This window comes from Arcobacter ellisii (assembly GCF_003544915.1).
GTDB lineage: Bacteria > Campylobacterota > Campylobacteria > Campylobacterales > Arcobacteraceae > Aliarcobacter > Aliarcobacter ellisii.
Genome location: NZ_CP032097.1, coordinates 1,960,827 through 2,076,169, shown reverse-complemented (window position 1 = coordinate 2,076,169; position 115,343 = coordinate 1,960,827). Strand labels below are relative to the sequence as shown.

At 25.7% G+C, this 115,343-nt stretch carries 107 protein-coding genes, 1 other RNA gene and 1 pseudogene (2 of these 109 cut by a window edge); 77 read left to right on the top strand and 32 right to left on the bottom strand.

Features of this window, described 5'->3' with window-relative positions; all coding sequences use genetic code 11:
• From AELL_RS10515 to AELL_RS10500, 4 genes are all read left to right on the top strand, one after another.
• A protein-coding gene (locus tag AELL_RS10515; protein WP_118917916.1) for a L,D-transpeptidase crosses the window boundary here: on the top strand, window positions 1-328 show its 3' portion. 410 nt of this gene lie to the left of the window's left edge; 328 of the gene's 738 nt are visible here — the last part of the coding sequence; its start codon lies beyond the left edge, outside the window; its stop codon occupies window positions 326-328.
• A 43-nt stretch (window positions 329-371) separates the two neighbouring features.
• The gene (locus AELL_RS10510) at window positions 372-737 is read left to right on the top strand and encodes a hypothetical protein (protein WP_226805985.1); all 366 of its coding nucleotides are present in this window, start codon (window positions 372-374) and stop codon (window positions 735-737) included.
• A gap of 102 nt (window positions 738-839) precedes the next feature.
• Window positions 840-5,420, top strand: coding sequence for a beta strand repeat-containing protein (locus AELL_RS10505; RefSeq protein WP_118917915.1), 4,581 nt, complete (start codon window positions 840-842; stop codon window positions 5,418-5,420).
• 57 nt (window positions 5,421-5,477) lie between these two features.
• A protein-coding gene (locus AELL_RS10500) for an IS3 family transposase (protein ID WP_429697570.1) occupies window positions 5,478-6,646 on the top strand; the annotation gives its coding sequence in 2 pieces (ribosomal slippage) (window positions 5,478-5,730 and window positions 5,730-6,646; 1,170 coding nt in all).
• A 139-nt stretch (window positions 6,647-6,785) separates the two neighbouring features.
• Here AELL_RS10500 and AELL_RS10495 read toward each other — a convergent pair.
• Together AELL_RS10495 and AELL_RS10490 are read right to left on the bottom strand one after the other, a co-directional pair.
• The gene (locus AELL_RS10495; RefSeq protein WP_118917914.1) at window positions 6,786-8,009 is read right to left on the bottom strand and encodes a tyrosine-type recombinase/integrase; all 1,224 of its coding nucleotides are present in this window, start codon (window positions 8,007-8,009) and stop codon (window positions 6,786-6,788) included.
• A gap of 524 nt (window positions 8,010-8,533) precedes the next feature.
• Window positions 8,534-8,719 carry a hypothetical protein gene (locus AELL_RS10490; RefSeq protein WP_129096286.1) on the bottom strand — a complete coding sequence of 62 codons (186 nt, stop codon included), beginning with the start codon at window positions 8,717-8,719 and terminating at the stop codon, window positions 8,534-8,536.
• A gap of 115 nt (window positions 8,720-8,834) precedes the next feature.
• On the opposite strand from AELL_RS10490, the gene AELL_RS10485 reads away from it, so the two are divergent.
• Entirely contained in the window at window positions 8,835-10,199 is a 1,365-nt protein-coding gene (locus AELL_RS10485) for an IS4 family transposase (RefSeq protein ID WP_118917912.1), read from the top strand.
• Between the two features lie 200 nt (window positions 10,200-10,399).
• Here the strand turns inward: AELL_RS10485 and AELL_RS10480 are convergent, their stop codons facing one another.
• The 6 genes from AELL_RS10480 to AELL_RS10455 all read right to left on the bottom strand — a co-directional run bounded on the left by AELL_RS10480 (window position 10,400) and on the right by AELL_RS10455 (window position 17,028).
• On the bottom strand, window positions 10,400-10,675 hold the full coding sequence (locus AELL_RS10480) for a hypothetical protein (protein ID WP_118917911.1): 276 nt from the start codon (window positions 10,673-10,675) through the stop codon (window positions 10,400-10,402).
• A gap of 1 nt (window position 10,676) precedes the next feature.
• The gene (locus AELL_RS10475) at window positions 10,677-11,273 is read right to left on the bottom strand and encodes a nucleotide-binding protein (RefSeq protein WP_118917910.1); all 597 of its coding nucleotides are present in this window, start codon (window positions 11,271-11,273) and stop codon (window positions 10,677-10,679) included.
• 186 nt (window positions 11,274-11,459) lie between these two features.
• Window positions 11,460-14,492, bottom strand: coding sequence for an efflux RND transporter permease subunit (locus AELL_RS10470; RefSeq protein WP_118917909.1), 3,033 nt, complete (start codon window positions 14,490-14,492; stop codon window positions 11,460-11,462).
• A 3-nt stretch (window positions 14,493-14,495) separates the two neighbouring features.
• On the bottom strand, window positions 14,496-15,194 hold the full coding sequence (locus tag AELL_RS10465) for an efflux RND transporter periplasmic adaptor subunit (RefSeq protein WP_118917908.1): 699 nt from the start codon (window positions 15,192-15,194) through the stop codon (window positions 14,496-14,498).
• Complete coding sequence (locus tag AELL_RS10460; RefSeq protein WP_164967213.1) at window positions 15,191-16,417, bottom strand: TolC family protein; 1,227 nt, start codon at window positions 16,415-16,417, stop codon at window positions 15,191-15,193. Before AELL_RS10460 ends, AELL_RS10465 begins: the two co-directional genes overlap by 4 nt.
• A complete protein-coding gene (locus AELL_RS10455; RefSeq protein ID WP_118917906.1) occupies window positions 16,414-17,028 on the bottom strand; it encodes a TetR/AcrR family transcriptional regulator in 615 nt (204 codons plus the stop codon). The genes AELL_RS10460 and AELL_RS10455 overlap by 4 nt, the downstream gene beginning before the upstream one ends.
• Before the next feature lie 211 nt (window positions 17,029-17,239).
• Here AELL_RS10455 and AELL_RS10450 point away from each other — a divergent pair, with 211 nt between their 5' ends.
• Window positions 17,240-18,604: an IS4 family transposase gene (locus AELL_RS10450; RefSeq protein WP_118917905.1), complete on the top strand. Its 1,365-nt coding sequence runs from the start codon at window positions 17,240-17,242 to the stop codon at window positions 18,602-18,604.
• On the opposite strand, the gene AELL_RS10445 is transcribed toward AELL_RS10450, so the two are convergent.
• The 3 genes from AELL_RS10445 to AELL_RS10435 all read right to left on the bottom strand — a co-directional run bounded on the left by AELL_RS10445 (window position 18,588) and on the right by AELL_RS10435 (window position 21,890).
• Complete coding sequence (locus AELL_RS10445; protein WP_118917904.1) at window positions 18,588-20,462, bottom strand: hypothetical protein; 1,875 nt, start codon at window positions 20,460-20,462, stop codon at window positions 18,588-18,590. The two genes, AELL_RS10450 and AELL_RS10445, sit on opposite strands and share 17 nt — an antisense overlap.
• 173 nt (window positions 20,463-20,635) lie before the next feature.
• On the bottom strand, window positions 20,636-21,484 hold the full coding sequence (locus AELL_RS10440) for a nucleotidyl transferase AbiEii/AbiGii toxin family protein (protein WP_118917903.1): 849 nt from the start codon (window positions 21,482-21,484) through the stop codon (window positions 20,636-20,638).
• Window positions 21,477-21,890, bottom strand: coding sequence for a hypothetical protein (locus tag AELL_RS10435; protein WP_118917902.1), 414 nt, complete (start codon window positions 21,888-21,890; stop codon window positions 21,477-21,479). Before AELL_RS10435 ends, AELL_RS10440 begins: the two co-directional genes overlap by 8 nt.
• A 280-nt stretch (window positions 21,891-22,170) precedes the next feature.
• Between AELL_RS10435 and AELL_RS10430 the strand changes: the two genes are divergently transcribed.
• From AELL_RS10430 to AELL_RS10380, 12 genes are all read left to right on the top strand, one after another.
• Window positions 22,171-23,493, top strand: coding sequence for a hypothetical protein (locus AELL_RS10430; protein ID WP_118917901.1), 1,323 nt, complete (start codon window positions 22,171-22,173; stop codon window positions 23,491-23,493).
• A gap of 123 nt (window positions 23,494-23,616) precedes the next feature.
• The gene (locus AELL_RS10425) at window positions 23,617-23,811 is read left to right on the top strand and encodes a helix-turn-helix domain-containing protein (protein ID WP_118917900.1); all 195 of its coding nucleotides are present in this window, start codon (window positions 23,617-23,619) and stop codon (window positions 23,809-23,811) included.
• Between the two features lies 1 nt (window position 23,812).
• The gene (locus AELL_RS10420; protein ID WP_118917899.1) at window positions 23,813-26,284 is read left to right on the top strand and encodes a TraM recognition domain-containing protein; all 2,472 of its coding nucleotides are present in this window, start codon (window positions 23,813-23,815) and stop codon (window positions 26,282-26,284) included.
• Between the two features lie 9 nt (window positions 26,285-26,293).
• A complete protein-coding gene (locus tag AELL_RS10415; RefSeq protein ID WP_118917898.1) occupies window positions 26,294-27,172 on the top strand; it encodes a hypothetical protein in 879 nt (292 codons plus the stop codon).
• A 251-nt stretch (window positions 27,173-27,423) separates the two neighbouring features.
• On the top strand, window positions 27,424-27,648 hold the full coding sequence (locus AELL_RS10410; protein ID WP_118917897.1) for a hypothetical protein: 225 nt from the start codon (window positions 27,424-27,426) through the stop codon (window positions 27,646-27,648).
• A 163-nt stretch (window positions 27,649-27,811) separates the two neighbouring features.
• Complete coding sequence (locus tag AELL_RS10405) at window positions 27,812-28,639, top strand: DUF932 domain-containing protein (protein WP_118917896.1); 828 nt, start codon at window positions 27,812-27,814, stop codon at window positions 28,637-28,639.
• Window positions 28,640-28,649: 10 nt separating this feature from the next.
• Complete coding sequence (locus AELL_RS10400; RefSeq protein WP_118917895.1) at window positions 28,650-29,276, top strand: hypothetical protein; 627 nt, start codon at window positions 28,650-28,652, stop codon at window positions 29,274-29,276.
• 17 nt (window positions 29,277-29,293) lie between these two features.
• Entirely contained in the window at window positions 29,294-30,196 is a 903-nt protein-coding gene (locus AELL_RS10395) for a Rad52/Rad22 family DNA repair protein (RefSeq protein WP_118917894.1), read from the top strand.
• Window positions 30,196-30,501 carry a DUF2958 domain-containing protein gene (locus AELL_RS10390; RefSeq protein WP_118917893.1) on the top strand — a complete coding sequence of 102 codons (306 nt, stop codon included), beginning with the start codon at window positions 30,196-30,198 and terminating at the stop codon, window positions 30,499-30,501. Before AELL_RS10395 ends, AELL_RS10390 begins: the two co-directional genes overlap by 1 nt.
• The gene (locus AELL_RS14310) at window positions 30,501-30,662 is read left to right on the top strand and encodes a hypothetical protein (RefSeq protein WP_164967214.1); all 162 of its coding nucleotides are present in this window, start codon (window positions 30,501-30,503) and stop codon (window positions 30,660-30,662) included. The genes AELL_RS10390 and AELL_RS14310 overlap by 1 nt, the downstream gene beginning before the upstream one ends.
• 367 nt (window positions 30,663-31,029) lie before the next feature.
• Window positions 31,030-31,620 (top strand): YagK/YfjJ domain-containing protein, encoded by a 591-nt coding sequence (locus AELL_RS10385; protein WP_118917892.1) that lies wholly within the window; start codon window positions 31,030-31,032, stop codon window positions 31,618-31,620.
• Window positions 31,621-31,794: 174 nt separating this feature from the next.
• Window positions 31,795-32,388 (top strand): hypothetical protein, encoded by a 594-nt coding sequence (locus AELL_RS10380; RefSeq protein WP_118917891.1) that lies wholly within the window; start codon window positions 31,795-31,797, stop codon window positions 32,386-32,388.
• Here the strand turns inward: AELL_RS10380 and AELL_RS10375 are convergent.
• The gene (locus tag AELL_RS10375) at window positions 32,385-32,690 is read right to left on the bottom strand and encodes a helix-turn-helix domain-containing protein (RefSeq protein WP_306461045.1); all 306 of its coding nucleotides are present in this window, start codon (window positions 32,688-32,690) and stop codon (window positions 32,385-32,387) included. The genes AELL_RS10380 and AELL_RS10375 overlap by 4 nt on opposite strands.
• Window positions 32,691-32,746: 56 nt before the next feature.
• On the opposite strand from AELL_RS10375, the gene AELL_RS14305 reads away from it, so the two are divergent.
• The 11 genes and pseudogenes from AELL_RS14305 to AELL_RS10315 form a co-directional block, all read left to right on the top strand.
• Window positions 32,747-33,490: a tellurite resistance TerB family protein gene (locus AELL_RS14305; RefSeq protein ID WP_164967215.1), complete on the top strand. Its 744-nt coding sequence runs from the start codon at window positions 32,747-32,749 to the stop codon at window positions 33,488-33,490.
• Between the two features lie 8 nt (window positions 33,491-33,498).
• A complete protein-coding gene (locus tag AELL_RS10360) occupies window positions 33,499-35,100 on the top strand; it encodes a lactate permease (protein ID WP_192941191.1) in 1,602 nt (533 codons plus the stop codon).
• A 27-nt stretch (window positions 35,101-35,127) separates the two neighbouring features.
• The gene (locus AELL_RS10355; RefSeq protein WP_118917888.1) at window positions 35,128-36,009 is read left to right on the top strand and encodes a helix-turn-helix transcriptional regulator; all 882 of its coding nucleotides are present in this window, start codon (window positions 35,128-35,130) and stop codon (window positions 36,007-36,009) included.
• A gap of 150 nt (window positions 36,010-36,159) precedes the next feature.
• The gene (locus AELL_RS10350; protein WP_118917887.1) at window positions 36,160-37,176 is read left to right on the top strand and encodes a ComEC/Rec2 family competence protein; all 1,017 of its coding nucleotides are present in this window, start codon (window positions 36,160-36,162) and stop codon (window positions 37,174-37,176) included.
• A gap of 2 nt (window positions 37,177-37,178) precedes the next feature.
• Window positions 37,179-38,306 carry a hypothetical protein gene (locus AELL_RS10345; protein WP_118917886.1) on the top strand — a complete coding sequence of 376 codons (1,128 nt, stop codon included), beginning with the start codon at window positions 37,179-37,181 and terminating at the stop codon, window positions 38,304-38,306.
• Window positions 38,306-38,752 carry a hypothetical protein gene (locus AELL_RS10340; RefSeq protein WP_118917885.1) on the top strand — a complete coding sequence of 149 codons (447 nt, stop codon included), beginning with the start codon at window positions 38,306-38,308 and terminating at the stop codon, window positions 38,750-38,752. The genes AELL_RS10345 and AELL_RS10340 overlap by 1 nt, the downstream gene beginning before the upstream one ends.
• Window position 38,753: 1 nt before the next feature.
• Window positions 38,754-40,790, top strand: coding sequence for a hypothetical protein (locus AELL_RS10335; protein WP_118917884.1), 2,037 nt, complete (start codon window positions 38,754-38,756; stop codon window positions 40,788-40,790).
• Window positions 40,791-41,714 (top strand): DUF6236 family protein, encoded by a 924-nt coding sequence (locus AELL_RS10330; protein ID WP_118917883.1) that lies wholly within the window; start codon window positions 40,791-40,793, stop codon window positions 41,712-41,714. It abuts the gene before it with no gap.
• A gap of 41 nt (window positions 41,715-41,755) precedes the next feature.
• Window positions 41,756-42,949 carry a phosphoribosyltransferase-like protein gene (locus AELL_RS10325; protein ID WP_118917882.1) on the top strand — a complete coding sequence of 398 codons (1,194 nt, stop codon included), beginning with the start codon at window positions 41,756-41,758 and terminating at the stop codon, window positions 42,947-42,949.
• 138 nt (window positions 42,950-43,087) lie between these two features.
• Window positions 43,088-43,660 carry an RNA-dependent RNA polymerase family protein gene (locus tag AELL_RS10320; protein WP_164967216.1) on the top strand — a complete coding sequence of 191 codons (573 nt, stop codon included), beginning with the start codon at window positions 43,088-43,090 and terminating at the stop codon, window positions 43,658-43,660.
• 12 nt (window positions 43,661-43,672) lie between these two features.
• Window positions 43,673-44,176 (top strand): annotated as a pseudogene (locus AELL_RS10315) (reverse transcriptase domain-containing protein); the annotation flags it as partial.
• Between the two features lie 256 nt (window positions 44,177-44,432).
• Here AELL_RS10315 and AELL_RS10310 read toward each other — a convergent pair.
• Window positions 44,433-45,533, bottom strand: a complete 1,101-nt coding sequence (locus tag AELL_RS10310; RefSeq protein WP_118917879.1) for a tyrosine-type recombinase/integrase — start codon at window positions 45,531-45,533, stop codon at window positions 44,433-44,435.
• Between the two features lie 142 nt (window positions 45,534-45,675).
• Window positions 45,676-46,072, bottom strand: a transfer-messenger RNA (tmRNA) gene (gene ssrA / locus AELL_RS10305).
• A 151-nt stretch (window positions 46,073-46,223) separates the two neighbouring features.
• On the opposite strand from ssrA, the gene AELL_RS10300 reads away from it, so the two are divergent.
• Genes AELL_RS10300 through ppk2 (AELL_RS10280) form a run of 5 tightly spaced genes read left to right on the top strand, consistent with a single transcriptional unit; the run spans window position 46,224 to window position 50,814 of the window.
• Complete coding sequence (locus AELL_RS10300) at window positions 46,224-47,417, top strand: saccharopine dehydrogenase family protein (RefSeq protein ID WP_118917878.1); 1,194 nt, start codon at window positions 46,224-46,226, stop codon at window positions 47,415-47,417.
• A 25-nt stretch (window positions 47,418-47,442) separates the two neighbouring features.
• Window positions 47,443-47,607 carry a rubredoxin gene (gene rd, locus AELL_RS10295; protein WP_014474869.1) on the top strand — a complete coding sequence of 55 codons (165 nt, stop codon included), beginning with the start codon at window positions 47,443-47,445 and terminating at the stop codon, window positions 47,605-47,607.
• Window positions 47,597-48,745: a carboxynorspermidine decarboxylase gene (gene nspC / locus AELL_RS10290; RefSeq protein ID WP_118917877.1), complete on the top strand. Its 1,149-nt coding sequence runs from the start codon at window positions 47,597-47,599 to the stop codon at window positions 48,743-48,745. The genes rd and nspC overlap by 11 nt, the downstream gene beginning before the upstream one ends.
• A gap of 54 nt (window positions 48,746-48,799) precedes the next feature.
• Window positions 48,800-49,696 (top strand): polyphosphate kinase 2, encoded by an 897-nt coding sequence (gene ppk2, locus AELL_RS10285; protein WP_192941228.1) that lies wholly within the window; start codon window positions 48,800-48,802, stop codon window positions 49,694-49,696.
• The gene (gene ppk2 / locus AELL_RS10280; RefSeq protein WP_118917875.1) at window positions 49,696-50,814 is read left to right on the top strand and encodes a polyphosphate kinase 2; all 1,119 of its coding nucleotides are present in this window, start codon (window positions 49,696-49,698) and stop codon (window positions 50,812-50,814) included. Before ppk2 (AELL_RS10285) ends, ppk2 (AELL_RS10280) begins: the two co-directional genes overlap by 1 nt.
• Before the next feature lie 9 nt (window positions 50,815-50,823).
• On the opposite strand, the gene AELL_RS10275 is transcribed toward ppk2 (AELL_RS10280), so the two are convergent.
• Window positions 50,824-52,488: a VWA domain-containing protein gene (locus AELL_RS10275; protein ID WP_118917874.1), complete on the bottom strand. Its 1,665-nt coding sequence runs from the start codon at window positions 52,486-52,488 to the stop codon at window positions 50,824-50,826.
• 91 nt (window positions 52,489-52,579) lie between these two features.
• Here AELL_RS10275 and tig point away from each other — a divergent pair, with 91 nt between their 5' ends.
• The 3 genes from tig to def are packed head-to-tail and all read left to right on the top strand — an operon-like array spanning window position 52,580 to window position 55,007.
• On the top strand, window positions 52,580-53,881 hold the full coding sequence (gene tig, locus AELL_RS10270; RefSeq protein ID WP_118917873.1) for a trigger factor: 1,302 nt from the start codon (window positions 52,580-52,582) through the stop codon (window positions 53,879-53,881).
• 14 nt (window positions 53,882-53,895) lie between these two features.
• Window positions 53,896-54,480 (top strand): ATP-dependent Clp endopeptidase proteolytic subunit ClpP, encoded by a 585-nt coding sequence (gene clpP / locus AELL_RS10265; RefSeq protein WP_118917872.1) that lies wholly within the window; start codon window positions 53,896-53,898, stop codon window positions 54,478-54,480.
• A gap of 11 nt (window positions 54,481-54,491) precedes the next feature.
• Window positions 54,492-55,007 carry a peptide deformylase gene (gene def, locus AELL_RS10260; RefSeq protein WP_118917871.1) on the top strand — a complete coding sequence of 172 codons (516 nt, stop codon included), beginning with the start codon at window positions 54,492-54,494 and terminating at the stop codon, window positions 55,005-55,007.
• A gap of 7 nt (window positions 55,008-55,014) precedes the next feature.
• Here the strand turns inward: def and AELL_RS10255 are convergent, their stop codons facing one another.
• The gene (locus AELL_RS10255) at window positions 55,015-55,395 is read right to left on the bottom strand and encodes a hypothetical protein (protein ID WP_118917870.1); all 381 of its coding nucleotides are present in this window, start codon (window positions 55,393-55,395) and stop codon (window positions 55,015-55,017) included.
• A gap of 164 nt (window positions 55,396-55,559) precedes the next feature.
• Here AELL_RS10255 and AELL_RS10250 point away from each other — a divergent pair, with 164 nt between their 5' ends.
• From AELL_RS10250 to AELL_RS10240, 3 genes are all read left to right on the top strand, one after another.
• Window positions 55,560-56,252 carry a magnesium chelatase domain-containing protein gene (locus AELL_RS10250; protein ID WP_226805984.1) on the top strand — a complete coding sequence of 231 codons (693 nt, stop codon included), beginning with the start codon at window positions 55,560-55,562 and terminating at the stop codon, window positions 56,250-56,252.
• Window positions 56,253-56,599: 347 nt separating this feature from the next.
• On the top strand, window positions 56,600-59,272 hold the full coding sequence (locus AELL_RS10245) for a TrlF family AAA-like ATPase (RefSeq protein WP_118917869.1): 2,673 nt from the start codon (window positions 56,600-56,602) through the stop codon (window positions 59,270-59,272).
• A gap of 25 nt (window positions 59,273-59,297) precedes the next feature.
• A complete protein-coding gene (locus AELL_RS10240; protein WP_118917868.1) occupies window positions 59,298-60,443 on the top strand; it encodes a hypothetical protein in 1,146 nt (381 codons plus the stop codon).
• A gap of 266 nt (window positions 60,444-60,709) precedes the next feature.
• Here AELL_RS10240 and AELL_RS10235 read toward each other — a convergent pair whose 3' ends face one another.
• Complete coding sequence (locus AELL_RS10235; protein WP_118917867.1) at window positions 60,710-61,096, bottom strand: hypothetical protein; 387 nt, start codon at window positions 61,094-61,096, stop codon at window positions 60,710-60,712.
• 277 nt (window positions 61,097-61,373) lie between these two features.
• On the bottom strand, window positions 61,374-62,264 hold the full coding sequence (locus AELL_RS10225; protein ID WP_118917865.1) for a WYL domain-containing protein: 891 nt from the start codon (window positions 62,262-62,264) through the stop codon (window positions 61,374-61,376).
• Between the two features lie 245 nt (window positions 62,265-62,509).
• Here AELL_RS10225 and AELL_RS10220 point away from each other — a divergent pair, with 245 nt between their 5' ends.
• From AELL_RS10220 to AELL_RS10205, 4 genes are all read left to right on the top strand, one after another.
• Window positions 62,510-62,932, top strand: a complete 423-nt coding sequence (locus tag AELL_RS10220) for a YegP family protein (RefSeq protein WP_118917864.1) — start codon at window positions 62,510-62,512, stop codon at window positions 62,930-62,932.
• A 94-nt stretch (window positions 62,933-63,026) separates the two neighbouring features.
• The gene (locus tag AELL_RS10215) at window positions 63,027-64,589 is read left to right on the top strand and encodes a ThiF family adenylyltransferase (RefSeq protein ID WP_192941190.1); all 1,563 of its coding nucleotides are present in this window, start codon (window positions 63,027-63,029) and stop codon (window positions 64,587-64,589) included.
• A gap of 4 nt (window positions 64,590-64,593) precedes the next feature.
• Entirely contained in the window at window positions 64,594-65,064 is a 471-nt protein-coding gene (locus tag AELL_RS10210; RefSeq protein WP_118917862.1) for a Mov34/MPN/PAD-1 family protein, read from the top strand.
• A 4-nt stretch (window positions 65,065-65,068) separates the two neighbouring features.
• Window positions 65,069-65,644, top strand: a complete 576-nt coding sequence (locus AELL_RS10205; protein WP_118917861.1) for a YkgJ family cysteine cluster protein — start codon at window positions 65,069-65,071, stop codon at window positions 65,642-65,644.
• A gap of 69 nt (window positions 65,645-65,713) precedes the next feature.
• Here the strand turns inward: AELL_RS10205 and AELL_RS10200 are convergent, their stop codons facing one another.
• From AELL_RS10200 to AELL_RS10190, 3 genes are read right to left on the bottom strand one after another with little or no spacing between them, the layout of a single operon-like run.
• Entirely contained in the window at window positions 65,714-68,611 is a 2,898-nt protein-coding gene (locus AELL_RS10200; RefSeq protein WP_118917860.1) for a site-specific integrase, read from the bottom strand.
• Window positions 68,612-69,199 (bottom strand): hypothetical protein, encoded by a 588-nt coding sequence (locus AELL_RS10195; RefSeq protein WP_118917859.1) that lies wholly within the window; start codon window positions 69,197-69,199, stop codon window positions 68,612-68,614.
• Window positions 69,189-70,544 carry a site-specific integrase gene (locus AELL_RS10190; protein ID WP_118917858.1) on the bottom strand — a complete coding sequence of 452 codons (1,356 nt, stop codon included), beginning with the start codon at window positions 70,542-70,544 and terminating at the stop codon, window positions 69,189-69,191. The genes AELL_RS10195 and AELL_RS10190 overlap by 11 nt, the downstream gene beginning before the upstream one ends.
• Before the next feature lie 71 nt (window positions 70,545-70,615).
• Here AELL_RS10190 and AELL_RS10185 point away from each other — a divergent pair, with 71 nt between their 5' ends.
• The 8 genes from AELL_RS10185 (at window position 70,616) to folE (ending at window position 78,145) form a co-directional block, all read left to right on the top strand.
• Window positions 70,616-71,455 (top strand): ATP-binding protein, encoded by an 840-nt coding sequence (locus AELL_RS10185; RefSeq protein ID WP_226805983.1) that lies wholly within the window; start codon window positions 70,616-70,618, stop codon window positions 71,453-71,455.
• A gap of 70 nt (window positions 71,456-71,525) precedes the next feature.
• A complete protein-coding gene (gene era, locus AELL_RS10180) occupies window positions 71,526-72,410 on the top strand; it encodes a GTPase Era (RefSeq protein ID WP_118917857.1) in 885 nt (294 codons plus the stop codon).
• Window positions 72,411-72,502: 92 nt separating this feature from the next.
• Complete coding sequence (locus AELL_RS10175) at window positions 72,503-73,384, top strand: hypothetical protein (RefSeq protein ID WP_118917856.1); 882 nt, start codon at window positions 72,503-72,505, stop codon at window positions 73,382-73,384.
• Complete coding sequence (locus tag AELL_RS10170; RefSeq protein WP_118917855.1) at window positions 73,365-74,045, top strand: hypothetical protein; 681 nt, start codon at window positions 73,365-73,367, stop codon at window positions 74,043-74,045. Before AELL_RS10175 ends, AELL_RS10170 begins: the two co-directional genes overlap by 20 nt.
• Window positions 74,017-75,378, top strand: coding sequence for a GspE/PulE family protein (locus AELL_RS10165; protein ID WP_118917854.1), 1,362 nt, complete (start codon window positions 74,017-74,019; stop codon window positions 75,376-75,378). The genes AELL_RS10170 and AELL_RS10165 overlap by 29 nt, the downstream gene beginning before the upstream one ends.
• Window positions 75,378-76,568: a type II secretion system F family protein gene (locus AELL_RS10160; RefSeq protein WP_118917853.1), complete on the top strand. Its 1,191-nt coding sequence runs from the start codon at window positions 75,378-75,380 to the stop codon at window positions 76,566-76,568. The genes AELL_RS10165 and AELL_RS10160 overlap by 1 nt, the downstream gene beginning before the upstream one ends.
• A 12-nt stretch (window positions 76,569-76,580) precedes the next feature.
• Window positions 76,581-77,534, top strand: coding sequence for a magnesium/cobalt transporter CorA (gene corA / locus AELL_RS10155; protein ID WP_118917852.1), 954 nt, complete (start codon window positions 76,581-76,583; stop codon window positions 77,532-77,534).
• Between the two features lie 38 nt (window positions 77,535-77,572).
• Window positions 77,573-78,145 (top strand): GTP cyclohydrolase I FolE, encoded by a 573-nt coding sequence (gene folE, locus AELL_RS10150; protein ID WP_118918653.1) that lies wholly within the window; start codon window positions 77,573-77,575, stop codon window positions 78,143-78,145.
• Between the two features lie 24 nt (window positions 78,146-78,169).
• Here the strand turns inward: folE and AELL_RS10145 are convergent, their stop codons facing one another.
• The 6 genes from AELL_RS10145 to AELL_RS10120 all read right to left on the bottom strand — a co-directional run bounded on the left by AELL_RS10145 (window position 78,170) and on the right by AELL_RS10120 (window position 83,028).
• Window positions 78,170-79,051: a phytanoyl-CoA dioxygenase family protein gene (locus AELL_RS10145; RefSeq protein WP_118917851.1), complete on the bottom strand. Its 882-nt coding sequence runs from the start codon at window positions 79,049-79,051 to the stop codon at window positions 78,170-78,172.
• A gap of 11 nt (window positions 79,052-79,062) precedes the next feature.
• On the bottom strand, window positions 79,063-79,458 hold the full coding sequence (locus AELL_RS10140; protein ID WP_118917850.1) for an ectoine synthase: 396 nt from the start codon (window positions 79,456-79,458) through the stop codon (window positions 79,063-79,065).
• Window positions 79,458-80,738, bottom strand: coding sequence for a diaminobutyrate--2-oxoglutarate transaminase (gene ectB / locus AELL_RS10135; RefSeq protein ID WP_118917849.1), 1,281 nt, complete (start codon window positions 80,736-80,738; stop codon window positions 79,458-79,460). Before ectB ends, AELL_RS10140 begins: the two co-directional genes overlap by 1 nt.
• A gap of 13 nt (window positions 80,739-80,751) precedes the next feature.
• The gene (ectA, locus tag AELL_RS10130; protein WP_118917848.1) at window positions 80,752-81,243 is read right to left on the bottom strand and encodes a diaminobutyrate acetyltransferase; all 492 of its coding nucleotides are present in this window, start codon (window positions 81,241-81,243) and stop codon (window positions 80,752-80,754) included.
• Window positions 81,244-81,485: 242 nt separating this feature from the next.
• A complete protein-coding gene (locus AELL_RS10125) occupies window positions 81,486-81,827 on the bottom strand; it encodes a MerR family transcriptional regulator (protein ID WP_118917847.1) in 342 nt (113 codons plus the stop codon).
• Window positions 81,828-81,837: 10 nt separating this feature from the next.
• On the bottom strand, window positions 81,838-83,028 hold the full coding sequence (locus AELL_RS10120) for a peptidoglycan DD-metalloendopeptidase family protein (RefSeq protein ID WP_118917846.1): 1,191 nt from the start codon (window positions 83,026-83,028) through the stop codon (window positions 81,838-81,840).
• A 79-nt stretch (window positions 83,029-83,107) separates the two neighbouring features.
• On the opposite strand from AELL_RS10120, the gene AELL_RS10115 reads away from it, so the two are divergent.
• Both AELL_RS10115 and purL read left to right on the top strand, forming a co-directional pair.
• Window positions 83,108-84,067, top strand: a complete 960-nt coding sequence (locus AELL_RS10115; protein WP_226805982.1) for a L,D-transpeptidase family protein — start codon at window positions 83,108-83,110, stop codon at window positions 84,065-84,067.
• A 63-nt stretch (window positions 84,068-84,130) separates the two neighbouring features.
• The gene (gene purL, locus AELL_RS10110) at window positions 84,131-86,344 is read left to right on the top strand and encodes a phosphoribosylformylglycinamidine synthase subunit PurL (protein ID WP_118917845.1); all 2,214 of its coding nucleotides are present in this window, start codon (window positions 84,131-84,133) and stop codon (window positions 86,342-86,344) included.
• 31 nt (window positions 86,345-86,375) lie between these two features.
• On the opposite strand, the gene amt is transcribed toward purL, so the two are convergent.
• Window positions 86,376-88,193 carry an ammonium transporter gene (gene amt / locus AELL_RS10105; protein ID WP_118917844.1) on the bottom strand — a complete coding sequence of 606 codons (1,818 nt, stop codon included), beginning with the start codon at window positions 88,191-88,193 and terminating at the stop codon, window positions 86,376-86,378.
• 147 nt (window positions 88,194-88,340) lie between these two features.
• Here amt and purH point away from each other — a divergent pair, with 147 nt between their 5' ends.
• The 4 genes from purH (at window position 88,341) to AELL_RS10085 (ending at window position 94,593) form a co-directional block, all read left to right on the top strand.
• Complete coding sequence (purH, locus tag AELL_RS10100; RefSeq protein WP_118917843.1) at window positions 88,341-89,873, top strand: bifunctional phosphoribosylaminoimidazolecarboxamide formyltransferase/IMP cyclohydrolase; 1,533 nt, start codon at window positions 88,341-88,343, stop codon at window positions 89,871-89,873.
• Between the two features lie 121 nt (window positions 89,874-89,994).
• Window positions 89,995-92,604, top strand: a complete 2,610-nt coding sequence (locus tag AELL_RS10095) for an ABC transporter substrate-binding protein (protein WP_226805981.1) — start codon at window positions 89,995-89,997, stop codon at window positions 92,602-92,604.
• Between the two features lie 64 nt (window positions 92,605-92,668).
• A complete protein-coding gene (gene bioA, locus AELL_RS10090) occupies window positions 92,669-93,934 on the top strand; it encodes an adenosylmethionine--8-amino-7-oxononanoate transaminase (RefSeq protein ID WP_118917842.1) in 1,266 nt (421 codons plus the stop codon).
• Window positions 93,935-93,936: 2 nt separating this feature from the next.
• Window positions 93,937-94,593: an NUDIX hydrolase gene (locus tag AELL_RS10085; protein WP_118917841.1), complete on the top strand. Its 657-nt coding sequence runs from the start codon at window positions 93,937-93,939 to the stop codon at window positions 94,591-94,593.
• Here AELL_RS10085 and AELL_RS10080 read toward each other — a convergent pair.
• A complete protein-coding gene (locus AELL_RS10080; protein WP_118917840.1) occupies window positions 94,590-94,931 on the bottom strand; it encodes a DsrE family protein in 342 nt (113 codons plus the stop codon). The genes AELL_RS10085 and AELL_RS10080 overlap by 4 nt on opposite strands.
• Window positions 94,932-94,992: 61 nt before the next feature.
• Here AELL_RS10080 and AELL_RS10075 point away from each other — a divergent pair, with 61 nt between their 5' ends.
• From AELL_RS10075 to msrA, 7 genes are all read left to right on the top strand, one after another.
• On the top strand, window positions 94,993-95,607 hold the full coding sequence (locus AELL_RS10075) for a fumarylacetoacetate hydrolase family protein (RefSeq protein WP_118917839.1): 615 nt from the start codon (window positions 94,993-94,995) through the stop codon (window positions 95,605-95,607).
• Between the two features lie 57 nt (window positions 95,608-95,664).
• Window positions 95,665-98,835 (top strand): transporter substrate-binding domain-containing protein, encoded by a 3,171-nt coding sequence (locus tag AELL_RS10070; RefSeq protein WP_118917838.1) that lies wholly within the window; start codon window positions 95,665-95,667, stop codon window positions 98,833-98,835.
• A complete protein-coding gene (locus AELL_RS10065; RefSeq protein WP_129096287.1) occupies window positions 98,825-99,223 on the top strand; it encodes a response regulator in 399 nt (132 codons plus the stop codon). The genes AELL_RS10070 and AELL_RS10065 overlap by 11 nt, the downstream gene beginning before the upstream one ends.
• A gap of 10 nt (window positions 99,224-99,233) precedes the next feature.
• On the top strand, window positions 99,234-100,376 hold the full coding sequence (locus AELL_RS10060) for a response regulator (RefSeq protein ID WP_118917836.1): 1,143 nt from the start codon (window positions 99,234-99,236) through the stop codon (window positions 100,374-100,376).
• Between the two features lie 14 nt (window positions 100,377-100,390).
• The gene (locus AELL_RS10055; protein WP_118917835.1) at window positions 100,391-100,753 is read left to right on the top strand and encodes a methionine-R-sulfoxide reductase; all 363 of its coding nucleotides are present in this window, start codon (window positions 100,391-100,393) and stop codon (window positions 100,751-100,753) included.
• A 219-nt stretch (window positions 100,754-100,972) separates the two neighbouring features.
• Window positions 100,973-101,191 carry a cold-shock protein gene (locus AELL_RS10050; RefSeq protein ID WP_118917834.1) on the top strand — a complete coding sequence of 73 codons (219 nt, stop codon included), beginning with the start codon at window positions 100,973-100,975 and terminating at the stop codon, window positions 101,189-101,191.
• A 169-nt stretch (window positions 101,192-101,360) separates the two neighbouring features.
• On the top strand, window positions 101,361-101,843 hold the full coding sequence (msrA, locus tag AELL_RS10045; protein ID WP_118917833.1) for a peptide-methionine (S)-S-oxide reductase MsrA: 483 nt from the start codon (window positions 101,361-101,363) through the stop codon (window positions 101,841-101,843).
• Here the strand turns inward: msrA and AELL_RS10040 are convergent.
• Window positions 101,840-102,178 (bottom strand): hypothetical protein, encoded by a 339-nt coding sequence (locus AELL_RS10040; RefSeq protein WP_118917832.1) that lies wholly within the window; start codon window positions 102,176-102,178, stop codon window positions 101,840-101,842. The genes msrA and AELL_RS10040 overlap by 4 nt on opposite strands.
• 142 nt (window positions 102,179-102,320) lie before the next feature.
• Here AELL_RS10040 and AELL_RS10035 point away from each other — a divergent pair, with 142 nt between their 5' ends.
• Window positions 102,321-102,635, top strand: coding sequence for an MTH1187 family thiamine-binding protein (locus AELL_RS10035; RefSeq protein WP_118917831.1), 315 nt, complete (start codon window positions 102,321-102,323; stop codon window positions 102,633-102,635).
• Window position 102,636: 1 nt separating this feature from the next.
• Here AELL_RS10035 and rnhB read toward each other — a convergent pair whose 3' ends face one another.
• On the bottom strand, window positions 102,637-103,209 hold the full coding sequence (gene rnhB, locus AELL_RS10030; protein WP_118917830.1) for a ribonuclease HII: 573 nt from the start codon (window positions 103,207-103,209) through the stop codon (window positions 102,637-102,639).
• A gap of 85 nt (window positions 103,210-103,294) precedes the next feature.
• Between rnhB and AELL_RS10025 the strand changes: the two genes are divergently transcribed.
• The 10 genes from AELL_RS10025 (at window position 103,295) to AELL_RS09980 (ending at window position 114,298) form a co-directional block, all read left to right on the top strand.
• Window positions 103,295-104,398, top strand: a complete 1,104-nt coding sequence (locus AELL_RS10025) for an ABC transporter substrate-binding protein (protein WP_118917829.1) — start codon at window positions 103,295-103,297, stop codon at window positions 104,396-104,398.
• Window positions 104,395-106,545 carry an ATP-binding protein gene (locus AELL_RS10020; protein WP_118917828.1) on the top strand — a complete coding sequence of 717 codons (2,151 nt, stop codon included), beginning with the start codon at window positions 104,395-104,397 and terminating at the stop codon, window positions 106,543-106,545. The genes AELL_RS10025 and AELL_RS10020 overlap by 4 nt, the downstream gene beginning before the upstream one ends.
• Before the next feature lie 61 nt (window positions 106,546-106,606).
• The gene (locus AELL_RS10015; protein ID WP_118917827.1) at window positions 106,607-109,186 is read left to right on the top strand and encodes an ATP-dependent Clp protease ATP-binding subunit; all 2,580 of its coding nucleotides are present in this window, start codon (window positions 106,607-106,609) and stop codon (window positions 109,184-109,186) included.
• Window positions 109,187-109,251: 65 nt separating this feature from the next.
• The gene (gene rpmH / locus AELL_RS10010; protein WP_014474809.1) at window positions 109,252-109,386 is read left to right on the top strand and encodes a 50S ribosomal protein L34; all 135 of its coding nucleotides are present in this window, start codon (window positions 109,252-109,254) and stop codon (window positions 109,384-109,386) included.
• Complete coding sequence (gene rnpA / locus AELL_RS10005) at window positions 109,374-109,709, top strand: ribonuclease P protein component (protein ID WP_118917826.1); 336 nt, start codon at window positions 109,374-109,376, stop codon at window positions 109,707-109,709. Before rpmH ends, rnpA begins: the two co-directional genes overlap by 13 nt.
• Entirely contained in the window at window positions 109,706-110,053 is a 348-nt protein-coding gene (gene yidD, locus AELL_RS10000) for a membrane protein insertion efficiency factor YidD (protein ID WP_118917825.1), read from the top strand. The genes rnpA and yidD overlap by 4 nt, the downstream gene beginning before the upstream one ends.
• Window positions 110,031-111,653 carry a membrane protein insertase YidC gene (yidC, locus tag AELL_RS09995; protein ID WP_118917824.1) on the top strand — a complete coding sequence of 541 codons (1,623 nt, stop codon included), beginning with the start codon at window positions 110,031-110,033 and terminating at the stop codon, window positions 111,651-111,653. The genes yidD and yidC overlap by 23 nt, the downstream gene beginning before the upstream one ends.
• A gap of 8 nt (window positions 111,654-111,661) precedes the next feature.
• Window positions 111,662-112,528, top strand: a complete 867-nt coding sequence (locus tag AELL_RS09990) for a Jag N-terminal domain-containing protein (protein WP_118917823.1) — start codon at window positions 111,662-111,664, stop codon at window positions 112,526-112,528.
• 2 nt (window positions 112,529-112,530) lie between these two features.
• Entirely contained in the window at window positions 112,531-113,871 is a 1,341-nt protein-coding gene (gene mnmE, locus AELL_RS09985; protein WP_118917822.1) for a tRNA uridine-5-carboxymethylaminomethyl(34) synthesis GTPase MnmE, read from the top strand.
• Window positions 113,872-113,890: 19 nt separating this feature from the next.
• A complete protein-coding gene (locus AELL_RS09980; protein WP_118917821.1) occupies window positions 113,891-114,298 on the top strand; it encodes a hypothetical protein in 408 nt (135 codons plus the stop codon).
• Between the two features lie 29 nt (window positions 114,299-114,327).
• On the opposite strand, the gene AELL_RS09975 is transcribed toward AELL_RS09980, so the two are convergent.
• Window positions 114,328-114,807: a SixA phosphatase family protein gene (locus AELL_RS09975; RefSeq protein ID WP_118917820.1), complete on the bottom strand. Its 480-nt coding sequence runs from the start codon at window positions 114,805-114,807 to the stop codon at window positions 114,328-114,330.
• Window positions 114,808-114,934: 127 nt separating this feature from the next.
• Here AELL_RS09975 and AELL_RS09970 point away from each other — a divergent pair, with 127 nt between their 5' ends.
• On the top strand, window positions 114,935-115,343 hold the beginning of the coding sequence (locus tag AELL_RS09970; protein WP_118917819.1) for a 5'-nucleotidase. The gene runs 506 nt beyond the window's last position; the window shows 409 of its 915 coding nt (coding positions 1-409); the start codon lies at window positions 114,935-114,937; the stop codon falls past the right edge of the window.

Genomic DNA, 115,343 nt, shown 5'->3' with positions numbered 1-115,343 from the left:
AGTAACTTCAATAACTTTAAATCCAGTTTGGTATCCAACTGTTGATACAATTGAAAGTTTTAAAAAAAGAGGAATAGAGTTACCAAAAGTTGTAAAAGCAGGTGATAAATTAAACTATATGGGAAGTGCGAAAATAAATCTAAGTCATAAAGTTGATGGAAAAGAGACTTTTAGAATTCATGGAACAATCAATGAAAAAACTATTGGAAGTTATGAATCAAGTGGTTGTATAAGAATGAAAAATAGTGAAGTAGTGCAACTAGTAGCTTTATTAAATGAGTTTATAGATTTTAAAAGTATGGACGATATAAAAGTTGTTTTAAAATAAATTATTGGTGTTGTATAATTCCAAGAAAAAAAAGGATTAGATTTTGAATAAAATTGTAATAAAACCAAAAGGTATGGGAACATTTAGTTTAAATTGCCCTTTTACTAATGAAAAACTTGATAATGATAATAACTCTTTTGAAATTTATGAAGGTGCAGGAAATTATCTTTTTTCTATGTGTGATGATTGTATGTTTTTTGATGCAGGGAATAATAATGAAATAGAAAAATATTGGAAAAATTCTGCAATTGAAGCAATAGAAAAATTTGTATCAAATCATAAAGAAGAAAATATTTTAATAATAGAAGTTCAAAAGGGCGATGATACTTATTATTATGGTTTTTTAAATGAAGAAAATCTTCAATTAAGTCCTGAAGAGATAGAAAAAAGATTTATAAAAGAAGTGTAAAAAATTTTATAAATTTACACTTTTTTTGCACCTAGGTACAATAGACAAGTTTAATCAAAAGTTATATACTCAACTATATAAAATCAATTAAGGAGTTGAGTTATGGCTAAAACAATTGGAAAAATTACATTTGAAAATGGTTCGTTTTTTATAAAACATCCAGATGGAACTTTAGAAGTTGCTAAAGTGGGCGCTATGCTAAGTGAAGGTGATGTAATAATTGGAAGTTCATCAAATAGTAATTCTAATTTAATTAGAGTTTCTTTAATTGATAATTCATCAGAAATCCAAGTAGTTGGAAGTAATGAACAACTTTTTGATATTACATTATTATCAGGGGAAATTCCAGAAGATACAGTTGTTCCAAATAGTCAAGTTGGTGACTTATTAGAACAAGCAACAAATAATCAACAAGATCCTAACCAAAATAACGAACAAGCTACTCTTACTTTAGCTCAAATCGAAAATTTAGATGCAGCAGCAGCTGGAGCTGGTCAAACTACAACTGAACCAGTTGGAATTGTACCTTTAAGATTAGAAGATAGAACAGCTGGTGAAACTAATGTTGTTACAGATTTAAGAGATGCTGAAGAAACTTTAGCTGTTATTGATGACACTGTGGAAGCTGATAATAGAATTGATGATGTTCCAACAACAGGTGTAAATCCAACTATTTCACTAGATGATGATACTTTAAGTATTGATAGTATTGGAAATCCATTAGCTGTAGATTTTGGACAAAATGGAGCAGGAAGCGTTGCCTTAACAGATATTACAGCTGATACTTCTTTGGGATTAACATCAAGTGTAGCTGGAAATGTAATGACTATTTCTCAAAATGGTGTAGCTGTTATGACTATTACATTAAATAGTGCAGGTGGAACATATACATATGATGTTAACCAAATAGCTGCAATAAGTCACCCAGATGCTACAACAGAAGATAATATAGATTTTACAGTTAATTATGTTGTAACAGATATTGATGGTGATACCGCAACTGGTACATTTGGTATCGTTGTGAATGATTCTGTGCCAGCACTTGACATAGAGTTAACAGAGACAACAATCCCAACATTAACAACACAAGATGCCCAAACAGAAGGTGTAAATGTATCAGATACAGCAAGTGGATCGTTTGCAACATTGTTTACATTAACACAAGATATGGGAGCAGATGTTGATGGGACACCAGCAACATTAAGTTATGCATTATCACTAGCAACAGGAACAACAACAAGCTTAACAAGTGCAGGAGAAGCTATTACATTATCAATGAATAATGGAGTTGTAGAAGGTAAAGTAGCAGGTGTAGATGAGCCAATCTTTACAGTAGCAGTTGATGCAAGTACAGGAACAGTAACTCTGACTCAAAATGGACCAATCGATCACTTAACAGAGAGTGATACGGATACAAATGGATTAACAGATGATAATTCAGTAACAAATGTAGGATTATCATTAACAGGAGCAATTAACTTAACAGCAAGTGCAACAATTACAGATGAAGATGGAGATCAAAGAACAGATTCAGAAACAATAGATATTTCAAGTGCAATAAGCTTTGATGATGATGTACCAACAATTACAGTAAGTGGAGGAACAACGATAGCAGAAGATGCAGTTGATAATGTAGCTACTACAGATGTTAATGAGTCTATTGTAACAGGAACATGGGATAATGCAAACGCAGGAGCAGATGAAGCAGCAAGTACAGTAGTTGTAATAGGAACAACAGAGTATGCATTAGGAACAGCAATTGATACAGGAAAAGGAACATTAACTGTTAATACAAATGGAACATGGACATTCGATCCAGTTACAGGGCTAGATCAAGATACTGTTCAAAGTGTAACATTCAGTGTAAAAGTTACTGATAATGATGGTGACGTTGCAAGTGATGATCATACAATTACAATTACAGATGGAACAGGACCTTCAATTGACCCAACAGCTAATTCAATTACACTAACTACTGATGAAGCAGATATGGCAACTGATGATACAGAAACATTAACATTTACATTAGGTTCAGATGCTCTTGAAAGTATTGCATTTGGAACAGATTTAACAGCTTTAGTGTCAGATACTAATGAGGTGGTAGGTACTGATGTTGTTTGGACAAGAACAAGTGATACTGTTATTACAGGAACTATTGGTGGACAAACTGCTATTACATTAACATTAACACCTAATTTAACAGCAGGAACAGCATCAGTAAAAGCAGATATTGCAGATAACTTTGATTCAGTGCTTGGAAATAATGGAACAAATACATTGTCTTTAGGAAGTGTAAGTGTAGTAGCAACAGATATCGATGGAGATATAGCAACAGGAACAGTAAATGTAGAAGTTATCGATGATGTACCAACAGTAAACTTCACAGATGCAATAAACAATACAACAACTCCAACAGTTGCAACAGGAACTTGGTCAGAGACTATAGGTGCAGATAATAATTCAATGACATTAGGTGCAGATGTTGAGTTAAATTGGGTTAAAGTTAATAATGTTTTAATTCCAACAACAACTTTTACTTTTGATAATAGCTCAAATACGGGAAGTGGAACTTTTGTGTATGATGGAACAACATATAATTTTGATTTAACATTAAATAATAATGGTACTTATGAAGTTGTTGCAGCTTCTTTACCTCAAACTATAGAGATTAATTATAATGAATTCTCAAGTAGTATCAAAGCATCGGGTCCAACTGATACTTATATTGTTGAATATCAAGATGCAGATACAAAAGATATATATAGTGCAAAAATTTATGCAGAAGTTGAAGGTAATAGTTTATCATTGGTTAATTATGTTAATTCAACAACAACTAATATTATTCCATCAACAACAGTTGGTAGTACAATAAACGTTTCAGCAACAGGTATTGGACTAGGAAACAATGTCTTAGAGAGTTATTACAAAAATGGAGTATATACAAGCGAGTCTTTATATTTTAATCCTGATAATGAAACAAACTTAATAACATTAAATTTCACAGGAACAGGAGCAAATGCTTTTGGTAGTGGAGATGTTATTTATATAGAGTTAACAGGAGTTGATGGAACAGTGCAAACTGTATTACTAGATAGTGTTCATGGTGATTTTATCGTAAATAGTGATAATAGCCTGACTCCTATTTCAAATACTTATACAGGTGGAAATTTGTCATCTTATTCTGTTTCTTTATCAAATGGAGAATCAATTGATTATGTTAAAGTAACAACTGGATTTAGTGGAACAACTGAAACAAATGTAAAACTAGCTTTTAGTTATTCTGTAAGTGAAACTGTAACATTTAATGAAGATTTATCAATGAATTTTACAGCTACAATAACTGATGCAGATAATGATCAAGATAGTATAGATTTTGATGTGCAGTTTAATAAAGTTGATTTAATTCCTGAAAGTACAGATAAAGTATTTGATATGACTTTAGGTGATACTAAAGAGACAGTAAATGTTGTAATAACATTAGATCTTTCAGGTAGTATGGATGATGATATTAATGATACAACAAGATTAGCTTTAGCAAAAGATGCAATTGAAAATATGTTAAATGCATATGCTGATAATTATATTGTTAATGTAAAACTTGTAACATTTAGTGATAGTGGAACTTCATATGATTGGATTCTAAATGATGTAGATACTGCAATAGCTACTGTAAATAGTTTAAATACTGGAGTTTATACAAATTATGAGGCAGGTGTTTCTGCAACATATAGTAATTATACAGAGCCTACAGCAGATAAAACTGTTGCATATTTTATTTCTGATGGTGCGCCAACATCTGAAAATAATGAAGGAAGTGATGTATGGTTTAATGTTGGTACAGATTCTGAATCTGGTTGGTTAGATACAAGTTATAAAACAGCATGGAATACTTTTGTTGATACATATGTAGATGAATTAAATGTAATTGCAGTAAATAGTGGAACATTTAGTACTACTTATTTAGATGCTCTTGCTTCTGCTGAACAAGGAAATAATACAATAGTAATTACTGATGAATATCAATTAAGTAATATTTTAGTTAACCTTGCAAGTGAACAAATAAGTGGAAATGCATATAGTACTATTAGTGGAGGAAATGGTGTAATTTCTATTGATGCGATAGAAGTAAATGGTACAACATATAATGCAAGTGATTATACTTCATCAAATAATACAGTAACATTAAATAATTGGAATGGAACTTTGACATTTAATTTCTCAAATGGTGCATATACATATGTAACAAGTGCAGATAAATTTACACAAGATTTAGAAAAATCTTTCAAAATTTTTGCTTCTGATGAAGATGGAGATACAACAAGTTTTGATGTAAAAATAAATGTTGATATTGATGATACAGCATCAACTCCAACGCTTGATATGAATATATCAGATAGTACAACAGTTATTTCTGACTTAACTTATCCAGATAGAACTATATCAAATGGAGCAACTTATAGTCAAACTATTTCTCTTGGTAGTGCTTATGCAAATAAAACAGTTACTGTAAGTTTTGATGCACAAACGGGTGGTAACTGGAATAAATCTGATACATTTAAAGTTTATAATGGAACAATATCTTCTGCTAATGAAGTTTATTCTAATAAAAATGATTTTACAGTTAATAATAAAACTTTTACAGTGACATTATGGAATGACCCCAAAAATATAGACATAAAATAATTCAGTTAATTAATATAACAATTTAGAGAAAATTGTAAATAATTGAAGGAATTAAAAATGGGAAGAAGAGAATATAGTGAAGAGTTTAGAAGGGATGCTGTAAAACAAGTTGTTGAGAATGGATATGGGATTGTTGAAACAGCTGAGAGATTAGGTGTACATCATGATTCTTTGAGAAATTGGATAAGAAAGTACCAATCACCTGAAGCAGAAGTAGAAACAAAAAAGTTTCAAGATACACAAGCTGAAATAAAAAGATTACAAAAAGAGCTAAAAAGAGTTACAGAAGAACGAGATATATTAAAAAAGGCCGCAGCGTACTTTGCAAGCAACCCAAATTAAAGTACGCATTTATTAAAGTGCATGAAATACAGTACACAATAAGAAGAATGTGTACTGTGTTAAAAGTTCATCCAAGTGGGTATTATAAATGGTTAAAACAACCTATTTCAAATCTTGAAAAAGAGAATCAAGAACTTCTTATTGAAATAAAAAAAGCATATAAAGAATCAAATGGAATTTATGGTTATAGAAATATTCATAAGGATTTGAAAGCTTCAAATATTCATGTAAATAAAAAAAGAGTTGCAAGATTAATGAAAGAAGCAAAACTTTGTGGAATAGGAAATTATAAAAGAAGACCTAAGTATAAAGCAGGTTCAATTCATAAAGCTCATCCAAATCATTTAAAACAATGTTTTATATCACAAACTCCAAATGAATCATGGGTAAGTGATATAACTTATATAAGAACTCATGAAGGATGGATATATCTTGCAATTATCTTAGATTTATTTTCAAGGAAAATTATAGGATGGGCAACAAGTCATAGAATTACAACAGATTTAATAATTCAAGCATTAAAAAATACTAAATATAGAATTCCAAAAGATGGAGTAATTTTACATTCAGATCAAGGGAGTCAATATAGCTCATATGAATATAAAACTTTTTTAAAACATCATAACATCACACCAAGTATGAGTAGAAGAGGAAATTGTTATGATAATGCAGTTGCAGAAAGTTTTTTTAAAACATTAAAAAAAGAGTTAGTAAGAAAAACCATTTTTAGAACAAGAGAAGAAGCAAGAGATAAAATATTTGAATATATTGAGATGTTTTATAATTCAAAAAGAAGACATAGTTATTTAGGTTTTATAAGTCCAAATGAATTTGAGAAAAGGTACAATGAAAATGTTACTCAACCTGAGGTGTTAACTGATTAAAAAAGTGTCTACTACTTCGGGGTCATTCCAAATTAAAGATTTAATTCCTGTTTGTGCTAATTGTCATTCGGTGATTCATAGAAGAAAAAATGAAACTAAATCATTAGAAGAAATAAAAGAAATGATTAAATTAAATAAATTAATAAATTAGATCATTTAAATAATTAGAATACCAATTAATTAATTTTCTCATTCCTTGTTTATAAGTAGCTCTATTATAAGCTTCTTTAACTTTATTAGTCTCTTTATGGGCTAATAAAGCTTCAATAACTTCTCCACTACATTGATGTTCATTCATATTTTCATAGGCTATTGTTGAAAACATTGCTCTAAAACTATGTGGAACAAATTCTTCTTTTGTATAACCCATTCTTCTTAATGCAGAAATCAAAGTATTATCACTCATAGGACGATTTTTATCTTTAAAACTGGGGAATACATATTTACTATTACTAGTATACTTTTTTACTTCTTCTAGTAATTTTATTACATAATTTGAGAGTGGAAGTATAAATTCTGATTTTGTTTTCATTTTAGAAGCAGGAATTATCCATTCTTTTGTTTCAAAATTAATTTCATTCCATTCACAATGACGAATATTAAAACTTCTTACAAATACAAAAGGCAACATTTTTAAAGCCATTTTTGTAGTGTAATCTCCTGAGTATTCATCAATAGCAAGTAATAATCCTTTTATGTCTTCTTTTTTTGTAAAAGTAGGGTAGTGATTTTTTTCTCTTTTCCCTAGAATATTTCTTTGCTCAATATCTGCAATTATATTATGTGGAACATATTCTAATGTAACAGCATATTTATAGATTTTATTGAGTAGCATATAAACTCTACTAGCTGTATCAATTAATCCTTTGTTTTTTAATCCTTGAAGAATTTCTATAATATCAAGTCTTGTAATTTCTTCAATAGGTTTATTTTTTATGTATGGATATATGTAATTTTCTAATGCTCTATCTAATTTTATATGATAATTTTCTGATACTTCAGTTTTATAATTTTGATGCCATTCTTGAGAAACTTTTAAAAAAGTATTTTCTTTTTTCTTTTCTTCAAATTTTATTTTTTCTAATTTAGATTTTTTTTCTTCAACTGGATTTATACCTTTTGCAATCATAGATTTGTAATTATCTCTGATTTCTCTTGCATCTTTTAAAGATAGACTTGGATAAGTACCTAAAGCAATAATATTTTCTTTATTATTGAATCTGAATTTTAATCTCCATCTTTTTCCGCCAGTTGTAGCAACTAATAAAAAAAGACCACCACCATCAAAGAGTTTATAATCTTTTTCTTTTGTTTTTGCATTTTTTATTTCTGTATTAGTTAGGGGTAGGGTACTTTTTGCCATGATTAAAAATCCTTAGGGGTATATTTTAATACTTAATGAATAATTTTATCAATATATCCCTAAAGATATCCCTAAAAGTTTTAGATTTGTTAATTTTTGATTAGACTATATTGTACGAATAATTTGAAAAAAAGTCCTTTTTATAGGTATTTGTTGGACTTTGTAAGTTTTGTTTGGATTGTGTATTGGTGGAGATGTGCGGGATTTGAAGCTATTTTTTATAATATCTCTATATAATCCTTACTTGAGCCACTTTAAGGTTTGTTTTTTGAAGGCTTTAGTAACCTATTAGTAACCTAAGTAAAAAAAGACTATTTTTTAAATTGAATCTATGTAATAGGATGTTTCATTATATCGTAATATATTTGTATTTTAAAAGCTTTTTATTTGTATTTCAGGACTGCGGTTTGATCCCACTAAACACCATATTATATTAATTAAAGACTTGTAACAATGTATTGTCTATTTGTTTATTACATTTAAATAATAAAATTTAGTAGTGTTGAAGCCATAATATTTGAAACCTAAACATTATTTAGTCTTTTGTTATTATTAAAAGAATCATATATATTATGACTATTATCTTTCATAGTTATCATTCTTAAAAAGTTCTCTAAAAACTTATTATCACTATGATTTTCAATAATTACCTCTAAAGGTACAAATAAAATATTGTGTAATGATTCTTTTAAATCAAATTTTTTACTCAACTTTCGCACATAGATTCCAATAAATTCATGAACTAAAGTTGATAAATAAAGTCCATAAGTAGGCACTTTTTAGTATAATTACGTTACCACTAACATCATTATAAAGGTCTATCTTATGGAACTTGCAAATTATATAGAAACTGCTATGAAGAGCATATTAAAAAATCCAATTTACGAAGTGTTATCAGAAATAAAAATCACAAAAATACTTAAACAAAGTAACTTTGTTAAGAGAGAAGTTGGATATCCACCATTTCAAATAATTTTACACTTTCTTTATATGCTTATTATGCAAAAAAGACAATCAACTTTTATAAAAAATAGTGATAAGGCTTATGGTAAAGATGTATATTATAGATTTATCAAAGAAAAACGCTATAACTGGCGTAAACTTTTATTGTTAAGTGCTACAGAAATTTTAAAAAAGATAAAGCCATTGCATAAAAATGGTGAGTATCGCCTACTAATTATCGATGATACAGTAGAACCAAAAAGAGGTAAATTTATTGAAGGTACTTGTAAATATATCTGGAGTAATAAAGAGCATAGAAGTATTAATGCACTAAATATAGTGTCTCTAAATTATGCAGATTCACACTCAACATTTCAATTGGATTTTTCTATAAAAATGAATGATAGTAAAAGAAAATCTACATCAGAGTTCACAGCAAAATTGCATCATAGAAGTAACGCATATCAGCGTAAGAGTGAAATTATTAAAGGTAAGAATATACTAGCTCTTGAGATGTTAGAAAGAGCATTAGATAATGGAATTGATGCTGATTATCTACTTGTTGATAGCTGGTACGCTAAACCAAATTTTATAAAAGAAGCAAATACTTTAGGAATGCCTGTAATTGCAAGACTTCCAAATAATAAGCTCATTTGGAACTTTAAAGGTAAATATAAAACTCTAAATGCAATATATGATAGTTTAAAAAATATTCGTCATAAATATAGCGGTAAACATGGAAAGATATCTTATAAGTATTTCGATTCAGTTTTAGAACATGCTGTTTTAGGAAAAGTTAAATTGGTATTTTTACACACTGGAAAAGATTTATTAGTTTTTATATCAACAGATATAAGTATTTCAGGTAAAGAGATTTTAGAAACTTATAAAAAGAGATGGAATATTGAGCAAGGCTATAAAGATCTAAGACTCTTGTTTGGCTTAGGAAAAGAAGAAAATCGTATCTATGAAGCTCTTATTGGAAAAATCACTCTTTCTATGTTTACTTACAACATTGTAAGTTATATAAACCGCATAAAACATGAGCCACAAACACTAGGAGAACTTTTTAGAGATTTAGAGTGTGAACTTGAAACCCTTGCAATTTCAATGCAACTTTTTATTCAAATACTTACAAAAATCTCTGAAATCCAAAATGTTGTCAAGGATAATAAAGATTTACTTCAAATTATTGCAGTTATAAGTGCTTTCACTCAAAAAGAGTTAGGTTTTATGTGCGAAAGTTGAGTAAATATTATACTAAGGGATATAAAATAATAACGGTAAAATTAACGGTAATTTATATTTACATTGAATAAAATCATCATAATATAAGGAATGAAGTATTTAATTGAGATTCAGATAGTTCCTGTTAAATTACTTCCAAAACAATCTTAATCAATATTAAAAATATGAGATGAAAACTATCTCATATTTTTTAAATTAAATTACTCTTTTGTTATCATATCTTTTAACAAAGTCATTCTCATCCATGCTGAAGTTGTAATTTTAACTCCAATTTCTTTTGACATTTTAGAGGCTTGATTTTCTATCCATTCTTTTTCTAATTGGTTTAATGCAACGGGAATTGCCGTATTCCTTACTTCATTTTGAGCTTTTGCTGGTCTTCCCATTATCTTTTTTTTTGCAACTTTTTCTTCTAAAACTTTTTCATCGGTTTGAATTTTTGAAGAATTTTGTTTTAATTTATCCGCATAACCCATTTTAATTCTCCAAAGTTTTTCTTAAATCTATCATATCTTCTATGGCATTTCTATATATATGTCGTTTAAATCTATTGTTTCCAGCTTTAATTTCCACATATTCACAATCAAATAATGAGTCTTCAAGAACAGAAGAATCTCTTACAAAAATTATAGGAATATTTACTTTTCCATATAGTTTTTCTATTTCTTCTAATAAATACTCTTTTAATTCTGTTGATTTATTGTTATTTTTTGTTCTATTTACAACAATTATGATATTTTTATTAACTTCTATTACATCTTTTAGTGTAGCTAATGTTGCTTGTACATCAACAATTGAAGTTAGAGTTGGGATTATTACTTTATTTGATTTTTTGATAATATCATTTATTCTTGTGTCTTTAAATCCACCAAAATCATAAACAACTCTATCATCATAAGGAATTTCTTCATACTCTTCACTCGATACTAAAAATCCTTTTTCTTCTGGCATTAAGTTATGTGCCGAAGAGTGAGAATCGTTTGTAACATAAGTATAATCTAACATTTGAGAGATTTGAACTGATAAAGTGGTTTTCCCTACTCCACCTTTGATACTATAAACAACTATTGACATGAGCTATCCTAATTTTTTCTATATATTTCTATATAATAATATATTTTATAGAAGAGTATTATATCAAATTATTTATTTATATAAAATATATAGTAATATTATATGGTTGTATATAAGAATATAAGAAAAGTATTATCAGAAAAGAAAATAAAGGAGTATAAAAACTACTCCTTTATTTATAAAAAGTTAATGTTGGATTTTGCCTTTTTCATACCATTTTCTAAGCCATGCATCAAGTGGATACATAAATTTATAAATAGCAGGAACAACAAGTAAAGTTAAAATTGTTGAACTCATAAGTCCTCCAATAATTGCTAAAGCCATTGGTGCGTTACTTTCGTGTCCCGCTCCACTTCCAAAAGCAAGGGGAATCATAGCTCCTATCATGGCAAAAGTTGTCATTAAAATAGGTCTTAGTCTTTTTTCACCAGCTTCTAAAAGTGCATCATCAATACTTTTCCCATCTTTAATAGCTCGATTTGCAAAATCAACTACTAAAATTGCATTTTTACCAACCATTCCTAAAAGAAGAATTATCCCAATCATTACAAATAAACTAAATGAGTTACCACTTAAATATAAAGCTACCATAACTCCTGTAAAAGATAATGGCATAGAAATCATAATAATAAATGGTTGTATGATTGATTCATACAATGCAGCTAAAATAAGATAAATCAAAATAACAGCTAAAAGAACAGCTGCTCCAAAAGCTTTATTTGTATCTTCCATATCTTCAACATCACCTGTGAAACGATAGTTGTATCCTTTTGGAAGAATTTCAGGCATTTTTTCATTAATTACTGCCACAATTTTATCAAGGGAAGTGTTAAAAATATTTGCAGTTACTAAAACTTTTCTTTCCCTATCAAATCTATTAATTGAAGCATTTCCTAAACTCTCTTTGATTTCTATTAGTCCTTCAAGGGCAACAAATTGACCATTTGAATTTCTAACTTGTAATTTTTTTAAATCATCTAAAGAAGACCTAAAATCATCTTTTAATCGTACAGTTATGTCAAATTGTCTTCCATTATCTTCATAATAAGAAACAGCACTTTCACTTGAATAGGCTGAGCCTAAAATTGAAGCAATTTGTTCAACACTAACTCCAACTCTTTGGGCATTTTCTCTTAGAATACCAATTTTTATTTCAGGTTTTCCATTTTCAAAATCCCTATCAACATCAACAATTCCAGAAGTCTCTTTTAATATTGCCATTAATTTTGCAGATGCCTTATCAAGTTCTTCAAGTTTATCTCCTGTGATTACTACTTGAACGGGTGCTGTTGTTGCTCCTGTATCAAAATCATCAACTTTTTCAACAGATATAATCATGCCTTGAATTGATGAGAGTTTATCTCTATAATGTTGGATAATTGCCTCTTGTGTTTTTACCCTTTCACCTAAAGTTTTAAGTTTTACATAAATTCTTCCTTTATGTAACTCATTTGCAGAGTTATAACCAATTGATGAAATAGAATATAAAATATCTTTATCCTCTTTTAACATATCATCTAAAGGAGTTATAACTTTTTTCATAGATTCTAAGTTAATTCCAACTGGTGCTTTAATAGTTATTTGAAACTCTGCATTATCTTGCATTGGTAAAAATGACATACCAACTTTTAGAGTAGTAGAAGCCACTAAAAGACCAACAGTAACAATAATCGTTAAAGTTTTATATTTAATTAAAGGTTTTAATAACCAAACATAACCTTTATCAATAGCTTTTAAAATAGGTTCTGTTTTATGGTAAAAAGCACTCTCTTTTGAGCTTAAAACCCGTGCAGCGATACTTGGAATAAACATAATAGCAACAAGGAATGAAATAACAATACCAGCAGCAACAGTCATTGCAAATGAGTTAAAAAACATTCCAACAATTCCATCCATAAAAGCAACGGGAACAAAAACAGCCAATAATACAGAAGAAATTGCTAAAACAGAAAAAGCAACTTCTTTTGCACCTTCAAAAGAAGCACGAAATGGCTCCATTCCATTTTCCATTTTTTTCATTATATTTTCAATAACAACAATAGCATCATCGATAAATATACCAATAGCAAGGGTAAGTCCAATAAGTGTTAAACGATTTAAGTCATATCCTAAATAATTGATAATCGCAAAAGTTCCAATAACAGAAGTTGGAATTGCTAAAGCTGAAACAAAAGTAGCTGTAACATTTCGTAAAAATAAAAATACAATAATAACTGCAAGAAATGCTCCAAAAATAAGGTCAAATCTTACATTATTGATATTAACCATAATTTTTTCAGATTGGTCTTGTAGGATTTTGATTTCAGTTTTGTCACCTGCAAGTATTTGAAGTTTTGGAAGTGTTTTTTTAACTTCATTAATAATATTCAAAACATTTTCACCAGCTATTTTTTTTACTTCTAAAGTAACACCTTGTTGTCCATTAAAAGAAGAAAAACTTTTTGCATCACTTAATCCATCTTGAACCGTTGCAATATCTTTTAATCTAACACCTGGTTTTACTAATAAATTACCAACTTCTTCAATATTTTGAGCATCACCTTGAGCTTTTATAATAATTTCTTGGTTTTGATTAACAAGTTTTCCAACACCTTGTTTGATATTTTGTTTTTGAATAATTCCACTTACATCAGCGGGTGTAAGATTGTATTTATTTAATAAAAAAGGGTCTATAAAAATACGAATTTCTCTATCTTGGTATCCTAAAATATTAACTTCACCAACACCTTTAATTCTTTGTAGCTGAGGTTTTAGTTTTTCATCGGCAAGTCTCATTAAAGCACTTGTATCATTTCCCTCAGATGCAATAAAAAGAGAGATAACAGCTCCTGCACCTCCAAGTTTTTTTACCACTGGTTTTTCAACTTCAGCTGGTAAATTTAATGCACCAATTTTATCTCTTACGTCATTTGTTGCTTCATCCAAATCTTTTGTAAGTTCAAACTGAATAGTTACAACACTGAAGCCTTCATAACTTGTCGACATAAGTTTATCAATACCATCAACACCTGAAACAGCCTCTTCAATTTTATCTGTTACTTTTGTTTCAACTGTTGATGGGTCTGCTCCATTGTAAGTTGTTTGTACAGTAACAACTGGAAAATCAACATTTGGAAAAAGATTTGTAGGCATTGAGTTATAAGACATTAATCCAAAAACAATAAATGTTAAAACTCCCATTAAAGTCGTAATGGGACGATTAATAGCTAATTTATACATAACTTACTCAGCTTTAATTGAGCCATTACCAAAAAGGCCTGGCATTAAATCTTTTGTTTTAACTTCCGCTTGCATTTCTCTTGTTTCAGTTAAAATAGTTGGGTAGATTTTTGTGATTTTAGCTTCATAAGTTTTATCACTTCCATCAACTTTATAGTTAAAAATTTGACCAACTTTTACTTTTTGCCAATATTTTTCATCAAATTTTAATACTAGTTTTACATCATCTAAAGCAATAACATCAAGAAGTTTTGTTTGAGAAGCCATTACAATAGAACCTAAATCAATATTTTTTTTAGTAACTATTAAATCATACGGTGCTCTTAATTCAGTTTTTCTCAAAATAATCTCTTTATTTTGGGCATTTAATGAAGTAATTTCTTTGTCATAAAGGTAGTTTTCCATTTTTTCTTTATCTATAACTTCAGATATTTTTGCGTATCTCTCGTAAATTTTTGCAGAGTGTTCAGCGTTTTTTCTTGCAGTTTCATATTCGTTTTTTTCTTGGGTATTATTTAAAGAAAGGAGTAAATCTCCTTTTTTTATTTTATCCCCAACATTTACATTTAGTGTTGTAACAATTCCTGATGCTGATAAACCTAGCTCAGATTTTTTTTCACTAACAACATCAAATGTTGCGTAAATATCTTCTGCAAATAGACCTTGAAACATAAATAATACAATTATAAAAATCTTTTTCATTGAATAGCTCCTTTAATATTTTCACCCATTTCATAAAGCAATACAGCTTTTTGGTATTCAACTTCATTTAGGGCAGTTTGTAGTTGAGAATTTGAATTAAATTTATCACTTAAAGCATCAAGATAACTAACATTATTTACAATTCCTTGTTGGAATTTCTTTTTAATTAATTCATAAGTCATCTCAGAAGCTTGAAGTTTTGCCTTTGCTGCTTCAATTTTTGCCAAAGAAGTTTTATAGCTATTTTGAGCATTCTTAAAACTAGCTTTTGCTTTATATTTTGCATAAGATAATTCACTATTTTTTGATAAATAGTTTAAATAAGCAGCTTGTGCATTTGAAGATGTAGAAGCAAAATCAAAAATTTTCCATTGCATTGAAAGTTGAACACTATTTTGTTCTTTTAAATTTTCTGTTGCAATTGGATAATCAAAATCATGTTTTGAATAGGTATTTTGTAGTGCTATTGTAGGTAGATTTGGTGCTTTTGCCATTTGTATTTCTGATTTATTACTTTGAACACTCTCTTCAAGTGCTAATATATCTAATCGTTTATTTTCTTCATTATTTGTATTCTCTTTGTAAACAATAGTAGAGCCTTTTTCTACACTTACTTGTTCACCAGTTAAATACTCCAAAGTATTAGAAATATTATTTAGTGTGTTATCCAATGTTAATAAATCAACTTTTGTTTGCTCAATTGAAGAGACAATTTTTTGTAACTCGTCAGCTGTAATAGCACCAACTGATAAAAATTTCTCTAAACGATTACGTTCAGCTTCAAGTTGTTCCATCTTTTTTAAAGTTGATTCTTTGTTTGCTAAAGTGCTTAAATAGTTGTAATAATAATAAATAACATCCAATGAAATATTATTTTGAACAGAAGCTAAAGAAAAAGTTGCAGATTTTACAAGGGCTTGTTGTTGTTCAAAAGAAGCTTCTCTTTTTCCACCATCATAAATAGTAAATGCAAGTGTTGCTGTTCCTGTTATATCTTTTTCAGCAGCAAACATATTACTTTCTTGATTAAAAGTTTGAGTAGCTCCCAAAGTTAGATTTGGCATATATGTACTTTTTGTTGCGTACTCTTTCTCTTTTGAAGCTTCTAAACTATATCGTGATGCTTCTACTTGTTTGTTTTGTTCTGCAAGATTTAAAAGTTCATTTAAATTTCCAGAAAATGCAAAAAGAGGGAAAAGAGATAAAAATAGAAATTTTTTCATAATACTTTCCTTGTACATTGGTTTAATAAATAAGTTATATGTTTAGTTAGCATTTGTTGGGCTTCATCAAAACCCATATTTGAAGCTTTTGCTTTAATTAATGCACCTTTTAGAAGCATAATAATGCTATTTGTTAATAGGTCAATATCATCAATAACAAATTCATCTTTTTCTATACCCTCATACAAATATTTAGTAATAAAGTCATAATCTTTTTGGAAAAAACTCTCAAAATAAGCTGTGTAAAGGGAAGTTTTGTCAATAAGCATTGAACTTACAAAGTGTTGAAAAAGAATAAGTGTTTGTTCTTTATCAAAGCCTTCTTGACATTCACTAAAATTGTAATATTCTAAAATTTTTTCTTTTGCACTCATATTTGGATTAATTCGTGTATAAAAAACTTCTTCATGTTGTTGGGTTAAAATATCCCAAATAGTAAAAACTATCTCTTCTTTATTTTTAAAATAAAGATAAATAGTTCCTTTTGCAACACCTGCACTTTTTGCTATTTGATCAATACTTGTTTGTTGAATTCCTTTTTCACAAAAAAGGGCAATGGCTGATAGTGCTATATCGCATCGTTTTTCTTCTTTGTCTATAATTCTTGCCATAAAATACCTTATTTTAATAATGAATGACCGTCAGTCATTATTAAAATAATATAACTTTAAAAAAGAAAAGTCAAGAACTAAGAATAGTATTCTCAACTTTCGCACATAGATTCCACTAAATTCATGAACTAAAGTTGATAAATAAAGTCCATAAGTAGGCACTTTTTAGTATAATTACGTTACCACTAACATCATTATAAAGGTCTATCTTATGGAACTTGCAAATTATATAGAAACTGCTATGAAGAGCATATTAAAAAATCCAATTTACGAAGTGTTATCAGAAATAAAAATCACAAAAATACTTAAACAAAGTAACTTTGTTAAGAGAGAAGTTGGATATCCACCATTTCAAATAATTTTACACTTTCTTTATATGCTTATTATGCAAAAAAGACAATCAACTTTTATAAAAAATAGTGATAAGGCTTATGGTAAAGATGTATATTATAGATTTATCAAAGAAAAACGCTATAACTGGCGTAAACTTTTATTGTTAAGTGCTACAGAAATTTTAAAAAAGATAAAGCCATTGCATAAAAATGGTGAGTATCGCCTACTAATTATCGATGATACAGTAGAACCAAAAAGAGGTAAATTTATTGAAGGTACTTGTAAATATATCTGGAGTAATAAAGAGCATAGAAGTATTAATGCACTAAATATAGTGTCTCTAAATTATGCAGATTCACACTCAACATTTCAATTGGATTTTTCTATAAAAATGAATGATAGTAAAAGAAAATCTACATCAGAGTTCACAGCAAAATTGCATCATAGAAGTAACGCATATCAGCGTAAGAGTGAAATTATTAAAGGTAAGAATATGCTAGCTCTTGAGATGTTAGAAAGAGCATTAGATAATGGAATTGATGCTGATTATCTACTTGTTGATAGCTGGTATGCTAAACCAAATTTTATAAAAGAAGCAAATACTTTAGGAATGCCTGTAATTGCAAGACTTCCAAATAATAAGCTCATTTGGAACTTTAAAGGTAAATATAAAACTCTAAATGCAATATATGATAGTTTAAAAAATATTCGTCATAAATATAGCGGTAAACATGGAAAGATATCTTATAAGTATTTCGATTCAGTTTTAGAACATGCTGTTTTAGGAAAAGTTAAATTGGTATTTTTACACACTGGAAAAGATTTATTAGTTTTTATATCAACAGATATAAGTATTTCAGGTAAAGAGATTTTAGAAACTTATAAAAAGAGATGGAATATTGAGCAAGGCTATAAAGATCTAAGACTCTTGTTTGGCTTAGGAAAAGAAGAAAATCGTATCTATGAAGCTCTTATTGGAAAAATCACTCTTTCTATGTTTACTTACAACATTGTAAGTTATATAAACCGCATAAAACATGAGCCACAAACACTAGGAGAACTTTTTAGAGATTTAGAGTGTGAACTTGAAACCCTTGCAATTTCAATGCAACTTTTTATTCAAATACTTACAAAAATCTCTGAAATCCAAAATGTTGTCAAGGATAATAAAGATTTACTTCAAATTATTGCAGTTATAAGTGCTTTCACTCAAAAAGAGTTAGGTTTTATGTGCGAAAGTTGAGTTTTTTATCTATTTCTTCAATCATATTTGTTAATTTTTCTAAATCTTTGTTGGTAGCTTCAAATTCTTTAATTTCTTCAGCTTTAGCATATTCTTTAAAAGCAAACCTTATTTGCATTAATGCCAGTAAAATATTTGGGTTTATATTACTCATAATACTATACCAATTATTTGGGGACAAAGATATTTTAATTATTCTCTCATCATTATAATTTAATACTTTTCCATCTAAAAACTTTATTTGACTATTTTCTTTTAAATATTTTTCGTGTCTAAATAGTTGAAATTGTGATGTTGCAAATGAACGAATAAAATCTTGTAAAATATGAACTGATGAGCCTGCAAAAGAATCTTTTGTTAAATATTTATTTTTATTTTCTATAAATATGATTTTATCATCAGTTTTAATTACTAAATCACATTCAGGTATCATATTCTTTGAAATTTTATATTTACCTGTAAATATTTGTATCGAATCTCTTTTACTAAATATTGATTCAACATAATCATCAATTCTATTACCTATTACACCATTAATATTTTTATTAATATTCAGTCTTGTCTTTTCAACTAAAGTATTATAAAAATACATTTTAAAGAATTTAAAACCAACAATATAGTAATCATTTTTATATTTTATAATAGGATTATGAATAAATAAATTTTTAGTATCAGATGTATTTAATGGTAAAGAATAATTTATATTAATTTCTTTTGCATCAATAGAAAAAAAGTTTAATATATGTTGTAATTCATTAACTTGAATTTTATCAATTTTTATTAAAGTATAATCATTAGTTTTCTCAAGATTTAATAAAAAAGTTATTAGTTCTTCTTTTGTGAATTTAAACTTGTTATAAAAGTCATTATTAGAAAAAATATCTTTTGCAAGATTGTTTACATAGCTAATTAAAGTATGTGTATGCAGTGGATAACTTAATACATATAAGCTTGAATGTTGTATTTGCTTTTTTAATTTCTCTTCTATATTTTTTGCATCTATAAAAACATAATCCCATTGACTAACTTGCCTAAGTTGATATAGGTTTATAAAGTGTATAAAAACTTCCAAAGTTTTTGAAAAAGTTTTATCATCAGTTTTTTTAAAATTTGATTGATAGATATTTTTTAAAGATAAATTGATTATGTAGTTAAATGGGATTTTTTTATCTAATCTGCTTTTATGTAAAACATAACTAAGAAATTCAAAAATATCAATCTGCCTTAATTTTTTTTCAATAACAGATACAATCTTTTCCTCTTGTTTTTTATTAAAAACTATTTTATAATCTATAGAGTATATATCTAAGTTACAATGATTTTTGAAAAACTTTATAGATTCAACAAATTCAGGAATACTTTTATCCATATGATACATACCTTCAAAGTCATCTATAAAACCTGTTGTACTCATATAATTTAATAGATACAATTTTTTTAACAGTTGTAGCCAAAAATTTTTATTTTTAAATGACACTATTTTTTCATCTCTATATATGCCATAATCTCTTAATGTATTAGCTAATGCATAATATAGTTTTGCATCTTTTTCAGATATATTTTCTAATAAATATTCTACTTGTACTTGCTTAGAAATGTTAAAAAGTGTATCTACATTTATATCAAAAATATCACTACTATCTAATATAAATTGTTTGATATGATTTTTAAATAATTCGTTATCATTAAATTCATAGCTTTCGATACTAATATTGTAATCATTAAGTATTATTTTTCTTAATTCAGGAAAACTTTTTTTTGTTTCTTTAATAGTTTTAATTTTCTGAAAATATTCTTGTTCACTTGCCAATAGCTCATTTACAAGGTCTATAAAAATATGTGTATAGTTAATATTCATTAGATAACCTAAATTAGAAGTAGTATGTATTTTATCAAAATGTTGTGTTTTGTCAATATTAAAAATATGCAAATGCTAATATTTAAGATTACACATTTTATTATTTTTTATGCAATATAAAAAATGTGCTTTCTATAATGAAATAGCACATTAATAGGTAATCGAACTTTAATTTAATTTTGAAAATATTTTTTCCATTCTTCTACTAAAAATTGATTATCTTCTATAATTTCAACATAATCATTTTTATCTAATCCAAATTCTAAAGCTTTTTTCTCGATTTTTGAATTATAAGAAAAATCAAGAATTTCATCTTGAAGAAAAGCATTTTTTAATTCACTCTGAAATAAATCAATTTCAAGTTTTAATCCATGTAAATGATTTATATGCTCACCAATTTCAATATCCCAATCTAATTTATGATTTAAAGAAGAGATAATATTTTCTCTAGAGTATTTTATTTCAATGGCATCTTCAAATTTTTCATTTATATCTTCTATCAAAGTTTTAATATTAACTTCTTCTAATTCTCTTAATATAAAATATAAATCAAAGAGATCTTTTATCGTATCAGGTCTATCACACAAAGCCTTTAATTTGTATAACAGAAGATTATATAAGTTTTCAGTTCTAAAAATATCACTATTTATAAATAAAAAATCTTTCAATCTACAACAAGTAAAATTTAAAAGTTCAATTTTTATAATCTCATCATTTTCTTTAAAGCTATAAAACATTCTATAAGCTTTTTCATCTTTTATCCATTTTATATTTTCAAGTTTTGCATCAGGAATTTTTGACATTAATTCTAAGATTTTATTTTTTATGCTATCTATTTCTTCTTTAGTTTTTAAATTTGTAAAAAAGAAATCTAAATCTTCTGAATGTCTATAAGCTTGAGGTAGTACAAATCTTTGTAAACCAGTACCACCTGCAAGAAACATTTCATTTTCAAGAGGTTTTAATTGTTTTAGTATTCTATCTTGATTTTCAAATACATCGTCCCAATTATCCCTATGCATAATTTAATTTACCTAAGATTTGTTTTTGTAAATTTGAAGGTAGATTTTCTTCAATCTTTTTTAAAATCTTTTGATTTTTCTCTCTTATTCCTTTCAAAATATCATAAGTTGTAAAATTAGTTCCCCAAAATACAGATTTTAATTTGTTCTCTTCTATTTTAGTTAAATTATGATTCTGATTTGTTATTGGTTGTATATTTCTTTTAAATAATTGTTCTGTTTGTTCATCAAGTTTTTTTCTATAAATCATATCTTTTAATATAACCATAGCATATGCTGGAACAGAATTTTTTTTCTTCCAGCCAACAACAGTATTATAAGGAATTTTTGAATATTCAGCAAATTCTTTTTTCTTGAAATTGTTCTTTATTAATAGGGTTTCAAATATTGTATTAGTAATTTCCATGTGAACTCCTTTGTTATTTGAAAGTTTAACATTTTTATATAAATATGTCAAAATGACAACTATGAATAATTACTTATTATGCTTTAAAGTTTGTAAAATTTATGCAACCCATAATTTGTTTTTATATTCTCCTTGTAAAAATTCTTTCTCAAACTTCTAAATAAGATTATATTACAGTTCGATTTAGAAATAAAATTCGTGTTTTATTTGTTAGAATAAAGTTTAAATAGGATAAATAAATGTACAATTTTATTTAATAAATTTGAAATTAGGGCTGCTAATGGAAACTTTTACAGATGTAATGAAAGTAGTTGAAAAAAGTTTTTCTGAAAAACCAACAGAAGAATATATAACTCGAAAAACAGATATTAAGTATCAGCCAACAATTACTTATGTTTATCAAAGAAATGTCACAGCTGATGCAAAAAAACAAAATAAAGACCTTATTGAAAATCTTGTAATGAATTTACCAAATAGAAGTTATCAAAAATATATAGATATTGAAGAAGTAGAAGATTATGATTTTTCTAATAATTTGGTTTTAGAGATGTTATCTAGAAATAAAATATTTAAAAAGTTTTCACGACCATTTCTTAGATACAATGGGCTTACTAATAAAAATGAATTGACTAAAGTAGAAAAATCTATAGAAAAAAAATATTCTAAGTTAAAAAAAATGTATAGCCAATATTTGGGTTTTAACATGGACTATTATGATGTTCTTAAATATACATTTAGAGGATTTCATACAAATAATTTTTCAAATAATAAATATAAAGTAGATGCATTTCCTCGTATTTGTGATATTAAAAATGGATTAGAAAGAGCTATTCAATTTTATTATGAAAAAGATTTAATATGTAATTTAGCACTTCAAAATGATAATATTTTGTTAAATGATGTAATAGAATATTATTCTGATTATATGTTTATAACTGAAAAAAGTAATATAATAGAAATTCACAAAGAATTACCTATAAGTATTTTAGATAATGATTTTATATCAACGCTTTCAGAAAGTGATTTAATAAACAGAATTGAGAAAATTAAAATAGGTTCTATGTTTAGTGATTTAGAATTTATTGGATCAAAAATAGTTAATATTGATTTAAATATGAATCTACCACTAGAAGAACTGATAGCTTATGTTAAAAAAATAAAGGAAGAATATTCAAAAAGCAAAAGTCCTTTTGAAATATTAAAAAATAAAATTGAAAAAATAGATAATCCAAAGAGTTTAGGACTTATACCTAAAGATAATCAAAAAAGAAAAAAAACATATGCAGATGCCTTTTATATTTATGATTTGTTTGAAAGTATTTATTTTTACTTTGAGAATATAAGAAAAGATATAAAAGATAAATATAAAAAAGAAAAAAATGAATTAAAAAAAATTAAAGTTACTGATACAAGAAAAAGTAAAATTGCAAATTTAACTGAAGATTATGAATGTGAAATTGAAAATTATAATAAAGAAGCACTTTATAATACAATACATCATGTATCAGGAATTGAAATTAATAAAATAAAAAAACTTCATAAACTACTAAAAGAGTATATTGAAGAGCTAAAATATAAAAACATTATATTTAATAAAGAATAATCCGCAAAAATCTTACCATAAAAACTACATTCAAATTTGGCTAAAAAAACATGCATTTTTTAGCCAAGCATCAAATTAATTAAACTTCTACAATTCTCTTCTAATTTAATCAAGGAGAAAAAAATGTCAACAAACGTTGAAAAACTTTATCAAAAATATAAGAAATCATTGCTGAAAAAAAAAGAAGCAGCAGAAGAATTAAATATTTCAGTAGCAACATTGGACAGATTGAGAAATCAAGGTTTAATCAAATCAAAAAAAATAAGAGGTGGAGTTTTTTTTACAATAACTGAAATTGCTTCATTTATTGGAGAATAAAATGATAGGTCAAGCAGAAATTACAAAAGAAAATTTTGAAAGTTATCTTAGAATCATTATGAAAGATTTAGAACTAGATGTAGCAGAAGATGGTAGTATTGAATATCAAAATAATAGTTTCAAGAAAAAGTTAATGTTTAAAAATAAATCTTTTGTTTCACCATATAGACGAACTATTTATAGTAGAACAGATACTATACCATTGATTCTAAATAGCCATTATAATGGGTTGAGCTTTCATGTTTTAAAAAAACATATTTCAAATTTGTTTTTATCTAAAATTTTAAAAATATTTTTTTTACTACTTGAATATTGGAAAAATAATTATGCCAATTGTAGTAATAATCAGCATTTAAATCAACTAATATTTAAATTAAATGAAATTTATGACAATAATATTGATGATATTATCGAAGAGAATATATCTAAAAAATTACGTGAAATTGAGAATATTAGTAATGAATATGATTTTGAAATTTTTGTTAAGTTTGAGGGAAAAGTTATTCATGAAGAAATTCAAGATAGAAATAGTATCGAAAATATTTTCAATACAAAACATGAAGATTTTATAAATTATGTATATAGAAAAGTACTTATTGAAGTTCAGTATCCTTTATATGAATTAATTAATAAATCTGAAGATAATAGGTTTTTAGGAATTATATTTGAAAAAAGAGAATTAGAAATTTTAAAAACAATATTTTCACATATTTTTAAAGATATTGATAAAAAGTATGAATATGAGAATCATACTAAAGCAATTAAATTTATACATAACGATGTGTCTTTGGAAAAAGAGGGATTACAATTATTAAAAAGATTCTTAACTTTAGCAAATAATATCAATGACTTTTTTAGTGAAGTTTTAAACATTGATGAATTAAATATTAAAAAAGAAATGTTTAGTATAAATTTTACTGAAAAAAATCTTTCTCTTTTTGAGAGTGATATTTATTCAGAAGTTATTGGTGTTGATGGAAGAAGTGAAGTTTTTATGGATAAGTTGTCTAAAATAACTAAGATTAAAACATTAAATAAAAAACTAAATGAAAAAAGTGTAATAGATAATACTATTTCAAAAAAAACAAACTATAAAGAAAGAAAGCCAAAAAACTTTAATTATCCATATCATCGAAATTCAGCTAATAGTATTCCATCTTTTTCTAATGTTTTTATGAAACCAGATAGTTCCAATTTAATATCAAAACCTATTTTATTGGATGAAACACTAGAAAGTTTTAATACTTATATACCTTTAAAAGAAAGGTTAAGACATTCATATCTTTTAGCAGGACCAGGTGGAGGTAAAACATCTTTACTTGAATATTTATATTATCAGGATATTCAAAACAAACAATGCAGTAAAATCTTTTTTGATATTATGGGGAAAAGTACAAAAAAGATTATGCAATTTGTGGATAAAAAAGATCTATTACTACTAGATTTTACATTAAAAGAAGGGTTTACTTTTATAATAAATCCCTTTAATTTAAAGAGTAAAAAAAATAAAAAAATTAGTAAAAAAGATATAGCATTTAGAACAAAAGTTATAATAAATGCACTTGAAAAAGTTTTAGGAATAGAATGGTCATCTAATATGAAAGTAGTTCTTGGTCCTTGTATAGCAACATTATTAAGAAAAGGAAATTCAAATATATTTGAATTACAAAGATTAATACAAGGTGAAAAAGAGTTAGTTGATTTAGGTAAAAAAAGTCCTAATAAATGGCATAGGGATTTTTTTGAAACTCAATTTGATGATGAAAAATTAGATGTTACAAAAGATGCAATAAGTACAAAAATTCAAGCTTTACTAAATGAAGATGAAACATTTCTAAATATGGTTATGGGTGAGGATACTATTGACCTTGAAGAGGCAATTAATACAAAAGGTAAAACAATTATTATTAAGCTTCCAAAAGAAGCAAATTTATTAGCAAGATTAATTGTAGAAATGATTCAAGAAATTGTTAAAAAAAGAGTAGTAGATTATCCAGAAGATGAAATAATTGACACACATGTTTATTTTGATGAATTCCAAAACTATATAACTGAAACTCTTGAAGAAATATTAGCTGAATCAAGAAATTATAAATTGTATGTAACTTTTGCACACCAAACATTAAAACAAATGCCTAATAAATTAGAAGATATGGTTTTATCTTGTACTAATATTAAAATTGTTGGTCAAAATTCACATAAAAATTTAATGGAAATGTCTAAAGAGATACAAGTTCATATTAAACAATTAGAAGCATTAAAAGAAGGTGAATTCTTTTTAAAAGCTGGTGCAAATAAAGCTATTAAAATAAAAACTACTGATAAATTTATAAATATGGAAATTGATGAGGAAAAATATCAAGAACATATAGTATATCAACTTGAGCATTACTACGTAAAAATTGAAGATGAGAATATCATTGAAGCCACAGTAGATGATTCAAAACCTTTAGCTCCTACAAAATCATTTTAAGGAGCTAGAATGATGTATTTAAAACAAAAAGAGAGTGATACATTAGTTTCTTTAGCAAAATATAAATTTTTATGTTCTTCTCAATTTACTCGATTAGGATTATATAAAAATAAAGGCGATGTAACTAATTTACTTAAACCTATGACTGAGCAAAAAAAGCCTTTAATTGGTGTAATTAAATTTCCAACAGACCCAACAATTGGAAAGTTAGAATACATCTACTATTTAACAAAATTTGGTGAAAAAGTACTTCTTGAGGATTTAGATTATCCTCAAGAAAAAATAAAAAAAGTAAAAAGTAAACCTATTTCTACAAAAGACTATTTTCACAGAAGAGCTACAATTGATTTACATATTGGATTAAATCAATGGTTACAAAACAATAATGGTGAAATTAAATTTTTAAATTACTATTTTGATAAGGTAGGAACTATTAAAAATAAAGATAATAAATCAGTTATTGAAATTAATAGATTTTACTTAGAAAATGGGAAGTCATTTATTCCTGACATTAGTACAAAATTTAGAGTTAATAATGAGAATTACATTTTTTTATTTGAACAGCATAATGGTAAAGATAGTAAAAGATTAATAGATCAACTTCACATACATTTATTAGCTATTTCTCAAGATGTTGTATCAAAAAAATTCAAGTTTAATAAGTCAAATCGAGTTGCTATTGTTTGTGAAGAAAAAAGTGTTAAAGATGCAGTAATTCAAAGACTTCAAAAAACAGATGTTTTTAATACATTTCATAATTTTTTCATTTTTAAAACCAATGATGAATTAAAAGAAGATTTTTTTAATAACTGGACTTTAATCAATGGTGAACAAGTAAGTTTTATTCAAAAAAGTAATAGTAATTTGTCAAATAATGAAGTTATTTAATGTCATATTTTATAAATTATTATGGATACTACTTAAATAGTTTAAGAGAAAGCCTAAATAACTGTATTTGAGATGAGATTTAGTATTCGAATATATGTAATTTCTTATTAAATTTAGATTTCTTTATTTTAGAATTTTAAAACCAAACTTTTTCAACAATATATCATAAATACAACCAAACCTATGGAACAACTCAAAATGATGAGTTGTTCTATATTTTTGTATCCCAAAAATCAAAAAAGGATGAGAATATGAGTAAAGAATCTAAATGTTTTGATTTTCCAAAACAAAAGAAGCATTATGAAAAATGGAAAAAGCTTATTAAAAATCTAAGTAGTAATAAGCCAAATGAAACAAAAATAGAACCAAAAAGCAAAGAAAAAGAGAAAAAAACCTTTGAGAACTATTTCCCAGTTAGCACAATAACAAAGTGTTATGTTAATAGATTAGATTATGAGCCTATTTTAAGGGCATAACAATGATACCACCCACAATCTTACTCGCAATAGTAATAGCTGCAGCAACCATTGTCAAAGAGTACTTAGATTTAAAAGATGATGAATAATCTTTTTATATAAAACTCTTTAAACCCCAAATAAATCAAAAATATAAAAACACAAAAACAAAAAGGATAAAACCATGTCAAAAACAATTAAACCCCTAACTAATGAACAATTAAGGGCAAAAGCACCCAGTCTATTTCAAAACCAACCATATCATGAAGTTAGCTCAAAGTACCATTTTATAGGTACTATTGATATTATTGAACAACTAAGAAATGAATCTTGGTTTCCTGTGAGTGTAAGTGAAGCTGGAGTAAAAAATCTTGATAAAGATGGCTTCCAACAACACTATGTTAGGTTTCAACATTTCTCTGATTTAATTAATCCAAATGCAAATGTAGTTGAACTTCTTTTATTTAATTCCCATGATAGAAGTAAAGCTTTTACAATAAGTGCTGGTATTTATCGATATATATGCAGCAACGGTTTGATCATCGCTGATAGCGTATTTGATAGCTATAAAATCAAACATTTAGGAGATAAAGAGAATGATGTAATAGATGCTGTAAATAAAATTACTCAAATAAAACCAAAACTACTTGATAAAATTTCAAAATTTGAATCTATAACTCTAAATCAAAATGAAAAAGAGACTTTTTTACAAAGTGCCTTGCCTTTAAGATTTGAAGAACACCTTGAACTTGATAATCCAACTGAACTTTTAACTCCACTTAGAATTGAAGATGAAAAGGATGACTTATATACAGTTTTAAATATCTTGCAAGAAAATTTCCTCTCTTCAAAAGTATCAGGATATAACAAAGAAACTAAACGAAGATTTACTTCAAAACAAATTACTTCTATTTCTAAAGATGTAGAAATCAATAAAGGTCTTTGGGATATAGCTGAAAGAATAGCAAATATTAAAGATGGTTCTTATGAATCACCACTAATTGCTGCATAAGGAGTAAAGAATGAAATTAGTAAATTACCAATTACAAAATCAAATAGAATATCTTTCAGATGATAAACCAAACAACTTTTTTAAAGAGTATCTCCAATCTATATTGGAAGATACCTCAAAACCATATTATCAAAGAGCCGATTATATAGGACTTTCTCTAAATGAGATTAAAAATAAAATTGATTGTTTAACTTCTGATATATCAGATTTACAAGCACTAAAAAAGAAACTTACTATTGCTTTAGATATTGCCAAAATACAAGTAGCTGATATTTTTATAGCAAATGGAATTGACAGAATTGATGGAAATATCATTAGTTCTCTAACTCTAACAAATGCAACATCAAAAACAAAAGATGAAATCATCATTAAAAATGAAGAAGCACTTATCAATCTTGGATATGTAAAGTTCTCAGTTGATATTGAAGCAGTAGAGAAAGCTTTACAAACTAAAGAAGGTAAAAAAGAGTTAAAGAAATTTGTAGATGTTATTCCTATTACAATAACAACACCAGCAAAAATAAAAGTGAATACAAAAAGAACATCAGCAAATAATACTCAAACTGTAGAAACAGATGAAATCTTGCTCATTGAAGAACAAATTGAAGATTATCAATCTGAAAAATTAGTAGCATAGAAAGGAGAAATAAATCTATGTTTAATGCAAATCAACTAAAAGTTCTAAATTCAGAACTTGATTCTAGTAGAATAAAAACAAGAGAAAAAGGAAATGTATCTTTATCTTATATAGAAGGATTTGATGTTATTGATACTGCAAATTTAATATTTGGATATGGAAATTGGTCTTATCTTATTTCAAAACTTGAACAAGTAAGCCAAGAACAAAACCATAATCAAAACTTTGTAGTGTGTTATAAAGCAGTTGTAAAACTAATAGTAAAAGATGAAAATCATACTAAGTCAATTTCAAGACAAGATGTAGGATTTGGAAGTGGTGTTGCAAAAGCTTTAAATGATGCCTATGAAAATGCAGGTAAAGAAGCTGTTACAGATGGACTCAAAAGAGCCATGAGAAGTTTTGGGAATCAATTTGGTAATTCACTATATGATAAAAGTAGAAATCAGCAAAATCAAGATAGTTCTTATCAAGCTAATCAGAATCAAAACTATAATCAAAGAGCACCACAAAATAACCAACAACAGCAACATGCTTATCAAAATGAGAATGTAAATAGTAGAGCTACTAATCCAAACTTTAAAAATGTTGGTAATCAGCAACAAGCTAGACAAAATCAGACTCAAAATCAAACTATGCAACAGCAAGTGCAAAATCCAAATAATAGAAATGTACACCAAAATTCAAACCATCAGCAAAATAATCCACAACAAAACTCTTTCCAAAATAACCAATCATTTGACCAATATGAGTATCAAGGACTCTACAATTTAGGACTTGATGTTATAGAGCAAAATGGATTTTTAATAGTAATTGGAGAAAATCAGTATGCTTATAAAGACTCAATTAAAGCCTGTGGTTTTAGGTTTGATAGTAAGTCTAAGACTTGGTATAAACCAATTGAACAAGGAGTTGCATAATGAATAAGCTAATCCCAAATGAATTATTAAAAAATATTCCAGAACTCTATGAGACAGAAGAACAAAATGACCCAATAGCCTATGTAAAGCTATTTTTAGACGGTTGGACTTGGTATATAACTGAAATAATATCAATGGATAAGAATATTTGCTTTGGATATGTAGAATCTCCATTTTGTAGTGGAGAATTAGGATATTTTTCATTAGAAGAAATTAAATCTATAAAAGGAACTCTTGGAATTGGTGTCGAAAGAGATTTATCTTTTAAACCTACTAAATTATCAGTAATTAAAAAGGCTTTATGATGTTAAAAAATGAATATATTTATCAAGAATCCAAAAATAATTTCAAAGGTTGGACAAAAGAGGGATTGGAGTTTCTTCTATCCCTTACTAGTAAGGATAAAAGACTTAGATATAAAATAAAAAAGCAGCTTGAAAAGTTAAGAAGAGATTCAAAATTATAGTCTAAGCCATAAAGGTTTAGGCTATAAAATTGGTTATTTTTTTTGCTTGAATATCATCAAAAATTTGTCCTAACTTTGTATATGGCACTTAAATTAGAAATGTTAAGAAATCCTATATATTCAAGATTTGTATACAAAAGTTTGTCTAGGAAAACTTAACTATTTTAATTTTATTAATTTAGGTTATTAATATTATTAATAATATTTATATTTATTATATTAATAGATATAAATATTAGATAGTAAAGATAATGGCAAGTAGTAAGTGTAAGTAATAGTTTAAAAATAATACTTATACATGAATTATATTTTGTATACAAAACTTATACACATATATGATTAAAAAAATAAATACGAGGATAAAAATATGGAAAAGAAAAAAAGAAATAGAAAACAGTTAATTAGTACAGAGGGTTACATAAATAGACTGTTTCTTGAAAATTCAAAGTTAAATGTAGCAAGATTTGATTTAGGATATAAAAAGCCATTTAGTAATGAAATAACACTTGAAGATGCAAATAAAGACATTAACAAAATGTTAAATAACATGAGAAGTAAACCTTCAATCTTCGAGCATAAAAAAGGTTATATCATAAAAAGAGAATATACTGAAGATAAGGGAATACACATGCATTGTGTATTTTTTTTCGACGGAAATAAAATATTGAAAGATGAACATAAGGTCAATCAAATCGGCGAATACTGGAATAATGAAATTACAAATGGTAAAGGAAGCTTTCACAATTGCAATAGGAACAGTTACAAATTCGATGGAACAGGCATGATAGATTATAAGGATACTGAAAAAAGAAAAATATTATTAGAGAATGTAACAAGTTATTTATGTAAAGATGAACAATCTATAGAGTCTGAAAATGATGATAAAACAAATAGAGCATTTACAAGAGGAACTCTACCAAAAGAAAAAAGTACAAGGGGTAGACCTAGAAATCAATAAAAATTTTAATAAAAATAAAAAAAGAGTCACAAAAGAGGCATTTGATATGTATAATTTTCAAATGTTAATTATTTTGAGAAAAAACCATTAAATAATTTACTAGTAAAAGATAAAACGACATCACCTGTCAATCTTATATATCATACTTCTATAAATAAACATTAGGAGTGAGCAATGTTAAAATATGTACTTGGTGGTGTTGCATTAGCAGCAACTGGATATGGATTAAAAAAATATTTCGATTGTGAAAAAAGTATTTTTGATATATATCCTTTTTCAGAGGATAAAAATAATTCTTTTGATGATGCAAAGAATGAAATTTTATCAGAGTTAAAAGAACCTATCAAAGAGTTTGAAAAAAGTTTAAGTAATTTGTATAGTGGTGTTTTAAGAGAACTTAGAACGGCAGTTAATGAAATAGATAATTTACCTAAAGATGATTTTTGTGTAGATTTTGAATCAACAGAAAAAAAGTATAACTTTACATCAATAGGTAATGAAATATTTCAAAGTTTTCATAAGTATATTGAAACTCTAAAAGAAGTTGAAAAATATATTTGTAAACAGCTTAATATTTTAGATGAAATAATCATAAATTCAAATGATTTCTCAATTTATTCAAAAGAGAATAAAGAATTAATCCAAGAGCTAATTTATTTATATAAAACTGTTGATAATATAAATCAATTAGAAATGACTTTGGATGGAATCACTATCTCAAGAGAAATAAAAAGAGCATTTGGAAAATTAGAAAGTATTATTGCTTAATCATCTTGTTTAAAAAAATTACATAATTCTATATCTAGAATTTGGGATATTTTTAAAAGTTGTTCTAAGTTGAAATGTTTGTTGCTATAACAAATTTCAGCACCTGAAACAACTGAAACAGATTTATATCCCATTTGTAATGATAAATCAAGTTGAGATAAGCCTTTAGCTTTTCTGTGTTTTGCAACATTTTTACCAATTATTTGGTAAAGCTGTTCAGGAGTAATGTCATGCATAATGATACAACCTACTATTAGTGATAAAAATAATTTTGTAAGTTTATCTTGTGTAGAATTTTGCATCAATCTCTTAAAATACAATGTATTATAAGAGATATAATAAAAAGAAGGAACATTGTATGAACTATGGAAAAATATTAGGATTAGCAGCTTTAGGAGTAGGAGCTGTAGCAGCTGCACCATTTACTGGTGGTGGATCAATCCTTGGTGCAGCAACATTAGCAGGTTCTTTAGCTGGAGCAAGTACTATTGCTGCTGCAGTAGGTGCAGGAGCAGCAGGTGCAGCAGCAGGATATGCAATGTCTAGAAAAGAAGAGGAACAAGAAAATAGTAGAAGGAATAGTGAAAAATCTAATAAAGATGAAGTTGCTGAATTAAAAAAAGAACTAGAAAAAATTAAAAAAATGTTAGAAGTTTTTAAATCTGACAATGAATATTTTAGTTTTATTATTGCAGCTACAGCGGTAGGTTTAGCAGCAGCTAATGCAGATGGAAATATTTCAGAAGTCGAATCAACGGATATAAAAGAGTTTATAGGTGGTATAGGAAATACTCATTATCCTCAGCATGTAAAAGATTTGTTACAAGATTTAGAAAAAAATATTCCTAGTATTGACACATTAACAGAATATCTTGAAATAATTCCTCCAGAAAGTCTAAAATCATTAGAAGAACTAGTTGAAACAGTTATTTGGTCTGATGGAATAGAACATGAATCAGAAATAAAATTTAGAATTGCATTTCAAGAAGTAGTAAAAAATATTATTTATAAAAAAGATGAAAATGAAAATAATGAAAGTACATTTTTACAAGAAGCAAAGGATAATATTGAATATATGCTTAATCTTCCAGAAGTTGCATAGGATTTCTTATGGAAAGGGTTGACCGATTTAATAAAAGAAAACAGATACTTAAAGAATCAAAGAATCTGATTTTGTCATCAGAAGTGAGAAATGAAAATATTGTTGAACATACTTTAGTAAAAAAAACTTTGAATAGATTAGAAGAAACTTATAATACTGATTTTAGTATTTCTTCAACTGAAGTAAAAGAATTTTTAGAAGACTTTCAAAAAAAGTTTCATGAGGAAAAATTTAATAAACTGATTATAGATTGTAAAAATGAAGTAATAAAATCTATTGTAACTCCTTTTGGTCTTGGAAAAATTATTGCTGTCTATGATAAAGTAGGTGGAAATGTAGATACTATCAATAACGCAAGAAATGGTATTTATTCTACAGAAGAAGAACAAAACAAATATGCTAATAGAGGGGATTATAATAGTGATGAATATCATAAAGATACAGATTTTATAAATATCAATAGAAAATATTCACAAGATAGAAAAGATGGTAATGCTACTGATTATATGACGGGAAGTAAGCTAGATCCAAATCAAAGTCATGATTTAGATCATATAAAATCTGCTAAAGAAATACATGATGATGCAGGAAGAGTATTAGCAGAAATTGATGGAAGTACCTTAGCAAATACAGAGACAAATCTTAAACCAACAACAGCTACAAATAATCGCTCAAAAAAAGCTGATGATATGGAAACTTTTCTTAATAAAAAGAATGAAAGGCTTGAAAAAATTGATGAATTAAAACAAAAAGATTCACTAAATATACAAGAACAAAATGAATTGAGAAAACTTGAAGAATTATCAAAAATTGATGATAAAAAAGCTATGGAATCTGATGAAAAAGCTAGAAAAGAAATAGATAAGGAAATTAATACAGCTTATTATACAAGTGAAAAATTTGTCAAAAATGCTGCAATTACTGGAGCTAGTGAAGGTTTTAAAATGGGAATTCAACAAGCATTAGGTTTAGTTATTACTGAATTTTTTACTGCTTTATTTGATGAAATTATTGATATTTATAAAAATGGATTCTCAAATGGTTTTGAGGATGAAAAATTTTTTACAATATTAAAAGAAAGATTAATAAGAATTGGAAATAAGATAAAAGAAAAATGGAAAGAAGCAGCTATTGCATTTAAAGATGGATTTATATCAGGATTTATTTCTAATTTAGTTACAGTTGCTATTAATATGTTTGTAACGACGAGCAAAAAAGTTGCAAGAATTATAAGAGAAGGTATTTTTTCTCTATTTCGTGCTGTAAAAATGCTAGTTTTCCCACCAGAAAACATGACTTATGAAGATGCAATGCATGAAGCTAAAAAACTTTTAGCTACAGGTGTTCTAATCAGTTTAGGTGTTTTAGCAGAGGAATCAGTTGAGAAATTAATTTCTACTGTTCCTATTTTATTACCATATTCAAGTACTTTATCAACTGTTTTTATTGGTACATTAACTGGTCTTTCTGTAACTATGACAGTTTATTATATTGATAAAAAAAGAGATGATGAAGAATTGTTTAAAAATTTGGTTGAATCTGTTAAAGAAGATATGGATGAAATTAATAGAACATTAGAACTAAATGAATTAAAAATATTCAAAGCTTAAACAATTATGGGAATACTTATATAGTAAATGAAAAAATCACATGATACCCTAGCTCTTAGACTTTCACTTATTTTAACAAAACTAAATAGTGGTGAAAGTTTTACAGCTAAAGAATTAGCCGAAGAGTTCAATGTAAATATCAGAACAATTCAAAGGGATATAAAAGAAAGACTTTTTTATATTCCTATTGATAAAAAAGGTGATTACTACAGTATGAAAAGTTATGCTTTGGGTAAACTTAGCTTTCAAGATATTAAAAACTTCGCCACATTAAGTGGTATAAAAGAGCTTTACCCAGAACTTAGTAATGATTTTATTTCAGATATTTTAAATGTAAAGCTAAATAAAGCCTATCTTATCAAAAATCAAGGCTTTGAAAATATTACTTCTAAAAAAGATTGCTTTGAACAACTAAGTGCTGCTATTATAAAAAATAGTCCAGTAAATTTCATATATTCAAATAAACCTAGAGTTGTAAATCCATATAAGCTAATCAACAATAATAGTATCTGGTATCTATTGGCTGATGAAAACAATAAACTAAAAAACTTCACATTTTCAAAAATAGAAAAGTTTAATTGGGAAGATGAATCAAAAAAATTTACTTCTAAAAAAGAGTTTTTAGAACAAATTGAAAGAAATGATACTAACTGGTTTTCAAATGAAAATATTGAAGTAACACTAAAAATTGATAATAGTGCAAAAGAGTATTTTTTAAGAAAAGAAATTTTGCCAAATAAAAAACTACTTAAACAAAATGACGAGTATTTTATAATTTCTACTATAGTTTCTTATGATGATGAGATATTAAGAGTTGTGAAATATTGGTTACCACATATTAAAATTGTTTCACCTCAATACTTGCAAACAAAGTTAAATAATATGCTGAGTGAATATATAAATCAATAATTTTTATAAAAAATAAAAAAAGAGTCACAAAAGAGGCATTTGATAGGTATAATGTTTTCTTAAAATAACTATAAGGTATATTTTATTAATGAAACAACTCTAAAATAACAAATAAGAGTTAAAGAAATTTATTAAGAGCAGGAATAAATAATGTTTCAAGTAAATATTTTGAAAGCAGGTAGTGGAGATTCAATTTTAATAAGATATAAAAGTGGCAATAGTGAAAAATATATTTTAATAGATGGTGGTGTAGGTGAAATTTATACAAAAGAAATCAAACATATAATAGCGGGTTTAAACCAATTAGACTTAATAATTGTAACCCATATAGATAGAGATCATATAGGAGGAATTAATAAACTTCTTAGTAGTAAAAATTCTATAAAACTAAAAGAAGTCATTTTTAATTCAGCAAATTTAATTAAAAAGAATAATTCGAATTTAATTTCTATTTCAGATGGAATAAACTTAGTAGAACACTTAAAAAAACAAAATATAAAAGTAAATGATGTACCAGTAATTATTGGTTCTAAACGGATAGATAATGATTTTACAGTTGAATTTTTATCTCCTAGTATAGAATCTTTAATTCAGTTAGAAAAAAATTGGTCAGAAATTGAAAAAGAACAAAAAAGTACACTAATGACATCCTCTAAAAAAATTGACAATAGAAATTTAGATGAAATAGCAAATGATAAATTTGAAGAAGTAAACTATAAAAATGATATTGCAAATTGGAGTAGCTTAGCTTTTGAAGTTAAATATAAAGATATTTGTATTTTATTTTTAGGAGATGCAAAAAATAGTGTTATTGTAAATACATTAAAAAATAATGGTTATTCTTCAAATAAAAAATTTAAAATAGATTATATTAAATTATCACATCATGGAAGTAAATATAATACAAGTATAGAGTTTTTGGAATTGGTTAACTGTAATCATTTTATATTTTCAACAAATGGAACAGATCAAAACCCACACATACAAACAATTGCTCGAATATTATGCAATAAAGGAAGAGATGTAAATCAAAAGATATATTTATATTTTAACTATCCAAGAGAGCAATATGAATCAAAGAAAGTAAGATTATTAACAAAAGAGGAAGAAGAAAAATATAACTGTGAATGTGTATTTGATAAAAATATTTTTGAGCTAGAGGAATAAATATGCCTAATAATAAACATGTTATTGATAAAGTTGAAATGCTTACTGTTAAAATTACATTAAAAATTGATAATTCAAGTGAGGTTGGAACAGGTGTAATTTTACAAAGTAATAATGAATTTTATGTAATTACAGTACATCATACGATTTTTGGTAAGAATGCAGATTACAAAACAAAAATAGAAAATTTAATTGTTGAAGATTTCACTGGAACTAATATTTCTATATTAAATATTGAAAGCTTAAATACATTAGCTTTATTAAAAATTGATAATCTAAATTTTGAATTACCTAAATTAGTAGTTTTAGATAAAGCACATTATGATAAAAAATATTATTTAAGAGGTTTCCCTGAAGCAATTAATGGTGGAAATAATTCTCATCCATTTAATGATGTAACTTGTGATCAAAGAACTACTACATCAATTACTTTAAAGATAAATAATATGAATGATGATAGTTCAGCAGATGACGCAATAGATAATATTAATGGCTTGTCTGGAAGTGGTGTTTTTTTCGAACAATATAATAAGTTATATATTGTTGGATGTATAAATGAACTTTTAAATTCATCGGGTGTTTTTAATGGTGCTAAAGCAAATACTCTAATTGATTTATATAAATCTAACTTATTTAATATTGAATTTGATGAATTTAAAACCATTGAAGATATTACAGAACAAATGAAAAAAGATAAAATTAAAATCACACAAGATGAATTGAATAATTTTAAAGAAAAAGAAAATATAAATTTTAATCATTTAAATAGAAAACATGAAACAATTTTTCCTCAAATTGATGTATTTAAAAAAAATAAACTTCGTATTGAGCAATACTTAAATGGTGAAATAGTTATTGATGAACTTACAGTTATTCATACTAAATTTAAAGATAGTTGGTTACATCTTTTAGAAAATATGTTGGAATATATAGAGTCAAATTATAGTGATTCAATAGAAACAAAATATATAGGTCAAACAAGAATTATTGAACTTTTATCTTACATAAAAGAATCTATAAATAATGAATTTGAGTTTATAACAAATAGCTTATTAGATAAATTATCAGGATATGTTATGTCAAAATGGTTATTAGATTGCAATATTAATTTTGTTGTTGAGGACATATAATGAGATTTGAAGTAACAAAAAAACCTATTGACATAGAAACAAATTCAAGAATAATATACATAGAAGTAATGATTTTGCTAATTATGAATTATACTGGAGCAGGTTCTGACAAAAAAATTTCACTATTAAAAATACATCTTTTATTATGGTGTTTTAAAGATAAATCTAGACAAGCAAATTTATTAAATAGTATTAGTAATGATTGTGAAGAATCAATAGGATTATGGACTATCGATATTAAAAATAATTCTGTCTTGACTTTTATGATAAATGATAAGTTATGTAGTTTTGATGGAAAAAAATATTTACTCACTGATGTTGGTTCAAAATTCGTAAAGAATATAATTAAGTTAGATATTTTTAATGTAGAACAAGAGTTTTTAAAAAATATTGGGAAAAAATTAACTGATAAAAATGTAGATAAGTTAAAAAGTTTGTGGAGTTAAAATGTTAAGAATCAAAAAGTTAAATATTGAAATTGAAACAGCCGATAAAAAATTTGGTAGAGAAATTGAATTTTCTATAGAAGGATTAAATATCATAAAGGGTGATAACCATTCTGGTAAAAGTACAATTGCATCTGCAATATTTTATGCATTAGGAATGGAAGAACTATTAGGTGGTAAAAATACTGTTGCAATTGATTCAATATTAAAAAATCAAGTACCCTACAATAAAGGTATAGATTTAGATATTAAAACATCTTCTGTAACATTGGAAGTATTGAACTTATCAGGAAAAAGCATATTATTAAAAAGATTTGTTAAGCATTATGATATAGAACCTAGAATTATTCAAGTTACAGATGGTGAAAATATTGAACCTTATTTCTTACATGACCCAAATTCTGCTCAACATAAAAAGGGTTTTTTTACATATTTTGAGAGTTTTTTAGGTTTAAATTTACCGATTGTACCAAAGAATGATGGTGGGGAATGTAAATTATATTTGCAGACAATTTTTACATCTTGTTTTATTGAACAGATAACTGGATGGACAGATTTTTTTGCAACAATTCCATATTTTGGTATTAAAGATGCAAAAAAAAGAAATGTTGAATATATTTTAAATTTGAGTACATTTGAATATGAAAAAGCAAAAAATAAATATGAAGATAAAAAGAAAGAAATTAGTTTAAATTGGGATAAAAAAGTTAATATTATAAAAGATAAAGTTAATTTAATTTCTGGTGTTTTTGATAGATTTCCTGATGAAGTTAGAGGTTTAGAATCATTAGCCCAAAGTAAATATACAATATATTTTAAAGTTAATGAAGAAAGTGTTACTTTAGAAAACTATAAAAAATTATTAGAAGAAGAAAAAAAGAAAATTGAGTCTAATATTGATACTCCAAAGAGTGATATAGAAGCAAAAATTATAAAATTGAATACTAAATTAAAAAAATCATTAGATAGTTTATTAAACTTTGAAGGTGTAATTAAAGTCAAAAAAAATGAATTAGATAGTTTAAAAAAAGAAAAGAATAAGTTATCAAATGAGATGGATGAATTAACTGATCTATTGAAAATTAGAAATTACACAAAGGGTGCAGATAATACAATAAAAGCTTTTGAAGGAATTTGTCCAACTTGTGAAAATCCAATTTCTCCTACACTTTATAAACATATCCAAGTTATGGGATTACAAGAAAATAAAGACTACTTAAAGTCACAAGATGAAATTCTAAAAACATATATTAGTGTTTTAGAAAAAGAAATAGATAATGAAGAAAAATATTACAATCAATTAAAAGAAGAATACGAAGTAGATAAAGAGATTATTAGTTATCTTGAAAAAGATTTTGTAAGTGATAAAAATCTACCTTCTTTAGCTACTATGAAAGAGCTTGTAAACATTGAAAATAAGATTACTAGATTAAATTCAATAAACAAAGAGTTAATTGAATTATATATTGAATTAAAAGAAATTGCTGAAAAATGGGATGCAAATGAAAAAACTAAAGAACCTTATGAAATGTCTTTAGAGGATAATAAGAAATTGAAAATGTTAGAGGATAATTTTAAACTATTATTAAAAGAGTTTATTTATGGTAGTAAAAGAGAAGACCAAATATGGATTGCGAAAAAAGATCCTTCAAAATATTTTCCAATGGTTAAAATTGGAGATGATGCTCCTCAACCGATAAAATATAATTCTTCTGCAAGTGATTTTGTAAGATCACTATGGGCATATTTAATTTCTTTATATGAGGTTTCATCTGTAAAAAATGGAAATCATTTAGGATTGTTTTTATTTGATGAACCTGCACAACATGCTATGACAGAATCAAGTCAAACAGCATTATTTAAAAAACTTAGTAAATTGAATTGTCAAAGTTTAGTTTTTGCATCTTTTGAAGATGTTGCAGATAATCAAAGAGATAAATTTGATGAGATACTAAAAGGCTTTAAAGAAGATATTAAAATTATTGAAATAGGTAAAAGAGCAATAGTAGAAATAAAAGATATAAAAGAAGGAAAGTAAATGAGAGAAAATGCTTTATATTATCCATATATTAATATACCAGAATCAGATTGGTTAATGAAAAGATTATTATATTGGGATAAAATGTATTCTATTGTTCCTTATCAAGTTAAGCATTGTGAAACTGATTTAAGTCCTTTAATGATGGAATTAAAAGAAGATAAAGAGTTATTTGAATTTATTATGCCACTAGATTATACTACTGAACTTGAAAGCTTCAGAGAATCATTCTTAGATATTGCAAAGTATTTTGTTAAAGAAGGTAAAATTAATAAAAATAATACTACAAAGATACATATAGAAAAGATTGGTAATTTGAGCAGTGAGTTGTTAAATTTAGGAGTAATTAAAAATTTAACTTATCCATGGTATGAAATGGATAGTGTATTAGCAAATATTTTTATGAAAAACTTGGCAATAGATTTATGTACTAAAACTAATCTACAAGCTACTCCTCTTACAAATGATATAGAGTTTGATTCTTTACTTAATGATAGTGTAATAAAAGATGAAATTTTAAACTTTACAATGCCTTTACCTAGTGGAATAGTTGATTTAAAGAAAATTAGAGAGTTTAGAGATAGAAATAAGGATACTGTTAAAGAATATAGAAGAAAAATAGAAAAAATTACTCTAACAGTTTTAAATGGTAAAACTTTAGAAGAAAGAAAAGACTTATTGAGTAGTGCAAAAAGAGATTTTGAAGAAGATTTAGCAAAACTAAATCATGAAATTAGTAGGCTTTGGATGAATCAATCTAAGCATATTGTTGTACCATTAGTAGGATTTGTTGGTGGAGCATTAACAGGTGGGACTCTAGGTGCAGTAGTAGGATTAAGTACAGCTGTTATAAGTAATGTATATGATGTTACGAAAAAAGAAAAAAATGTTTTAACTTATGCAACAAATTTACAGCGAATTTAATATAGATTTAGTTATTTATATAAGATTTATGGGGATAAAACTTGGATATTAATTTATTAGATAAAAAAAAGTTAGATGATTGGCTAAAACAATTTGATAGTAGTAGTTTAAAAAGTGCTCGTAAGCTTATTGAAGATATTAATTTTATCGATCAAGTTGATTATGATTTCTATACTAATAATTTAGTTTCAAGAATTGAAAAGGAAATAAAGGGATATAAAGATGTTTATATAGTTCCTATTAACTCCTTAAATTTAAAAAAGGTAGAACCTAAAAGTGATTCTGCATTTGTATTCAATATAAAAAAAAAGTTTAATAGAAAGGGCAATTTATTTTGGTCCTTAGATAGAAAAATAGAAAGAAATAGCATAATTTTTTTTGTTGATGAGTTTGTAGGAAGTGGCGGAACAATGGTTGATAATATTTCTTTAATTGATGAAGTCATTTTAAAAAGAATTAGATCATTAACCTCTTTAAAAAAAATTAAGGTTTGCATACTTTCCATAGTATTATATTTAGATGCTGAAAAATATATAAAGAGTAAGTTTAGTTTTATTAATGATTACATATATGAAGTTAAAGGAACATCTTTTGATAAAGATTTTATATGTAATAGTTTTTCAAAATATTTAAAAAAGGAACAATGCATAAATGCTAGATTTGGATATGGAAATATATGTAGTAATATTGTTTTTTATAACAACTGTCCTAATAATACACCTTCAATTTTATGGTGTAAACAAGCATCAGAAAAATCACCACTTTTTGTTGATAAAAAAGTTAAATTAAATTATAAAACAGCATATTTTAATTTAAAGAATGAATATATAAGACTTTTAAAGTATATGGAAGAAGATATGGAATTTCAAGGGGAAATTTTAATAATGAAAAAAATTTCAAGAAATAATGGTATGGGTTTACTAATAGATACTATTTTATTTTTATTTTTGAGAAAGAAATTCAAAATAAAAGAGAAATTTTTATATTTTTCAAAAATTAATGATATTCAATTCAAAAAAATACTAAATTGTTGTAGTGAATATGGTTTAATTTCTTGTGCCAAGAGTAATTCAAGGTTAACAGCATTAGGTAAAAAAATTATAACTAAATTTGAATCTTTGCATGAAAATATTTATCAGAAGAATAGTGATCTAAAAGATAATAAAGTAATAGATAATAAAGTAAAAATAGTGTATTATCCTACTCAGATTAAAGGTATAAAAATAGATGTGTAGGGATTGTTTGTTTATCAAACGGTTTATAGTAGTTGCTATAAAACAATTAAGGATAATTTTACTTCGTAACTTAAATAGAATTGTAAGTATATGCTCAACTACATACTTACAATCTATTTAAGCTCCAAAGGAGCTGAAATGGGTACATATTTAATAGAAAATACCTTTAATCCTTTTGATACAAAAAGAATTTCTGATAAATATTTGTTAGAATGTAGAAAAATATGGGAAGAAACAACTAAAAATAATGTTGAACCTATTTTTACTTTAAAAAATCTTGCAATATTAACAAATCAAGATTATAAAACATTACTTTATTATACTCAACGTAGAGTAAAACCTTATCAAAAAAAAGTTATCAAAAAAAACAATAAACTTAGAGAATTATATATCCCTAGAAAAAATCTTGCTGTTGTTCAGAGATGGATTAAGAATAATATACTTGACAGGTTAAAATCAAGTGTTTACTCTACTGCATATGAAAAAAATTCTTCAATTAAAAAAAATGCTGAAGCTCATATTTCTGATAACTGGTTAATTAAATTAGATATTAAAGATTTTTTTAGTTCAATAAAAGAAGATTCTGTCTATCAAATATTTTTTGAATTAGGTTATCCCAAATTACTCTCGTTAGAATTATCAAGATTATGTACTATAGCTGAACCCAATGATTTTAAAGATAAAATAAAACCTTATTTTAAGTCCAAATGAGTTTTAGCCCAAGGAGCTTGTACTAGTCCTAAAATATCAAATCTCTATGCAAGCAAATTTGATGAAGAGATTGCATTATTATTGGAAAAATACTCAAGTAGTTCTTATACAAGATATTCTGATGATATGTCAATTTCTGGAGATTTTGAAACTTATGATACTTGTCAAAAAATTGTATCTGATATAAGAGAAATATTAAAGAAATACTCTTTAAAATTAAATAATTCTAAAATTAGAATAGTGTCTCCTAAGATGATTAAAAAAGTTACAGGAGTTAATATCATTAATGGAGAACTTAAACCTTCTAAAAAAATAGTTAATTATATAAATAATACAATGTACTACATTGATAAGTATGGACTTGAGAGTCATTTAAAAAAAACTTCAAAGACAGCTTTTTCTTCAGAAGAATCATTTAAAGAACATTTATTGGGAAAAATTTACTTTGTTAAATCAATAAATCATAGGATAGGAAGTATATTATTAGAAAAATACTATGTAGTATTTAAACAATAAACTATTAAATTTATTATTAGATAAATTTAATTTTTGGTACATTTTTTATTAAGCCTTATTTTTTATAAAAGTTCTATATTATAGGTTTTTAAATAAAGATATAGAAGTTGAATCAGATGATGATAAAAAAGATGAATTTAAATATTTATGAAATTAAGATAAAACATAATGTCTAACAATTCAAAAAACAAGTTATCGTACTTAAAATGTAAGAGATTATATATTAAAATAAGTTAATCTTCTACGCAAAATAATACTATCTATAAAGATTAAGTACATTTTTTTTCCCTGAATCAGGAGCAAGTTTTGCATATCTCATAGTTTGTTCAATATCAGAGTGATTCATTAGTTCTTTTATTGTAAAAATTGGAGTTCCATTAATAGCTAGATGAGATGCAAAAGTGTGTCTTAGTGTATGAATTACAGTTCTATTTTTAGAATCATTTTTTTCTAAACCTTGATTAAAAAGTTCATTCATTATAGGTTGTAAACGATTTTGAATTTGTCTTGATGTAGATTTTTTACCTTTTTCAAAATGTACAACATAATCATTCACATTCAATTTCTCACAAATTTCTTTTAATTTATTTGATAGTTCATCTTGGATAAAACCTGTGTATGTGTCATTTGTTTTTAGATTTTTTAGTTGAATTGAACCTTCTTGAAAATTTATATGTTTTTTCTGAATATGTAAGATAGTTTCTAATCTTCCACCAGTTTGTAATGAAAGTTCAACAAACAATAAAAGAGTAGGGTTGTTTGATATTTCAGAGAGTAATAATTTAATCTCATTTAGGTCAAGATACTTTTCTCTTGTATTATCTATTTTATATTGTTTATCCCACTTTATTCCAATTGCAGGATTAAATGTTTTTAGTGATTTTTCTTGAATATTATAATTATAAATAGTAGAAATTAATTGGATAATTCCTTTTGCTGTTTGTAAAGATTTTCCTTTTTCTAGTATTTGGTTTCTAAAGTTTAAAATATCTTCTCTTTTGATGCTATTAACATTTGAATTTCCAAAAACTGGCTTGATATGAATATCATATTTTGATTTTCTTTTTTCAGCTGATTTTTTATCTGTAAAATATATTTCTGCAATGCTATTAAGCGTTGTAGAATCTTTCTTTTTTTGTTTGATTGGAATATCTTCTCCCAATCTAATTTTATTTAAAATCTCATTTCTTTTTCTATTGCAATAAGGTTCTGTTATACCTTGTGATTTATCACCAACTTTAATTCTTTTTAATTTGTTAAATTCATCTTTGTAAGTTATATAATAACTAATGTCACCATTTTCTTTTTTATAATGTTGAACAGTTGAACCAAATTTTTTTGAATTTATATATGCCATTTTAGTAACCTATTAGTAACCTGATTTGACAATTATTGATTAAAATTGATAATTGTTGAAAAAGTATTATACCTTTAGAAAGCCCGATTGTAAAGAGGTTTGATGAAGTTTGATTAGAATTTAAGAAAGTTGAAAAAGTTAATGGTGGAGATGTGCGGGATCGAACCGCAGTCTTAAAACAGCTTATATAAGCGTCTACATGTTTAGCAGAGTTGAAAAATTTCACTTAATGACAACTCAACTCCCGAAGCAATCATAAAGCTAAGATTTGGAATTTCTTTTTGAAGTTCAATCAATCCCTCAAAAATAATCTATCTAGGTTGAACCAGCAATTATCTACATAGATAGAATCTGTAGTGCCAGTCTCCAAAGACTCAAGCCGTTAGGCGAGTCAGTAAGTTGTTAAACTTACGCAGCTTTTGCGTAAGCTGGAGCGTAATTTGTATTGTTTGCGTCTAAAAAAAATGAACCGCGTAACGGCATGTTCAGGCCGACATGCAACTTATACTCACTGCTCTAATCGATACCAAGTCATCCCCATAACTTAAAAACGAAGTTTACATAAGCAATTATTAAAAGCACGTTAATTGTAATCAAATTGTTATCAAATAATAAATTTAATTCTGTTTCATTCTTTCTTATACTTTAAAATTGTATAATGGTTACATAAAAATATATCGGAGTAAATAAATGAGCAAAAAAGGTATTTTAATTATTGGGGCAGGTGGTGTAAGTAGAGTAGCCACTGTTAAATGTGCAATGAATATTGACACATTTGAACATATTACATTAGCTTCTAGAACAGTTTCTAAATGTGAAGCAATTGCTGCTGATATTTTAAAAAATCAAGGTGTAAAAATTGATGTAGCCAGTGTTAATGCTGACAGTGTTGATGAATTAATAAAATTAATTGAAAAAGTAAATCCAAAATTAGTATTAAATGTAGCATTACCATATCAAGATTTAACAATTATGGATGCTTGTACAAAATGTAAAGTAGATTATGTAGATACTGCAAATTATGAACATCCAGATGAAGCAAAATTTGAATATAAACTTCAATGGGAAAGAGATGGACAGTTTAAAGAAGCTGGAATTATGGGATTATTAGGTTCAGGTTTTGACCCAGGTGTTACAGGAGTATTTTGTGCATATGCTCAACAAAATTTATTTGATGAGATTCACTATATAGATATTATGGATTGTAATGCTGGTGACCATGGGTATAAATTTGCAACAAATTTCAATCCAGAAATTAACTTAAGAGAAGTATCTGCAAATGGTAGATATTGGGAAAATGGTCAATGGATTGAAACAACTCCTTTAGAAATTAGAGTTGACCATGATTATCCAGAAGTTGGTGTAAAACCATCTTATTTACTATATCATGAAGAGTTAGAATCTTTATCAAAAAATATTAAAGGTTTAAAAAGAATTAGATTTTTTATGACTTTTGGTGATGCTTATATTCAACATATGAATTGTTTACAAAATGTTGGAATGTTAGGTATTGAGCCAGTTGAACATAAAGGTATGATGATTACTCCAATTGAATTTTTAACTACATTATTACCAGATCCAGCAAGCCTTGGACCAAGAACTGTAGGTAAAACAAATATTGGTTGTATCATTGAAGGTATTAAAGATGGAAAACCAAGAAAAGTTTATATTTATAACGTTTGTGACCACCAAGAGTGTTATAAAGAGACAGGAGCACAAGCTGTAAGTTATACTACAGGAGTTCCTGCAATGATTGGTTCTAAATTATTATATAAAGGTATTTGGAAAAATACAGGAGTATTTAATATTGAAGAGTTTGATGCAAAACCATTTATGGATGAGTTAATGACTCAAGGTTTACCTTGGAAAATTTTAGAGTTATAATAAATCTTAAATAAAGGAGTTTATTATGCAAAAATATATTTGTACAGCTTGTGACTATATATATGACCCAGCTGTTGGTGATCCTGATAGTGGGATTGAGGCAGGAACTGCATTTGAAGATTTACCCCAAGATTGGTCTTGTCCAGATTGTGGAGTAGGGAAAGAAGATTTTATAGCATATGAAGAATAATTATACAACAGTAGATAGTTTTGACAAGCTTCCAAGTCCAGCTTTTGTTTGTGAAGAAGTTTTACTTGAAAAAAATTTAAAACTTTTAAAAAGAGTTCAAGATGAAGCAGATATCAATATTCTTCTTGCTCTTAAAGGTTTTGCAATGCATTCAACTTTTGATTTATGTAAAAAATATCTTAAAGGTTGTTGTGCATCAGGACTTCATGAAGCAATACTTGCAAAAGAAGAGTTTGGTGGAGAAGTTCATACATATAGTCCTGCTTTTAAAGATGAAGAAATAGATGAAATTATATCTATCTCAAATCATCTAGTTTTTAACTCTTTTAGTCAATTAAAAAGATTTAAAGATAAAGCTTTTGGAAAAGTATCTTTAGGTATTAGATTAAATCCTGAATACTCATCAGTTGAAGTAGATTTATATAATCCTTGCGCACCATTTTCAAGAATGGGAACAACAAAAGCAAATTTTGATGAATCTTTACTAGAATTTTTAGATGGTTTTCATTTTCATGCTCTTTGTGAACAAAATGTTGATGCACTTGAAGGTGCACTTGCAGCTTTTGAAAAAAACTTTAGCCAATATTTTGACAGATTAAAATGGGTAAATTTTGGTGGTGGTCATCATATTACAAGAGCTGATTATGATGTTGAAGGATTAATCAAACTTTTAAAAGATTTTAAATCAAGATATCCTCATTTAAAAGTTTATATGGAGCCAGGTGAAGCAATAGGTTGGCAAACGGGTTATTTAGTGGCAACTGTTTTAGATGTAATTCACAATGGTATGGATTTAGCAATTTTAGATACAAGTGCTGAAGCTCATATGCCAGATACTCTTGCAATGCCATATAGAGCAATGATTAGAAATAGTGGTGTTGCTGGTGAGAAAAAATATACTTATAGATTAGGTGGAAATACTTGTTTATCTGGTGATATTATTGGTGATTACTCTTTTGATGAGCCATTAAAAGTGGGAGATAAAATTATTTTAGAAGATATGATTCACTATACGATGGTAAAAACAACAACTTTTAATGGTATAAAATTACCATCAATTGTTATAAAACATAATGAAAGTAATTATCAAATTATAAAAAACTTTGGGTATAATGACTATAAAGTAAGACTTTCATAGGAGAAAATAATGTCGGGGCATGAAAGAAATATAATAAATAACGAATTTTCAGATATGGAAGTTATTGATACAAAAGAGTCATTAAAACATGATTATAAAGATAAAAGTAGAAAAAGAAATAAACTAAAAGAAAAAGATGATGATGGTGTAGAAAAAGTACAAATTTGGGTTAGAAAAGAGACTTTAGAGTATGAACGAGAGTTAACTAAACTTCAAATTGAACTTTTAAAACTTCAAAATCATGTGAAAGAAAAAGGTTTAAAAATTTTAATGATTTTTGAAGGAAGAGATGCTGCTGGAAAAGGTGGAACTATAAAAAGAATTACAGAACATCTTAATCCAAGGGGTGCAAGGGTTGTTGCTTTAGAAAAACCAAGTGATATAGAAAAAACACAATGGTATTTTCAAAGATATACTCAACATCTTCCAAGTGCAGGTGAGATTGTATTTTTTGATAGATCTTGGTACAACAGAGCAGGTGTTGAGCCTGTTATGGGATTTTGTACAACTGAAGAACATCATGAATTTTTAAGAGAAGTTCCAGAATTTGAAAAGATGTTAGTTAAATCAGGAATAATTTTGATGAAATTTTATTTTTCTGTTTCAAAAAAAGAACAACTAAAAAGATTTAAAAAAAGAGAAGTTGACCCTTTAAAACAATATAAATTATCTCCTGTTGACAAAGAGTCTCAAAATTTATGGGAAAAGTATACAATTGCTAAATTTTCTATGTTAATGGCTTCAAATACAGATATTGCCCCGTGGATTGTAATTAGAAGTGATGACAAGAAAAAAGCTAGACTAAATTGTATTAGACATATTTTATCTAACATAGATTATGAGAAAAAAACCAATGATGATATTTTTAATATTGATAGAGATATTTTAATAAGTGGTTCTGAAGAGATAGAAAATATGGAACAAGACAATAAATTTGCGAGGTTACCATAATGAATTTGAATGAATTTGAAAGAACAAATTATAGCGGTTTATATATTTCTAAAGAGACTCATCCTGAGTTTGGAAGAAAATATATAGTTAGATTTCAGCATGATAAAAAAAGATATGTGAAAGTTTTAGGTTATACAAAAAAAGATAATCTAACAAGAAAAGATGCCATAGAATTGATGCAATCATTTAAGGATTCTATAATATCAAAAACAGAAGAAAAAACTACTTTAGAGGAAGAAAAATTGGTAACTAAAGATAATGAAGTTTTAAAAAAATTGAAAGAAGAAAATGATTTTTTAAAATCAATTTTAGGTAATTATGAAAAACTGAACCCACATGTTTTATCAGAAGGAATTCAAAAGATTTATGATTTGGAAGCTTTAAAAAAATATCAAATTGAGTTGATTAAACTTCAAAATTGGTTAGAAAAAGAGAATAAAAGAATGATTATTATCTTTGAAGGAAGAGATGCTTCTGGAAAAGGTGGAGCAATTAGAAGAATTACTAGATATATGAATAATAAACATTATAGAGTAGTTGCTCTTGGAAAACCAACTGAAACGCAAAAAAACCAATGGTTTTTACAAAGATATATCACTCATTTTCCAACAGGTGGAGAGATAGTATTATTTGATAGAAGTTGGTACAATAGAGCAATGGTTGAGCCAATTTTTGGATTTTGTACTCCTGAAGAACATGAAATTTTTATGGAAGATATTGTTAATTTCGAACAAGATTTAGTAAGACAGGGAATGATTTTAATTAAACTTTATTTTTCTGTTTCAAAAGAGGAACAAAAAAGAAGATTTGATAGAAGAATACATGATCCATTAAGACAATGGAAATTTTCAGAAGTTGATATGCAAGCACAAGATTTATGGGATGAATTTTCTGAAAAAAAATATGAAATGCTTAGACGTACAACTTCAAGAAGTGCACCTTGGCATATTGTAAGAAGTGATAATAAACATCTGGCACGTTTAGAGGCTATGAAGATTATTTTAAATTCTGTTGATTATGATGGTAGAAACTATTCTTTAGATTTTGAAGCTAATGAAGATGTTAATATCTCTGTTCAAAAAGAACTTTTACAAATGAGAAAAACAAAAGATTATTAATCTTTTGTTTTACCAAGGATTAGAGATGGAATCTTCTTTTGAAGATTCCATTTTTTTAAGCATTGAATTTGTCTTTTGATTTTCAAGCTCTTTTAACCATTTTTCTTCTTCAAAATTAGAGATTTCTTCTTTTTGTTCTAACTGTTCATTTTTTAAATTTTTTTGATTTTGCTTTTTTGTTTTATTTTCATCTTTTGGAGATGAATCTTCTTTATTTTCTTCTTGTTTTTGATTCTCTTTGTTATTTTTTTGTTCATCTTGTTTGTTTTGATTTTTATTATCATCTTTTTTATTATCTAAAAGTTTTTTCACTAATTGTAGATTTTCTTTTGTTGTTGAATCATTTTTTAATTTTAAAGCTTTTTCATAACTATCAACTGCATTTTGAAAATCACTATTTTTTGCATAGGCGTTTCCTAGATTATGAAGTTTTTTAAACTCTAAATCATTTGATGAAGTTTTTATATTTTTATAGATATCAATCGCCTCTTTGAATTTATTCTCTTTATACAAACTATTTGCCAAGTTATAGTCTCTAAATTCATTTGAATCAAGTTTTTCAAACTCTTTTAATGCTTTGTTATAATCTTGATTTTCATAAGCTTTATTGGCTTCTTTTATAGTTTTAAAATCAAAAATAGAAGAAGCAATTAGTTGTGAATTTGTAAAATTGAAACTAAAAAATAGAATAAAAATAGGAAGTTTTGTTCTTTTTAAAGTGGGCATTGATGAAAAAGCAATTAAAAGTAAAAAAATTGCAATAGTTAATGGATAATAAAAAAGTTCAGTGTATGTTTTATATTTTCTTTCTTCAAATTTTTCTTTATTAGATTTAGAATTTATATCATCTAAAATTTGTTCAATATCTTTATTATCTAAAGAGTATTCAATATATCCACCATCTGTTTTTAAACTTAAATCTTTTATTTTTGAGTTTAGTTTTACATTAACAATTTTCCCATCTTTTGTTGTTAAATAATTTCCATTTTCTTCTTTTATCGCTGAACCATTTGATGTAGCAAGTGCTAAAGTATAAATTTTGATGTCATTTTTATTTGCAAAATTTATCTCTTCGTCAAAATTTTCTTTATCTCCACCATCTGTTAATAAAAGAAGATTTTTATTTGAATAATTTTTCAATAATTTATTTGTTGTTTCAAGAGTCGAATAGATGTTTGTTCCATTATCAAAATTTATTCCTGTATCCAAATTTTTTATCAAAATTTTTAAAGAGTTGAAATCTTCAGTTACAGGTGAAAGTAAAAAAGAGGATTTTGCAAATAAAATAACTCCAATAGCTTCTGTTTTAGAATTATCCAAAATATTTAAAAGTTTTTGTTTTGCAAATTCTAATCTATTTGGAAATAAATCAACTGCTTTCATTGATTTTGATACATCAATTGCAATTATTATTGGAGTTAATGAAGTCTCAGAATTATTTATTTTTTCATTAGTAACAGGACGAGCTAATGCAATAATCATAAAAATGAGCGATAAAAAAAGAATAATATTTCTTGTTTTGTTTGAAAAGTATTGATTTGAAATACTAAGTTTATTTAGAGCAGTTTTGGAAAAATAGTTTTCCAATTTATTTTGTTTTGTAAGTATAAAATACATTAAGATAAAGCTAGGTATCAACATCAAAAATAGTACTTTATAGTAGACAAAATTCAACTAAAACTCCTTTGAAAAAGGTATTTTAGTAAAGCCTTAGTAATTTTTAGATAAAATCTGCGTTAAAATTATAACAATCGGAGTAAATTTAATGGAATTTAACGCAAATAGAGTTGATGAAGCAAATGCAGTTATAACTGCAACAGTTGCAAAAGAGATGATAGAAGCAAACTTAGATAAAGTTGCAAAACAAGCTTCTAAAACTATGAATATTCAGGGATTTAGAAAAGGTAAAGTTCCTGTTGCTGTTGTAAAACAAAGATTTGCAGAAAAATTAAAAGAAGATGCAGAAGCTGATGCAGTTAGAAAAGTTTTAAAAGATGGTTTAAAACTATTAAACATTAAAAATGAAGATTTAATTGGTGAGCCAACTGTTACTAAATTTGATAAAAAAGAAGATGGATCAATTGAAATTGAATTATCAGTAGCTTGTAAACCAAATATTGATTTAGGTGATTATAAATCATTAATTCCTGAAGTAAAAGATATTGATGTAGATATTAAAGAGATTGATGCAAGATTAACTGAAATCGCTTCATCTTCTGCTCCATTAGAAAAAATTGCAAGAAAAAGAGCTGTAAAAGATGGTGATTTCGCTTTAATTGATTTTGAAGGTTTTGTTGATGGTGTAGCATTTGAAGGTGGAAAAGCTGAAAAATACCCATTACAAATAGGTTCAGGTTCATTTATCCCAGGATTTGAAGAACAAATTATCGGTATGAAATATGATGAGCAAAAAGATATTACTGTAACTTTCCCAGAATCTTACCAAGCTAAAAATTTAGCTGGAAAAGAAGCTGTATTTAAAGTAACTTTACATGAAATTCAAGAAAAAGTTGCTCCTGAATTAAATGATGAATTTGCACAAAAAATGTTACCAGGTCAAGAAAATGTAACTATTGATACATTAAGAGATAGAGTAAAAGAGCAAATGAAAGCTGAAGAAAAATCTAAATACTATAGAGAAGAATTAAAACCTGCATATTTAGAAACTTTAGTTGAGAGAATAGAATTTGCATTACCAAATTCTGTAGTTGATCAAGAAATCAATTTTGCTCTAAACAATAAAATTAGAACAATGAGTGAAGAAGAGATTAACGCATTAAAAGAAGATGCTTCAAAAGTAGAAGAAATCAGAAATGAATTAAAACAAGATGCGGTAAATTCAGTAAAAGCTACATTTATTATTGATGCTTTAGCAAAAGCTGAAAATGTTCAAGTAAATGACCAAGAAGTTATGCAAGTTCTTTATTATGAAGCAATGCAAATGGGACAAAATCCACAAGAAGTTGTAAAACAATACCAAGAAGCTGGATATTTACCTGCAATTAAAATGTCTATGATTGAAGAGAAAGTTATATCTAAATTATTAGATGAAAAATTAGGAAAATAAAAATAGGATTAATTATGAGTTATATACCTTATGTAGTTGAAAAAACTGGACGTGGTGAAAGAAGTTATGATATTTATTCAAGACTTCTAAAAGATAGAATTATTATGTTAAGTGGAGAAATAAATGATGCAGTAGCTTCAACAGTTGTTGCACAGTTACTTTTCTTAGAAGCTGAAGACCCAGATAAAGATATCTATTTATATATCAACTCTCCAGGTGGAGTAATTACAAGTGGTATGTCAATTTATGATACTATGAATTATATAAAACCTGATGTTTGTACTATTTGTATAGGACAAGCTGCATCAATGGGTGCATTTTTATTAAGTTCTGGAACAAAAGGTAAAAGATACTCTTTACCAAATTCAAGAATTATGATTCACCAACCATTAGGTGGAGCTCAAGGTCAAGCAACAGATATTCAAATTCAAGCAAAAGAGATTCAAAGAATGAAAGATTCTTTAAACTCTATTATTGCTGAACAAACAGGACAACCATTAGAAATTATCGAAAAAGATACAGATAGAGATAATTTTATGAGTGCAGAACAAGCTTGTGCTTATGGTTTAATTGATGAAGTTATAGCAAAGCATAAATAAGAAAGTTATTGATGATTAGAGAAGTTATAACTTATCCAAATAAATTACTTCGATTAAAATCTAAAGATGTAGAGCAGTTCGATAGTGAACTGCATACTCTTTTAGATGATATGTATGAAACAATGATATCTCAAAATGGAGTAGGGCTTGCTGCTATTCAAGTTGCAATTCCATTAAATGTTTTAATTATAAATCTTCCAAATGAAGATGATATTCAAAATAGAGATGATTTGATTGAAGCAATAAATCCAATTATTACACATAAAGATGGAACTCAAGTTTTCACTGAAGGGTGTTTAAGTGTTCCTGGATTTAGTGAAGATGTGACAAGAGCACAACATATTATTGTTGAATATTGTAATAGATTTGGTGAAAAACAAACTATGGAATGTGAAGGTTTCTTAGCTGTTGCTTGGCAACATGAAATGGAACATTTATCAGGACATCTGTTTATTGAAAATTTATCTATTCTTAAAAGAAAAAAATTCGAAAAAGAGTGGAAAAAAAAGATGAAAGATAAAAGATAAATATCTTTTATCCCTTCATAGTCTTAATTAAAATATTAACTATCAAAGAAAATATTAAACTGTTTGCTAAAACCCAAATTAACCAAAAAAATATTTTTTCAAACTTCGTTAAAAAAATCTCTTTAAATGAAATAGGGCAAGATTTTATTGCTAAATAAAAGAATATTGCAATACCAATAAACATTGTATATTTATTTAATTGAGCAAATATAATAGTAATAAAAGAGATAAAAGGTGTAAAAACTGTTAATGCAAAGAATTTTGCATATTTTTTTCTTTTTATATCTCCATTAAAATATCCAACAGTATAACCACAATTTGGGCAAATAGTTCCCATTCTTGTTAAAATTTCATGGTTACATTCAGGACAATTCATAGTTGATGACATATAATAATTCCTAGTTTTTTTGCGTATTATAGCAAGTGAAGATAAAAATTTTATTTACTCTTTAATTATTGCAATGAAATATTTTTTCTAATTGAATTAGATTATAAAAATTAATCAATTATTTAATATAATTAAAAAAGTTATTAAATAGAAAGAATATGAATATGAAAATAATTAAATCAGCCTCTTTAGACACAATTGATGCAATTTCAATTGATGTTGAATCAACGTTTACTAAAGGATTACCGACTTTTACGATTGTGGGAATGATAAGTACAAGTATTAGTGAATCAAAGGAGAGAGTAAAATCTGCTTTATTGATTAATGGTTTTAAATTTCCTCCTTTAAAAATTATTGTAAATCTCTCTCCTTCTGAAATATCAAAAAAAGGAACTCATTTTGATTTAGCAATTGCTTTACAAATAGCATTTTATGATAATAAAAAAATTAACTTTGATGACTTTTTTTTCTTTGGTGAATTGGCTCTTGATGGGAATATTAAAGATACAACTTTGATTTTTCCTATGGTTTTATCTCTTGTGAAAAAGGGTGAAGTAAAAAAAGTTGTTGTTTGTGAAGAGAGTGCAAAAAAATTAGTAAATATTCCAAATTTACAAATTTATAAAGTGAAAGAGTTAAACGAAGCAATAGAGTTTATCAAGAGTGAAAAAAAAGAAGAATTCTTATATGAAAAAAAAGAGATTAAACATAAGATTTTAGAAATAAATAGTGAAAAATATTTTTATGAAACAAATTATCCTGAAGATTTCAGTGATGTTATTGGGCAAGATATGGCTAAATATGCTGCTATGATTTGCGCAGCTGGAAATCACCACCTAATATATACTGAACTTTAACCATGAATTAAAAAATGTTCTTATTTAAAGGTGTTATTTTTAATTCATTATATTGAAAGTATATAGAATCTACAAATTTATACTTGAAATGTTACAAAATTATACTGAATAATATATTTTTATTTAGATTAATAAATAAATCATTGTATTAATTATTATATAATCACTTGTAACTAATAGTTAGTTACTTTAAAACTTAAAGAGGAATTCATTTGTGTATTATAAAAATGATAATAAGTTATACCCCAAAAGAGTAAAACAACATATTTGTGAAACTAGTTCATATAATTATTTCAATACTTTATGATAGATAAACAACAACAATAATATATAGGGAATAAAAAACAATGGAAGAAATAAATAACTTAAATTTTGGGGCCGATTTTGTAAGAGCTGATTTACATATACATTCTTATGGAAAAGATGGTTCATTTGATGTGACAGATTCTAGTATGACGCCACAAAATATTGTTGATATAGCAATTGAGAATAATCTTTCTATAATTAGTATTACAGATCATAATGAGATTCAGAACTCTAAGAAAGCAATTGATTATGCTAATAATAAAAATATTCTTGTTATTCCCGGTATTGAAATTAGTACTACGCAAGGTCATTTATTAGTTTATTTTGAAACATATGAACAATTAAGAAAGTTTTTTGGTAAGCTCACTATTTCAGACGATAAGGAACGATGTGAGCAAGGCATAGTTCAATGTTTGAGATTCGCAAGTGAATTTAATGGGTTTGGAGTTCTTGCTCATATTGAATTAGACTCAGGTTTTGAAAAAGTTATAGGACGATTCAACAAAGTTATAGAGGATATTTTTATTCATCCAAGCTTGTTAGCATTAGAAATTAGTTCAAAAAATAGTATTGATTATTATACAGATGTAGATACTAATGATGATAGAAAAAAGCTTTTAAATGAACGAAGAACAAAATTAGAACAGCGTTTTGATTTGATTTTACCAAAAATTATGTCTTCTGATGCCCATAAATTGGATAAATTAGGGACTAATGCAGATGGAGATAAAAGATTAACACGTTTTAAAGTTGATTCATTAAGTTTTCATGCTCTTAAAATAGCTTTAATCAGCTATGAATCTAGGGTTAGACTTGAAAATATGATTCCAGAAAAAATTCCCCATTTTATTGGCTTAAAATTTAAAGGTGGATTATTAGATGAACAGAAAATAAGATTTAGTAAAAATCTTACATGCATAATTGGAGGAAGAGGGACTGGAAAGTCAACAATGCTAGAGTCATTACGAGAAGTTTCAGGAAATGTTTCAACATCTAAAGTTAAAGACACGGATATATGGTCTGATGAAATAAGTATGTTTTATGAGGATGAAACAGGTAGACAAATAGAGTTTAAACGAGAAAAGAATTCATCTAGCATTAACATAACAGACATGACAGATGGAATTATACGTATTCCTATTGAGAGTTATGGACAAGGAGAAACTGCATCGACGATTCAACATAGTGATGATAACCCAAAAGTATTGCTTGATTTTTTAGATAGCTTTATTGAGATAGAGCCATTAATTAAAGAAGATCAAGAATTATGTGAATTACTTTTAGAAAATCAAAGCTCTTTAACTAAAGCACGTATTGAGGTAAAGGGTATTCCTGATACAAGAAAACAAATTACTAATATATCAGAGAAAGTTAAAAAATTAGAACAAGATAAAGTTGGAGATTTAGTTAAGTATCAAATGTCATTAGCTAATGAAAAAAAGATTCGTGATGAATTGATATCTAAACTCAAAAAATTAATTGATAATTATAGAGATGTTTTAAATGATGAAGAAGCATTTAAATCATTTTCAGGAATGACTGATGATGAAATAATTATTGGAAAAGAAGAATTTTTAAAAGTTAAAATAATAGTTGAAGAATTTTCAAATGTAGTTAAAAAAACTTCTGTAAAATTAAATGAGGAACTTGTTCCCAAAGTTGGAGAACTTAAAATTCAATTGGATTTATGGAAAGATAAAGAAAAAAATATTTTAACAAAAATAGATGAGAAAAAAAGTGAATTAGAAAAGCAAGGAATACCTTTTGATTTAGGAAAAATTAATCAAATAATTAAAGATTTAGCATATTATCAAGATAGGTTAAAAAAGCAAGAAGAAATTTTAAATGAACTTAAAGAGTTAGAAAAAAATAGAAAAGATTTAATAAAAAGAAGAAAAGAAGTAAAGAAAGAAATTTATAAACAACGATTTTTGTTTTCAAATGTAATTAATAATAATCTAAAGGATGCAGTAGATGAATTTTTTATAAAAGCAGAATATAAAGAAAGTACATATTCTCCAGAATTTGAGAACTCAATAAAAGATCTAATGGGATGGCGAACATCACAAGTTTCTAAAGCAAAAATAATAGCTAATGAATTATCTGTCATGGACTTTTGTGAAGGGGTTAAGAAAAAAAATTTATCATCTCTCGCACAAATTAAAGAAGATGGAAAAAGAGTTTTTCAAGATGAAGAAATTAATAATATTATTGAAAGAGCAATAGATAATTATAAATATGAGGATTTTGAAGCTTTTAAATATGATGATAAACCTAGTTTATCAGTAACAAAAATAATAGATGATAACGGAGCTAAGAAATATTTAAGTCGCTCAATTTCTCAATTATCTTTAGGTCAACAACAATCGATTCTTCTTGCAATTCTTATTCAATCAAAGAGTAGAGTTCCTTTATTAATTGATCAACCTGAAGATAATTTAGATAGTGAATTTATTTACAAAACGATAGTAAGTAATCTTAGAAGAATTAAAGAAAAAAGACAAGTCATTGTTGTAACTCATAATCCAAATATTGCAGTTTTAGGAGATGCAGAATTAGTTATTCCTCTAAAAAGTACAAGTATTAAATCATTTATCATAGATTCTGGTTCAATAGATAATGATGCAACCCGTGAATTATGTTGTTCAATATTAGAAGGTGGGAAACAAGCTTTTATTCGTAGACAAGAAATATATGGATTGAAAGTTTTATAAAATAAATAGAGTATAAAGGAAAAAAATGGATTTATTTACACCCAGAGTAAAGGATGAACAATTACACCCTTATTTTAAGAAAATAATTAAGGATGAAAAATACAAAAATGTTTTGACTATATTAGAAAATTGGTCTAAAGGTTTAGATGCAAGAAAGAAAGAAGAAGATAAATTTGTTAAAGAATTACAAATATCATTTAATTCATCTTTATGGGAACTTTATCTTAATAAAGCTTTTCAAGATTTGGGCTTCAAAATTGATTATTCGAAAGAAAGTCCAGATTTTAATTTAATTCATTCATCTGGAAGAACAGTAAATGTTGAAGCAGTTACAAGTAACAATAAATCATCAAATGATGAGGGTTACTATTCTGAAAAAGCATTTAATGAAACTATAAATACAAAAAAAAATGATGGTTCTAAAGATTCAATACTAAAACTATTAGGAAAAATAAAAGATAAAAAAGATTTATTTGTTGGTATAAATAATAAGAAAAATCCTTATTCTGAATTAGAACATGTTAGAGATAAACCATTTGTAATTGCATTAGCTCCTTTTGATAATCATCTTTCCCATACACAAAATAATACTTTAATTAATCAAGTTTTATTTGGAGTGCTTCCACCAACAATGAGAGATATAAATAACAGTTCATCAAAAAAAATAAATCATATTGTAAATAATAATGGGAAAGAAATAAATTTGGGTATTTTTACTAATGATTCTTATAAAGAAATAAGTGCTATTATTTTTTCAACTACTGGAACTTTTGGAAAAGCCATTTCACAAAGTCAAATGTCAAATACTACGATTAAATCTACTCGTTTTAGAATTGAAGATTTTAACAAACATATTAACACTTATGGTATTGAAAGTTTAGGTTATAAAGAAATAAAATTATCTCAAACACATACTGTAATATCAATGAGAATACCAATGGATGATATTGTTTTTGGTTCTGATGTACATTTTTGTAATTTATCAGAACATTATGAATCTCACCTAGATGGATTACATATATATTATAATCCTTATGCAAATATTCCTTTGGATGATGATTTGTTTAGTGCCTATGAAATTACACAAAATTATTTTGATAAATCTACAAGAGAAATTATCCCAATACATAATGATAATTCCTTGGTTTCACGACAGGTATATATTCATTGATAAAGTTATTTAATAGTACTAATATACAACTAAAAAATTGTAATTTAGTAATTAAACTTTCATATGAAGTTTGAAGCGACTTTTTTCTGTTTCCTGAGGAAACTTTTTTAAACTCTAAATATAAGTATTTTGAAAAATATTTGTAGTTAAATAAGAATAAATAGTATTAATTGTAAAAACTGCAAATATTAATCTATTAAATATTTTAATACATTAAGCATATGAATTTTATTTCGAAAAATATTTGAAATAAAATTCTTCTAATTCTAACATGAGCATTTTTCTCTTTCAAAATTATTAGCTATTGTTTTATCATGCTCAGATATTTCAATATTTGAAAATATATTTTTCTTATTTTCTCTAATCTTTTTTCTTTCTTCTTTTGAAAGAGCTATTGAAATTTTAAATTTATTATTACCGATTTTATAATCAAATCTTTGAAAACCATAAGCTGTAATCAAGAGTAAAGAATTTTCATTTTTTTCAATTATTGCAATTGCACCTTTATATCCTATTTTATATGCATTATCATCTCTTTTTGAAATAAAATATTTGTCATCAATTTGTTTTACTAATTGAATTAAAATATCTTTATTGATAGGTAAATAATGTTTTCTTCTTTTTATAGCATGTTTTGAAATTATAATTTTCATTTTAGAATTTTTTACAAAAAAAGTTAAATTTCATAATCCATTACCATTTCCATTTGAGTAATTTAAGGGAATGTAGATACATTTAATACTATATTCCTGGTGGTATTTCATTACTTCTAATAATTTTTTAGAATTAAATATACAAGAAAAATGATCAATAAATTTGTTTGAAATATCATTTTTAAAGTTAATTTTCTTATTTTCTTTTGAATTTAACATTTTTATTTTCTATTGAAAAGTTGTATGTGTTTAAGTTTCCTGAGGAAACAAATTTCTTTTAAAAAATTAATTTTTCAAAATTATCTTTTATTATTTTATAAACTTTACTTTTATTTTCATCATCATCTGAAATTTTTATATGTGGCATCCATTGTTGAATGAGCTTTACTACTTCAATTTCTAAACTATTGTAATACATTTTTGCAATTAAAGTATTTTCATTAATATCAATAATTTCATAAGTAGAATTTTGAAAAATATTTGATTTTCTAAAAAAATCTGTGCTCATTCTATCAAATTCTAAAACAATATATTTATTTTTTTCATATGGACCAAAAGCATTACCATTTTGTTCTATTTTGAATATTTCATCAGATAAAAATTCTAAACTTTCAACGTTACCTATTCGATTAAATTCAAATGTTCTTATAGAACCAACATCCTTTTCATTTCGTTTTTCATAACTTGCATAACAATAATATGTAAAACCATTACATATTATTGTATGAGGTTTTATAACTTTAGTTTCTTTTTGGTCACCATTTTTTGTATATTCAATTTTTAAGATATTATTATCATTTATAGCAATTGTGAACATTATAATTTTTTTTGCAAAATCTGATAAATCAGAAGTACTAATCATAACAATACCATCATTTTCTTGCATGAATAGATTTTTTATTTTAAGAAAATCTTTTTTTATAGTGCTATTTGCAATACTTTCACTAAATATTTCATAAAAAACCTCATAAGGGATAAAATCTGGTAAAAGTTTAGTAAACCTATATCTTTTTAATTGCTTATCATAAATTATAACTTTGGAATAAGGCTTTAAAGTATTCTCTATGGTTTTTTCAGTAACTTTAAAATAGTCTTTTAATTTATTTTTTGTACAAGAGTAACCTTCCCTATATAATTTTAAATAAATTTCTTTCACTCTTTCTATCATACTTATTTGTCCTATTTATAATTAATAAAAAGTATTTTATCATTAATTATGATAAAAAATCAAGTAAATTTTTAATATATTGTAATATTTAGTACATATATATTCTTTAATTTTAGAAAAAAAATTGATATTTATTTCTTTTGATTCTTTTATTTTAGAACTATATTTGACTTTTGTTTCTTTTTTTAGTATCATTCTAATACTAGTTTCTATATACTAGTACATATTAACACAAGGAGTTCAATTTGAACGATAAAAAAAATGGATATTATGTTTTATATAAACATGATGGTATAGAACAACCTTATCATTGGGTTTTAAAGGCTGCGAATCACCAAGTGATTTTAAAATCAGAGAATTATGTTAACAGACATGATGCATTAACTGGTATTGAATCAGTAAGAAAAAACTGTGAAGATGATGAAAATTATCAAAGATTAGTAGCAAAAGATGAAAGTCCGTATTTTAATTTATGTGCAAAAAACCATAAAATAATTGGTACAAGTGAAATGTATTCTACAACAGAAGCAAGAAACAATGGAATTGAATCTGTAAAAAAACATGGAATAAGTTTGGTACTTGTAGATGAAACTTCATCTTCGAATACAGGAACAGCAGCAACAGTGACTGTTAAACCAGAAAGAAGTGCAGAAAAAAGATATGCCTAATAATTTAACTTCAAATCAACTTTTGGCGAAGGGATATTTGGAGGAATTAAATTTTATAGACACATCTAAATCAGATAGTAAAGATTTGTTATTAATGAGTAAATTTTTCATTATTAATAAATCTTCTGTGGAGATTATAACTGAAATCAGTCATAATTTCCCATTAAAGTATCCAAAATTCTATACAACTAATAAAAGCATGTTTCTAAGATACCCACATATTGAGCAATTTAATGATAGAATTAATGCTTATGGAATATGTTTAAATGCGGAAGAAGATAAGTTATATTATGAAAATCCTTACGATTTACTATGTGATTCATATAATCGACTTGAAGAATTTTTAAGTAAAATTGAAAATAATGAATTTGATAAAAATGAAATTTTTGATGAATTCGACAGTTATTGGTGTAGTGCAAGAGGAAAAATTCATTATAATAAAGATCTTATTACTAAATATAAGTCTTTTAAACTACTTGATGCATATATTGTTAAAACAAAAATTCAAGAATTACTTTTTATAGAAGAAGAAAAATTCATAAAACAATTTTGTAAAAGTGCAAATTATGAATATAGTAAAAATAAAATTCTATATATAAATTTTGAAAAAGAGTTAGAAAACAACATACCTAAAACTTATGATGACTTAAAAAACCTTATTATAAAGCTTGGATATTTAAGTAATCTTCAAAAAATTAAAAAGATAAAAAACGTAGTTCACGCTATTTTATTTTCTTTCAATATACCAAATACAAAAGAAATTCATTATGCAGGCATTTATTTTAATGAAAAGAAATCAACTCATGTAATGAATTTTATTAATCCTTTTCTTAATAAAGAAAATGCAAACAAAGAAATTTATGGAATATTAGCAATGGATATTTCTAATAGTAGGTTATATAAAAGAGGTGGAACTTTAATGAATGTTAATGTAAATAAAAAAGGGAAAAAGATTGCCATAGTAGGTTGCGGTTCAGTTGGGTCTTCATTAGCACACAAATTAATTAAAATTGGTTGTACCAATATTGTATTAATTGATCCAGAGACATTAAGTTCAAATAATATAGCAAGACATTTACTTGGTATGGAGTATCTTGAACAAAATAAAGCTTTAGCACTTAAAACTTATTTAGAAAAACAGTTTTTAGATATTAATATAAATGCAATTGATGATTATGTTGAGAATCAATTTGAAAAATTAACGGAATGTGACTTAATTATAACTGCCTTAGGAAGCGATGCAAATCATATTGAAGAAAAAATCATTAGAGATGCGATTAATGGGAATGTTAAGGCTGTTATATCTTGTTGGTTTGAAGCTACTGCATCAATAGGACATTCATTATTATTTGATGATTCAATTAATAGTGAAGAATTTAATATGAATAGCTTATTTAAAGAAATCACATTTTTAGATGGAAAAGCTACATTAGAATTTGTAAAAAGTGATGTTGGGTGTAATTCCAATTATATGCCATATACATATTTAAACGCAAATTTGCATTTAAATCATTTTGCAAATATGATTGTAAAATATTTATTAGATGAAAAAATTGAAACACATTGGACTTCAATTGGTGAAATTGAAAATTTAAATAAATATCTAAAAGATGGATATTCTATAAATGAAAATACTTTAATTAAAAGAAATTTTTAGAAATATGAATAAAATCAAATTCCAAAATAAAAATTTAAAAGTTTATATCAGTAATCAATTGAAACAAGAACTTTTAACTTTACGTCAGTTTGAATTTAATAGAGAAAAAGGTGGTGTTATTTTAGGAAAATTATATCCTCAAAACAACACTATTGAAATCACTCATTTTTTTGAAGATAATCCTTTAAACTCAAGTGAATATGGCTTAGAACTGAATGTAAACTATTTACAAGAGAATATTGAACGAATATGGGAACAAAGTAATGGACAAATCACTTACTTAGGTGATTGGCATACTCATCCTCAATGGAAGGCAGAGCCGTCCTTGAGAGATTATAAAACATTTTTTGTTAATTATTATCAAAGTAAAGTTCAACAGAACTTATTACTTTATTTAATTTTGGGAAGAAAAGAAAACTGGTTTAAATCATTTAACGGTTTAAAATTTTATGATATAAAATATTTTAAGGAATAAATAAATGAATATTGGAACTGATGAAAAAATAATAAAAAGGTATCAAACAAAAGAACAAGCTGAAGAAAAAATAGGATTAAAATTTAGACCTATTAATTTTTCAGTTGAAAAAGAAGAAAAAGATTTCATGAATAGTCTAAAAGGTAATTATAAAGATTTATCAAAATTAAAAAAACTGTATACATATGCAGATTTAGTTAATACTAGTATTGATGAAATTACTGTATGTCAAAAAGGTTGTTCACATTGTTGTAAGATACCAGTTGACGTTTCAGAGTTAGAAATTAAATATATAGAAAGAAATACTGAATATAAAAGACAAAATATTGAGAAAATTAATACAAATGACTATTGCCCTTTTTTAAATCAAGATAAAGGTATTTGTAGTATTTATCAATTTAGACCTCTTGTTTGTAGAACTTTTTTTACTTTTGATAATCCAAAATATTGTGAAAATAAAGATGAAAAGCATGTTGTAATTACATTAGAAGGAAATCAAAAACTTTCGGGAATGTATAATCTTCTTTTACTAAATACAAATAATATGTCAAAAAAAGACATTAGATATTATTTTAAGTAATAAAGTTTAATGGTGAAGGAATATAAATAGATATTTTCATTAGTGAATATTATTCAATATTACTTAGAATTAAGTTAAATATTTTTTATTAAATTTAATTTCTTTTTGAGGTATAAACCACTCTATTACTTTTGTTGGTTCATCAATATATTGAATTATTTCATTAATGTTATTATTCATACAATATTTTATGATTTTTGAAGATAATCTATAAATTGTATCTTCAATATCAGGATTATAAAGATTTAACATTTTTGCTTCTTCATAAATTTTTATGAGACCATCAATTTCAGATACATTTTCATAATAAACTAGTTGTAGGTCTCTTTCTTTTGATTTTATAATTTTATTTCCTAATTCTTTGTCTTTAATATCTTCTTTTATTTTTTTTTCAATTAAACTAATAATTTCATACCAACCTGCAAGCTCTTCTATATCAGATGATTGTTGTTTATGAAAAGATTTATTTTTTTCATATTGTCCAAGTTTCCTATTCTCTGCAATTATATTACTTTGTACTAAAATTCTTTTTTGAATTTGTTGAGTTTTTATTATTACTCCCTGTAAAAATAAGGGACCTGTAGCTAAGTAAGGACATAAAGAACATCTATTTTCTGCTCCAATTGGACATACATCAGGTTTTCCACAAATACCAAAACTATAACTTTGCCAATGAGTCCAATGTATTTCTGACATAACTTCTAATCCATTATCTATCTCAATTCTAGTATTTGTTGTTTTTCTAACATCAGTAACTATTCTTTTTAATGTAAAAAGATGATTTTTTTTAAGTTCCATTAAGATTTTTTCAGGTGTTTTGTTTTTTATCGGGGAAACTATTGATGAAGGGATATATCTTAGTGAGTTGTTTAATCCTTTAGGGGTAGAAGTGTTAATATTATCACTAATTTTAAAATAAGATTCAATTAATTCTTTATGAGGAATTTTAAGATAAATATTAATTAATGTATTTACACCTTTATGTCCTGTAAATAATCTAATTATTTGTGGTGGAAACCCCATCCTTAATAATCTTGTTGCTCCAGTAACTCTCAATGAGTGTAGTCCAAATGATAATTTAACTTTTGTTTGAATAGTACGTGCACTTAAATTTTCAATTTCATTAATTGATTTTGGAAAATAAGTTGAATTTTCAAACCATGCAATTAAGATATCTTTATTCTTATTATAAATCTCAAATTGGGCCATTAGAACAACTATTTTGAAATAATGTTCATAAATTGTTCTTGACATCACATTATCTCCATCAAAGTTTGGAAATAAAGGATAAAATTCCTCCCAAGGTGAATTTATATCATTTTTATATTTCACTTTTTTAAGATTTGGAAACATTTTTTTATTTAATTTTATCAGCTCCTTATATATATTTAGTTCATTTTTATATATATTAGGGATTATATGTAAATCTTTTTTAGATGTGTTCTTATCTGTATTTATATAAAATCCTTTTATAGAGTCATCTGGATTTAGTAATAAAAAGTTATCTCTATCTAAATTAAGTATGTGAGCAGATCTTAGTGGTAGATGTAAGTGTAATAATAGAGATAGTGGCAAAAAAGGAATTACTTTATGTGGCCACCAATTGGACCAATCACATTGTACAGAACCCCACTTTTTTAAGTTTTTTATATAAGGTGGACGATTTAGTAAAATATCTATTATTAAATTATAAACTTCTTCATCTAGTGATTCTCTAAATAAAGTTGCACCTTTATATGAATTAAATCTAACTCTAGTATTTTCTTTAAAAATTCCATAGTAAAGATTTGTACTATTTAAGAAATCAATTACAATGCCTTGAGATCTGATTAGTTCTTCACTAGTTACTCCTTTTTTTTCTTTTTCTTTTAGATATTTTTGATAAGTATTCTCATTAATTGGGTAATCAAGATAGCTTTGCATTTTTTCTTTTGTAATGTATGTGTGGTTAAAAGTTTCAACAAGTTCTTTTAAAAAATCAAGTAGTATTCTAATTTTTTGTCTAATTGTATCTATTGTTAATCTATCAACAAGATAAAGTTGTTTGAAAAAAGAAAATACCATTTCTTTGAATTGAGGATTTGTATTAAATCTTTTTTGTTCTAAAATTTTTTTTGAATAGTCGAAATAATCATCAATGGTTTTGTTTTTAGCTTTTTTCTGTGATATCGTGTTTACGTTTGCACCAAGCTTGATAAATATAAGAGGGAGCTTTTCTAATTGAGAATTAGTATATGAGAAAATATCATTTTTTTTATTAACATTGTCTTTCTTTTCATACTTTGTTAAATTTAAGTTATTATCTTTATAATATTTTTGAAGATTTTCTATATTTTTATCAGTTATATTCTTATAATTTATATTTGAACTTAAAAGTATTATACTGTTGATAAATGTTTTATTTACAGTAGATTTAAAGTAAAAATTTAGTGAATTATTTAATTCTTGATAAATTTGATTTGTTTTAAAATATTTCTCAAAAAAATTTAATACAAAAGGACTATTAGAGAAATATAATGAAGTAGAATATAAAGGTGTTTTAAGTATTCCTTTACTTGCTAAAATTATTATAAATTCAGCAATAAGATTGAATGGTGCAGGACCATAATGAGTTCTTTTTTTTATATCTGTAGTTTTAAAAATTGGATAAGATGATTTACTATCAATATGGATAAAATAATCATTCCAGTCTCTAAAATCTTTAAAATGTATTTTATCTTCTGTAATAATTGATTCTCTGATTCGTGGATAATATTTTAACTCTTGCCAATTTCCATTGCTCAATAATTCAATCATTTTATGGCTAGTTTTTAATTTTAATGTTTTTATATTGAGTAAGTGTGGTAAATAAACTTTTAGTATATCATTGTAAAAAATATGGAAATCATTTTTATATTTTTTTAATATTAGATATTTATTAGTATAGTTTATTTCAGGAAATTCATCTACATATTTTACGTATTCCATTTATGCTTCCTTTTTTATATTAAATAATTCTAATATTTGATTGGAAATAAATATTTTTCCATCAGTTTCTCTGATTAAACCATTTCTATCAATATAGAAGTCACCTAATTTAATTAGTTCATTAATTAGTATATTTATAATTTCTATTGATACCTTATCAATTCTTGTATTGATAGAATATTCACTAAATGTATTTTCTGGGATATTTGATTTTTGAATTCGTTCTCTGAGTATTTTATTTTCTCTGGTAAGTTGTGAAATCAGAATCTTTTTTTTATGAAGTTCATTTGAAAGTTCAATTCTTGAAGTATTTTCAATTTTTCGTTTTTTTTCAGGAATATCGTCAATATTTAGAATATCATTACATATAGATCTATATATATTTGTTTGTGAAATAGTCTGTGCACTTAATGTAATATTCTTTTCATATAATAATTTCATAGTTTTAGCTATATGTGAAAAGGTAATAGGTTCTTGTAATTTGAGAATCTTTTGACAAGTTACTTTTAATGCTAATTTTCTTTCTTCTACTTTAGTATTATTCCATTCTCTAGAATTGTCATTATATTTTCTTTTATCAATTTTCATTTTTTAAACCTTGTGTAAAAATTTGAGGAGGAAGATGTTTATATTGGTTAATCAGTGAAGATAGTTCATAAGTAATATCTTTGAAATCTTTATTAAAATTTATATTAAAGTATAACTTAGTTGAATCTTCATTTGAATGTCCCATACCTTCTTTTGCATAAATTTTAATTTTTTCAGCATTTGAATAATCTTCAATATTAATTGCCAGAGAATATAGTTCTGCTAAATAATTTCCCCACATATGTCTTAAAGAATGAGGAGAAAAGGTTAATAAGTTTTTATCATTATAATAGTTGGACAAAATTTCACAATGTTTTAAAAATTTATTATAAACGGGTTTATATAAAAGTCTTTCTCCATTCTTTTTAGTAAAAAAGAAAGGATGTATTGGCATACGTTGATTTTCTGGAAAAATATTATATTCTGATAAGAATCCAAAAAATAAAAGTTTTATTTCTTCATTTAGCCAATAAAGAGGTGTATTAGGTCTTTTGGGAATAGGGTATTTAAATTGTATCAAATTATGAGGATGTTGATATTTTACATCAATATTATATTTTTCAAAAAGCCATTTTTTCCTAGTTTCTCCTAAATATCCTCGTTGATTCTCATCATCAATACTAGGATCAGATAAGTAAACATTCATATTCTCGTAATCAATGTCATATATAGTTAAATTTAGAACTTGTGATATTCGAGCACTAGTTCCTCCCATTAAAAGATATAATAATTTTTCTCTTATATCTGATATTTTAATCAATTCTATAAAGTAATCATATGGAAAAGCTTTTTCTACATTTACAATTCTTTTTTTATTTGATGGTATATTGTAGACTTTTTTTAAGATTCTTTCTCTTGAGAGTTTATTTATGTATGTACTAATATAGTCAGAGTGTTTACCATTTATTTTTCTATAATATTCTTTTTTTAGATTAATTGTATTTCTATTCATATTAAACTTATCATCAGTTTCTGACAACCAAGTAAAAAAATTCTTAATATTTGTTACTTCATTATCAATTGTTGTTTGACTATTGGATCTAATTATACTTATTGGAAATTTTACTTTTTCTTCTTTATTATAGTCATATATAATAAAACCTTTTTCTAAATCTAATCTATATCTTGCTATATAATAAGCTAGACTTTCATTATCCTCTGGAGATACCGCTAATGACCAAATCCAAAATTTATTTAAACTACTCATATTATTTTTAATAGTTATTGGAGATAAATTTTTAATTAATGTTAAATATTTACTATATGCATTAGCATGTGAGAATTCAATGCTTACATTATTTATAATGGTAGATATGTGCCATTCATTGTTAATATATATTTTCATATTTAAATATTAGCATAATAAATAATTTAAAAAATTTAGATTCATTATCTATATTAGTACATACTTATAATTTGATTATGGAGGGAAGTCCTGGTTGTGGAAAATCTATGATTTCAAAAAGAGTTCAATATATAATGCCACCTATGAGTTTAGAAGAGATTTTAGAAAAAGCTAAACTTCAAGCTTTAGATTTTAAAGAGGTTGATTTTTCACCAATAAGAGCATTTCGTTCTCCCCATCATAGTGCAACAAAATCTTCAATATTTGGAGGTGGAAGTTCAAATGCAAAGATGGGAGAAATTGCTTTAAGTAATAATGGTTTACTCTTTTTTGACGAATTACCTCACTTCTCAAAAACTGTTTTAGAAGCATTAAGAGAACCTTTGGAAGATAATAAAATTTTAATTTCACGGGTAAATAATAAAATTTTGTATGAAACGAAATTTACTTTTATTTCTGCCATGAATCCTTGTCCTTGTGGGAATTTATTATCAAGTGTAAAAGAGTGTAGATGTAATGAACTTGAAATTCAAAGATATAAGAATCGTTTGAGTGAACCATTTTTAGATAGGATTGATTTGTATCTTGTGATGAATGATAGTTTTAATGATTCAAAAAATAAAGTTACTTCTAAAGAGTTACACGAAAATGTAATCAAGGCTTTTATAAAACAAAAACAAAGAGGACAAAAAGAGTTAAATGGAAAATTAAGTGATGAAGAGATAAAAAAATATTGTATTTTAGATGAAGAGAGTCTTAATATTTTAGAAAAAGCAAGAATAAATTATCAATTATCCTTTAGAAGTATTAATAAAGTTTTAAAGGTTGCAAGAACAATTGCTGATTTAAATGACAATGAAATAATTACTAAAAATGATTTATTACAAAGTTTGAATTTTAGGAGAAGATAAGGCACAAAATTAAAGCCCTTTGGAGTAAAAATATGTTAAAATCTAGTTAATTTATAAATGAAGGTAAATAATGACAAAATGCGGATATGTTTCAGTTGTTGGGAGACCAAATGCTGGAAAAAGTTCTCTTTTAAATTGGCTTGTTGGTGAAAAAATTGCTATGGTATCACATAAAGCAAACGCAACAAGAAAAAGATCAAATATAATAGTTATGCATAATAGTGATCAAATTATATTTGTTGATACTCCAGGAATTCATGAAACAGAAAAACTTTTAAATCAATTTATGCTTGAAGAAGCTTTAAAAGCTATGGGTGATTGTGATTTAATATTATATTTAGCTCCTGTTACAGATAAAATCTCTTATTATGAAGATTTTTTATTAAAAAATAAAAAAAATGTAAAACATATTTTATTACTTACAAAAATAGATTTTGTTACAAATGAACAAATTATCGAAAAGATGAAAGAATATGAACAATTTTCTGATAAATATGAGTGTATTATTCCTGTATCTATAAAAAAACAGACTAAACAATCTGATATATTGAATAATGTAGTTAAATATTTACCTGTTCATCCATATTTATTTGACCCTGAAATTATTACAACAGAACATTTAAGAGATATTTTTAAAGAGTTTATTAGAGAATCAATTTTTGAAAATATTAGTGATGAAATTCCTTATGAAACAGATGTTATGATAAATAAAGTTGAAGAAAAAAGCAATGTAGATGTAGTAAAAGCAACAATAATTGTACAAAAAGATACTCAAAAAGGTATGATTATTGGTAAAGGTGCAACTGCAATAAAAAGAATTGGAAGAGATGCTAGAGTTAAAATAGAAAAATTAACTGGTAAAAAATGTTATCTTGAACTTTTTGTTTCAATTAAAAAAGGTTGGACAAAAAATAAAGATGGATTAAAAGAGTTAGGTTACGATATAAATTCTTAAAAAAAGTTATTAAATAATAATATAATTTATTATCATTAAGCTTAATTTTTATATACTTTATAATTCAAAAAGTTATAAAAAAAGAGCTTTAGATGATAATTTATTCTCCTTTAAATCAACAAAATTTTCTAGAAATAGAAGTTACTGAAAAAATAAAAGAAAAAAATCTAAAAAAATTTATCAATTCTTCTTTAAAAATTAATAATTTTGATATTAAAAAGAGTGATAAAATTTTTACAACTTATATTGAAGAATTAAATATTTATCAGATATTTATTTTAGAAAATGATTATAAATATTTTGAATTTCAAGTTTTTGAGCTTTTTTATAAAGATGAAATTAAAAAAAGTTTTGATTTATATTTATGTGAAGATTTCTTTTGTTTATTTAAAAATGGTTCTTTTTACTATTTTCAAAGATTTAGTTTAAATTTACCAATAGAAGAATTTATAGAGTTTTTGAATAAAAAGTTTTCTATAAAAATTGAAAATTATAGAAGATTTGATAATAATGATTTTGAAAAACTAAAAAATGAATATCTTAAAAGTGATATCAAAACTTCTTTTAAACCAATAAACAAAAAATCTAATTATGAATTTTATTTTTACATTTTTTATCTAATTATTTTAATAATTCTGTTTTATTCTTTTTATTTAGAAAAAATAACTATAAAAAATTCTGAATTTGTATCCAATGATTTTGTTTCATCTAAAGAGCTAAAAAACAAATATCAATTTTCAAGCTTTTATGAAAACTTAGATTTATTATTAAAAAAAATTGAATCTGAAAATTTAGATTTAATCTCTTATGAATTTAAAGAAAACAGCCAAAAAATAGTTTTAATTTCCGATTCAAAAGAGAATATTTATGCTTTTTTAGAAAAAAATAAAAATTATTTACTCTCTTCCTCATTTAATTTTCTTGAAAATAAAAATCTTTATGAAGTTGTTATTTATGTTAAGTTATCTAAATAATAAGTTTTTAAATAGTTCAAAGAAAATAAAAATTGAATTATATATTTTTCCTCTACTTATTTTTGCATTTTTATATTTTTTCTTTCTTGGAAATAGTATCAAAGATGAATCACAACTCTTGCCAAAAATTGATTTTTCTGAATATGACAATAAAAATTTTGATGGTTCATTTTCTGAGTTATTTTCAATACTTGAAAAATTAGCAAGTAAAAATAAGGTATTGATTCTTACAAATAATAGAGTTGAAAAACAAATTTTATTAAAAGGAAAAGCAAAAAAAGAGTCTATTTTAGAATTTATAAAAGAGATTGAAAATATAAATAATTTTACAAAAATAGATTCTTTAGTTTTTACAAAAGATGAAGTTAACGACTTTGAATTTAATTTAAAAATTGATTTGAATAATTTTTATATAAAAGATTTGAAAAATAAAAAAAATAAAAATTTTGATGAAGTAAAAAAAGAGAAAAGAATAGAGTTTAAAATAAATGCAATTATTTCAAAATATGCTTTGATAAATGAAAAATGGATAAAAGAGAATGAAAAAATAGAAAATTTTGTATTGGTAAAAATCGAAAAAAATTCTGTTTTACTTAAAAATGAATTTGAAGAGATAAAATTGGAGTTGCACAATGAAAACTATTTTGAAAAATTTAATTGACTATTCTTTATTTGAAAAATATGATAAAGAGTATTTTATAAAAAATAAAATAGTTCCTATTTTTGAGGATAATATCTATTTAAAAGTTGCAATTTGTAGAGCTTCAAATCTAAATAGTATAAAAGATGATTTTAGTAAATTGATAAGTTTTGAAGAGATAGACGAACTTGAATTACTTTTTATTTTAGCAAATCTAAATAGAAAAATATCCCTTTATTCTCTTGCAAAAAAATCTATTTTTCAAAATAGTTTTGAAAAATATGTAAATAGATTTTTAGATGAGTTATTACTCTTTTCTATTGAAGTAAGAGCTAGTGATATTCATATTGAAAAATATAAAAATTTAGTAATATTCAAATTTAGAGTTGATGGTAAGTTGAAAACTTTTTTTACATTTCAAGGTGAATTTTTTAGATTTATATCTTCTTATATAAAACTTATTTCAAATTTAGATATGACAATGATACGTCTTCCAATGGATGGTCGTTTTTCTTTAAATATTGAAAATAAAAAATATGATTTTAGAGTTTCAACTATGCCAACACTTGAAGCTGAATCCATAGTTTTAAGAATATTAGACAATAAAAATATAGATAAAAATCTACAAACTTTGGGATTATCTTTTGATTTATTAGAAATTTTAAAAAAAAGTTTGAAATTAACACAAGGGTTGATTTTAATCTCTGGACCAACAGGAAGTGGTAAAACTACAACTTTATACTCAATTTTAAAAGAGTTAAATAGTGAAGAAAAAAAGATAATCACAGTAGAAGACCCAATAGAGTATAAAATAGATTCAATTTGTCAAGTTCCTATAAATCAGAAAATTGGGCTAAGTTTTGAAGTTGTATTAAAAAATATTTTGAGACAGGATCCAGACATTATATTTATTGGAGAAATTAGAGATAAATTTTCTTTAGATATTGCCCTTCAAGCCTCGTTAACAGGTCATTTAGTAATTGCAAGTATTCACAGCAATAGTGCAATTGAAACTATTTCAAGATTGATTGATTTACAAGCAGACCCTTTTTTGATTTCAACAACTTTAAAACTTATTATGGCTCAAAGATTAGTATTGAACTATTGTAAATATTGTGGTTCAAGTGGTTGTGTAAAATGTAATTTTACTAGATTTTATGACAGGTCTTGTATTGCAGAGATTTTAGAAATTGATGAAGAGATTTCATCTTTGATTTTTAGAAAAGCTTCAATAAAAGAGTTTAAAGAGTATTTAAAGAGTGTAAATTTTAAAACTATTTTAGATGATGGAAAAAATAAAGTAAAAGAGAATTTAACCTCACTCGAAGAGGTATATAAGGTGGTTACTTATTAATGAAAAAGTATAAAATAAGATATCAAAATGATAAAGAGGTAGAGGAGTTTATTTTAGAAACTTTCAATTTATCAAATGAAAAATTACCTAAAAATATTGTTGAAATAGAAGAGTGTACAAAGAGTTTTATTTTTGAATTTAAAAGAAAAAAAAGATTAGATGAAAAAAAATTAAATCTGCTTTTTTATGAATTAAATTTGATGCTTCAATCAAATATAAATATTTCAGATGCCTTAGATATTTTGATAAAAAATAAAAAAGATAAAAATTTGATTGAATTTCTAACAACAATAAAATTTTCTTTATCAAATGGAAAACCAGTAGAAGAAAACTTAGAAAAATTTAAACTAAATCAACTAATAACATCTTTTTTAAAAATATCACAAGAAAATGGAAATATAACTTTAAATATAAAAGCTCTGAGTAAACTATTGAAAGAAAGTATCGAAATTAAAAAAAGTTTTTATAAAGCTATTTCATATCCTATTATTTTAGTAATTAGTTTTTTTATCTCTTTATTTACAATATTCAATTTTGTAATACCTAAATTTAAAGTGCTTTTTTCCCAAACACAAGCTGAGTTGCCACTAGCAACAAAAATATTATTAGAAATTCAATATTTTTTTGAAAACTACTCTTCTTATTTCCTTATTTTTTTATCTTTTATTATAATTTTTATAATATTAATTTATAAAAAAAATGATAAGTTTAGATATTTTTTGGATAAATTTCTTGTAGAAAAAATTGTTTTAATAAAAGATATTTATCTAAATATGCAACTTTATAAACTCTTTTTAGTGATTGATATAATGCTTAAATCTAATTATGAATTTCACAAAGCTTTTATTTCTTCAAAAATTTTATTAAAAAACAAATATCTATTAGATAAAATATATATAATTGATAGTTTATTACAAAATGGAAAAAGTATCAATGACTCTTTTTTAAGAACACAAATATTTGATGATATAGTTTTAAATCTAATAAATACAGGAGAGATTTCAAACTCTTTGAGTATTACAATAGATGAAATAAAAAAGATTTATAAAAATAGATTTAATGATAAAATGAATTTACTAATATCTTTAATCCAACCCACATTTTTAGTAATGATTATGGGGTTGATTCTTTGGATAGTATTGGCAATATTTATGCCTATTTGGGATATGGAAAATATGATAAACATTTAAAAAGGAGTAACCTTGATTAATTGTTATGTAAAAAAAGGAAATAGACTTACTGTAATTGAAGGAATAGAGTTTCTTGATTCTACAGAAGATAAAAATAGTGTAATTTGGATAGATATGCTTTTACCAACAATTGATGAGATAAGAGCAGTTGAAAACTTATTTGATATGAAATTTCCTACAAAACAAGAGAGTGAAGAGATTGAGCTGAGTTCGAGATATTGGGAAGAAAATAATAGAATAGAGATAAACAGTTACTTCTTGATAAATGATAATAAATCAGCTTTCAATGAAACAGTATCTTTTATTTTACAAGGTGCACTTTTAATCTCAGTTAGATATAAAAAGTTAGAGAGTTTTAATACTTTTACTAAAAAACTTTTGATATCTCCAAGAGAATTTAAAACAGGTTATTCAATTTTTTGTCAAATTATTGATATTAGAATTGATGCTGATGCGGATACAATTGAGAATTTATCTAAAGAGATTACAAAAATTAGAAAACACGTATTTACAGATTATTCAAATGATGATGAAGAGATTCTTGAAAAAATCTCTACTTTTGAAGATTTGAATATGAAAATTAGAGAAAATTTAACAGATAAACAAAGAATTTTAAACTCTTTATTAAAATCTCAAAAATTTGTTGATGATAAAAATGAATTACCAATTATGTTAAAAGATATTAAGTCGTTAATCGACCATACAAATTTTAATTTTGAGAGACTTGATTATTTACAAAATATCTTTATTGGTATATTAAGTATTGAGCAAAATAAAGTTATAAAAATCTTTACTATTGTAAATGTTATATTTCTTCCACCTACATTGATAGCAAGTATTTATGGTATGAACTTTGAGTTTATTCCTGAACTTCATTGGGAATATGGATATGTCTTCTCAATAATATTTATGATAATTGCATCAATAACTCCTATTTTAATATTTAAAAAGAAGGGTTGGATTTAGTAAATTTTATTAAAAACAAAGTTAAAGGAAAAATTTTAATGGCTAAAGAAGTTGAATTTGAAAATGCAGTAAAAACAATTCTTACGCATATTGGAGAAGATATTACTAGAGAAGGTCTAATTGATACTCCAAGTCGTGTTAGAAAAGCTTTTGAATTTATGTGTAGTGGATATAACCAAAATCCAAAAGAGATAATAGAAAAAGCACTTTTTACTTCAACAAATGATGAAATGGTAGTAGTAAAGGATATTGAATTTTACTCTTTTTGTGAACATCATATGTTACCAATAATTGGAAAAGCTCACGTTGCATATATTCCAAATGGAAAAGTTGTTGGACTTTCAAAAATACCAAGAGTTGTAGATGTTTTTGCAAGAAGATTACAAATACAAGAACAAATGACAGAACAAATTTGTGATGCATTAAATGAGTATTTAAAACCAAAAGGTGTTGCAGTTATGATTGATGCAAGACATATGTGTATGGAAATGAGAGGAGTTGAAAAAATTTGTTCAACGACTGTGACTTCTGCTCTTAGAGGACTTTTTAAATCTAATAAAAAAACTAAAGATGAGTTTTTATCAATAGTTTCTAATTCTTTACATAAATAAATCAATAGAAAATTTTCTATTGATTTACTTTAAAGCCTTAAAATCTTTTAAACATAAAAAGTCTGCTCTTGGAGTTTTTGAGGCAAAAGGTTTAACAGGAGTATTTTTTACACTATTATAAACAAAAAAAATGTTTGTTCTATCTTCAGGAGATATATTATCAGCACTTCCATGAAGAATATTTCCATCATGTAAAACTAATGTTCCTGCTTTTCCAAGGGCTGCAACTAATTTATCATTTTTTGATAACTCTTTTATTGCATTGATACTTGGAACTCCATATTCTTGTTTTTTTAAAGATTTCTTATAATTATCTTTTGGTGTGACCCCTTTACAAGAAACAAATTTTTTATGGCTTTCTTTGATTAGATATAAAGGACCATTAAATTGTGTATTATCAGTAAGCATTATCCAAGTAGATAAACATCTACAATTTGGTAATCCATCTTCACTATGCCAAGTTTCAAAATCACTATGCCAAGGGAAAGATTTTCCTCTATAAGCTCTTTTGACATTTATTCTTCCGTGATGAATATATACTTCACTACCTAATATTTGTTTTACTTTGTCCAAAATCCTTGAATCTTTTGATAATTTTTTATAGATTCTACTAAATAGATGTTGATTAAAAATGGTTCTTAATTTATTATCTTCTGGTTCAGAAATATATTCTTCTTTTTGTTTAAGTTTTTCATTTTGCTCTAAAATTTTCAACTCTTGTTTATATTTTTTTAGTTCTTTTTCATCAAAGATATTTGGCAAAATGATAAAACCATTTTTTTCATAAATTTTGAGTTCTTTTTCATCTAAAGAGTATTTTCCAACTTTAATTTCTGAATATACTGTTTTATCAATTCTTTTTATTATTTTTTCTTCATTTCCTCTTGATGGATATAAATCTTTCATATCTTTCCTTTTTAATTAACTAATGGATAAACACCATTTTCATCATGATTTTCTGTTCCCGTAAGTGGTGGATTAAAAACACAAATTAGTCTCATATCCACATTTCCTCCATATAAATAGTGTTCATCATTGTTATTTAAGGCATACATAACTCCATCATAAATATTATGAATTTCACCTGTTTTCAGATCTTCAATTTTCCCATCACCACTTACACAATAAACAGCTTCTAAATGATTTTTATAGTGAATATGAGTTTTTGTATTAGCTTTTATGATTGTTTCGTGAAAAGAAAACCCCATACCTTCATCTTTTAAAAGCATTCTTCTACTAATCCATTGATTATCTTTTGCAAATACCTCTTTTGAAGTTCCAATTACATCTTTTTTTATATCTTTTATTATCATTAAAACTCTCCTTTTAAGTTGTTTTTTCTTTCAACAATTAGTTTATCAACAGCTTTCTCAAATCTTTTTAAACCCTCTAAAAGTAACTCTTCATCTATTAATAATGGGGGTAAAAATTTTACAACTTGTCCTAAACTTCCACAAGTTTCAACTATTAGTTGTTCTTGAAAAGAGTAACTTGATAAATCACTTGCCATTGAAGAGTCATTTTTAATTTCAAATCCATAGGCTAATCCTCTTCCTCTAACTTCTATTTCATAATCATCTTTATATTTTGAAGCAATTTTTTCTAAATAATCTTTTAATATTTTTTCTTTATATTTCACTGCTTTTGAAATATTGTCATTTTGCCAATATTGTTCAAGTGATACTTTTGAAGCAACAAAAGCTAGATTATTTCCTCTAAAAGTTCCAGTGTGTTCTCCTGGTTTCCATTGGTCTAAGTGTGGTTTAAATAATAAAATTGCCATTGGAAGACCTCCTCCAATAGATTTGGAAAGAGTTACCATATCAGGATTTATTCCCGCAAATTCAAAAGAGAAAAAATCTCCACTTCTTCCATTCCCTACTTGAATATCATCAATAATTAATAAAATATCAAACTCTCTACAAATAGCTTCTAGTTCTTGTAACCACTCTTTTGAAGCAACATTTATCCCACCTTCTCCTTGAATAGTTTCAAGTATCACAGCCGCTGGTAAATCAACACCACTACTTCCATCACTTAAAAATTTTCTAAAATAGCTAAGTGTGTTCATATCTCCAAAATAGCCATCAAATGGCATAAAAGTTGCATTTGTTCTACTAATATAACTCTCATCTCTATATTCATTATTCCCTGTAACTGCTAGTGAACCTTGAGATAATCCATGATAACCATTTGTAAAAGCTATAATATTACTTCTTCCTTTTACAAGACGTGCAAGTTTAAGTGCTGTTTCAACAGCATTTGTTCCTGTTGGTCCTGTAAATTGGATTTTGTATTCAAGATTTCTTGGTTTTAAAATGTGACTTTCAAAAGTTTGTAAAAACTCTTTTTTTGCTACTGTTGCCATATCAAGACCATGAACAATTCCATCTTCTTGTAAATATTCAATCAATGCTTTGCTAATATGTTCATTATTATGTCCATAATTTAATGTCCCAGCTCCTGCAAAAAAGTCGATATAATCAACTCCTTGTTCATCTGTTAAAATAGCACCTTTTGCTTTTTTAAATATAGTTGGAAAACTTCTAATATATCCTCTTACTTCTGATTCTAAATTTTCAAATATTCTCATTTTATTCCTTTTTTTAGTTATTTATTGGTCCAATTAAATATTGAATCTCTTCTTCATGTGCATCAAAAAAATCATCTATTGAAAAAAGTGTTTTATTTTCAATTTTTGTATTAAGTTTAATGGCAATTTTTTCAAAAACTCTTTGAGATGCTTTATTACTTGGAGATACCGTAGATAAAATATATTTAATATTGTTAGATGTGTTGTTTTTATTAAATATATCTAAGATAATTTTCATAGCTAGATTTTGACCTCTAACTTCATTACTAATAGCAACTTGCCAAATAAAAAGTGTTTCTTTATCATCAGGAATGATATATCCTGAAACAAAACCAACAATTTTTTCATTGTAAATGGCAACGCTACATGTATTTTGAAAGTGAGTTGTTTGGAGTAAATAGAGGTATTGGGAGTTTAAATCAAGAGTTCCAACTGATTTTATTAGTTGAAAGATTTCTTTTGAGTCATTTTTATCTGGTTTCCTTAATAAAAAACTGGAGTTCATTACTTATCCTTTTTACTTTATTTAAGTAAATAAATTACATTATATGTGTAAAATAAATACTTTTTATATGTAAATTTATAACATATAAGACTTACTTTTGGCTTAATTTATAATGAATAAATAATAAAATATCTTGCTTAAAAGACTATGAATAGGGCTATGTAGGAAATTTTGTAATTTTATTTAGAGAAAAAATATTTTTAGGATATTTTAGAGAATTATGTAGTTAAATTTATAAATTTTTAGAAAGATTCTAAATCTTGAATTTCATTTTCTGAAACGTCTTCTAATTTAGATTCAATGATTTCTAGGAATTGATTTCTATTTTGTTCATCCATATTTTCATTGATTATTTCTAAAATGTATTTAATTCCATTTGCATTTATTTTTTTTATATTTGCTAAATAATGAACAAATGCAATAAGTTTTACATCATTTATAGAATATAATTTTTTGATTTTATTGTTTTCTTGAGGGAATAGTCCCTTCTCTTCATACATTTTAAGAGTTCTTATTTTTGCGTTTAGTAATTCAGATATACTACTTAAAGGCAAAACATTTTTATCATTATTTAATAAAGCCATATTTTTCCTTTTATAATATATTTATATCACTTCTATCACTAACTCTTTCAAATTTATTTGGAGTTGTTCTATTTTCATTTTGCATTTCAGAATCAAATTTTTGTATGATGTTTTTTGTATTAGCTAAGAAAGTTGCTTTATCTTTTCCATCAAGACCTTCGATTTTTGGTTTAGTAATAACTGTCATTGGATCAATTGCCGTTCCATTTCTATATAAACCTAAGTGTAAGTGAGGACCTGAACTAAGACCTGTACTTCCAACATAACCAATATGAGTTCCTTTTTTTACAGTTGCCCCTTGTCTAATACCTTTTGCAAAATTCTTTTGATGAGCATATAAAGTTTTATAACCATTTCCATGATTTATAATAATTACATTACCATAACCACCTTTTACACCCATAAATTCAACTCTTCCATCTGCTGCTGCATAGATATTTCTTCCTGTTGGTGCAGCGAAATCTGTTCCTAAATGAGCTCTAAATCTTTTAAGAACTGGATGCCAACGTTTGTTGGTAAAGACACTTGAAATTCTTTGATAGGTAACTGGCATTTGGAAAAAATATGATTTTGTGAAACCAACACCTTTTTCATCATAATATTTATCATCTTTTTCATTTTTAAATCTGTAAAAAGGTTTTCCTGAAATTTGAACCATTGCAGCAGTTAAATCAGGCATACCTAAAGCTTTACCTAAATAAGATTTTTGAGAATATTTTAAGGCAATAAAATCACCTTTTTGCATTTTTCTAAAGTTAACATCACTATCTTGAAAAAGTGATTTTAATACAGCAGCAAGAGTTACATCTCCTGTTGCTTTTTGAATATCGTGAGATACAGATTCTGTAATTTGAATGGCAACTGTTTGTGTTTGTTCAGTATAATTTATAGGTAAAGTTTGAAATTTATATTCGTTATTGCTATCTTTATAAACATGAAGTTGGATATCTTCTGATACAGGAATTAAAACTTGATTTAAACTTCCATCATCTTCTGTATAAAGATAATAAGTTCTATCTGCTGTAATTTCTGAACATAATTCTTTATCTTCTTTTTCTAAATCAAAATATAATTTTTGAGAGATTTTGTATTTATCTAAAAAAGTTAAAAAACTCTCTCCTCTTGGCCAATTTAACTCTTCAACTTGTGCTGAGTATAAAAAATTAAAAAAAATAATAGTTGATAAAATAATTTTTTTCATAGTTCTTCACTTTTTATTTATTGAATAATTAGGGTGGGTATTATACAATTGCGCAACTTAAAGATAGTTGGAGTACGATTTGTTGAAATTTATAATGGTTTTTATTATTGCTTTGAACTTATATGCAAATGATTTTGTAAATTTGTATAGATTTAAAGGTATTAGTGAAGTAGAAAAAGAGATTGAAAATAGTTTAAAAGATATTAACTATTGGAAAAGTTATTTGGCAGATAAAAATGTTGATTTGGGATATTATGAATATAAAAAGTATGTAATTGTTGCTCAAAAAGAGCAATCAGAATTATCTTTATATGAAAAAATTGGTTATGATTATAAATTAGTTTTAAGAAATAGTGTAATTGTAGGAGAAAGCCAAGGTGATAAGTATCTTGAAGGTGATAAAAAGACTCCTGAAGGTGCATATGAATTAATTGAAAAAAAGACAGAAGTCGACCAGTTTTATGGTCCTTTTGCCTTAGTTACTTCTTATCCTAACTCTTTTGATATGAGTTTAGATAAAAAAGGTTCAGGTATTTGGATACATGGTATGCCTTTTCAAGGAGATAGAGAAAAATTTACAAGAGGATGTATTGCTTTAGATAATCAAGAGTTAGAAAATTTAGAAAAAAATATTGACTATAAAAAAACAATTTTATTAACAAGTCAAAATGAGTTTGAGAAAGCTTCTAAAGATGATATTGCATTGATTTTAAGTTCAATATATAAATGGAAAGATGCTTGGAAATATTCTAATATTGAAGAGTATTTATCATTTTATTCTAAAGAGTTTAAAAAATCAGATAAATCAAATTTTGCACAATTTGAGGATTATAAAAAGCAAATTTTTTCAAAAAATGAAGATAAAACTATAACTTTTAAAAATATTGATATTGCACCTTATCCAAACTCTTTAAATAAAAAAATGTATAAAGTTTTGATGGATGAAGAATATTTAAGTCCATCAGTGAAATTTTATGGGAAAAAAGAACTATTTTTAGAAGTAGCTAATAATGAAGTGAAAATTCTAACAGAGGATTAAAATTTTTTTTAACTCTTTTTAGATATAATCGCCCTAAATAACAACCATATTTTAAGGCGAAAGATGCAAAAACAAGAGATGAACCTTCAAGAGATAGCACTTGCTCACTCTTTAACACTTGAAGAATTTGAAAATATAAAAGAAATTTTAGGAAGAGAACCAAACTATGTAGAAATTGGTATCTTCTCTGCTATGTGGTCTGAGCATTGCTCATATAAATCAAGTAAAAAATATTTAAGTGGTTTCCCAACAAAAGCTCCTTGGGTTATTCAAGGTCCAGGTGAAAATGCTGGTGTTATTGACATTGGTGATGGATATGCTGCTGTATTTAAAATGGAATCACACAATCACCCATCATTTATCGAGCCTTACCAAGGTGCTGCAACTGGAGTTGGAGGAATTTTAAGAGATGTATTTACAATGGGAGCAAGACCTATTGCAAATATGAATTCAATTAGATTTGCTTCAATTGAAGGAAACAGTGAAACAGCACAAAAACACAGATTTTTATTAAGAGGTGTTGTTGCTGGAATTGGTGGATATGGTAACTGTATGGGAGTTCCAACAATTGGTGGAGAAACTACATTTGAAGAGTGTTATGCAGGAAATAATCTTGTAAATGCATTTACTTTAGGTTTAGCAAAAGCTGATGAAATTTTCTATGGAAAAGCAGAAGGTATTGGAAATCCTGTAATGTACGTTGGTTCTAAAACTGGTAGAGATGGTCTTGGTGGAGCTGTAATGTCAAGTGCAGCATTTGATGAAGATTCTGAATCAAAAAGACCAACAGTTCAAGTTGGAGATCCATTTACTGAAAAACTATTACTTGAAGCTTGTTTAGAACTATTTAAAGCAGATTTAATTGTTGGTATTCAAGATATGGGAGCTGCTGGACTTACTTCATCTTCATTTGAAATGGCTGGACGAAGTGGTTCTGGAATGATTATGCATTTAGATAAAGTTCCTGCAAGGGAAGAGGGAATGACTCCTTATGACTTTATGCTTTCTGAATCTCAAGAAAGAATGCTTATTTGTGCTAAAAAAGGTTGTGAACAAGCAATTATTGATATTTTTGAAAAATGGGAATTAGATGTTGCTGTTATTGGTGAAGTAACTGCAACTGGAAATATGGAATTATTCTGGCATGGTGAAAAATGTGCGGAAGTTCCTGTTCAACCAGTTTCTGAACAAGCACCAGTTTTAGATAGACCAACAAAAAAACCAGCTTATTTAGATGGAATTGAAAATATTAAATTAGACAAAGAGATTTCTAATCAAGTTGCATTTGATGATTTATTCTGCGATATGGAAGTTGTTGATAAATCTTGGGTTTATTCTCAGTATGATTCAATGGTTCAAACAAATACAATCAAAGGTCCAGGTAAACTTGATGGTTCAAGTATAAGAATCAAAGAGACAGGAAAAGCATTAGCTATGAGTGCTGATTGTAATACAAGACTTTGTTATATTAATCCTGAATTAGGAGCAGCCGCTGCTGTTATGGAATCTGGAAGAAATGTAGCAATGACTGGTGCAGTTCCAAAAGCTATTACAGATTGTTTAAATTTTGGTAACCCTACAAATCCTGAAGTTATGTGGCAATTTGCAGCTTCTTGCGAAGGTATTAAAAAAGCTTGTAAAGAGTTAAATACTCCTGTTATTGGTGGAAATGTATCTTTATACAATGAAACAAATGGAGTAGGAGTTTTCCCAACACCTTCAATTGCAATGGTTGGAGTAAATGAAGATGCAAATAAAGTATTACCTTCTTGTGTTCAAGAAAATGGAAATATTTTATATCTTTTAGGTGAAACAAAATCAGAGTTTGGTGCTTCTTTATATATGAAAAAAATGTATGGAAAAGTTGCTGGTGCTCATCCTGAAGTAAATTTTGAAAAAGAGTTAGCTTTATGGAATACAGTTATTGAAGCAAATAAACAAGGTTTATTAAAAGCTGCAAAAGATGTAAATGTTGGTGGAATTGCAATTAGTGCTGCTAAAATGGCAGTTGTGGGTAATATTGGAATTGAAATCTCTGTTTCATTAAATGATTCAAAAGATATTTTCTCTGAATCTTTAAGTAGAGCTATCGTTGAAGTAAAACCTGAAAACTGTGAAGCATTTGAAAATGTTGCAAAATCATTTAATATCGAATATTCAAGAATTGGTAAAGTTGGTGGAGATAAAATCTCTATTAATGATATCTATAAAGATTTAGATAAAGCTAGTTATGTTTATTTCAATAGATTTAAACAAGTAATTGAACAAGATTTATAATAAATAAAATTTATTAGGAAGAATTCTCTTCCTAATAAACAAAAACTCTATTTCTTCCACTCATTTTAGCTTGATATAAAGCTTGGTCAGCCTTTTTAAACACATCTTCAAAAGTATCATTTTTAGTTTTAAATTCACTAATACCTATTGAAATAGTAATTTTTCCAACAGTTTTAAATTTTGAATTTTCAATTTCTTTTCTTAAATTATCAGAGATATTTTGAGCTTGTAATAAATCAGGAGTATCTAAAACTAAAACAAATTCTTCTCCTCCCCATCTTGCAAAAATATCCGTTGTTCTTATTTTATTTGAAATTAAAGTTGCTAAATCTTTTAGAACATAATCTCCAACATCATGACCATAAGTATCATTTATAGATTTGAATTTATCTATATCAATAATTGCAAGTGTATATTTATTGTTTATTTCAGATAATCTTTTTAAAAAACCATTTCTATTTAAAATTTTAGTTAAATTATCATGGTATGCTTTGACACTTAGATTTTTATTTGATTTTTTTAGTTCAGCATTTTTTTCTTTTAAAATACTAAGTAAGTAGTTAAAAAATCTTGAAACAATTCCTATTTCAGTATCTCTTTCTTCATAAATTTTTTTATCTAAATTTCCTGTTTTCATTATTTGGATAATACTTTGAATAGTATCAACCCAAGGAAGTTTTGCATTATGTTCACTTCTATTTAATCCTAAAACTTCATGTTTTTTTCTAACTCTTAAAAGATTAACTTTTTTAAGAAATAAAAATACTAATAAACCAAAAGAAAAAGAGAATATAAAAGCTACAAAAACTCCTAAAGTTTGTACATAAATAAAATGTAACCTTGTAAAGTTTTCAGGTAAATTTGCAAATATCCCAACTGCAATAGTTCCCCAAACACCAACAAATCCATGAATACTAACAACACTTAAAGGGTCATCAATTTTTAATTTTTTTGTTAAAAAAATATCTGTAAAATGCATGATAAATGAAGATATAAAACCTACAAATGCTGATTGAATTGCATTAAATTCATAACAACCTGCTGTAATTCCAACAAGTCCAGCAATTATCCCAAAACTAAAGATTTCAACACCAACTTTTTCTTTACTAAATAAAGTTATTATCCAAGCACTTAAACCACCAAATACACCTGCAAGTAAAGTATTTAATAAAATTGATGTAACTTCAGGTTTAAACTCAAGTAAACTTCCTGCGTTAAAACCAAACCAAGCAAAAAATAGAATAAATACCCCAAAAACTATAAAGTTATGATTACTTGGTGCAAAATATATGGTTTTATTTTTTCTAAATTTTCCAAGTCTTGGTCCTAAAACAATTGCACCTGCAAGTCCAATCCAAGCTCCAACAGAATGAACAACAGTAGACCCAGCAAAATCAACAAATCCTAACTCTTTTAACCAACCATTATCATTCCATGCCCAATGTCCAAAAATTGGATAAATTATTGAACTTACAATAATTGCTACAACAATATATCCATTAAATTTTATTCTTTCAGCTACTGCTCCTGAAACAATTGTTATTGCAGTTGCAGCAAACATTGCTTGAAAAAAGAAAAACCCATTTAGTTGTAAATCTTTTCCATCAATTAAAAATTTATCAATACCTATAAGTCCAAAACTATCCATTCCAAACATTAGTCCAAAACCAAATAACCAGAAAAATATAATACTAAAGACTGTATCAATAAGATTTTTCATAGCAACATTTATTGTATTTTTACTTCTAACAACACCTGTTTCAACTAATGAAAAACCCAATTGCATCATAAAAACTAAAAATGCACTAACCAATATCCATAAAAGATTTATTTCATTAAAACTTACCAATTATTGCTCCTTCTTATAATACAATGAATAAATTGTAACATAGAAAATAATTATTTAAGAGATAAAAAATATACAGTTTTTGATGAAGCAAGTCCTAATTGGTTTTTTTGTATAATCACAAAAAATTATAAGACTTGGGGAAAAAAATTGAGAGCATTAATTAGTGTAAGCGACAAAAGTGGTGTTGAGAATTTTGCTAAAGAATTAGTATCATTAGGTTATGAAATTATTTCAACAGGTGGAACATATAATAAGTTAAAAGATGCAGGAATTGCTGTAATTGAAGCAAATGAAGTTACAAAATTTCCAGAATGTTTTGAGGGAAGAGTTAAAACATTAAATCCTTATATCCACGGTGGTATTTTACATAGACGTGATAAACAATCACATTTAGACCAAGCTAAAGAACTTGGTGTTGAAGGTATCGATTTAGTATGTGTTAATTTATATCCATTTAAAGCAACTATTGAAAAAACTGATGATTTTGAAGAAATTATTGAAAATATCGATATTGGTGGACCAGCAATGGTTAGAAGTGCTGCTAAAAACTTTGATTCAGTTATTATTGTTACTGATGTTGCTGATTATGATTTAGTATTAAATAATCTTAAAAATGACACTAATACTGTTGAGTTTAGAAGAGATATGATGATTAAAGCTTATGAGCATACAGCTGCTTATGATTCAATGATTGCAAACTATATGAATAAAAGATTTAATAATGGTTTTGGAAATAAACAATTTATTGTTGGGTCTAAAGTATTTGATACAAGATATGGAGAAAACCCACATCAAAAAGGTGCTTTATATGAGTTTGATTCACAATTTACAAATAAATTTAAAACAATAAAAGGTGAAGCAAGTTTTAATAATATGGGTGATATTAGTGGAGCTGCAAGAATTGCTGCTGCATTTGGAAAAGATAAAGCTATTTGTATAGTAAAACATGGAAATCCATGTGGATTTGCAATTAAAGATACACTTTTAGAATCTTATGTTGAAGCTTTAAAATGTGACCCAGTTTCTGCTTTTGGTGGAGTAGTTGCTGTTAATGGTTGTGTTGATAAAGAATTAGCTGAAAAAATGAATGAAATTTTCTTAGAAGTTATCTTTGCAGCAAGTTTCACTCCTGAAGCAGTTGCAGTATTTGAAGCTAAAAAAAGAATCAAATTATTTGAGCAAGGAACTGAATATTTAGAACTTGCAAATGATGCAATTGACTTTAAAAGAGTTGATGGTGGATTTGTATTCCAAGATGCTGATAAAGTACAAGAAGATGAAGTTAGAAATTCTATTTTAAAATCAAAAAGAATAGCAACAGAGCAAGAAGTAAAAGATATGGAAATTGCTTATAAAATTGCAAGTTTGACAAAATCAAACTGTGTAGTTTATGTTAAAAATTCTGCAATGGTTGCTGTTGGTATGGGTATGACTTCAAGAGTTGATGCTTCTAAAGCAGCTTTAAGAAAAGCAGAAGATATGGGACTTGATGTAACTGGTGCAGTATTAGCATCTGAAGCATTTTTCCCATTTAGAGATAGCATTGATGCAGCAGCTGAGGCTGGTGTTAAATGTGTAATTGAGCCAGGTGGAAGTATCAGAGATGATGAAATTATTGCTGCTGCTGATGAATATGATATGGCTTTATATTTCTCTGGAATTAGACACTTCTTACATTAATATATTTTTATAAAATTTATACCATTAACTTTTTAGTTTTGGTATAAATTTTTTCCTTTTTCCTATTTACATTTTTAACAAAAATTAGATATACTCAAACACCATAAACTGAGGAATCTACTTGATATTTATAAAAAAATTAAAATTTTTTATTTTATTATTATTACTTATTTCAACAATCTCCCATTCAAAAGAATTAAAAAAAGTTACTTTACATTTGTCATGGCTTGATCAATTTCAATTTGCTGGTTACTATATGGCAAAAGAAAAAGGTTTTTATGAAGAGGTAGGTTTAGATGTGGAAATTATTCCATTCTCTTTTGGTGTAGATATTCCAAAAGAAGTAAGTGATGGAAAAGTTGATTTTGCAGTTGGAAGAGAAACTTTAATATTAGAGCGAACAAAAGATAGAAATATAGTTGCTTTATATGCACTTTTTCAAGCAACACCCTTAATTCTGATAAGTACAAAAGAATCAGAAATACATAATATTGAAGATTTTTCAAATAAAAAAATAATGACTACAATTGATGATGCAAGTGAAGTTTCATTAAAAGCTATGATTGTATCAAATAAAGTTAAGTTAGAAAATTTAAAATTTTTAAAACATACTCATAATATAAATGATTTAATAAATAAAAATACAGATGTAATTTCTGCATATATTTCAAAAGCACCATATGAACTTCAAAAAAAAGGTATAGAGTATAATGTATTTGATCCAAAAAAATTTGGATTTGATATGTATAGTGATATGTTATATACAAGTGAAAATTTAATTAATAATGATTTAAACACTGTATTATTATTCAAAAAAGCCTCTTTAAAAGGTTGGGAGTATGCCTACTCAAATATTGAAGAGAGTGCAAATTTGATTATTGAAAAATACAACACTCAAAATTTAAAGAAAAATGAACTTATTTATGAAGCAAAAGAGTTAAGAAAGTTATCTTATTTTAATACAGCAAATTTAGGAGAAATTAAAAAAGATAAAATTCAAAGAATTTATGATTTATATAATCTTATGGGATTGATTCAAAAACCTGTAGATTTAAACAAATTTGTTTTTGACCTAAATAACTTAAGAAATCTAACATTTTCAGATTCTGAAAAAAAATATTTAGAACAAAGGGATATTATAACTATGTGTGTTGTACCAAATGCAATGCCATATAGTGATATAAAAGATGAAAAATTTGTAGGATTTGTTGCTGATTTTATCTCTTTAATAGAAGAGAGAATAAAAAAGCCAATTAGATTAGTTCAAACATCAAGTTGGCATGAGTCTTTAGAATCAGCAAAAAGTAAAAAATGTGATATTTTATCTTCGGCTGTTTGGACAAAAGATAGGGAAGAATATTTAAGTTTTACAAAACCATATTTAAACATTCCTTTGGTTTTATTAACAAAAAGTGATACCTCTTTTATAAATAATTTAAGTTCTTTAAAAAAGAAAAAAATATCAGTTATTGAAAATTATGCAATTATTAATGAGTTAGAAAAAAAGTATAAAGATATAGAATTTATTCCTGTAAAAAATATTGATGAAGGAATAAAAAAGATTTTGGATGGGGAAACTTTTGGTCATGTTGATGCAATTTCAACTTCATGGTATAAAATTCAAACTAAGTATTTAAGTAAAATTTCTATTTCTGCAAAATTAGATGAAAGTATGGATATCGCAATTGCTGTAAACCATGATGATAATATTTTATATGGAATATTACAAAAAGCTGTTTTGAGTATTGATGATTTAGTTAAAAATGAGATGCTTAATAAATGGATTTTTACTAAACATAAAAAAGAGTTTGATTATTCTATTATTTGGAAAATTTCTTTAGGTTTGATGTTTATTTTTATAGCAATTTTATATAGACAAAAACTTTTAAAAAAATTGAATTTACAGTTACAAAAGGCTGTTGATGAAAAAACAAAAAAACTAACAGAAATAAATCTTCAACTTGAAGATAGAATAAAAAAAGAAGTAGAAGAAAATTTAAAAAAAGATAGGCTTTTATCTCAGCAACAAAAAATGGTTTCAATGGGACAGATGATAGAAAATATTGCCCATCAATGGAGACAACCTTTATCTTTAATCACAACAAATGCAAGTGGGATGAAGTTGAAAAAAGAGATGAATGATTTAGATGATGAGTTTTTTTATAAAACACTTGATTCTATACTAAATACTTCAAAATATTTATCAAATACAATTGATGATTTTAGATATTTTTTCAAACCTCAAAAAGATAAAGAAGATTTTTATTTAGAGAAATGTTGTAAAAAAACTTTAGATTTGTTAAGTGCAAATTTTATAGAAAATAGAATAAAAATCATAGATAATATTCAAAATATAAAAATTTGTGGTTATGAAACAGAACTTATTCAAGTATTAATTAATATTTTAAACAACTCAAAAGATGCTTTATTATCAATAGAAGATGAAGAAAGATTGATTTTTATTGATATAACTAAAGAGAATGGAAAAGCTGTAATTAGAGTAAAAGATAATGCAGGAGGGATAGAACCTTCAATTATAGAAAAAGTTTTTGAACCTTATTTTACGACAAAACACCAACATCAAGGAACGGGTATTGGGCTTTATATGTGTCAAGAGATAATCAATAAACATATGGATGGATACATTGATATTTCAAATACTGAATTTGAATATGAAAATAAAAAATATAAAGGAACTTTACTTTTAATTGTAATAAATAGTGTTTATTAGGAGTTTATTATTTTTGTAATTTTCTTTAGATATAATCTGACTAATTAAAATATAGGAAAACTATTTGAATTGGTTAGATATAGATAAATCTCACGTTTGGCATCCTTATAATGCCCTGCCTTCAAAAACAAAAATTCTTCCAGTAAAAAAGACAGATAAAACCACAATTTTTTTAGAAACAAATGAAGAATTAATCGATGGAATGAGTTCTTGGTGGAGTGCAATTCATGGTTATAATCATCCAAAATTAAATGAAGCCTTAAAAAAGCAAGTTGAGATTATGCCACATATTATGTTTGGTGGTTTAGCTCATGAACAAGCTTCACTTTTGAGTAAAAAATTAGTTGAATTAACTGGACTTAATTCTGTTTTTTTATGTGATAGTGGTTCTGTATCAGTTGAAGTTGCATTAAAAACATCAATACTTTATCAAAAAGCAAAGGGTTTAAAAAAATATAAGTTTTTAGCTTTGCAAAATGCTTATCATGGTGATACTTTGGGGGCTATGAGTGTATGTGATCCACAAAATTCTATGCATAGTATTTATGGTTCATATTTAAGTGAACACATTTTTACAAAAGCACCAGCTTTAGGATTTGAAAGTGATTGTTTAGAATCAATTAGAGATTTAGAAGAAAATTTTGAAAAACATCATAAAGAGATAGCTGGATTTATCCTTGAGCCAATAGTTCAAGGAGCTGGTGGAATGAGAATTTATAATCCTTTATATCTAAAAAAAGCAAGAGAACTTTGTAGTAAATACGATATTTTATTAATTGCAGATGAAATAGCTACGGGTTTTGGACATACGGGAAAAATGTTTGCTTGTGAGTGGGCAGATATAAAACCTGATATTATAACTGTTGGAAAAGGTTTAACTGGTGGTTATATGACTATGGCTGCTATGATTACATCTAAAAATGTGAGTGATACTATTTCAAATAGCGAAATTGGTGTGTTAATGCATGGACCGACATTTATGGCAAATCCTTTGGCTTGTAGTGTGGCAAATGCAAGTATAAATTTATTACTTGAAAGTAATTGGCAAAATAATGTGAAAAAAATTGAAAAGATTTTTACAAAAGAGCTAGAAAATGCAAAAAATATTGATTTAGTAAAAGATGTAAGAAATATTGGAGCAATTGGAATTATTGAGTTAAAAGATGATTGTTATGCACAACAAGTTCAAGATTATTGTGTAAAAAATGGAGTTTGGATAAGACCATTTGGAAAACTTGTTTATTCAATTGTTGCATACACCATAGAAGAAAAAGATTTGATAAAAATAATAAGAACAATGATTGATGCAATAAAATCAATAAAGAAATAAAAATGAAAAAAGATAATTTAAAAAAATTAGTATCAAATTTACCAAAACACCCAAATGTTTTAGGACGACATAGATTTTTTAATAGTGCTGTTTTAATACCGCTTGTAAAAATAAAAGGAGAATATCATCTTTTATTTCAAAAAAGAGCTGCTCATATAAGACAAGGTGGAGATATTTGTTTTCCTGGTGGTGGTTTTGAAGAAGGAGTTGATAAAGACTTTAAAGATACAGCTTTAAGAGAGACTTTTGAAGAGTTAGGAATTCCTAAAAAAGATATAAAAGTTTTAGGACAGCTTGATACTTATGTAGCTCCAATTGGTGCTGTTATTGAATCTTTTGTAGCAAGAGTTAAGAAAAAAGCTTATAAAAATATGAAAATAGACCATAATGAAGTTGAAAAAACTATAGTTATTCCTATATCTTTTTTTAAAGAACATGAACCAAAAGAGTACACTTTAGCCCATGAAATTCAACCATATAAAATAGACGAAAATGGAAATAAAGAGGTGTTTTTTCCCGTTGAAGAGTTAGGACTTCCTGATACTTATAAAAAACCTTGGGGAAATAAAAAACATAAAATTTGGGTTTATGAATATGAAGGAGAAGTAATTTGGGGAATTACTTCTGTTTTAATAAAAGATGTTATTGAAAAGTATTAAATAGTCATAACAGAATAAGTTTCATCTTTTAAAGCTTTAGTTAAAAGCTCTCCGGTGTGAGTGATTTCTATATTTAATTCATTTAATATAGAAGTTGCCTCATAATCTTCTACACAAACAATACAAGCACTCATTTTTACACCTGTATTTTGTATTTTTAAAAGTTGTTCTTGAATTTGTTTGTTTTCTTTTGCAAGTTTTATTGATGGTCCCCAAAGCATAAGATGTGCTGTTTTCCAATATCCTCTATCTAAAATTACAGAAGAATAAAGTAATGGAAATTTATTAGCAACTTCAATATCACCATTTGTCCAAACAATTAATAAATTATCTTTCATTTAAAAAGCCTTTAGTTATAATCTTCGCAAGATTATATAATAAATTTTTTAAAGGTAAAAAATGAATAAAATTTTTTTAGAAGATATTGAAATAACCCCTTCAAAAGTAGTATGTATTGGAAGAAATTATATGGACCATATAGCTGAACTTAATAATGAAGTTCCTGAAGATATGGTGTTTTTTATAAAACCAAATTCTGCAATTTCGGATAAATTAAATTTCCCACAAAATCAAAACTCTTGTCATTATGAAGCTGAAATCTCTTTTTTGATTGAAGATGATAAAATCAGTGGTGTTGGATTTGGTTTAGATTTAACATTAAGAGAAGTGCAAAGTAAATTAAAAGAAAAAGGTCTTCCTTGGGAAAGAGCAAAAGCATTTGATGGTTCAGCTGTTTTTTCAAAATTTATAAAATTTAATGATGATATTTCAAAGTTAGGAATTGAACTTTATATAAATGGAGAATTAAAACAAAAAGCTGATTACTCTTTGATGATAAATAAACCCTTGGATATTATAAAAGAGGCAAAAACATTTTTAAGTTTTGAAGATAAAGATATTCTAATGAGTGGAACTCCAAAGGGAGTAGGGGCATTTAAAAAAGGTGATATTTTTCTTGGGAAGCTACTTTTTAACGATAAAGTTATCCTAGAACAGGAGTTTAAGGTTCTTTAAGAAAAAATATTTTTTTATGTTATAATATTTTATTTTAACTTTTAAAAAAGGCTTAAAATGAAATATATAACTTTTTTACTTCTCTTTGTTTCCGTGCTTTTCTCTAATGTTGAAAAAAATAATAATTTAATATTTACAAAAGAAGAGTTAGACTGGATAAAGAACAATCCTAAAATAAAAGTTGGTATTGATGCCAATTGGCCTCCTTTTGATTACATAGATATTACAGGACAACATCAAGGTATCTCTTCTGAATATTTGAATATAGTTTCAAAATATACAGGTTTAAAATTTGATATTTATTCTGATGCATGGGTAAATGTTTTAGAAAAAATAAAAAATAAAGAGCTTGATTTATTGGCTTGTGCTGCAAAAACTACTGATAGAGAAAAATACTTAAATTTTACAAAACCATACTTAGATGTTGAAGTTGTTGTTATTGGACAAAAAGATTTAAAACTAAATAGTTTTAGTGAAATAAAAAATTATACAGTTGCTGTTCAGAAAAATAATTATATTCACGAAGATTTAGCTAGACAATTTCCTAATATAAAATTTTATTTTGTCAAATCAAATGAAGAGGCCTTTAAAGCAGTTTCTTATGGAAAAGCAGATTTTTATTTGGGTAATTTGGCTGTTGCTACATATTTTATAGAAAAAGATTTATTAACAAATTTAGAAATAAAAATGAAATCTGATTTTCAAAGTGCTAAATTATCTGTTGCAGTTTTAAAAGAAAAAGATATTTTATTTAATATTTTTGAAAAAGTTTTTGACAATATAAGTGAAGAAGAAAGAAATAAAATCAATAGAAAATGGATATTTGAAGAGAATACAAAAGAACAACTTATAAATTTTTCACAAGAAGAACTTGAGTGGATAAAACAAAATCCAGTAATTTATCTAGCTGGTGACCCAAAATGGCCACCTTTCTCTTTTTATGAAGATGGTAAATATGTGGGAATAATTCCTGATATGTTGAATTTATTAAAAGAAGTTAGTGGAATAAATTTTCAACATATAAATACAAATAGTTGGGAAGAGTCAGTTAATTTACTAAAAGATGAAAAAATAAAAATTCTTGATGCAGTAACTATTACTCCTAAAATGTCAAAAATAGTTGATTTTAGCTCAAAATATTTCTCTTCACAAATCGTAATTATCGGAAAAGATAATAATGAAAGATATATAAGTTCAATAAAAGATATTGAAAATATGGGAAAAAAAGCATTAGGTTTGATAGAGGGAAATTTTATAACCGAAATGATAAAAAGAGATAATCCTGACTTAGAAATATTTGGAACTTTTAAAGATATTCCAGAGGGTTTAAAAGCCTTATCTAGTGGAATGATTGATTATTTTGTTTTGGATATTCCTACTTTTGATTATTATAGTAAGGTATATAGTTTAAGTAATTTAAAAATTGTTGGAATTACTGGATATAACACAGAGTATAGATTTGGGATTGACAAAAATTCTCCTATATTAGTTTCAATAATGAATAAAATATTAAAACATATTCCGCAAGATAGAAAAGATGAAATATATAGAAAATGGATAAAAATCGATAATGGCAAAAATATTGATTATGAATTAATTTGGAAGATATTAGCTGTTTTTGTAGTGATTTTTGGACTTATATTTTATTGGAATAGAAAGTTACAAAGAGAGATAAATGAAAAAGAGAAGGTGCAAAAAGAGTTAGAAGAAGAAAAAACTCATATAAAAGCCTTAAATGAAGAGTTAGAAAAAGCAAAAGAAGTAGCTGAAAATATTGCAAAACAAAAAAGTGAATTTTTAGCAAATATGAGCCATGAAATAAGAACACCAATGAATTCAGTTATTGGATTTACTGAAATATTGGATAAAGAGATAACAAATCCTTTACATAAAGAGTATTTAAGTTCTATAAAAAAGGGCGGAAATTCTTTATTGAGAATTATAAATGATATTTTAGATTTATCAAAAATAGAGGCTGGAAAGCTTGAAATTAAAAATGAATCTTTAAATCCAACAAATTTATTTTTAGAAATAGAGTCGATTTTTCATTCTAAAATTATAAGTAAAAATATAACTTTTATTTTAGATATTGATAAAACAATTCCAAAATATATAATAATTGATGGAGTAAGAATAAGACAAATTTTATTTAATCTAATTGGAAATGCGATTAAATTTACAGAAAAAGGTCAAATAAAAGTAAAAGTTGAAAATGTTTATAAAGATAATATCAAAAGTAAAATAGACTTAATTTTTAGTGTTGAAGATAGTGGAATAGGAATAGATGAAAAAAATTTAGAATCAATTTTTAATGCCTTTGAACAATCTTCAAATCATGATGTGGCAAAATATGGAGGAACTGGTTTGGGACTTGCAATTTGTGCAAAACTTGTTCAGATGATGAATGGAGAAATAAGTGTTTCAAGTCAAAAAAATAGAGGTTCAGTTTTTAAAGTGATATTAAAAGATATTCCAGTTAGTTCTATGGAAGAGGAGATTGTAAGTAGTAAACTATCTCCTTCAAATATAGTTTTTGAAAAATCACAAATTTTAGTTGTGGATGATGTTGAAGAGAATAGAAAATTAGTTCAAGCAAGTTTAAAAGATTTTGATATAAATTTAATAATGGCTCAAAATGGTCAAGAGGCTTTAGAAAAATTAAAAAATGTAAATGTTGATTTAATACTTATGGATTTAAGAATGCCTGTAATGGATGGATATGAAGCTGCAACTATAATGAAAAATGATGAAAGATTAAAAAATATTCCTTTGATTGCATTAACAGCATCTGTAATGGGAAAAGATTTAGAAAAAGTAGAAAAATATGGATTTGATGGATATTTAAGAAAACCAGTTATTTTAGATGATTTGATAGAAGAATTAGGCAAACATCTAAAATATTATTTCTTAGATAAAAATATAAAAGAAAAAGATAAAAATGAAATTTTAGATTTTGAAAAACTGAAGTTTGTGATTTTAAAACTAGAAAATCAGTTAAAAGAAGAGTGGTTAAATATCAAAGATGGTGGGGATTTTTCTTTGATTGAAGAGTTTGCACAAAAATTAAATAGTTTATCAATAGAAAAAGATATTTATATATTAAAAGATTATTCAAATGAGTTATTAAAAAATATTGAGGCTTTTGATATTGAAAAAGTTGATTATTTGATGAATAGTTATGTAGAATTAATAAATAATTTAAAGGCAAAACTTGGAAATGGAAAGTAAAATATTAATAGTTGATGATATTCCAAAAAATATCCAAATGGCAATGAACATTTTAAAAAATGAAGGTTATAAAATGTTTTATGCAAAAAGTGGAGAAATGGCACTAAAGCTTGTAAATGAACATAATTTTGATTTAATTTTATTAGATATAATGATGCCTGATATGAATGGATTTGATGTTTGTGCAAAATTAAAAAATGATGAAAAAACTAAAAATATTCCAATAATTTTTTTATCTGGAAAAGATTCATCTTCTGATATAGAACAAGCTTATGAAAGTGGTGGAATTGATTATGTTGTTAAACCTTTTATTACAATTGAATTGATAACAAAAGCAAACTCTTATGTAAGATTAAAACAATTAGAAGATAAGTTTGCAAGTTTATAAAGGCTAAATCATGCAGAAAAAATATGATAACAAGATTTTATTGGTTGATGATGATTTAAAAAATCTACAAGTTGCAATGAGTATTTTAAGAGATTACAATGTAATTTATGCTCAAAGTGGAGAAAAGGCTTTAGAATTATTAGAAAAAAATCAATTTGATTTGATTTTACTTGATGTTGTAATGCCTACGATGGATGGTTATTTTGTTTGTTCTAAAATTAAATCAAATGAAAAAACAAAAAAAATACCAGTAATTTTTTTAACTGTAAAAGATGATGAAAAAGATATTGTAAAAGGTTTTGAATTAGGTGCAGTTGATTATATAACAAAACCATTTTACAGTGAAGTATTACTAAAAAGAGTAGAAGTTCATTTGAAATTGGCAGCTGTCATGAAAGAGTTGGAACTTGTAAATAAAAACCTAAATGAAAAGGTAAAAAATCAAGTTGAAGAGTTAAGAAATAAAGATAAAATAATTGTGCAACACTCAAAAATTAATGCAATGGCTTCAATTATTGATTTGATTTCTCTTCAATGGAAAGAACCAGTTGATAAAATTAGATTATATTTACAATCATTGGATTTTAAATTTTCAAATATACAAGAGTATAAATCAGATAAAACTTTTAAAAAGACTCTTGATGAAGTAAAAAAATTAGATGAAATTATGAATGATTTTCATAAGTTTTTTAATAATCAAAAAAATAAAGAGGAAGTTAATTTAAAAGTATCTTTGGATAATGCAATTTTTTTATTAAAAGATGAATTAAATGAATTAAATATAAAGTTAAATGTAAAAGGTGATAATTTAATATCTTTAAATATTGTATTTGATGAAATAAAACATATTTTTAATAAATTGATTTCTAAATCTATAGAAAATTTTAAAATAACTAATAGTTTGGTTGAAAAAAAAATAGATATCTCTTTTGAAAATAATAAAGAATCTGTTTATATAATTTATGAAGATAATGCAAATAATTATGATGAAAACCAACTTAAGAGATTTTTTGAATCGCCTAATTTATCAAAATATAATAGTTTTGATTTAGGTTTTTATTTAGTTAAAGTTTTTATAGAAAAGAATTTTGGTCTATTAAATATAGAAAAAACACAAAATGGAATAAAATATAGTATTAGATTTGATAAATAAAAGGAAAATATATAATGAAATATAATGAATTAACAGATGAAGAAAAATATGTAATAGAAAATAAAGGAACAGAATACCCTTTTACTGGAAAGTATAATGACTTTTATGAAGAAGGAATTTTTACTTGTAAAAAATGTAATGCACCTTTGTATAAATCAAGTGATAAATTCAAATCAGGTTGTGGTTGGCCAAGTTTTGATGATGAAATAAAAGGTGCAGTTAAAAGAGTTCCTGATAGTGATGGAAGAAGAGTTGAAATTGTTTGTGCAAAATGTGGTGGACATTTAGGACATGTATTTGAAGGAGAAGGATTTACAGCAAAAAATACAAGACATTGTGTAAATTCTATCTCTTTAAATTTTGAAGCTAAAAAATAAATTTCTTAAAATATTTGAAAAAAGTAAATAAAACTTGCTTTTATTTATTTTTTCAGATAAAGTACGAAACTTAAAGATAAACAATTGTAATAATTTCTCTTTGACTTGATTTTTTATTAACTATACAAAGCCTTTCAAAAATTAATATCTCAATTTTAACTTTATAAATTTTAACTTTATACTTTATAAATTTTAGAGTATAAAAAACAAGGAAAATCTATGAATGATAGATATAATGGAACTATAAAATGGTTCAACAATGAAAAAGGTTTTGGATTTATTCAATTAGAAAATAGTGATAAAGATTTATTTTTACATTACAGTGAAGTTAGAAAAACTGGTTTTGGAAGAGTTTCTTTTGAAGATGGACAAAAAGTTACATTTTTAATTGGTACTGGTCTTAAAGGTGAACAAGCTAAAGACGTAGAAGCTCTTTAATCAATTAGTTTTAAATATATAAATAACGATTAAATCGTTATTTATATCTCTCAAATATAAATTCCTCAAAAAAATTCTCAATTAAATTTTTCAATAAAATAAATATATTAGTGTTAATAGAATAGAATAAAAATAAATTAAAAATAAAATATTAAAATAGGAGCTAATAATGATAAAAAAAGCATATTTCGCAGCTGGATGTTTTTGGGGAGTTGAATATCATTTTAAAAAATTTGAAGGTGTTATAAGTGCAATTTCTGGATACATGGGTGGAAATATTCCAAATCCAACTTATGAAATGGTATGCAGTGGATTTACGGGACATTTAGAAGCGGTTGAAATAACTTATGATGAAACTCTTGTAAATTTTGAAGAGTTAGCAAAACTATTTTTTGAAATACATGATTTTACTCAAATAAATGGGCAAGGTCCTGATATTGGAAGTCAATATTTATCTGCAATATTTTATGTAGATGTTGAACAAAAAAATATAAGTGAAAAATTGATTTGTGAATTAGAAAATAAAGGATTTAAAGTGGCTACTTCTCTTTATCCTTATTGCGTTTTTTATGAAGCAGAATCATATCATCAAGACTATTATGAAAGACACCAAAAGGTGCCTTATTGTCATAAATATAAAAAGATTTTTTAGATAGTACCTAAAATATAATATATTGGTTTGTTATCTAGTTTTTGAAGTTTTACATTATATTTGTTCGCCCAATGTAAAACTTCATTATGAAACTCTTCTAAAATTTCATCAGAGTCATTTTCATCACATTTAATTTTTAAATAGTTTGATTTATTTGATAAACCAACATAAGCATTCATTTTTTTTAAATGATCATTTAATGTCAAAATATGTTTTGCAAATTTATCAAAATCTATTGTTGACTCAATCATTTTTTCTGCTTGTTTTAATGAAGCTTCACTTTTTGAATAACCTAATTGAGATAATATTACTTCTGCTGATACTTCTAGTTGCATTTCATTCCTTAATTTTTGATTTTATATTATCAAATTTAGTTTTAATTATGATTAAAAGTTAAATAGTAAAAATTATTATTTGTCTATTTATTAAAGTTTTTGTATATTTTTATCTAAGATAAATTAAAAAAAGGTTTTTTATATGTCAATATTATTAGAAATGTCAATGTTTCCCACAGATAAAAGTGAAAGTAAAAGTAAAGAGGTTTCAGAGGTTATAAAAATAATAAGAGAAAGTGGTGCTAGTTATCAACTTACAGCAATGGCAACTATTATTGAAACGAAAACCTTGAAAGAAGCTTTGAATTTAGTAGAAAAATGTTATTCAAGATTGGAAGAACTAGGTTGTAATAGAGTTTATGCAACATTAAAATTTGATATTAGAAAAGGTCATGAAAATAGATTAAAAACAAAAATTGAATCAGTTGAAAAACATATAGGAGAGGTTTCAAAATAGTCTAAAAAAGACTTTTTTGAACACCAATATTCTCTTCTCCTAAAGCTTTTAATTTAAAACTTACCCTATGAATATCACTTCTTCCAAATTTTTTTATTGCTTCAATATGAGCTTTTGTTCCATATCCTTTATGTTTTTCAAAATCATAGTTAGGATATTTTGAAGATATTTCATTCATAAATCTATCTCGACTAACTTTTGCTAAAATTGAAGCTGCACTAACTTCTTTTATTGTGGCATCTGCTTTAATTTTATGTTGTAGCGTAGAAATCCCAAAAGAGGTATTCCCATCCATCAAAAATTCTTTACAAAATTCGTTTAGATTTTCCATTATTTCTAATATTGAATTTTTTAAACAATAACTAATACCTTTTTCATCGATTAAATCTGCATTTGAAAAGACTATATGATATTTAGATTTTTCAATAATCTCTTCATATAATTTTTCTCTTTTCTTTTCACTTAGAACTTTTGAGTCATTTAATCCTTTAATATCTTCTAATAAAATAGCACCTGCAACAACCAAAGGTCCAGCAATTGGTCCTCGACCTGCTTCATCAATACCACATAACATATAATAATCCTTATAAAAATTAATTTATTATAACATTTATAAAAAAAACTATATAATGGATTAAATATTATTAGTTGGAAATAAGATGAAAAAAAGCTTTGTTTTAATCACAATTTTACTTCTTATTTTTTTTACAACATTTTATATTTTCTTTTACAAAAAAGAAGAAGTTATAAAAATAGGGTTTGTAGGAGCATTAACTGCAAAATATTCAGTTTTGGGAAATGCAATGATGAACGGGATAGTTTTAGCTTTTGAAGAAGAAAATTATAGAATAAATGGTAAAAAGATTGAACTTATTTTCAAAGATGATAAAAAAGATATTGAATTAAACAAAAAAATAGTTAATGATTTTATAGACCAAGGAATAAAAATAGTCATAGGAAATGTTACAAGTAGTATGACTAAAATTTCTATGTCTATTATAAATCAACACCCTGATATGTTTTTGATTTCAGCTGCTTCTGCAAGTAATGAATTTTCTGGCATAGATGACCAATTTTTTAGGGTTCATGTCGCAAATAATGAACAAAGATTTTCTGGTTTTGCAACTTATATAAATGATTTAGGTTTCAAAAAAATTTATGGAATTTATGATCCTCAAAATATAACTTATACAAAAGATTACTTAGAAAATTTTGAAAAAACTTTTTATAAAAAGAGTCAAGAAAAATTTATTCAATATGCAACAACTGAAGATTTAGAATTTTTAGTAGAAGATATAAAAGAAAAAAATCCTGATTTATTACTAATTTGTGCAAATTCAGTTGATGGAGCAAGAGTTGTTCAATATTTAAGAATAAATGGTATTTCAACTCAAATTGCTTCTTCTGAGTGGGCAATGACTTCAACATTTATTGAAAATAGTGGAAAATATAGTGAAGGAATTATTTTTAACATAGATTATGATGTAGATTCTAAAAATGAAAGATTTTTAAAATTTGTTGAAAATTTCCAAAATAAATATAATATTTTCCCTTCAATGTACGCTGCAAAAGGTTACGAATTAGCAAAAATAATTATTGAACTTTTAAAAATAGGAAAAGAGACTGAACTTAAGAAAAATATTTTGATAAAAAAAGAGTTTCAAGGACTTCAAAATAAAATAGTTTTTGATGAATTTGGTGATGTTGTTAGAGATTTTAATACCTTTAAAGTCGTAAATGGTAAATTTGAGAAAATAAAATGAAAAATGAAAAAAGTCTAAAAAAAGATATATTAAATATACTAATATCATTTTCAATTTTTATAACGATATTTATAAGTTGTGCCTCAATGGTAAATTTTTATTTTTCAAAATTAACAATTGTTGAGCATAATCAAAAGCAAATTTTATATCATATTGAATCAGAAGTAAACAAATATTTATCAAAAATATATGATTTATCAATTTATCTAAAAAATAATTATAAAGATACAAATACTATGCTTTTGAAAAGTATAGTTAATACAAATAAAAATATTTCTGCAATTTTAGTTTTAGATGAAAATGGGATTATAGAAGATTTTTATGCTTTAACAAATTTGAATATTTATAAAGGATTTGATTATTCAAATCAGGAGTATTATTCAAAATTGAATAAAGATAAAAATGATTATTGGTCAAATGTTTTTTTATTTACAATTGATGACGAAGCATCCCTATCATATAGTTTTAGGATTGATAATAAAGTTGTGGTCTTAATGATAAGATTAACTGAAATCGCAGAGTTTATATCAAGATTTAAAACACAAAGTAATATTCATATGACTAAAATATTTGATAAAAATGGAACATTAATATTAAATCCAAATAATCCAGATTTGGTATTACAAAGATTTAATGAAAATAGAAATGAAGTATTTTCAAAATTAATCAACAAACATTTACCTTATAATTTTGCTATATATTATTCTAATATTGTTGATGAAAATTTATATGGAACTTACACAACAATCGAAAAAACAAGTTGGAAGATTGTGGTTAGTGAAAGTTATGATTCTATTTTGAAATCTTTAAATGGAATGATTCTTTCAATGTTTTTAGGAATGATTTTATTTATTTCTTTAGCAATATTTTTGTCACTTAGAATTTCAAAAAGGGTATTTAAGTCTTTTGATGAGTTACAAAGAACAGCTATAAATATTACAAATGGGAATTATGATATTTCTGTAAATACCTCGTATTATAGTGAGTTTAATATTTTGTTAAATAGTTTTAATAAAATGAAAATTGAAATAGATAGACGAGAAGAGTCTTTAGAATCTTCATTAAATAGCTTTAAAGTTTTATTTAATTCAACAATGGAAATTATGGTAATTCATGATAGAGGAATTTGTGTTGATGCTAATAATGTAGCAATAAAATTTTTTCATTTAAAAAATAAAGAAGAGTTAATAGGCAAAAATCTTTTAGATTTTGTTGATGAAAGTTATAAAGAGTTATTGATTAAAAATTATAAAAAAGATACAACTCCTTATGAATTTGATGTGATTATAAAAAATCAAAAATTTACCTGTTTAGGACAAGGGAAATTTATTCATTTGAATGGGAAAACTCTTAAATTATCAACATTGATTGATATTACAGAAATAAAAGATAAAGATAGATTACTCGCAAATCAGTCAAAGATGGCTGCAATGGGAGAAATGATAGGAAATATTGCTCATCAATGGAGACAACCTTTGAGTTTAATAAGCACTTGTGCAAGTGGTATAAAACTTGAAAAAGAGTATGGAGAAATTAGTCAAGAAAGATTAAATGAAGCTCTTGATTTAATTGTTGAAAATACTCAATATCTTTCAAAAACAATAGATGATTTTAGAAATTATTTTAAAGCAGATAAAAAACTTGAAGATTTTTGTGTAAATGAGAGTATAGAAAAAGTTTTAAAACTTTTAAAATCAAGTTTGGATAATCATAATATAAAAATTAGTGCAAATTATGAAGATGATTTGAAAATAAATGCATATCCAAATGAGTTTTTACAAGTAATAATCAATATTTTGAATAATTCAAAAGATGCATTAATTAATACAGAAATTGATGAGAGATTTGTAAATATTAAAACATACAAAAAAAATGAAAATTGTTTTATAGAAATATCTGATAATGGAGGTGGTATTGAAGAGTCAATTATTTCAAAAGTTTTTGAACCATATTTTACAACAAAACATCAATCTCAAGGAACAGGAATAGGACTATATATGTCACATCAAATTATTGTTGAGCATATGAAAGGTAAAATTTTTATGAAAAATATAGATTTTCTAAATAATGAAAACAAATACAAAGGTTGTTTAGTTACCTTAGAAATTCCAATTAATGAAAAAGTGATATTAGATTTTCATATTTAACTTGACATAATATGACTCAAGTGCTATAATTTTATTAGCAATTAAATAATAGGAGTGCTAAATGAGTAATAATATTTTTGAAAAAATGACAAATCAAATGCATGAAACAATAGATTCAAGTGTTGCACTTGCTCTACATAATAAAAATCAAGAAGTGGAAGTTATACATCTACTTTGGGCTTTACTAACAAACACAAATTCAGTATTAAATCAATTATTAAATAAAATGAATGTTAATAAAGCAGCTATTGAACTTGAAGCTAAATCAAATGCACAAAAATTACCAAGTGTAAGTAGTGTAACAAAAGAGAATATAAAATTATCAAGAAATCTACTTGCAAGTTTACAAAAAGCAGAAGGTCAAATGGCTAGTAATGGAGATAAATTTATAGCTATTGATACTTGGCTTATATCGAATTTTGATTTACCAATTATGAAAGAAGTTTTAGGTAAATATATAGATTTAAGAGAAGCAAAAAAAGAGCTTGAAGCAATGAGAGCTGGAAAAACTATTGAAAGTAATAGTGCAGATGATAATTTAGAAGCTTTAAATAAATATGGAATAGATTTGAATAAAAGAGCTATTGATGGTGAACTTGATCCAGTTATTGGAAGAGATGAACAAATCAATAGAATGATGCAAATTTTAATTAGAAAAACAAAAAACAATCCAATTTTACTTGGAGAACCAGGAACTGGTAAAACTGCAATTGCTGAAGGACTTGCTCAAAGAATAGTAAATAAAGATGTACCTACATCTTTACTTAACAAAAGAGTAGTAAGCCTTGATATGAGTGCATTAATTGCAGGTGCAAAATATCGAGGAGAGTTTGAAGATAGATTAAAATCTGTTATTGATGAGGTTAAAAAAGCTGGAAATATAATTTTATTTATTGATGAAATTCATACAATAATTGGAGCAGGTGCTAGTGAAGGAAGTATGGATGCTGCAAATATTTTAAAACCAAGTCTTGCAAGAGGTGAATTACATACAATTGGTGCAACAACATTAAAAGAGTATAGAAAATATTTTGAAAAAGATGCAGCAATGCAAAGAAGATTTCAACCAGTTAAAGTTGATGAACCAACGGTAAATGAAGCTTTACAAATTTTAAGAGGTATAAAAGAAAAACTTGAAACTCATCATAATGTAACAATAAATGATAGTGCTTTAGTTGCAGCTGCAAAATTATCAAATAGATATATTACTGATAGATTTTTACCTGATAAAGCAATAGATTTAATAGATGAAGCAGCAGCTGAACTTAAAATGCAAATTGAGTCAGAACCAACTGCACTTTCAACTATAAAAAGAGAGATTCAAACATTAAATGTTGAAAAAGAAGCTCTTAAAATGGAAAAAAATAAAAAGAATGAAGAAAGAGTTGCACAAATAGAAAAAGAGTTAGCAAATAAAAATGAAGAAAAACAAAATTTAGAAGCTAGATTTGAAAATGAAAAACAAACATTTAATGCAACAAGTGAATTAAAAGTAAAAATTGATGAACTTAAAACAAAAGCAAATATTGCAAAACGTGAATCAAAATTTGAAGAAGCAGCAAAAATAGAGTATGGAGAAATCCCAGCACTTGAAGCAAAAATAAAAGAAAATGCTCAAAAATGGGAACAAATGCAAAAAGAGGGAACACTTTTAAGAAATAGTGTTGATGAAGAAGCAATAGCATCTATCGTTTCAAGATGGACAGGAATTCCAGTTAATAAAATGATGGATAGTGAAAAACAAAAAGTTTTAAAAGTTGAAGAGGTTTTAAAACAAGATGTTATTGGACAAGATGAGGCAATTAAAGCTATTAGTAGAGCAATAAAAAGAAATAAAGCAGGATTAAGTGAAACTTCAAGACCAATAGGAAGTTTTTTATTCCTTGGACCAACTGGAGTTGGAAAAACAGAGAGTGCAAAAACTTTAGCAAAATTTTTGTTTGATGATGCAAAATCGCTTATAAGATTTGATATGAGTGAATATATGGAAAAACACGCGGTTTCAAGACTTGTTGGAGCAGCTCCTGGTTATGTTGGATATGAAGAGGGTGGTCAATTAACAGAAGCTGTTAGAAGAAAACCATATAGTGTTATTTTATTTGATGAAGTTGAAAAAGCTCATCCTGATGTGTTTAATATTTTATTACAAGTGTTAGATGATGGAAGATTAACTGATAATAAAGGTGTTACAGTTGATTTTAAAAATACAATTATTATTCTAACTTCAAATATTGGAAGTGCAAGAATAATTGAGATTTCTGATAAAGAAGAGAGAAGAAAAGCTGTTTTAGATGAATTAAAAATGCATTTTAGACCAGAATTTCTAAATAGATTAGATGATATTGTTATTTTTGAGCAATTAAATTTAAGTGCTATTACAAATATTGTAGATATTTTATTTAATAATATTAAGAAAAAAGTTGAAGAAAAAGATATAAAAATTTCTTTAACACAAAATGCAAAAGAGTATATTGCAAAAATTGGATTTGACCCAGTTTATGGTGCAAGACCGTTAAAACGTGCAATTTATGAGATAGTTGAAGATAAACTTGCTGATTTAATTTTAGAAGATAAAATAGGTGAGGGAAGTAGTATAGAGTTTGATGTTCAAAATGATGAGGTAGTTGTTAATATTGCCTAAACAATATTTAAGTAAAATTTAACTATAATCCACAACTTATTTAGTGAATATAGAGGAAATCTAAGATGAAAAGAACGTATCAACCACATAATACTCCTAGAAAAAGAACTCACGGGTTCAGAGTAAGAATGGCTACTAAAAATGGTAGAAAAGTAATTAATGCTAGAAGAGCTAAAGGTAGAAAAAGATTAGCTGTTTAAGCAAAGACCACAGACTTAATAGTCCAAAAGACTTTAACAGACTATATAAAAGCGGCAAAAGATGGCACACTGCCAGCTTTGTCGCTTTTTTTAGTTCTAGCCCTACATTAAAAGCTGCTTTTGTTACTTCAAAAAAAGTTGGGAATGCAGTAAATAGAAATAAAGCAAGACGAAGAATGCGTGCTTTATTTGCTTCATATGAAAAACAATTATTAGTTGGTAACTATATATTTGTTGCAAAAATTACCTTACATGAAAAAAATTATTTAGAATTAAAAAAAGATTTTGACTTTGCATTAAAAAGATTAGAAGTTTTAAAATGAAATTTATTTTTAAATATTTGATAAAATTTTATCAAAAATATTTAACAGTTTTATCTTTTGGATCATGTAGATATTATCCAACTTGTTCCCAATATGCACTATGGCAGTTGGATAATAATACTTTTTTTAAGGCGTTTTATTTTACAATATTGCGCATATTAAAATGTAATCAACTTTTTGAGGGTGGATTTGATTATCCAATAGTAAAGTTGAGAGCAAATCAGAATATCAATTATAAAAAAATCAAAATAATATATTGGTATATACCATTGAAAAATGGAAAGTATTTAGTAGTAAAAAATCGGGAGTGGAAAAAGAAGAATGAACAACATGAATCAAAATAATGGTATGCAAAAACGAATGTTAATTATGACATTGGTTGTTTTTGTATTTTTTATAGCATATGAGTTTTTAGTTTTAAAACCACAGCAAGAAGCCAAAGCTGAAAAAGCAAAACAAGAGCAAGCACAAAAACAAAATGCTGCACCTGATGTAAATACAGCTGCAACTCAAATGGTTGCAACAGATGTAAATGGAAATCCAGTTGATATGTCTAAATCAGTTGAGGCATTATCTTCTAAAGCAATTGCAAACAATCAAATTGTTTCAGTTATTAAAACAGCAAAAAGTATTATTGAAATTGATACTTTAGGAAGAGTGGCACAAGTAACTCTACTTGAAGAAAAATATAAAGATGAAAATGGAAATCAAATAAAATTATTTGAATCAAATCAGTTAAGACCTTTAGAAGTTAGATTTGCTGATACAAATATAAATACAGAAGCATTTAAAGTTAGTGTAGTTGCAAGTTCATCAAATGTTGATGCATCTACAAGTGCACAAGAGTTAGTTTTAACTCAAAATTTAGGCGATACAGTATTAACTAAAAAATTTACTATCTATCCTGATGGACATTATGATTTAAGTGTAAGTACTACAAATGATAAACAATTTTTTATTACAAATGGATTTAGACCAAATGTTTTAGCTGATATGTATGCGGTTCATGGTTTTATTGCTAAATTAAATGATAGTACATTAAAAACTATTGAAGATGGTGATTTAGATAAAAATGAAACAATTGTAGGTACAAAATTTATATCAAATTTTGATAGATATTATGCAACAGTAATCTATAACTTTGAAAAATCATTAACTTTAAGTTTAATGCCTGATTCTTCTTCAAATCCTCAAGCATTTGTTCATGGTTCTAATAATATTTCATTTTCTGGATATATTGGACCAAAAAATCATAGAGATTTAGAAAGCTTAAATCCTGAATTAATTGATGTAATTGATTATGGTTGGTTTACTTTTATAGCAAAACCTATGTTTATATTATTACAATTTATTCAAGGTTATGTTGGTAACTGGGGATGGACAATTGTAATTCTTACAATTTTAATTAAATTAGTTTTATATCCTTTATCATATAAAGGTATGGTGTCTATGCAAAAATTAAAAGATTTAGCACCTAAAATGAAAGAAATTCAAACTAAATATAAGGATGATAAACAAAAACAATCAATGCATATGATGGAACTTTACAAAAAACATGGTGCAAACCCAATGGGTGGATGTTTACCATTACTTTTACAAATTCCAGTATTCTTTGCTATTTATAGGGTTTTATTAAATGCAATCGAATTAAAAGGTGCAGAATGGATATTCTGGATTCACGATTTAGCTGAAATGGATCCTTATTTTGTTTTACCAATTTTAATGGGTGTAACAATGTATTTACAACAAAAAATTACACCAAATACAATGCAAGATGAAATGCAAAAGAAAATATTCCAATTTTTACCAGTTATTTTCACATTCTTCTTCTTGTGGTTCCCAGCAGGACTTACGTTATATTGGTTTATAAATAATCTATTTACAATTGGTCAACAATACTATATTAATAGCGTATTTGAAAGAAAAAGAGCTGAAAAAGCATAGGAAAACTCATGAAAAAGTTTGAAGCAAATTGTTTAGAAAAAGTTTATGAATTAGCAACAGCAGATTTTAACTGTTCTATTACAGAATTAGAAATTGAAGTTATCCAACAACCAAGTAAGGGATTCCTTGGTTTTGGAAAAAAGAATGCGATTATTCAAGCATGTTTTAAAAATAGTTGTAAAACTTATGTACAAGAAACAAAAACTTTTAAAAATAAAGATGTAAAAATAGAAGAAATTTCTCAAAGAATAGAAAATTCAAATAAAGAAGTTCCTGCTACTCCATCTGAGAAAAAAGAGCCTTTATCTAAAGTTCCAAAAGTTGAATCAAAAGATAAAATTTTTGACAATTTTTATAATGAAGAAAATTCTCAAACAGAAATGTCAAAAATTGTAATTAAAAAAGATAAAGAAAAAATATTAGAAGAAGTAAAAGAGGGAATAAATCTTTTATTTGATAATACATGTTACAAAATTGAAGATATTAATGTTGAGTTTTATGATGAAGAGACTTTATACATAGAGTTTTTAGGTGAAGATTCAGCACTTTTAATTGGAAAAGAAGGTTATAGATATAAAGCTTTATCTTATATCTTATTTAATTGGATAAATGAAAAATATGGTCTAATGTTAAGATTAGAAGTTGCAGAATTTTTAAAAAATCAAGAAGATGCAATTCATGCTTATTTAGAGCCAATTATTGAAATAATCAAAGAAAAAGGTACTTTTAAAACTAAACCACTTGATGGTATTTTAGTTCACATTGCTTTAAAAAGATTAAGAGAAGAGTTCCCTGACAAATATGTTGCAGTAAAAACAAATGTTAGAGGTGATAAATACGTACTTGTAAATGAGTACAGAGCAAGAGAAATTTAATCTTGTTTGATGATGCTACAATTGTTGCAATAGCAACAGCAAATGGAATAGGTTCTATTTCAATTGTAAGGATTTCAGGAGCAAATGCTCTTGCAATCGCTTCTAAAATTTCAAAAAAAACAACTTTCCAACCACGATTAGCAACACTTTCATATCTTTATGATACAAATAATGAAATTATTGATGAAGCTTTAGTTTTATATTTTAAAGCACCATTTTCTTTTACTGGAGAAGATGTTGTTGAGTTTCAATGTCATGGTGGAGTTGCAATTGCAAATATGATAGTTGATGAAGTTTTAAAATCTGGTGCAAGATTAGCAAATCCTGGAGAATTTTCAAAAAGAGCTTTTTTTAATAATAAAATAGATTTAAGTAAAGCAGAAGCTATATCAAAAATTATTGAAGCAAGAAGTGCTGATGCGGTTAAATTACTTGCACGTCAATTAAAAGGTGAATTAACAAATTTCGTAAATGAAATAAGAGAAGATTTACTTTTTATGTTAGCTTATACAGAAGTTTCTATTGATTATGCAGAAGAAGATTTACCTACTGATATTTATGAACAAATAGAGAATAAACTTCAAAAAATTACTTTAAAATTATCAAATACATTAGAAGCTAGTAGAAGAAGAGAAGGAATGATTGAAGGTTTTAAAGTTGCAATTATTGGAAAACCAAATGTTGGAAAATCTTCACTTTTAAATAAACTTTTAAACTATGATAGAGCAATTATTTCTGATATTGCAGGAACAACTAGAGATACTATTGAAGAGTCTGTAAAAATTGGAACGCATATAATTAAAATAGTTGATACAGCTGGTATTAGAAATGCTAGTGATGTTATTGAAAAAATTGGAATTGAAAAATCAATAGAGACTTTAAATGAAGCAGATATTGTAATTGCACTTTTTGATAATAGTAAAAATTGTGATGATGAAGATAAAAAAATTTTAGAATTAATAAATGAAAATTCAAATAAAGAGATAATCAAAGTTTTAAATAAATCTGATTTAGACAATTTGTTTGATAAATCAATTTTAAATAATTTTATTGAACTTTCAACAAAAGAGGATATAAATCCACTTATTAAAAGAGTTGAACAGATTTTAGATTCAAATACTTTTGGTGATGAGATGACATTAATTTCAAAACGACAAGTATCTTCAGTTGAAAATACATTGTATAATATCAATTTATCAAAAGAGCCATTATCTAGTGGCGAATTAGAGTTTTTTGCCCACTTTATAACAGAAGCATTGGAAAATATTTCATCAATTACAAGACCTTATGAAAATGATGAGATGTTAGATGTTATGTTTGGTGAATTTTGTTTAGGTAAATAGAAATATTTTAGAGGTTAAAATGAAACAAATTATTGTTTTTATGATGTTTAGTTTTTCACTATTATTTGCAGACCAATGGGATGGTTTTTTTAAAGAGAGTGGATTTCCAAGAAAAGTAATTGATGATGGAAGTGTTGTTAAAGGGAAAATTTATCAAGCAAAAGTTACTTATCAAATTTCAAATAATGATGGAATTAAAGGTAATTTTGAAAATAATGATACAGCAAAAGTTACAGTTACTAATCAAAAAGGAAAAGTAATCTCAACTAATAAATTTATGAATGCAACAGAACTTAGAACTTGGGCAAGACAAAATTTTACTGAAATTTTTTCTTCAGTTTTAGGTGATGAAGAGTTAAATAAAGAAAAAATTACAGAACTAACAAAATTAGCTTCTTTAGTTCTTTTAAATAAAAATTTAGACTAAATAACAAAATCAAAAAAAGATTTTGTTATTTATAGAGGTTTTTCGTAGTTTACTAAAATAGCATTCTCTTTTGAAATTTCAATCCAACTATCACAATCAAAATTTATTTCCATAATTCCACCCATTTCAAACTTCTCTTTAAAGCCAACTAATGTTACAGCTAAAGCAGTTAATGATGGATTATGACCTACTAATAACATAGAATCAACAGTATCAAATGTATAAGAGATAGTTTCAAGTAACTCAGTTACAAATGCCATATATAAAACTTCATTTAACATGATAGTTTTTTTATAGTTTAATGCTTTTGCAAATATTTCTGCTGTATCTCTTGTTCTTTTTGCTGGACTAGCTACTATTAAATCAATTTGAGGATTTTTTTTTGCAAAATTCTCAGCAATATTTTTTGCTTCAGTTTTTCCATCTTCTGATAATTCTCTATCATAATCATCTTGATTTAAGTCTTCATCCTCTTTTTTTGTATGTCGTACAATATAAAGTTTTTTCATATACCTACTCTTGATTTAAAAATAATGTTTGATTGTAAATAATTTAAGCTTTTTTTCTTATAAAAAATCTAATATATAGATATTATAGCTACAAATTTGTATAATAAAAAAAATTAAGGATACTATTTTGGGATATGATTTAAACAAAAAATTAGTAATAGCCATTTCATCAAGAGCTTTATTTAATTTAGAAGATGAAAATAAAATATTTGAAGAAAAAGGTTTAGATGAATATTATAAATATCAAATTGAAAATGAAGATGTATTACCAAAAAAAGGAACAGGTTTTAGATTAGTTAAAAACCTATTGAGAATCAATGAAGATTTTCCTGATGATAAACAAGTAGAAGTTATTATTATGTCAAGGAATAATTCTGCAACAAGTTTAAGAATTACAAAATCTATAGAAAAATATAAACTTGATATTGCAAGGTCAGCTTGGAGTGGCGGAAGTGATATTTCAAAATATTTAAAACCATTTAAAGTTGATTTATTTCTTTCAGCAAATGAACAAGATGTTCAAGAAGCAATAAATG

Coding starts and splice junctions, on each gene's coding strand:
- def (WP_118917871.1), top strand. CDS start 54,492: ATGATTAGAGAAGTTATAACTTATCCAAATAAATTACTTCGATTAAAA.
- folE (WP_118918653.1), top strand. CDS start 77,573: ATGGCTAAAGAAGTTGAATTTGAAAATGCAGTAAAAACAATTCTTACG.
- AELL_RS10345 (WP_118917886.1), top strand. CDS start 37,179: ATGCCTAATAATAAACATGTTATTGATAAAGTTGAAATGCTTACTGTT.
- AELL_RS10195 (WP_118917859.1), bottom strand. CDS start 69,199: ATGAAAATTGATAAAAGAAAATATAATGACAATTCTAGAGAATGGAAT.
- AELL_RS10015 (WP_118917827.1), top strand. CDS start 106,607: ATGAGTAATAATATTTTTGAAAAAATGACAAATCAAATGCATGAAACA.
- AELL_RS10465 (WP_118917908.1), bottom strand. CDS start 15,194: ATGAAAAAGATTTTTATAATTGTATTATTTATGTTTCAAGGTCTATTT.
- yidD (WP_118917825.1), top strand. CDS start 109,706: ATGAAATTTATTTTTAAATATTTGATAAAATTTTATCAAAAATATTTA.
- ectB (WP_118917849.1), bottom strand. CDS start 80,738: ATGAGAATATTTGAAAATTTAGAATCAGAAGTAAGAGGATATATTAGA.
- AELL_RS10085 (WP_118917841.1), top strand. CDS start 93,937: ATGAAAAAAGATAATTTAAAAAAATTAGTATCAAATTTACCAAAACAC.
- ppk2 (WP_118917875.1), top strand. CDS start 49,696: ATGAATTTGAATGAATTTGAAAGAACAAATTATAGCGGTTTATATATT.
- AELL_RS10255 (WP_118917870.1), bottom strand. CDS start 55,395: ATGTCATCAACTATGAATTGTCCTGAATGTAACCATGAAATTTTAACA.
- AELL_RS10065 (WP_129096287.1), top strand. CDS start 98,825: ATGGAAAGTAAAATATTAATAGTTGATGATATTCCAAAAAATATCCAA.
- AELL_RS10170 (WP_118917855.1), top strand. CDS start 73,365: ATGTTAAGTTATCTAAATAATAAGTTTTTAAATAGTTCAAAGAAAATA.
- AELL_RS10075 (WP_118917839.1), top strand. CDS start 94,993: ATGAATAAAATTTTTTTAGAAGATATTGAAATAACCCCTTCAAAAGTA.
- AELL_RS10505 (WP_118917915.1), top strand. CDS start 840: ATGGCTAAAACAATTGGAAAAATTACATTTGAAAATGGTTCGTTTTTT.
- AELL_RS10160 (WP_118917853.1), top strand. CDS start 75,378: ATGAAAAAGTATAAAATAAGATATCAAAATGATAAAGAGGTAGAGGAG.
- AELL_RS10210 (WP_118917862.1), top strand. CDS start 64,594: ATGAATAAAATCAAATTCCAAAATAAAAATTTAAAAGTTTATATCAGT.
- AELL_RS10435 (WP_118917902.1), bottom strand. CDS start 21,890: ATGGAAATTACTAATACAATATTTGAAACCCTATTAATAAAGAACAAT.
- AELL_RS10480 (WP_118917911.1), bottom strand. CDS start 10,675: ATGGGTTATGCGGATAAATTAAAACAAAATTCTTCAAAAATTCAAACC.
- rnhB (WP_118917830.1), bottom strand. CDS start 103,209: ATGTTATGTGGTATTGATGAAGCAGGTCGAGGACCAATTGCTGGACCT.
- AELL_RS10395 (WP_118917894.1), top strand. CDS start 29,294: ATGTTTAATGCAAATCAACTAAAAGTTCTAAATTCAGAACTTGATTCT.
- AELL_RS10355 (WP_118917888.1), top strand. CDS start 35,128: ATGAAAAAATCACATGATACCCTAGCTCTTAGACTTTCACTTATTTTA.
- AELL_RS10455 (WP_118917906.1), bottom strand. CDS start 17,028: ATGGCAAGAATTATAGACAAAGAAGAAAAACGATGCGATATAGCACTA.
- AELL_RS10375 (WP_306461045.1), bottom strand. CDS start 32,690: ATGCAAAATTCTACACAAGATAAACTTACAAAATTATTTTTATCACTA.
- AELL_RS10080 (WP_118917840.1), bottom strand. CDS start 94,931: ATGAAAGATAATTTATTAATTGTTTGGACAAATGGTGATATTGAAGTT.
- AELL_RS10420 (WP_118917899.1), top strand. CDS start 23,813: ATGATAGGTCAAGCAGAAATTACAAAAGAAAATTTTGAAAGTTATCTT.
- AELL_RS10165 (WP_118917854.1), top strand. CDS start 74,017: ATGAAAACTATTTTGAAAAATTTAATTGACTATTCTTTATTTGAAAAA.
- AELL_RS09975 (WP_118917820.1), bottom strand. CDS start 114,807: ATGAAAAAACTTTATATTGTACGACATACAAAAAAAGAGGATGAAGAC.
- AELL_RS09980 (WP_118917821.1), top strand. CDS start 113,891: ATGAAACAAATTATTGTTTTTATGATGTTTAGTTTTTCACTATTATTT.
- AELL_RS10495 (WP_118917914.1), bottom strand. CDS start 8,009: ATGGCAAAAAGTACCCTACCCCTAACTAATACAGAAATAAAAAATGCA.
- clpP (WP_118917872.1), top strand. CDS start 53,896: ATGAGTTATATACCTTATGTAGTTGAAAAAACTGGACGTGGTGAAAGA.
- AELL_RS10020 (WP_118917828.1), top strand. CDS start 104,395: ATGAAAAATGAAAAAAGTCTAAAAAAAGATATATTAAATATACTAATA.
- AELL_RS10235 (WP_118917867.1), bottom strand. CDS start 61,096: ATGAAAATTATAATTTCAAAACATGCTATAAAAAGAAGAAAACATTAT.
- AELL_RS10415 (WP_118917898.1), top strand. CDS start 26,294: ATGATGTATTTAAAACAAAAAGAGAGTGATACATTAGTTTCTTTAGCA.
- tig (WP_118917873.1), top strand. CDS start 52,580: ATGGAATTTAACGCAAATAGAGTTGATGAAGCAAATGCAGTTATAACT.
- AELL_RS10025 (WP_118917829.1), top strand. CDS start 103,295: ATGAAAAAAAGCTTTGTTTTAATCACAATTTTACTTCTTATTTTTTTT.
- AELL_RS10250 (WP_226805984.1), top strand. CDS start 55,560: ATGAAAATAATTAAATCAGCCTCTTTAGACACAATTGATGCAATTTCA.
- AELL_RS10380 (WP_118917891.1), top strand. CDS start 31,795: ATGTTAAAATATGTACTTGGTGGTGTTGCATTAGCAGCAACTGGATAT.
- AELL_RS10050 (WP_118917834.1), top strand. CDS start 100,973: ATGAATGATAGATATAATGGAACTATAAAATGGTTCAACAATGAAAAA.
- nspC (WP_118917877.1), top strand. CDS start 47,597: ATGAAGAATAATTATACAACAGTAGATAGTTTTGACAAGCTTCCAAGT.
- AELL_RS10040 (WP_118917832.1), bottom strand. CDS start 102,178: ATGCAACTAGAAGTATCAGCAGAAGTAATATTATCTCAATTAGGTTAT.
- AELL_RS10175 (WP_118917856.1), top strand. CDS start 72,503: ATGATAATTTATTCTCCTTTAAATCAACAAAATTTTCTAGAAATAGAA.
- AELL_RS10405 (WP_118917896.1), top strand. CDS start 27,812: ATGTCAAAAACAATTAAACCCCTAACTAATGAACAATTAAGGGCAAAA.
- AELL_RS10340 (WP_118917885.1), top strand. CDS start 38,306: ATGAGATTTGAAGTAACAAAAAAACCTATTGACATAGAAACAAATTCA.
- AELL_RS10310 (WP_118917879.1), bottom strand. CDS start 45,533: ATGGCATATATAAATTCAAAAAAATTTGGTTCAACTGTTCAACATTAT.
- AELL_RS10035 (WP_118917831.1), top strand. CDS start 102,321: ATGTCAATATTATTAGAAATGTCAATGTTTCCCACAGATAAAAGTGAA.
- AELL_RS10215 (WP_192941190.1), top strand. CDS start 63,027: ATGAGTAAATTTTTCATTATTAATAAATCTTCTGTGGAGATTATAACT.
- AELL_RS10390 (WP_118917893.1), top strand. CDS start 30,196: ATGAATAAGCTAATCCCAAATGAATTATTAAAAAATATTCCAGAACTC.
- rd (WP_014474869.1), top strand. CDS start 47,443: ATGCAAAAATATATTTGTACAGCTTGTGACTATATATATGACCCAGCT.
- purL (WP_118917845.1), top strand. CDS start 84,131: ATGCAAAAACAAGAGATGAACCTTCAAGAGATAGCACTTGCTCACTCT.
- AELL_RS10140 (WP_118917850.1), bottom strand. CDS start 79,458: ATGATAATAAAAGATATAAAAAAAGATGTAATTGGAACTTCAAAAGAG.
- AELL_RS10145 (WP_118917851.1), bottom strand. CDS start 79,051: ATGAAAGATTTATATCCATCAAGAGGAAATGAAGAAAAAATAATAAAA.
- AELL_RS10070 (WP_118917838.1), top strand. CDS start 95,665: ATGAAATATATAACTTTTTTACTTCTCTTTGTTTCCGTGCTTTTCTCT.
- AELL_RS14310 (WP_164967214.1), top strand. CDS start 30,501: ATGTTAAAAAATGAATATATTTATCAAGAATCCAAAAATAATTTCAAA.
- AELL_RS10240 (WP_118917868.1), top strand. CDS start 59,298: ATGGATTTATTTACACCCAGAGTAAAGGATGAACAATTACACCCTTAT.
- AELL_RS10445 (WP_118917904.1), bottom strand. CDS start 20,462: ATGAATATTAACTATACACATATTTTTATAGACCTTGTAAATGAGCTA.
- AELL_RS10060 (WP_118917836.1), top strand. CDS start 99,234: ATGCAGAAAAAATATGATAACAAGATTTTATTGGTTGATGATGATTTA.
- AELL_RS10460 (WP_164967213.1), bottom strand. CDS start 16,417: ATGAAAAAATTTCTATTTTTATCTCTTTTCCCTCTTTTTGCATTTTCT.
- AELL_RS10430 (WP_118917901.1), top strand. CDS start 22,171: ATGGAAACTTTTACAGATGTAATGAAAGTAGTTGAAAAAAGTTTTTCT.
- ppk2 (WP_192941228.1), top strand. CDS start 48,800: ATGGAAGTTATTGATACAAAAGAGTCATTAAAACATGATTATAAAGAT.
- rpmH (WP_014474809.1), top strand. CDS start 109,252: ATGAAAAGAACGTATCAACCACATAATACTCCTAGAAAAAGAACTCAC.
- AELL_RS10190 (WP_118917858.1), bottom strand. CDS start 70,544: ATGAAAATATATATTAACAATGAATGGCACATATCTACCATTATAAAT.
- AELL_RS10335 (WP_118917884.1), top strand. CDS start 38,754: ATGTTAAGAATCAAAAAGTTAAATATTGAAATTGAAACAGCCGATAAA.
- AELL_RS10360 (WP_192941191.1), top strand. CDS start 33,499: ATGGAAAGGGTTGACCGATTTAATAAAAGAAAACAGATACTTAAAGAA.
- ectA (WP_118917848.1), bottom strand. CDS start 81,243: ATGAACTCCAGTTTTTTATTAAGGAAACCAGATAAAAATGACTCAAAA.
- AELL_RS10205 (WP_118917861.1), top strand. CDS start 65,069: ATGAATATTGGAACTGATGAAAAAATAATAAAAAGGTATCAAACAAAA.
- AELL_RS10120 (WP_118917846.1), bottom strand. CDS start 83,028: ATGAAAAAAATTATTTTATCAACTATTATTTTTTTTAATTTTTTATAC.
- yidC (WP_118917824.1), top strand. CDS start 110,031: ATGAACAACATGAATCAAAATAATGGTATGCAAAAACGAATGTTAATT.
- AELL_RS10475 (WP_118917910.1), bottom strand. CDS start 11,273: ATGTCAATAGTTGTTTATAGTATCAAAGGTGGAGTAGGGAAAACCACT.
- era (WP_118917857.1), top strand. CDS start 71,526: ATGACAAAATGCGGATATGTTTCAGTTGTTGGGAGACCAAATGCTGGA.
- AELL_RS10450 (WP_118917905.1), top strand. CDS start 17,240: ATGGAACTTGCAAATTATATAGAAACTGCTATGAAGAGCATATTAAAA.
- AELL_RS10350 (WP_118917887.1), top strand. CDS start 36,160: ATGTTTCAAGTAAATATTTTGAAAGCAGGTAGTGGAGATTCAATTTTA.
- AELL_RS10320 (WP_164967216.1), top strand. CDS start 43,088: ATGGGTACATATTTAATAGAAAATACCTTTAATCCTTTTGATACAAAA.
- AELL_RS10225 (WP_118917865.1), bottom strand. CDS start 62,264: ATGATAGAAAGAGTGAAAGAAATTTATTTAAAATTATATAGGGAAGGT.
- AELL_RS10485 (WP_118917912.1), top strand. CDS start 8,835: ATGGAACTTGCAAATTATATAGAAACTGCTATGAAGAGCATATTAAAA.
- AELL_RS14305 (WP_164967215.1), top strand. CDS start 32,747: ATGAACTATGGAAAAATATTAGGATTAGCAGCTTTAGGAGTAGGAGCT.
- AELL_RS10425 (WP_118917900.1), top strand. CDS start 23,617: ATGTCAACAAACGTTGAAAAACTTTATCAAAAATATAAGAAATCATTG.
- AELL_RS09990 (WP_118917823.1), top strand. CDS start 111,662: ATGAAAAAGTTTGAAGCAAATTGTTTAGAAAAAGTTTATGAATTAGCA.
- AELL_RS10410 (WP_118917897.1), top strand. CDS start 27,424: ATGAGTAAAGAATCTAAATGTTTTGATTTTCCAAAACAAAAGAAGCAT.
- AELL_RS10470 (WP_118917909.1), bottom strand. CDS start 14,492: ATGTATAAATTAGCTATTAATCGTCCCATTACGACTTTAATGGGAGTT.
- AELL_RS10385 (WP_118917892.1), top strand. CDS start 31,030: ATGGAAAAGAAAAAAAGAAATAGAAAACAGTTAATTAGTACAGAGGGT.
- AELL_RS10300 (WP_118917878.1), top strand. CDS start 46,224: ATGAGCAAAAAAGGTATTTTAATTATTGGGGCAGGTGGTGTAAGTAGA.
- AELL_RS10055 (WP_118917835.1), top strand. CDS start 100,391: ATGAAATATAATGAATTAACAGATGAAGAAAAATATGTAATAGAAAAT.
- AELL_RS10125 (WP_118917847.1), bottom strand. CDS start 81,827: ATGGCTTTATTAAATAATGATAAAAATGTTTTGCCTTTAAGTAGTATA.
- AELL_RS10400 (WP_118917895.1), top strand. CDS start 28,650: ATGAAATTAGTAAATTACCAATTACAAAATCAAATAGAATATCTTTCA.
- AELL_RS10440 (WP_118917903.1), bottom strand. CDS start 21,484: ATGCATAGGGATAATTGGGACGATGTATTTGAAAATCAAGATAGAATA.
- msrA (WP_118917833.1), top strand. CDS start 101,361: ATGATAAAAAAAGCATATTTCGCAGCTGGATGTTTTTGGGGAGTTGAA.
- AELL_RS10200 (WP_118917860.1), bottom strand. CDS start 68,611: ATGGAATACGTAAAATATGTAGATGAATTTCCTGAAATAAACTATACT.
- AELL_RS10330 (WP_118917883.1), top strand. CDS start 40,791: ATGAGAGAAAATGCTTTATATTATCCATATATTAATATACCAGAATCA.
- AELL_RS10245 (WP_118917869.1), top strand. CDS start 56,600: ATGGAAGAAATAAATAACTTAAATTTTGGGGCCGATTTTGTAAGAGCT.